Source organism: Aeromonas sp. ASNIH5, assembly GCF_002902865.1.
Taxonomy (GTDB): domain Bacteria; phylum Pseudomonadota; class Gammaproteobacteria; order Enterobacterales; family Aeromonadaceae; genus Aeromonas; species Aeromonas caviae.
In genome coordinates this window covers 2,364,734-2,474,467 of the sequence record NZ_CP026122.1, presented here as the reverse complement: position 1 = coordinate 2,474,467, position 109,734 = coordinate 2,364,734, and the positions used below count along the sequence as shown (strand labels likewise).

The window sequence follows — 109,734 nt, the reverse complement described above, 5'->3', positions numbered from 1 at the left end:
TGAACTCGTCCCAGGAGGGCTGCTCACCGCTGGCGAGCCACTTGTTCCACTGCGACTTGGCCTTGGGCGGGAACTGCACCCGGCCATAGAGGGCGAGCGGCAGGTATTCGGGCATGAACTCCAGCATGCTCATGTCGGCCAGCAGCAGGGCCTTCATCTGGTCGGTGAACTGCTCGAGCCCCTTGGGGTCGTCCTGATCCCGGTAGGATTCGATGTTCTCGCTGGCATCGCTTTGCAGGGCCTTGAGCCGTGCCTGGTCCCATTTTTTTTGCATAGTCGCTCTTCTTGCCTGGTGGCTCAGGGGTAGAACTGGTCCCACATCTCCTGCATGGCAGCAGCGGGATCGGTCACGATGACGTTGTTGAAATCCTTGATAAAGGCGGCCCGCTGTTTCGGATCGGACAGCACTTCATAAGCCTGCTTTACCTGGTGCAGCCGGGCGGCTGCCTGCTCTTTCTCTTCTTCGCTCGCCCCGTGCAGCTTGTCGGGGTGGTACTGGTTCGACAGCCGTCGATAGGCTTTTTTGATGTCGTTTTCACTGGCATTGGACTTGACGCCCAACACCCGGAAGTAGTTGTTCATGACGGATCCTGCCTCACTGGCATGGTGGAATTCATCCTGTGTCGACCTGGTGGCGCAACGTCGGCAAACCAGGCTCGGCAAAAACCGGAGATTTTAACGGAAAGCCGGCGCCTCTGCCATGAAAGTGCGGTCTTTCTGTACGAAAAGAGCGGGCGGTGCGAGATGGCGGCGGGGCTACACTGGCAGAGGGGGGCGGCAGGCCCTGGCGTTGCCCGGCCCCCTCTTGTCCGAACCATCCGGATTCTGCCGTCACAAGGAGTCATCGCCATGGTCAAGTCCGCGTTTTTCGTGCTCGCGCTGGCAGGCAGTGCCGCCTCTGCCAGCGACATACTGCCCGCCTCGCCGCTGATGGGGGATGTCACCAGGGCCCAGTTCATGGAGCGCGCCGCCCAGCGCTTCGCCTTGCAGGACAAAAACGGTGACGGCGTGCTGTCGGTTGCCGAGAAAGAAGCCAACCTGGCAAAACTGGCTGGCGTGATGCAACAGGCTGGCAAGCCGGTCCCGGAGCGGATGAGCCAGCTCAAGCCGTCGCGGGAGACCACCAGGGCCCAGTTCATGGCGCGGCAGGAGGCGCTCTTCTCTCGCCTGGACAAGAACGGTGACGGGGTGATCGGGGAGTCTGAGCGTCTCGACATCAAGGCCAATCTGGAGAAACGGGCGATGGAGGCCGCCCAATAGGGCGGGTTGTCAGCCCTCTGATGAAAAAGAGCCCGGTATCGCTACCGGGCTCTTTGCATCTCTGGCATGAAGGGGGCTACCAGCTTGCCCAGAGCAGCCGCAACCTGAGCCCCCAGGCGCTGCTCCAGCCGGTGGTGCTGCTCACCAGAGCCCCATCCTTGATGACGAGGAAGGTTGGCGTCACCCCCACCTGCCAGCGGGCGGCCAGATCCCCGGACTCGTCGTTGTGGGTGGGGAAGGTCAGCCCCTTCTTCGCCATCCCGGCGCGCAACGGCTCATCGCTGCCGGAGCGCAGGGCCACCGTCAGCACATTTTCACCCTCCTGCCAGAGCTGCTCCACCGTGGGAGTGGTGAAGCGGCACACCCCGCACCAGCTGGCCCAGTAGTAGACCAGCAGGGGCTTGCCGCGGCTCTGCTCGGCCAGCGTGGTGGTGGTGCCGTCCTGCAGGGTGAAGGGGGTCTCCATGGCCCCCGCCGGCAGGGTGGGGCTGCGCCACAGATCCACCAGAGTGGTGATGACGAGCGCCATCAGCAGCAGCCAGAGCGCCTCCTTGCCCCAGCGGCGCCAGCGGGGGGCCCTTATGCCTGTATCCTCGGCCATGGCTTAGCTCCGCTTGGCCAGCTCGGCTTTGACCAGCTGCTCCAGCTCGTCATAGGGAATGGCACCCGGTACCAGCTGGTTGCCGATAAGGGTCGCCGGGGTGCCTTGCACGCCCAGCAGGGTGCCGATGCGCAGGCTGTTGCGCAGCTCTTCGGTGGCCTTGCCTGCGGGCTTGAGGGTCAGGTTGTCGGTGGCGGCCAGCGCCTTGTTGATGTCCGTCTCGGTCAGCATCCCCTGCTTGCTCATGAGCTTGTCGTGCAGGGGGAGGAAGCGGGCAGGATCCTGTTGCCACAGGGTCAGGCTGTACTGGGCTGCCTTGGCGGAGGTCTGTCCCTTGAACGGCAGCAGCTTGATCACCAGCCCCAGATCGTCCGGATAGGCCGCGAGCAGCTTGGCGACCGCCGGGTCGAACTGCTTGCAGTAGGGGCAGTTGTAGTCGGTGAACAGCACCAGGGTCAGCTTGGGATGCTTGGCGCCGAGGCGCGGGCTGGTGGGGCTGTTGAACAGCACGTCCTGGTTGCCCTTGATGAAGTCACCCATCTGGGCTTGCTGGGTCGCGGCGTTCTGTTTCTCCCAGGATTCGGCTGCCTCGTCGAGGATCCCGGGGTTGGCGATCAGGGTCTCGCGAATGAGCTCCTTGATGCGGGCCTCCTGCTCCGGGGTGAAGGGGGCGGCGTGCAGCGTGGGGGTGCCCAGGGTGGCGGCGACCAGGGCGGTGCAGAGGGTCAGGGTTCGCAGTCTCATGGCATTCTCCTTAGAAATGGGTGGCATCGGCCTGAACGAGGCCGGCCTTGTGCAAGCTGTCGAGCAAGTCGGCCTTGTCCAGCAGGGGAGAGAGGACCTCTCCTTCCGGCAGGCCGGGCCCGTAGATCTGGTTGAAGGGAACGGCGGCGGCGCCACGCTGGCGCAGGAAGACGGAGATGGCATCGCTCGGCCGGCTCCAGTCGCCGCGAAGGGCTACCACGTCCGGGGCCGACAGGGCGCGCTGCACCTCGTCACGCAGCAGCACGTTGTATTTGTTGGCCTTGCAGGTGACGCACCAGTCGGCGGTGACATCCACGAAGACCCGCTTGTTCTGGGCCAGGGCGTCGGCGATGGCCTGTTCGGAGAGCGGCTGCCAGGCGATGCGATCGACGCTGCCACTCCCTTTCACCGTGAGGGCGCCCCCCAGCAGCAGGGCGCCGCCGATGAGTGCCGAGAGGGAGAGGGCCAGGGTGAAACCGCGCAGGCCATAGCGCCAGAGGATGCCCATCAGCAGCGCCAGCACCATGGCGGCCATCAGCCAGCCGGTGGCCGTGGTGCCCAGATGGTTGCCAAGCAGGCTCGCCAGCCAGAGGCTGGAGCCCAGCATCATCAGCCCGAGCAGGATGCGCAGTCGCTCCATCCAGCGCCCCGGTTTGGGCAGCCAGAGGGCAAGGCGCGGCAGGGCCGCCACCAGCAGCCAGGGCAGGCTCATGCCAAGGCCGAGGGCCGTGAAGATGAGCCAGAGCTGGCCGAGGGGCGCCGCCAGTGCAAAGGCCACCGCGGTGCCGAGGAAGGGGGCCGAGCAGGGGGTCGCGAGCAGGGTGGCGAAACTCCCTTGCAGGAAGTGACCGCCGAGCCCCTCGCCGCCGCGGGTGGCGAGGCGAGTGTTGAGGTTGCTGGGCAACCTTATCTCGAACAGCCCCAGCAGGTTGGCGCAAAACAGCAGGGTCACCGCCACCATGAAGCCGATGAAACCGGCGCTCTGGAACTGGATCCCCCAACCTACGGCCCCTTGTGTGGCGCGCAGCAGGCTGCTCATGGCTGCCAGCACCCAGAAGGAGGTGATTATCCCGGCGCTGGCGGCGAGGAACTGCTTGCGCACGCCTCCTTGTTCGCGCCCCTGCTGCTGCAACACGGTGCCGAGTTTCAGGGCCAGCACCGGCAGCACGCAGGGCATCAGGTTGAGGATGAGACCGCCGAGCAGCGCCGCCCCCAGCAGCCAGAGAAGTGGCTGCCCCGGGGCCGGCAGGGCGAGGGGATCGGCGATGGTGGCGCGGGTCTGCCAGGCCTGCTCGCCGCTGGTGAGCAGCAGGCCGAGGGATTGGCCACGCAAGTCAGGGGCATCCCCCTGCCAGCCGTCGCTGACTGGCACCCGGGCAATCAGGGTGGTGCCGTTCACCTCGAGCGCGGGCTTGCCGAACTCGGCCCCCTCCAGCGCATCGATGAAGAGCGCAGGTTCCTGCCAGCCTTCTGCCCGCTCGGCCCGCAGTTGCAGCTGGTTGTGCTGGTAGCCGAGCTCGACCCGGGTGTCGGCAGGCAGCGTCTGTGGCAGGGTGCTCATGGCCCGGGCCCAGGCGAAGTCAAAACCGGCCGGCGCCTGCCCATCCGCCGCCAGGGTGAAGGGGTAGTCGGTCAGGATGCAGACATTGCTGCAGGTGGAGAGGCGCAAGGTGCCCTTGAGCGGCTGCCCGGCCGGGTAGCCCAGGCTCAGGGGGAAGCGTACCTGCTCCTGATAGCCCTGGGTGTTGAGCCCTGCCACCTCGAAGGGGCGCGGCGTGGGCCAGTGCCACTGGAAGTCGCCGACCGGCTCATCCCACAGGATCTGGGGCGCAATGCCCCCTTCACCCGGGCTGTGCCAGTAGGTCTTCCAGCCTGACGCCAGCTGGACATCGAGCAGGATGCGGGTCTGATCCGGGACGCTGCGGTCGGCTTGCAGCCTGATCTTGGCGTGACTGTTCTGGGGGCGGGTGAGCCACCCCGTATCGCTGGCCAATCCGCTGGATTGCCACAGCAGGCTGCCCAGTAGCAGGGCCGCCTTGAAGAGATTCGACATGTGTTGGGTCTCGCAAAAAATGAGTGACAGCAGGCTGAAAAAGCGCGGCTGAACTCATTCCCGCCAGACGCAGAGGGTGAGGTGCAGTCGCCGCTCCGGCGGCGAGACATTGATGGGGGGAGGCAGTGCCGGCGCGCGCCGTGACAGCGGCACCAGCAGGGCAATCACGAAGGCGATGGCGAAGAAGAGTTGCTCCACGCACAGCAGACTGGCGGCGCTCAGCCACTTGCCGTTGAGCTGGCAGCTGTTGGGCTGCACACTGGCGGGCGTGCTCTTGTCGGCCTGGTCGTCGGCTGAGGCGAACTGGGGCAGGGTCTGGCAACTCACGGCGTGATCGAGCAGGGCGAGGCGGGCCAGCGGCTGGGCCGCGCAATTGAGCACCAGCAGGCAGACCAGCAGCAGGAGTCGTGTCGCCGCGCGTTGTTGCAAAATCATGCTCGCCCCGTTCATCAAGATGGCCACATCCTAGCGGGCAATGGCGGGTGGGGCAAGCCGGGGTGACCGGTGGCGTCCGGGGCTGGTCGGTTCTGTCTGGCGAACGCTTGTTCGCTAAAAGGGGGACCAGTATACTGCGCCGAGTCAAATTCCGAGGTGTTCGATGCTCAAACTTGCCCGTGTGCTGCTGCTGGCACTGCTGCTCGTCTTCTGGTTCCTGTTCGGCCTGTTGCTTTGTCTGGTGCGCCCGCGCCACCCGAACAACGTCTATGTCTTCGCCCGCATGTATCATGCGGTCTGCCCGCTGATCGGCCTCAAGGTCCGGGTGACGGTGGCCGACGAGGTCAAATCGGTGGGGCCGGCGGTCTATGTCTGCAATCACCAGAGCAACTACGACATCTTCACCGTGACCGGCGCCGTGCAGCCCGGCGTGGTAGCGGTGGGCAAGAAGAGCCTGCTGTGGCTCCCCTTCTTCGGCCTCATCTTCTGGCTCTCCGGCAACGTGCTGATCGACCGCTCCAACCGCTCCCGCGCCATCGGCACCATCGGCCAAGTGGTGGATCGCATCAAGCATCGCGGCACCTCCATCTGGATGTTCCCGGAGGGGACCCGCTCCCAGGGGCGTGGTCTGCTGCCGTTCAAGGCGGGGGCCTTCCACACTGCCGTCCAGGCCGAGGTGCCCGTGGTGCCCATCGTCTGCTCCAGCTACTTCGGTCAGGTCGATCTCAACCGCTGGGACAACGGTGAGGTGCTGCTGGAGGTGATGGCCCCGGTGTGCAGCAAGGAGCACGGCGCCGCCGGCATCCGCGAGCTCTCCGACACCTGCCGGGAGAAGATGGAAGCCAAGCTGGCGGAGCTGGATGGCAAGCTTGGCCATCGGCCGGCGGCCTGAGCCCGGTTGCAGAGAAGAGAGGGAGCCGCTGGCTCCCTTTTTTATTGGTGAAAATCACCATCTTGTTGGTTTTTTTCACCACGCCGTATCCAATAAACATCCATCGTTAACTTTCATCTAATTGTAAATAAAGGAAAAAATATTCTGGCACGGCTCTTGTAATGTCATGGGAAGAGAGTGACACCCCATCAACAAGGAGCCAGACCATGAGCGTATTCAGCCGCCTGACCGACGTGATCAATGCCAACCTGCACAGCCTGCTCGACAAGAGCGAAGAGCCGGAGAAGATGCTGCGGCTGATGATCGAGGAGATGGAGCAGGTCCAGGTCGAGATGAGAACCCAGGCCGCCCGCGTCATCGCCGAACAGAAACAGCTGGAGCGCCATCAGCAGGCGCTGCGCAACCAGATCCAGGAGTGGGCAGCCAAGGCCGAACTCGCCATCCAGAAGGGCCGCGAAGATCTGGCCCGTGCCGCCCTCACCGAGAAGCTGGCGGAGATGAAGCAGTGCGAGCGGCTGGAAGAGGACAAGGCACGGGTGGCCGAGGTGCTGGCCCAGCTCACCGCCGACAGCGAGCGACTGGCGGCCAAGCTGACCGAGGCGCGGGAGAAGCAGAAGATGCTGACCCTGCGCGAGCAGACCGCCCACAGCCGCATCCGCGCCCGTGCCCAGGTGGACAACCAGCGCATGCACGAGCTGGTGGCCCGCTTCGACGGCTTCCAGAACCGGGTCGATCAGCTGGAGGCCCAGCTGGAGGCGGCGACCCTGGGGCAGAATCCGTCCCTCGAGGCCCAGTTCCGCGAGCTGGAGCTGAACGACGAGATTGAGCGGGAACTGGCCCGGCTCAAGGGTCAGAAGGTGGAGGCATAACCATGACACCCTGGCCCAAGGATCTCGCCCATCGCAAGCTGACCGGGGTCTGCGCCGGTCTTGCCAGAGGGCTGGGGGTGTCCAGAGTGACGGTGCGGGTGGTGGCCCTGCTCGCCCTGATCCTGATGCCGCCGCTGGCCCTGGCGCTCTATCTGGTGGGGGTGCTCGTCATGCCTCCCCGCCGTGAACTTCAACGCTGGCTGGGGTGATCTCCGGATCGTCCCGTCGGCAAGTGCAAGCCCGTGAGGAGCACAACATGCTGGAATTTATCGTCTTGATCCTGGTGCTGATCGGCATGGCGCTGACCGGATTCACCGTGCTGGCCATGCTGCTGGTGAGTGGGGTCTTCGTGCTGTTTGGCGCCCTGGCCGGCATGTTTGCCCTCATCATCAAGCTGGCGCCCTGGTTGCTGGTGGTGCTGGTGGTGTGCTGGCTACTCAGCAACAGGCGCAAGCAGTCGAACACCTACCGTTAAGCCTCCCTGATTTCGCATCCTTCCTTGGCCACTGCTTGCAGTGGCCCTTTTTATGGGGGCGACACAGGGTCGGTGTGCGGGGTGGCAAGCCAGGAAAGGCTCCAGCCGTGCCACAACGCCGGCTCGTGTACCAGGCGCTCCTTGAACGCCTTGCTCTGCTGCTTGAGGCGGTACTCGAGGCGCAGCGCCTCGCGTTTGCCGGGGACCTCCTGCTGCCATACCAGGGAGAGGGGCCCCTTGCCGCGCAGGGCTCTGGCCCCCTTGCCGTTCTGGTGCTGACGCAGTCGCCGCTCGGGATCCGTGCTGATCCCCGCATAGAGTGCCCCGGCGCCAGTGCGCACCAGATAGACAAACCAGCGGGAGGGAGTGGGGGTGGCGAGGGTCACGAGGTGCGCCACCTGGCCCGCTGGCGCCCAAGCCGGTGCAGGGGCAGCAGGCTCACCAGCAGGCCGGCCCAGACGAAGGCAAAGCCCACGGATTTCACCGGATCCGGGATCTCGCCAAACCAGAAGAGGGCGAGCAGGAAGGCGAGGCTCGGCTCTATGTATTGCAACAGCCCCACCGTGCTCATGGGCGTGCGCGCCACCGCATAGCAGAACAGCCCCACCGGCAGCAGGGTGGCGGGGGCACTGCCCATCAGCAGCAGGCGCTCGGTCCAGTCACCGGCCATAAACTGGCTGGTGCCCTGCAAGGTCAGCCAGCCGATGATGAGAAGGGCGATGGGCAACTGCACCAGGGACTCCAGATAGAGGCTGGTACCGGCGTCCAGTCTCACCTTCTTCTTGATGAGGCCGTAGAGGGCGAAGTTGGCCCCCATCACGAGGGAGAACCAGGGCAGCTCGCCGTAGGAGAAGAGCATGTAGGCGAGCCCCGCCAGGGCGAGCGCCACCGCCAGGTGTTTTTGCGGGGTGAGCTTCTCTTTGAGGAAGAGCACCGCAAAGGCGATGTTGAAGAGCGGGGTCATGAAGAAGGCGAGGCTGGTGGCCAGCACCTGGCCCGTGGTCAGGCACCAGGTGAACATGCACCAGCTGATGGACATCACGGGGCCCGCCAGCAGCACGAGGCCGAGCTGCCGGGGATCGCCGCGCAGGCCCCCCCAGGGTACCCGCTGGCCGAGGAGCAGAAGCAGGCCTCCCAGCAGCACCACGGACCAGAGCACCCGGTGGGAGAGCAGTTCCCACATGTTGATCTCCGGCATGAACTGGTAATAGAGGGGCAGCATGCCCCACAGCACGAATGAGAGGGCCGCGCTGCCGGTGCCCATCCAGTTCTTCATCTCTCTCCGTTTATTAAACTAAACAATGGCGGCTGCATGATAAGTATCCGCCGCCCCTTTCACAAGCGGGAGCGGGGAGAAAACTCTGGTACTATCGGGCCCATGAACCGACTCGATCCCCTGTTTGAACAGATCCGGGCCTGCCGCCTGTGCGAGGCCCACCTGCCGCTCGGCCCAAGGCCGGTGATCCGCGGCAACGAGCGCGCCCGTCTGCTCATCATCGGCCAGGCCCCCGGCACCCGGGTACACGCCAGCGGCATCCCCTGGGACGATCCCTCCGGCGATCGCCTGCGCTTGTGGCTCGGGGTGGACAAGGCCACCTTTTACGATGAATCCCGCATCGCCATCATGCCCATGGGGCTCTGTTACCCCGGCAGGGGCAAGTCGGGGGATCTGCCGCCGCGCCCGGAATGTGCCCCCACCTGGCACGACAAGGTACTGATGCTGCTGCCCAACATCGAGCTGACCCTGCTCATCGGCCAGTATGCGCAGGCTTACTACCTGAGGGCGGCGGCGAAAGGATCGCTCACCGAGACGGTGCGACACTGGGCGGACTATGGCCCGGCCTGGTTGCCGCTGCCGCACCCGTCCCCGCGCAACACCCTCTGGCTCAGGAAGAACCCCTGGTTCGAGCAGGGGGTGATCCCCCATCTGCAGCAGAGGGTCGCCCCCCTGCTTGACTCGGCAGGCTAGAGCGCCGGCTCGGCCTGGGGCTTGGGCTTGCTGCGGGCCATGGCGACCAGCGGCAGTATGATGCACAGGCACCCCAGCAGCAGCGGCAGCCCCGGCTGTTCGTCAAACAGCCAGACCCCGATGGCGACCGCCATCAGCAGCCCGGTGTACTCCGCCGAGGCGATCTTGCTCGCCTCCGCCTTGCGATAGGCCATCACGCACAGCCCCGCGTAGACCATGATGAGCGCCGAGGAGCCGAAGGCGGGCCACCACATCTGCCATTGCCACTCGCCCCCTTCCCACCAGGCCAGCGCCAGGATGAAGGGCATGCTCAGCACATTGGTGAAAAACAGGGTCTGGGCGATGGGCTGCTGGAGCGGGATGCGCTTGATCAGCAGGTTGTTGACCGCCAGGGAGAGCGCCACCCCGAGCGCCGCCAGGGCGGCCCAGTTTACCTCGGTCGGGCGCAGTACGATGAGCACCCCGACGAAGCCGAGCAGCGCCGTCAGCACCTTCTGGCGCGAGAGTGCCTCCCCCGCCAGCCAGACCGCGAGCGGCACCATCAGCAGCGGGGCGGCATAGAAGAGGGCGTTGGCGGTGGCGAGCGGCAGCCGGGTGAGGGCGACCACCATCAGGCAGACACCGACGGCCCAGATGTGGGCCCGCAGCAGGTGCCACTTGAGGGCTACCGGCGGGTTGCGCCGCCAGGACCAGAGCAGCCAGGGGGCGAGTAGCAGGGCCGCGGAGAGCTGGCGGAAAAAGACAAATTGGAAGATGGGCTGGTCCGGCTCCAGCACCTTGACCAGGGCATCGGAGAAGACCGCCACCATGTTGCCGAGCACCAGATAGAGGATGCCTATCCCGACTGCATTCATACCACCTCCAGATTCAGATGAGGGGAGGGTAGCCCGCGGCCTGTTATCCAGTAAAATGATAAAAAATCATCACGCATGAGAAATTTGGATAATGAAGCTGCCCCCCCTGCGCGCCGTTCAATATTTCGAGGTGGTTGCCCGCCTGCTGAGTTTTTCCCGCGCCGCCCTGGAGCTCAATGTCAGCCAGAGTGCGGTCAGTCACCAGATCCGTCTGCTGGAGGATTTTCTGGGGGAGCGGCTGCTGCTGCGCCAGGGGCGGCTGCTCTCCCTGACGCCCCAGGGGGAGATCTATTTCGAGGGGATCGCCGCCGGGCTGGTCCAGATTGCCCAGAGCAGCGAGCAGTTGCGCGGGGGAGGCGAGATGCGGGTGCGGCTCGCGGTCTACAGCTCCTTTGCGGTGAAGTGGCTGATACCGCGCCTGGCCGGGCTGCGCCAGCTCTATCCCGAGCTGGATCTCAGCCTGGAGATGGTGGCGGAAGATCCCGAGCTCTCCGACAGGGTGGCGGACGGTTTCATCACCGTCTCCCCCGAAGGGCCGGGCTACATGCACGATCTGCTCTATCGGGAGCGGCTGATGCCGGTGTGCAGTCGCCGGATGTGGCAGCAGGTGGAAGGGGAGTGGCCCGCCACCCTGTGGCAGTTGCCGCTGCTCTCCATCCAGGCTATCTACCGCGAGAAGGGGGAAGATTGGCGGCGCTGGGCCGAAATGGGGGGGCTGACCATTCCCCCCGAGGCGAGGGTGCACCATTTCAGCCATATCCTGCTCGCGCTGGAGGCAGCGAACTGGGACCAGGGAATGGCACTCATCAATGACTACATGTTGCAGCCGGAGGATCCGCGTCTGGTGCGGCTGCCCCTGCACGCCCTCGAGACCGGCGACAACTTCTATTTCGTCTTCAAGCGCTCGCGCGCCCATGAACCCGCCATCAGCCGGTTGCGTCAGTGGCTGTGGCAGGAGTCGCAGGCGAGCCTGAGACCCGGGGAAAACGAGCCTCTCAGGCGCGTCTGAACGGGCTGGGCGCCCTATGCAGAATGGACGACGCAGCCCACGACGCAGGAGTCTGATTCGGAGGGCCTGATGGCACTGGCGAGACCAGGGCCATCAGGAGCAGGTCAGGTGCGCTTGAACTGGCTCAGTACAAAGAGGGTGGTGGCGCAGACTACGACCGAGGGACCGGCCGGGGTGTCCTGATACCAGGAGAGGGCAAGGCCCCCCAGCACGGCGAGACAGCCTGTCAGGGCGGCAAAGCCGGCCATCTGCTCCGGAGTCTGGCTGAAGCGGCGGGCGGTGGCGGCGGGAATGATCAGCAAGGAGGTGATGATGAGCGCCCCGACGAACTTCATGGCCACGGCGATGACCAGGCCTATCAGCAACATCAGCACGCAGCGCAGCACATCCACCCGCACCCCTTCCACCCGGGCCAGCTCTTCTGAGATGGTCATGGAGAGCAGGGGATCCCAGAGCCGCCACAGGGTGAGCAGCACCAGGGCGCCGCCGCCGTAGATCCAGAGCAGGTCCATGGGCTGCACCGAGAGCAGGTCGCCAAACAGGTAGGCCATCAGATCCACCCGCACGTTGTCCATGAAGCTCAGGGTGACCAGACCCAGCGACAGGGCGCTGTGGGCCAGAATGCCGAGCAGGGTGTCGGTGGCGACCTGCTGGTTGCGGCTCATGATGACCAGCAGCATTGCCATGGCGAGGCAGCAGACCACGACCGCCAGGGTGAGGTCCACCTGCAGCAGGATACCGAGGGCGATGCCGAAGAGGCAGGCATGGGAGAGGGTGTCGCCAAAATAGGCCATCTTGCGCCACACCACGAAGCTGCCAAGCGGCCCGGCCAGCAGGGCGATGCCGAGTCCGGCCGCGAGGGCGTATAACAGAAAGCTGTCCACGTGAAGATCCTAGTTGTTGCGAGAGGGCAGGCGGATGACGGGAGCCTGCGGTTCATGATGATGGTGTTCGCCATCGCAGTGGTGATGGTGGGTATAGACCGCCAGCACCTCCCGCTCCGGTCGCCCGAACAGGCGGGCAAATTCCGGGTGGCGGGCCACGCTCTGTGGCTCGCCGTGGCAGCAGACGTGGCGATTGAGGCAGATCACCTCGTGAGTGCTGGCCATCACCAGGTGCAGATCGTGGGAGACCATCAGCACGGCGCAGTGGAACTCGGCGGCCAGCTGGCTGATGAGGGCATAGAGCTCGATCTGGCCCGTGATATCTACCCCTTGCACCGGTTCGTCCAGCACCAGCAGCTCGGGTTTGACCAGCAGGGCGCGGGCCAGCAGTACCCGCTGCATCTCGCCACCGGAGAGCTTCTGCATCCGGTTGTCCAAGAGCTCCTGCGCACCGACCCGATTGAGCGCCTCCTCGATGGAGAGGCGGCTGTTCTTGCCAAGTTGCAGGAAGCGGCGCACCGTCAGGGGGAGGGTGGGGTCCAGATAGAGGCGCTGGGGTACATAGCCGATCCGCAGATCGCGGCGGCGAACGATGTCCCCCGAATCTGGGCTGAGCAAGCCCAGCACCAGCTTGCTCAGGGTGCTCTTGCCCGCCCCGTTGGGGCCGACCAGGGTGGTGATTTTGCCTTTGTTCAGGGTAAAGGAGACCTTGTCGAGCACGAGTCGTCCGTCAAATGAGAGACAGACCTCTTTCAGCTCCACCAGTTGGGTCATGACAGCTCCGGGGTTTACAGCCTGTGAGAGTTATAATATAACAGCGACGTTGGTTTGTTATATTATCACACACACACACCCTGACGAGACCTCTATGCGAATTCTTGCTCTGATCACTGCCCTGATGGCGGTGAGTCTGCCTGTCCGTGCCCTCGAGGTGCTGACCACCATCAAACCCCTGGGCTTCATCGCGGCGGCGATCACCGATGGTGTGAGCGAGCCCGGGGTGCTGCTGCCCACCGGTGCGTCGCCCCACGATTTTTCCCTGCGCCCTTCCGACATGCGCAATATCAAGGAGGCCGATCTGGTGGTGTGGGTCGGTCCCGAGCTGGAAGGCTTCATGGCCAAACCCCTGGCCCGGCATCCTCATGTATTGACCCTGACCCAGGTTCCCGGCATGCCGCTGTACAACTATGCGACCCAGGGGGAACATGACGATCATCACCATGATGACAAGGATCATGACCATGCCGCCCACGACCACGGCTCGCACGACGAGGGCCATGAAGGGCACCACCACGAAGGGGTGGATCCCCACATCTGGCTGGGTCCAACCCAGGCCAAGGTGATTGCCGAGGCGATCGCGACCGAACTGGGCAAGCTGGATCCTGCCAACCAGGCGCGCTATGCCGCCAATCTCGCGGCCTTCGAGGGCAAGGTTGACGCCCTGGACAAGGTGATCGCCGTGCAGATGAACGCGGTGGATCAGAAGGGCTACTTCGTGTTCCACGAAGCCTATGGATACTGGGAGCGTCACTACGGCATGAGCTCCAAGGGACACTTCACCGTGAGCCCGGAGCGTCGCCCGGGAGCCAAGACGCTGATTGACATCCGCAAGGCGCTGGAAGAGAAAAAGGCGAGCTGCATCTACGCCGAGCCGCAGTTCTCCCCGGCGGTGATCGAGTCGGTTGCCCGCAATACCGGGGCCAAGGTGCTGCTGCTGGACGAAGTCGGCGAGCAGGTGCCGCTCGGTCCGGACGGTTATCCGCAATTCATGCAGCAGTTGGCGGATGCCTTCGCCCAGTGCCGCTAGGCCTTGCCCGACATTGACGATAGAGGCGGCGCGGCCAACTATACTGACCTCCAGCATCTGATATGGAGTGTCAGTCATGAAATGGTTGCTCGTCTCTGCCTGCACGCTGACCCTGCTGGGATCCGGCATACAGGCATCCGGTCTTTCCGAACACATCGCCAGCCCGGAACTCAGGGCAAAAATGCAGGCGGTCTATGGCGCCAGAGCGATCCAGCGGTCCGAGGCCTTCTCTCGTCTGCTGACGCCAAGGGCCGGAACGACGGACCAGCAGAAGCTGGAGCTGGTGAACAACTACTTCAACAACCTGACCTACAGCGAGGATCCCAGACTGTGGGGGGATGATGATTATTGGGCCAATCCGCTGGAGTTCATCGGGGCGAGAGGCGGGGATTGCGAGGACTACAGCATCGCCAAGTACTACACCCTGATGGAGCTGGGGGTCGACGAGAAGAAGCTGCGGCTGGCCTATGTGAAGGCAATTCGTTACAACCAGTTCCACATGGTGACGTTGTACTTCCCGACCATCAAGTCAGATCCCCTGGTGCTGGACAACATCAATGGCCGCATCCTGCCGGGGAGCAAGCGCAATGATCTGCAGCCGGTTTACAGTTTCGATGCCAAAAGCATCTGGATCATGAAATCCCGCCGCGAGGGAACCCTGGCGGGGAGTGCCGATCGCCTGGCCCAGTGGACCTCGATGCAGAGCCGGTTCTCCAGCGAGCATCTGCGCTCCCCCCGTCGCCAGCTATAACTTGCCCGCCGCCTTCAACTCCTCGAAATATTTTGCCGCGCCCGGATGCTGTTCGACACTCAGCACCGGGCCTATCTTGTTGCGCGCCTTGTGAAACAGGTTCGCATAGCCATAGGTCTGTTCGTTGAAACTGGTTTGCTGGCTCAGCATGGCCCGGGTCAGCCGATAGACCTCGTCATCCGGAGTGGCGGCATTGGTCACCAGGGTGGCGGCGATGGCGAAGGTGGGGGTTGCCTTGAGGTTGCCCGGGTAGATGCGTGCCGGCACCTGGCTGCGCTGGTAATACCTGACTCCTTTGAGCAGCTGGTCCCTTACGGGCCCCTCGATCGCCAGGAAGCGCACGGCGCAGCGCTTGGCGGTGTCCAGCACGATGCGGTTGGGATGACCCATGACAAGGCCATAGGCATCGATCTGTTTATTGCACAACGCTTCGGAGAGATTGGCGACGCTCTTCAAATCGAGATCCTGCTCCTTTGCGCCCAGAACATTGAACAGGGCCAATGCCGTTTGACGAGTCCCTGAACTCTTCAGGCCCATGTCGATGGGGGCCAGCTTGAGCTGCTCCAGGGTGGTGATATCCCCATCGGCTCGCACCACTATGGTGAAAGGTTCGGCGTGGGTGGCAAAGAGCGCCCTCAGCTCGGGTTGTGGCTGGGCAGCGAAAGGCCCGGTGCCCTGGCTGGCCTGATAGAGCCAGTCGGACTGGACGAGCGCATAGGGTACCTCTCCCGTTTTCAGCTGGCGGAGATTTTCGATGGACCCGGAGCTGGCCTGTAGTTTGCAGGGCATCGTGGGGTCACTTTTTTTGGCCAGTCTGCAGAACTCCTTGATGACCTGGTAATAGATGCCTTGCTCCCCCCCCTGTGCCTATGGTCATGGTGGTCGCGTGCAGGGTCGGTTGCCACAGCAGGGCGAGCAGCAGCAGCGGGATCCTCATGATGCATTCTCCTGAGTGGCATAACCATCGATGCCCCAACTGCGCAGCATGTCCACATCGCTTACGTCGCCGGCTTCCGCCAGCAAGGTGTAGCCGGAAGCATGGAGGCATTGGGAGAGCAGGTTCCAATAAAGGGGGGACTGGGTGAGCTGGCAACTGATGAAGACAGGTCTGATGGGGTCGAGCCTGGCCAGATTGTCGTTGTTCATCGGGATGTTGCTGAATGCCAGCTCAATCCCCTGGGACTGGAGTGCGGTCAGTCGTTCCTCGGCCAGGGGGGGGAAGATCGCCAGATCCCAGCGCCAGTCCAGCGTCTTGCCACGAGCGCTGGTCAGCACGGGGGCAAACTGCGCCCAGTCTGGGTGGCCGAGCAGGCTGAGAGGCAGCTGGAGCCCTTCCGCCTTCTGAGTCAGCCAGTCGTTGAGCAGCCCCCGAATTTCATCCGGCGAACTGTCCGTGGTGGGGGGGTGCTTGGGTAGCAGGCGGCTGTAGAGCCTGATACTCCCCTGAGTGGAGAAGAAATGCTGCTGATAGGTGTTGCCATCGGTGTCGACCAGCCCAACGAGCTTCTGGTGGGTCGGGAGAGCGTCGTGCTTGCCAAGCTGGGTGATCTTGAGCCGCTGTTGCAGCAGGTCCCGCTTGCGTTCAGAGACCAGCTGGTTGATGGAGACAACGACTTCCTGCAATTCGCGAAGCCACGGGGTTGGCAGGTTGCCGCTGAACTGGCGTTTGCGGATCCGGGCCAGTTGCAGACTGATCTGTTCGAGGGGGCGCAGCAGGCGGCGGCACACCCAGGTGATCACCAGGCTGAACACCAGCAGGCCGGCGAGCAGCGCAAGTCCGGTACGACTGATGGCGTTCCACAGATGCTGGTAGGCGTAACCCTTGTGTCCCTCGAGCGTGAGGGTACCGAGAATGCGCCAGCCGTCGGTCAACTCCTGCTCAATCTTGACCGGTGGCATGTCGATAACTGAGGGGAGCCAGCCTGGAACATTTTGCTGTGCGGTGTGGAACACCTTCTGGAACAGCACCTGGCCATCCGGATCCAGCAGAACGACGGAGTTGACGAAGCCTCCGTCGAACATGGCGTTCACTATGGTCTCGGCAAGGACCTTGTCATCGTTGAGCAGAGTGCCCTGCAGCACCAGCCCCAGTGCGGTGATGGCGGTTTCAAGGTTGGCCGACATCTGGTCGAGAATAGACTGTCGTACCGTCGTGATCTCCAGCACGAGCAGCAGCGCGGCGCCGATGGTGAAGAGGATTAGGATGATTACATTTAACAATTTTGCCAATGACATACCCACTCCATGGAGATGTTTTTGCAACATTTTCTGGGCCGGAGAGCACCACAACCGGACTTGGTTCTTAAAAATAGAAAAAAATGGCTGAAAATGACGATCATTTCTGCCCATGCTGGAAGGTTATGCATAAAATGTGAGTTTCGTGCATGGAGCTATGAACTTTTTGTAAGTATTTAGGTCTAAAAGCCAGATATTCGGTTTTCATAATAAAAACTCATAAAAACAGACCCACAACCACCACCCTTAGATCTAATAACAGGATAGCGGATGAAACGTCTCCGTCCCTTGGTAGCTCAGGCTGCCAATTGGGAACCCCCGGTTCCCCGCAAGCATTTCTATGCCATGCTATTGCTCACGGCCATGACGCTGTCAGCGGTAGCCGTATTGCCAGCTCCCGGTGACATCCTGGAGCGGCCACTGCGTCTGGAGTTGCCGATCGCCACCACGGGCACCGCAACCAACGAAGACAACACCGACTTCAACGACATTCCGGATCACGAGCTGGTCGAGTCAGCCGCTCCCGAAGACGACATCCCGGCCGATGCCACGCCTCAATGGCAAGATTACCGGGTTCGCAACGGCGAGAACCTGACCACCATCTTCAACAACTTGGGGCTGTCCACCACCACCCTCTACAAGGTGCTGGATGCGGATGCCAAGAACAACCTGGCGCGTCTCAAACCCGGTCAGACCATCGAGTTGCTGATCGATCAGGACAACATTCTGCAGCAGTTGAAGATCCGCCTGAACATCAAGCAGACCCTGGTGCTGGAGCGTACCGACGACACCTATAGCGCCAACATGCTCAATGAAGAGGTGGAGTGGCAACAGAAGAGCTATGACGGTGTCATCAACGGCAGCTTCTACGTCAGCGCCCGCAATGCCGGTATCCCGGCCAACCACATCCAGAAGATTGCCAACCTGTTCCAGTGGCGCCTCAACTTCGCCAAGGATTTGAAAAAAGGTGACAAGTTCAAGGTGCTGGTCCGTCAGGAGACGGTCGACGGCAAGAGTACGGGCAATACCCAGTTGCTGGGGGTCGAGGTGTTCAGCCAGGGCAAGGCCGTGTCAGCCTGGTTGTCGGAAGATGGCAACTATTATGACGGTCAGGCAAACAGCCTGGAGCGCGGTTTCCGCCGTTATCCGACTCACAGCCGTTACCGGGTCAGCTCCAGTTTCAACCCGAATCGCCGTCATCCCATTACCGGGCAGGTCCGGCCCCATGAGGGGACCGACTTTGCCTTGCCGGTAGGCACGCCCATCATGGCGACCGGTGATGGTGTGGTCCTCAAGGCAACCAGCCACCCGCTGGCAGGCACCTATGTTGTGATCAAGCACGGCCGTACCCTGATGACCCGTTATCTGCACCTGAGCAAGCTGCTGGTCAAGCCGGGCCAGAAGGTGAAGATGGGTGACAAGATTGCCCTCTCCGGCAACACGGGCCGCTCCACCGGTGCTCACCTGCACTACGAGGTGCGCATCAACAACCGCCCGGTGGATCCCATGAAGATCAAGCTGCCGATGGCGGAGCCGCTCTCCGGCAAGGACAAGCGTCAGTTCCTCGCCAAGGTGAAGAGCTACCGCAAAGAGATGGAGGCGGGCTGAACGGCTTCCTCCTGACGAAAAAGGCCCCGCCAACTGGCGGGGCCTTTTCATTGCAGAACGGCTTCAATAACCCTTGTCAAAGTCGATCCTGCCGTCCAGCTGCTGACCATCGATGAAGCGGATGTAGTTGCGGATGAAGATCTGGGCCACATCTTCCGGGAAGCTGTAGGCGCTGTTGTGAGGCGTCACGATGAGATTGGGCTGGTGCCAGAGCGGGCTGTCAGCGGGCAGGGGTTCCTGCTCGAACACATCGAGCACCGCCATGGCGGGCTTGCCGGCTTGCAGTGCCGCCAGCAGCTCCCCCTCATGGACGGCATTGCCCCTGCCGACGTTGAAGAAGATGGCGCCCGGTTTGCAGTGGCCGAAGCGTTCGGCGGTGAAGAGATGGCGTGTCTCGCGGGTGGCGGGCAGCACGCTGACGATGACATCGGCCTGGGCCAGCATTTTGTTGAGTGCCGGCAACTGGTACACCTGATCGAACCCGGCACGTTCACGGCCACTGTGGCTGATGCCGAGCACCCTCATGCCAAAATGTTTGCCGGTGTGGGCTATATGCTGCCCTATGCTGCCGGTGCCGAGCAGCAGCAGCGTCTTTCCCTTCAAGCCCTGATAGGGATGGCTCTGCCAGACGCCCTGTTGCTGCTGCTCGCGATAGAGTGGCAACTGGCGGGTCAGGCTGAGCAGATGGCCGAACACATACTCGCTCATCAAGGGGCCGAAGATGCCGCGGACATTGGTGAGCAGGTAGTCGCGGCGGCAACTGGCGTCCAGCAGCACATCGACCCCGGCATAAGTCGACTGGAGCCAGCTGAGCTTGCCGGCCTTGGCCAGCAGCGGCTTGGCCCGGGCAGGCTCGGCCATCAGGATATGAGCGTCACCGATAAGCTGTTCGGCCTCGGCCTGATTGTCGGCCCGAAGAATGTGCAGATGGGGAAGATGGGCCGCCTTGAGCAGGCGTTCATAGTGGCTGTTGTCCTGACTCAACAGCAGCAGGGTACGTTGGCTCATACTCTTGTTCCTTATCGTGTTTATGGCAAGGCGAGAGGGATGCTGTCTCCATCTTACCCCAGTTGATCGGGCAAGATAGTCGAGCAGGGCGCTTTTTCATTTTTAGACGGGGCCCTCGTGGGCTACAATCTGCCCCACATTTTGCAAAGGATCCGACTCCAGTGTTTGGTGACAAGTTTTATAAGCGACTGGCCGAGCTGCAGCCCTGGCAGCAAACCGTCTATACCCTGGCGCTGGCAGAGCGCATGTACCCCAACTATGTGCTCTTTACCCAGGCCTCCGGTTTCGGGGATGCGAGGGCATTCCGTCACGCGCTGGATCAGATGTGGAACTACCTGACGGTCAAGGGATCCCGCGTCAATCTTGGTGCCATTCTGGAAGCGTTTGAAGTCTACATTCCCGATCCCCGCAAGTTTGAATCCTACGGCGCCTATCCGGCACTGGACGCCTGCGTGGCGCTGGGTTGTGCCTACAACTCGGTGATCTGCCGGGTGGGGGAAGAGGCCAACGACGCCAGCCATGCGTCTGTCGGCACGGTCGCCGGCTTCATAGAGATGCTGGAAGAGCGGGATCTCAGCGATGAGGAGCTCTATGAGCACGAGTACATGGAGGCCGAGCTGGAGTTCCAGGTCGAACTGCTCAAACGGGTGGCCCATGAACGGGACAGCGATCGCATCCTTGCCATCCGCGCCTTCGCGGCCCAGGACGGCGTCTCCAACATCGGCATCAGCCTGGAGGCGTAATGCCATCGCGTTCTACCCATAAAAAAAGCTCCCGGTCGGGAGTTTTTTTATCTCTGAGCGTTCATTTTTTTGGTGTGTGAGAAAGCATTTATGCATTTTTTTCAAATGGTTAACTTTTTTTCTCCTGATTCTTAGGGGCCATTCGTTGCTGTTGTAAGCTCGCTTCTATTGGTTGCACTTGACAGAGAATCACCGACGAGAACATCTCCATTACTGAGGTCATCTATGAATGCAACAGAGCTTTGGCAGCTTTCCCCCGAGCAATTCAACGAGTGGCGGCGTGAGAACGATTATCCCCGTATCTGGGCGCTGCTGGTGGCGTCGCTGCCCCATTTCGACGACTGGATGGCGGAGCAGAAGATAGAAAAAAGCGTGATCTTCCAGATCGGCATCGCCCGCTTCATCAGCTCCCGCTGCGTGCTGAGCCTTTGTGTCTACATGAGCGACGACAAGGTCCGCTTGTATGAGAGCGCCTCGAGTGCACTGGAATCCCTGCGCAAGAGCGGCCTCATCCGCTCGGAGACCCGTTTCGAGCCTTACAGCATGTGGCTGGCGGGAAAACATGGCAATGACGAGGTGAAACGGGTGCAAAGCCTGCTTTCGGTCTCGGAGAACAACAAGGGGGAGGCCCAGGTGCTGGGCAAGCATCGTCTGCTCAACATCGGCGGTGTTACCCTCAAAAGCCCCATCATCTCCGGCCGGTTGCTCGATTTTACCTGTCTCGACGAGCTCTCTCTCGATGGGGCCGTCAACAACTCCAAGGTTTATCTGTGGCACTGCTCGGCCAAGGGGGTCAGGGTCAATGGCGGGGTGATCGGGCTCGATCTGTTCGACTCTCTGCTGTGGGACCACAGGGCCTGGGCCAAGAAGCGGGAGCTGGCGCTGGAGGACGGGGTCTTTCAGGACTTCACCATAGAGTGCGAGGAGATCCGCTTCCACTCCTCCCGGGCGGTGCTGAAAAACTTCAGCGTCAGCGCCAAGAACTTCGATGCCACCATGGAGCACACCAACCTGGACAAGGTGGAGGTGGTCTACAACGACAATGGGCGGATCGACCACAACGAGGCGAGCAAACTCTATCGCAATGCCAAGCGTCTCTTCTCCAGCGTGGGTGACACCGTCGACGCCGGCGAGTGCTACTACAAGGAGAAGCTGCACGAGATGAAGTCCCTGGCGAGCCCGCGGGAGCTGTTCCGGGAGCGCTGGTTGCGCAGCGGTCCGATGACGAAGTGCTGGCTCTCCCTGCTGTGCTATCTCAAGTGCGCGGGCAAGTTCATCAGCTTCATCACCTGGGGGTTTGGGGAGCGTCCCATCAGAAGCCTGCTGATGTCGATGGGGGTGATCCTGCTGGCGACCCTGACCTATTTCCTGGCACCGGAGTCTGCAACCCACGGCCATCTGGGGCGCTCCCTCTATTTCAGCATCGTCACCTTCGTGACCCTGGGTTATGGGGACATCTCCCAGACCTCCTCGCCGCTGCAACTGCTGTCGGCCATCGAAGCCTTCTGCGGCATGTTCCTGACAGGTCTCTTCCTCGCGGGTTTTGCCTCTAAAACCAAGCAGTATTGACGGGAGTGCCAGCGGCGGGTGCCATCAGTGCCCGCCTCCGGTGTCCTCCTGCTGTCTTCCCATCCCTCCCGGCTGTCCCGGCGACCTTGCTTGACGCAGCGGCGGTGGAGCGACTTTATTTAAAGTCATCGCATGCCATGGCAAGCGATGGCGCCGCCAGCGCCCGGACAAGACGCAATCAGAGGAGAAAGCCCGGTATCGATCCGCCAACCACCGATGTAGAGAAGGAATAACGCTATGATATTGAATCACTTATGGGGATTGTATGCCCATCCCCACACCGAATGGCATACCATAGACGAGCGGCACGACAGCTTCAGAAACAGTCTGACCCACATCCTGCTCGTGGCCCTTATCCCTCCCATCTGCGCCTATTATTCCGCCGTTCACATCGGCTGGAGCATCGGGGTCGGCGATCCCATCACCCTGACCGCCAACAGCGCATTCAAGCTGTCGGTCGCCATGTACGTGACCCTTATCATCGGCGTGCTGGCACTCTCCTATCTGGTGCACTGGATGGGGCATACCTTCGGCTCGGATCCCAGCTACACGACCTCGCTGGAGCTGGCGGCCTACACCTCCACGCCACTCTTCATGGTGGGCTTCTCCGCTTTCTTCCCGCATCTCTGGTTCGTGATGCTCATCGGTCTGGTCGGGCTGACCTATTCCGTCTACCTGCTCTATATCGGCGTGCCCATCCTGATGCACATCACCAAGGAGCAGGGATTCATCTACGCCAGTTCAGTGGTGACGGTCGGCCTGGTGTTGCTGGTCTGCGTGCTGGCTGCCACGGCCATCCTGTGGGGATCCGGCTTCGGTCCCGTCTTCACCCAGTAGCCGTGTATGCCGACGGCAACGACGACAAGGGCGCCTTGATGGCGCCCTTGTCGTTGATCTCTCGCCTGGTCGGCGTGTCTTTGCCAGACCCGGGAGGGACGTCGTCTGCGTTGATCAGCGGGGATTGCCGCTGCCGATGCCGAACGGGATGCGGTAATCGCTGCTCTGATCGCCGAGGCTGACGGTCAGGTTGCCCTGGGCGCGGTTCGGGATCTGTACCTGCTGGGTGCCCATCAGGTTGGCGTGGACCGATGCCACCAGATCACCGGATTCATCGCGCACCTCCAGCATGGGGTTGGCTTTGCCGGCCATGGCGGCGCTGGCATGCCAGTTCACGAACAGCACACCCGGGGTGGCGTTGAAGTCGGCGGGGACGGAAGCCTGGGCAACACCGGCACTCATCAGGCCTGCAACGGCCAGCATCTTGATCACGTTTTTCATGTTCATTCACTCTCTTGGTTTTTATGTCATTGGCAAGGCCTGACAGGCCTGCATCAATGCATCCATGCAAGAGGTCATTCAAATGGTGTGTTGTTTTGTCACGGAGGTTTGTCGCCCATATGTATGGGGGACTGCCATGAACGACCAGTTGTTTTGCGGCTTGGCGCTCCTGCCTAAGCGATGTGTGAATATTAAGCGCCTCACCCGGTCATTGTTAGCGAGATAAACTGGCCTACACGTTCAAAAAATATGAATGATGTTTTGTGGGGGGACATAGACGGGTTGGAGGGGAGTCACCCTTCCGGAGAGAGGTGCATGTCCCAGACCTGACACCAGATTGTCACATCCGGTGCGTACTGTGCGGCTTCATTTTCACACTGGTTCAAGGATGACTATGTTTCGCGTTTCTTCCCTTGCCGCCTGCGTGGCGGCCACCCTGCTGAGCGGCTGCCATTCGGGCAATGACTCTTCCTCGCCTGCCGTCGGCGACTATCAATACAGCACCAAGGCGGTCTATGCCGCCCGTCAGGCAATGAACAGCTATGAGGTTGCCCCTGAAGGCTTTAGTCCCGTCTTCACCGAACTGGTGGCACGCCACGGCTCCCGCTCGCTGTCCAGCCCCAAATACGACGTGCTGACCAAGCTGGTGTGGGAGGAGGCCGCGAGGCAGGGGGCCTTGACCGAGCTGGGCCAACGGCTCGGCGCCAAGGTGGACGCCGTCACGGCCGCCAACCAGACCCTCGGCTATGGCCTGCTGAGTGCGCTCGGCAAGGAGGAGCACGCCAACCTGGCGACCCGGCTCGCCGAACGGCTGCCCACCCTGCTGACCACTGAATCGACTCCCCTCTGCCTCAAGGTCGAGACATCGGGCAAGGACCGCGCCAACGAAAGCGCCTACTTCTTCATGCAGAGCCTGGCCAAACGGGTCTCTCTGGTGACGGACAGCCCCGACTGTTACGTCAGCCAGGAGAACCCTTCCGAGATCGACAAGGGGCTGCGCAACAAGTTCGAGCTCTACTTCCACAAGACCGAGCCACAGGGGGAGTACACCCGGTATCTGCCCACCTTCCAGGCCTATCAGGCCTTTGTCGGGGACGAAGACAACGGGGTGGCTCCTGCTCCCGAGCTGACCGAGGTCCTCGATGCGCTCAAGGCCCTGCCCAGGACCCGGGTGATGGCCCGCGAGATGCTCGAGCGTCTCTACAGTAAAGCCTTCGTCGACGAGCTGGCCGCCGGGGTGGATTATGTGGCGGTGAATCCGGAAGACGGCGGCAAGACCCATGTGCGCGACGAGGTGGACGCCGCCCTCATGCTCTACAACCTCTTCATCATCGGCCCGGGGATGATCCGGGAGGCGCAGGCACAAGGCGGGTCCTGGGATCTCGAGCAGTTCATCACGCCAGAGGAGTCTGCCTGGTTCTCCTACCTCTCCGATGCCGAGGACTTCTACGAGAAGGGGCCGAGTCTTGCCAGCCAGAGCGCCACCTACGCCGTGGCCCAGCCCCTGCTTGACGGCCTCTTCAACGAGGTACAGACCCAGGTAGTGGAAGAGGCGGGCGAGCATGTCGCCAAGCTGCGCTTCGCCCATGCGGAGACCCTGATCCCGCTGGCGGCCCTGATGAAGCTGGAAGGGAGTCGCCAGAGCGCCCAGCCCGGCGTGCTGATGAGCCAGGAAAACAACGAATGGCGTGGCGGCTGGGTCTCTCCCTATGCGGCCAACATCCAGTGGGATGTCTACCGCAACGAGGCCGGCCGGGTGCTGGTGAAGATGCTTTACAACGAGAAGGAGCTCGCCTTCAAGGCAGGTTGCGCCCCCATTGCGGTGGGCAGCTTCTTCTATGACTTCGGCGAGCTCAAACGCTGTTACGACTACTCGTCCTGACGCGCTCGTGCCATCCCCGGGGCCGGTCATCGCCGGCCCCGTTTTTTTGGTTCAGGCGGAGCCGGCTTGTCGACGACCCGCCTGCCAGGTGGTGCCCATGGAGGCGGCGATGATGGCGGCTATCCCGAGCCATTGGGACGGGGGCAACTGCTCGCCCAGCCATACCAGTCCCATCAAGGCTCCCATGGCCGGTTCACCGCTGGTGAGAATGCCGTAGCTCTTGAGGGGAAGGCGGCGCAGGGCAAACATCTCGAAAGAGTAGGGGATGGCGCTCGAGAGCAGCCCCACCCCGATGATGGTGAGGATCACGGGGACGGTGAATGACGCCTCGATCGCCCCCTCCAGCCCGAAGGGCAATACCAGCAGGGTGCCCACCCACATGCCCAGCGCCGGAGCCTGTGCGCCCAGCAAGGCTCCTGCCCGCTTTCCGGTGAGCATATAGAGCCCCCAGAAGAGGCCAGCCCCGAGAGCCAGTGCGGCCCCCAGGGGATCGATGGCCTGCTGTGTTGCCCGCAGGGGCAAGAGCAGCAGCAGGCCGACGATGGCCAGCGCCAGCCAGAGGAAGTCATCCCGGTGACGGGAGCTCAGCAGGGCCACCGTCAGCGGGCCGATGAACTCGATGGCCAGCGCCACGCCGAGGGGAATGCGTGCGATGGCGAGATAGAAGAGCAGGTTCATGGCCCCAAGCGACAGGCCGTAGGGGATGGCGCCCAGCAGGGTGCGTCGGTCGAGGGGGGCACGCCAGATGCGAAACACCAGGGAGAGAAGGAGGGCGGCGCACCCCAGCCGGAACAGGGTCGTACCTGCGGCTCCCAGCAGGGGAAACAGGGATTTGGCCAGGGAGGCGCCGAGGGTGATCGACAGCATGGCGAGCAGGACGGCCAGAAGAGAGGAGAGGGCATTGGGATTGGGTTGCATGGTATTCATACCGGGCAGGACGATGGGCAGTAAAATATATCTGGAGACTTGGGTAAAACCGGTCTAATACTGGCCTTGTGCGATAATTTTTATCTAATGAACCCCATGACCGACAAATTTGACCTGCTCATCCTCGCCGAGCTGCAACAGGATGCCCGTCTGCCCACGCCGGAGCTGGCCCACAGGGTCGGTCTTTCCGCCCCTGCCTGCTACCGCCGCGTCCGCGCCTTGCGGGAGTCGGGTCTCATCGAGCGGGAAGTGGCGCTGGTGGCACCGTCCACCATGGGCTGGCCCATCACCATGCTGGTGCTGGTGACCCTGGAGCGGGATCATGGCCGCATCGTCGATGAGATGATCGCCAGCCTGCAGCGGGAACCCGAGGTGATGGATCTCTGGTATGTGACGGGGGAGCAGGACTTCGTGCTGCAAGTGGCCGCCAGGGACATGCAAAGTTACGAGCAGTTCACCCGTCGGGTGCTCCATGCCAGGGACCAGGTGCGCAGTTTCAAGACTCTGGTGGTCATGGGACAGCACAAGCGTTGCGGCGCCTTGCTGCCCGGGTAAAGAGGGGGCTGCGCCGAAGCCTTGCCGGCATTGCGGGAGCGCCGTCAGGGAAACGAACAGGGGCAGGTACGGCCTGCCCCTTCTGTGTCAGCCAGGTGCCCCGGGCGCCAGCTCCTCTGCCGTCATGGGGCGCAAGACCCGGCAGGGATTGCCGACCGCCACCACGCCTGCCGGAATGTCTCTGGTGACAACGGACCCCGCCCCGATGACGCTGTTGTCCCCTATGGTGACGCCCGGGCAGATGACGACGCTGCCCCCAATCCAGACGTTATTGCCGATGCGCACCGGCTTGCCGAACTCCACCCCCTTGATGCGAGGCGCTACCGCCACCGGGTGGGTAGCGGTGTAGATCTGCACTCCGGGGGCCAGCAGCACGTTGTCGCCTATGTGTACCTCGCACACATCCAGGATGGTGCAGTTGAAATTGGCGTAGAAATTCTCGCCGACAAAGATGTTGGCGCCATAGTCGCAGAAGAAGGGGGGCGTGATGAAACAGCGTTCTGCGCGGCCACCCAGCAGGCGGGTGAGGCGCTCATCCCAGCCAGGGGCATCGGTTCGCTCCCGGTTCAGTTCTCCCAGCAGGGCGCGACACTGCTCCCGCGCAGCCCGCAGTTCGGGGTCCCCTGCATCATAGGGCGCTCCCGCCACCATCTTCTGCCACTCGGGGCCACGCACGGCGGGCCGCTGCACTGTTGTTGCGTCAGTCATCATTGCTCCATCAGCCAGATCAGGGATTCGTAAGGGCGCAGCTTGCAGGATTGCGGGCGGGCCGGGCTATCCGGGTAGTTGCCAAGCAGCAGTCGCCCCTCCCCGCTTTGCCGCTCGGCAGGCAAGGCAAATTCCACCGGCTCGCCGTAGAAGTTGCTCACCACCAGCAGGGTCTGACCGTTGGCGCGGCGGACATAGGCCCAGATCTGCGGGTGCCCTGCCAGCAGCTCCTGATAATCCCCCTGAGTGAAGATGGGGTGCGCCTTGCGAAGGGCGATGAGATCCCGATAGTGCCAGAACACCGAGTGCTGGTCGGCGAGCGCCGCTTCGGCGTTGATCTCGGGGTAGTTGGCGGCGGGCTTGAGCCAGGGCGTCCCGCTGGTGAAACCGGCGTTGGAGGCGGCGCTCCACTGCATCGGGGTGCGCGAGTTGTCCCGGGACTTGGCGCCGAGAATGGCGAGGATCTCGGCCTCGCTCATCCCTTCCGCCTGCTTGATGGCGAAGATATTGCGGCTCTCCACGTCCTGATAGTCATCGATGCGCTGATAGCCGGGGTTGGTCATGCCGATCTCCTCCCCCTGATAGATGTAGGGCGTCCCCTGCAGGCCGTGCAGCGTGCTGGCCAGCATCTTGGCGGCGACCACCCTATGCTCGCCCTCATCGCCGAAACGGGAGACGATGCGCGGCTGATCGTGGTTGCACCAGAAGAGCGCCGACCACCCCTTGCCATGCATACCGCTCTGCCAGTGGTTGAAGATGCGCTTGAGTTCGAGGAAATCGAACGGGGCCTTGGTCCACTTGTCGCCGCCCGGGTAATCCACCTTGAGGTGATGGAAGTTGAACACCATGGAGAGCTCGGAACCATCCAGCGCGCCATAGCGCTGGCAGTGCTCCAGAGAAGTAGAGGACATCTCCCCCACCGTCATGGCGCCGACAGGAGCAAACACGTCGCGGCTCACATCCTGCAAAAATTCGTGGATGCGCGGCCCGTCGGTGTAGAAGCGGCGGCCATCCCCCACCTCGTCGTCAGGGAATGCCTGATCCTTGGAGATGAGGTTGATGACATCGAGGCGGAAACCGTCGACCCCTTTCTTCGCCCAGAAATGGATGATCTTCTTCACCTCGGCGCGCACGGCCGGGTTTTCCCAGTTGAGATCCGCCTGCTCGCGGGCAAAGAGGTGCAGGTAGTACTGGCCGGTGGCCGGGTCCAGCTCCCAGGCGCTGCCGCCAAACTTGGATTGCCAGTTGTTCGGCACGCCGCCGTCCACCGGATCTTTCCAGATGTAGTAGTCGCGATAGGGGCTGTGCTTGTCCCCCAGCGCCGACTTGAACCAGGCGTGCTCGGTGGAGGTGTGGTTGACCACGATATCCATCACGATGCGGATGCCGCGCTCATGGGCGGCGGCCAGGAGCGCTTCGAAATCGCTCATGGTGCCGTAGGCGGGATCTATGTTGAGGTAATCGGCGATGTCGTAGCCGTTGTCCACTTGGGGGGAGACATAGACCGGGGTCAGCCAGAGGGCATCGACCCCCAGCGTCTTGAGGTAATCGAGGCGGGCCATGATCCCCTTGAGATCACCGGTGCCACGGGCGCCGGAATCCTGAAAGCTTTTGGGGTAGATCTGGTAAATCACGGCGCTTTGCCACCAGGGTGTCTGTGTCATGGTTGGTTCGCTCATTGGTTGAAACCGGATTAGTTGGAACAGGGCAACGATAAAGGGCGGAGCCAGGGCTCCGCCGAGGTTGTGTGGATCAGGCCGTGGCCAGATCCAGCTTGCCGGCAGCCTGCTGGCGCTTGTAGACCAGCAGGGTCAGCAGGGCGGGGACCACGATGGCCACCAGCATGGCGATGGCGTAGATGCCCCAGTATTGCGGCTGGATGGAGAGGATGCCCGGCAGGCCGCCCACCCCGATGCCGTTGGCCATCACACCGGCGAAGCCGCAGATGAGAGCCGCACAGCTTGAGCCCACCATGGCGCACAACATGGGGAACTTGTACTTGAGGTTGATGCCGTACATGGCCGGCTCGGTCACCCCGAGATAGGCGGAGATGGCGGCCGGGACCGAGATCTCCCGCTCGTTCTCCTTGCGGCTGATCAGGATGATGCCGACGACCGCAGACGCCTGGGCGATGTTGGAGAGGGCGATCAGCGGCCAGATGGGGGTGCCGCCCATGCTCTGCATCAGTTGCAGGTCCACCGCGTTGGTGGTGTGGTGGATGCCGGTGATGACCAGGGGCGCATAGAGGAAGCCGAACAGGGCGGCGCCGATGGGGGCAAACGAACCCGTCATGGCCGCCTTGGCGGCAAAGCCGACGCCGTCACCAATCCAGCGGCCGAACGGACCGATCAGGGCGTGGGCCACGATCACCGCCAGCAGCAGGGAGATGAAGGGCACAATCACCAGGTAGAGATAGGCCGGGATGATGCGCTTGAGGCTGGTCTCCACCCAGGCGAGGAAGACACCCGCCAGCAGGGCCGGAATGACCTGGGCCTGATACCCCACCTTCTGGATGACGAAGAGGCCGAAGTCCCACACTTCCGGGGTCTGCTGGCCGATGCCATAGGCGTTCATCAGTTGCGGCGACACCAGCGTGATACCCAGCACGATGCCGAGGATCTCGGAGCCACCCATCTTCTTCACCGCAGACCAGCAGACACCCACCGGCAGGAAGTGGAAGATGGCTTCACCCAGCAGCCAGAGGAAGGCGTGCACCTGGGCCCAGAACTGGCTGATCTCGGTGAGGGTGTGGGTGCCGTCGTCGAACATCTTGATATCGCCGATGACGTTGCGAAAGCCCAGGATCAGACCACCGGTGATGATGGCGGGCAGCAGGGGGACGAAGATCTCCGCCAGGTGGGAGATGCCGCGCTCCAACGGGTTCATGTTGTGGCGGGCGGCCTGCTTGGCGGCCTCCTTGCTGCCGCCGCTCACGCCGATCTCCTGGGTGAGCGCCTTGTACCACTGATCCACCTCGTTGCCGATCACCACCTGGAACTGGCCGCCCTGGGTGAAGCTCCCCTTCACCGAAGGGATGGTCTCGATGGCCTTGGGGTCGGCCTTGGCCGGATCGGCCAGCACGAACCTGAGCCGGGTCAGGCAGTGGCTGACTGTGGTGATGTTCTCTTTGCCGCCGATCCGCTCGATTAGCTGCGCCAGATGCTGTGTGTTGACTTTTGACATGAGCCTTCCCTCTGTGACTCCATGAATAATGGTCGTGTCTTTACCGGCTGGCCAAGGACCGCCCGTTTATTGGTATCGTTCCCAATCAGCATGAAGCCAGTGGCTGGTATCGGCAATGGGAACGTTCCCAATTCGTGGCGCTGGTCACAAAAAGCGCAAAACGCCGGGAATGGAGGAAAAGATAGACTACAGGGGCTGACAGGGGGCGATGGTCGCTCTGGGGGGCTGCCCCTCTTCAATCTGGTCGAGCAGCTGTCTGGCGGCCAGGATGCCGGCATCCTTGTAGCCGAAATCCAGGCTGAGGGTGTTGGCAAAGAGGAAAGTCAGCATGGGATTGCTGCCAAGGCCGCTCACCAGGATGTCGGTGCGACCCTGCTCCTGCAGGTATTTGGCGGCGCCGATGGCCAGGGTGTCGCTGGCACAGACCATGGCCTGGGTGGTGGGGGTGAGCAGCTCGGCCGCGAGCCGATAGCCGCTTTGCAGACCGAGATCCCCGAGGGCGCTGCGGGGTGTGCGCCCCTGTTCCCGACAGTAGTCGAGGTAAGCCTGATGCCGACGCAGCCCGGTGGTGAGATCGCTGCGTTCCACCCCGAGATAGGCGACCTCGGTCAGGCCACGCTCCCCGAGGTGGGCGAGCACGGCGCGCACCGCCCCGTCATCGTCGAAGCAGACCGACGAGAAGCCGGGGCGCTCACGGGCCATTAGCACCAGTTTCTCCCTGAGCGGCGCCATGGCGGCATAGTCCAGATCGTTGAAGGCAAACAGGATGATGCCGTCCACCCCGCGCCGCTCCAGCACCGCCAGGTGCTCGCTCACCTTGGCGGGGGAGAACTTGCTCTCCATCAGCACGGCGTCGTAGCCACGCTGGTAGAGGGTCTCCAGCATGCCGCGCACCGCCTGGTTCTCGGAGCTGGAGTCGAGGCGCGACACCACGATGCCGACCACCTGCTGGCTCTGGCTGCGCATGGCCCGCGCCGATTTGCTCGGGACGAAACCGTGCTGGGCGATCACCGATTCGACCCTGGCCCTGGTCTGGGCATTGACCTTGGGATCCTGATTGAGCACCCGGGAGACGGTCGACTTGCCGACCCCGCTGAGGCGAGCGATATCGAGGATGGTCAGTTTCTTTTCCATGGGGGATCCGTGACAGGGGAGGGCGACAACCGGGATGCAGACATTGTTGTGATTAACTCCTGTGAATACAAGCCCATGGCGTTAGAATGCCCTTTCCCAGGCGACTTTCTTCGCCGTTGCACAGGACGCGCATCATGGATCTGTTGGCAAGTCTGCACTTCTCCCTCTCCATCACGGGCCCCATTTGTCTGGTGCTGGTACTCGGCATCTGGCTCAAGCGGCTGGGTCTTTTGCCCGACAGCTTCGTCGAGTCAGCCTCCCGTCTGGTGTTCCAGGTCACCCTGCCAGCTCTCTTGTTTCTGAGCATGGTGCGCACCGATTTTTCCACCATGCCGAGCCCCTGGCTCATCCTCTACGGCCTGCTCGGCACCCTCGCCGGTTTCCTGGTGCTGGAGGTGCTGGCGGCCCGTTTCATCAGCGAGCAGAAACTGCGGGGCATCTTCGTGCAGGGCAGCTTTCGCGGCAACATGGGGATCATGGGGCTGGCCTATGTGCAAAACGCCTACGGCCCGGAGGGGATAGGGGCCGCCGCCCTGCTGGTGGGCTCCATCACAGTGCTCTACAACATCCTCGCGGTGATCACCCTGACCCGCAGCCTGGGGGGCGGAAAGGGGCTCACACCCATACTCAAGGGGATAGTCAAAAACCCCCTCATCATCGCCATTCTGGCGGCCCTGCCCTTCGGTCTGCTCGGCATCGAACTGCCCCAGCTGGTCATCAGCACGGGCAACTATTTCGCCAACATGACCCTGCCGCTGGCCCTGCTCTGCACCGGCGCCAGCCTCAACCTCAAGGCCCTGCGCGGCGGCGCCATGCTGACCGGCTGGGCCACGGTCAACCGGCTGTGCTGCATCCCCGTGCTGCTGGTGCTGGGGGCCTGGGCCCTCGGCTTCAGCCCTCAGGCCCTCGGCATCCTGTTCCTCATCAGCTCGACCCCCACCGCCGCCGCCAGCTATGTGATGACCCGTGCCATGGGGGGTGACAGCGCCCTGGCGGCCAACATCATCGCCACCACCACCCTGGGCTCGCTCGTCACCACCAGCCTGGGGGCCGCCCTGATGAACTACCTGGGACTGATGGGGTGATGGGGCGCCGCCATGATGCACGACCCGGGGTTGACGGGATCGGCATTCACCCTTGACCTTGCCGGAGGCGGCAGCTTTAGGCTGATGTCACATCGACAGAGGAGAGAGCCCATGACCATCGAACTCACCGTTACCGGCATGTCCTGCGGCGGTTGCGCTGCCAGCCTGCAAAAGGCCCTGCTGGCCCAGCCAGCAGTCCGCACCGCCACGGTCGACTTTGCCAGCCGCAAGGCCGTCATCGAGAGCGATCTGAGCAAAGTCGAGTTGATCGCCCTGATCGAGGCGAGAGGCTTTCAGGTAGAGTGAATTATCACTTAATTGGTATAAATCAGACTAATATTCTGTTTACTTCTTTTTATTGGTGAGAGTGATCACTTAAATCCCGTTTAAAAAGAATAAAAATGCTGCAATTCCCTCATCCAAAAGGATTGCAGCATGACCCTTCCCATTCGCAAGACCCTGATCGCCGCCGTACTCGGCCTGACCCTCTCCCCGATGGCTATGGCGCTGCCCAGCGTGCACATTCTGGCCACCGGCGGCACCATTGCCGGGGCGGGCCAGTCTGCCACCCAGTCCAACTACGAGGCCGGCAAGGTGGCCATCGAGACGCTGATCGCCGCCGTGCCCGAGATGAAAAACGTGGCCGACGTGCAGGGTGAGCAGGTGGTGAAGATCGGCTCCCAGGACATGAACGACGAGGTGTGGCTCAAGCTGGCCAAGCGGGTCAACGAGCTGCTGGCCAAGGATGACGTGGACGGCGTCGTCATCACCCACGGCACCGACACCATGGAAGAGACCGCCTACTTCCTCAACCTGACCGTCAAGAGCGACAAGCCGGTGGTGCTGGTCGGCGCCATGCGCCCCTCCACCGCCATGAGCGCCGACGGCCCGATGAACCTCTACAACGCCGTGGTGACCGCCTCTGACCCCGCCTCCAAGGGGCGTGGCGTCATGGTGGCGATGAATGACACCGTGCTCGATGCCCGCGACGTCACCAAGACCAACACCACCGGGGTGCAGACCTTCGCCTCCCCCAACTTCGGCCCGCTCGGCTACATCCACAACGGCAAGATCGACTATCAGCGCAGCCCGGCCCGCCTGCACACCAGCAAGACCCCGTTTGACGTGAGCAAGCTCGACAAGCTGCCGCAGGTCGGCATCGTCTACAGCTACGCCAACGCCACCGATCTGCCGGCCAAGGCGATGGTGGATGCCAAGTTCGACGGCATCGTCAGCGCCGGGGTGGGCAACGGCAACCTATACCACACCCTGTTCGACACCCTGGCCAAGGCGAGCAAGGACGGTATCCGGGTAGTGCGCTCCGCCCGCGTACCGACCGGCTCCACCACCCTGGATGCGGAGATCGATGACGCCAAGTACGGCTTCGTCGCCGCCGAGACCCTCAACCCGCAGAAGGCGCGGATCCTGTTGATGCTCTCGCTCACCCAGAGCAAGGATCCGGCCCAGATCCAGCGCTGGTTCCAGCAGTTCTGACCCCCTTGCCGGCATCGGCCGGCATGGGGTAATGACAACAATAAGGGCGGGACAAGGTCCCGCCCTTTTGCATGTGGTGTGGTTGCTGCCTCAGTTCGCCATCAGCCAGCCGCAGAAGCCAAGATAGATCAGCCCCACCCAGGCGAGCCTGCCCGCCGTCATCCGCTCCCGACTGAACCCCCACCACAACAGCACGACCGCCAGCAGCGTCACCAGCGAGGAGACCATCATGGTGCTGTCCAGCAGCCAGGGGGTGAACAACAGGCAGAACGCCTTGGGAATGGTGCCCTGGATCATCATGGCCCCCGAGATGTTTGCCAGTGCCAGCCGGTGCTTGCCCTGCCGCACCCAGATCAGCACGTTAATCAGCTCGGGCATCTCGGTCGCCACCGGGCTCAACAACAGGGCCGCCAGCACCGGCGAGAGGCCAAACAGCTCGCCCATGCTCTCCAGCTGATGAACGAACAGCTGGGCCGCCAGCGCCACCACCACCAGCGCAACCAGGGTTTGCAGCAGCACCTTGCCGAGCGCCGGGATCTCGGCGCCCGGATCCAGCTTGAGGGGCTCTGGCAACGCGACCTCGTGGCTGTCGGTCTGTTTCAGCTCGCGCCGCACATAGACCAGATACACCAGCACGAACAGCGGGGCCAGCCAGGTTTTACCGGTGAAGGCCACCATGCCGAGGGCCACCGCCACCAGGAAGATGCCGACGAACCAGGCCTGATCGCGGCCTATCTCGCGCTGCACCTCGCCATCGATGGCCCTGTGCTCACGGCTCATGCACAGCAGCAGGGTCACGCCGACGGCAGCATAGCCTATGGTAGCCAGCACCAGCGGGCCGCCGAGGGCCGCACCTATGCCTATCTGCTGCTGGGCGGGGGCATCCCCCATCAGCAATGCGGTCAGGGTGACGATGCATTCGGGCAGGGCCGTGCCGAGGGCCGCCAGCAGGGAGCCGGTAGCGCTCTGGGAAAACTTGAAGTGGTGGCCGGTCCATTCGATGCCGTTGACGAAATATTCGCAGGCCAGATAGATGGTGACGGCAGAGAGCAGAAATAACAGCAGGGTGATCAGCATGATGAGTAACCGCCAGGCGAGCAGAACAACCAATGGACTCGATACGGCTCGCCCGGCTGGCTTGCATATCGAGGCCAAAGGTCTTGCAGAGCGATGGATGCCATCGCCGCCCATGCCATGGATCTGAGGATCCAAGAATGTTGACATGAGCCCTGCCCGGATCACGGGCGGGTTGCTACTCCCCTATGACAGTGCGGGCTTTTTACCAAGTTGAGTGCCGCCTCACAAGGCAAACTAATGATCATTCGCTCAACAAGTTGTAAGGGAATGTAACCGTGCCCTCCACCGGTTCTGCCGTCCGGACCCACTCCTCTGCCGCTGAACGCTTCGCCTTGGCACACCGTTTGCTATGAGATGACTACTGTCCACACTGATTTGGGAAGGGTGAACGATGAAACGGTGGATCCAACATTTCTATCAACTGAACCGCCTCAACTGGCTGATGGTCTGGCTGCTGCTCTGCTGCAGCATCATCCTGCTGTTTCCGGCCGGTTTGATGAAGGGAGCCGTCAGCCAGTGGGCCGCCACACACGCCGCCTGGCTCGGCGTCGGCATGCTGATCGCCATCTCCTACTTCTGCAGTCAGGGCTTCCTGATCGCCTGGGAGTGGGCCTGCGACGAGTGGCAGTCCCGCCGCCAGCAGGATCAGCTGGCCCAGATGATCTCCTTTCTCGACTTCAACGAGAAGGCAGTGCTGCGCGAGTTCGTGCTGCAGCGCAAAAGCGTCATAAACTTGCCGATCACCGAGCCTGCCGTCAAAAACCTGATGGATGCCGGCGTACTGACCTATGCCTATGGCAAACCGGTGCGCGAGAAAGAGGACGAGAACCAGATCCGCGCCCTGATGATCGCCCTGCCGGCCCGACCGCTGCTCACCTACAAGGTGCTGGGGCTGTCGCGCGGCAAGATGAGCGACGAGCAGGTGGAGCAGATCATGAATGCCAGACCCAAGTTCGCGCAGAAAAGCTTCCAGCGCTGATCTTCGTTCCCGCCAATAAAAAGAGCCGGCCCTGTGGCCGGCTCTGTCGTTTCTGCCCCGTTACTGGGTTCTCGCCTTGAGATAGCCGACGTAGTCCGGGATCTGCACGCTGAACGCCTGGCGCATGTGGGGGCTGTCCATGATGAAATCGGCGGTCGCCTCGTTGGTGGCGACCGGGATGTTCCAGACTGCCGCAAGGCGCAGCAAGGCCTTCACGTCCGGATCGTGGGGCACCGCATTGAGGGGATCCCAGAAGAAGATCAGCACGTCGATCTTGCCCTCGGCGATCAGGGCGCCGAGCTGCTGGTCGCCCCCCATGGGGCCGGAGAAGAGACAGGTGATGGGCAGTTGTGCCTGCTTGCCAAGCATGGTGCCGGTGGTACCGGTGGCGTAGAGGTGGTGGAGCTTGAGCTCCTCCTTGCGCCGCATCACCCAGTTCAGCAGGGGGGTCTTCATGTTGTCGTGAGCCACCAGCGCCACTCGCTTGTGGGCCGCCATCTCACGGGCGATCTGTTCCATGGACATTATCCGTAGCAGTGTTGTTTGAATAGAGCCGTATCCTAATCGAAAGCGGCGCCTGCCGCTGCCCCATGCATCGTAACTGTGATCCCGGAGGCGGTTCAATCCGGCGCCTGCCATCCTGACAGCCTCTGGCCTGCCTTGTCAGCAACCAGGTTGGCTACCCTATCGTTGGGCAAGATCTCTGCCGCTGTCGCCATGAAAAAACCCGCCTGGGCGGGTTGGGATTGTCTCTTGATGTCATCGCGATTCAGGATGACTCGGCATGGAGCTGGGATTGCTGGTAGTTTTCCAGACCGATACGGGCGATGAGATCGAGCTGGGTTTCCAGCCAGTCCACATGCTCCTCTTCATCTTCCAGGATCTCCTGGAACAGGTCGCGGCTGACGTAGTCCTGCACAGACTCGGCATAGGTGATGGCGACTTTCAGGTCGGGGATGGCGTCCATCTCCAGAGACAAGTCACAGCGCAACATCTCTTCCACCGTCTCACCGATGCGCAGCTTGCCCAGATCCTGCAAGTTGGGCAGCCCTTCCAGAAACAGCACCCGCTTGACCAGCTCGTCGGCATGTTTCATCTCATCGATGGATTCGTGATACTCCTTGTGCCCCAGCCCCTTGAGGCCCCAGTCATCATAGATGCGGGCATGCAGGAAGTATTGGTTGATGGCAACCAGCTCATTGGCCAGCACCTTGTTGAGGTGGGCAATGATTTTGGGATCTCCTTTCATCGACATTACTCCTCGTTTTCGAGCCTAGGCAACGATCACTAGAGCTTAGTCCAGAAACATGACCATAACGTGATGGGGGAAAGTCGTCCCCTGGAGGGCAGAAGGAGAGATGAAGATGAGAAGTCGGCGGTTTTACGCCACTTCGTAATAGAGCGGTGCCTGCTCTGACTCCATCTTGTCGATTTCGGTAGCGATGATCTCCATCGCCATGCGCACACATTTACCACATTGGGCACCGACTTCCAGCGACTGTTTCAACTGTCTGAATTCAGTCTTGCCTGCCTGTACCGCCTTGCGGATCTGGTTATCTGTGATGCCGCGGCACAAACACACGTACATAATCTGGACCTCATGCTGGAATGAGATGAAATCTAAATGAGAATGGTTCGTAGTGCAAAGAACGAATGGTAATAAGATCCCGAGCTTGCCAGTGATTCCACCCTTGGGGAGAATGCCTTTATCAGAGAGGATGCGAACATGTTCAAAAAACTATTCAATGCCCTGTTCAAGGGAGAGATCGCCCAGAGCCCCGAGGTTGAGCCCATCGAATACATGGGCTATCTCATCTATCCCGAGCCCATGGCGGAAGGGGGGCAATACAGGCTGGCAGGTCGCATCACCAGGGAGATCGACGGGCAATTACAGACCCATCGCTTCATCCGCTCCGATCTCTTTGCCAACCCGGCGGATGCCGAGCGCTTCATGGTGCAAAAGGCCCATACCTTCATCGACCAGATGGGGGAGCGCATGTTTGAACCCCGTGTGAAGCCAGACGCCAGCCCAGCTCCATGATGTCAGCCGAGCTGCTCGCCTTGCGCCACGCTATCGCTCATGCCGGCGAGCGACGTCTGATCTGGCTGGAAGGGGAGCAGGATGACTGCATCGTTCGTGCCGAATCCTTGCTGTGGGGGGCGGTGTTCTGGCTGGGGCAGGGTCCTGAGCGTCATGCTCCGCAGCCTGCCGCCAAGGCGCTTCAACGGCTCGGTCAGGAGTGCGACACCCTGGTATTCAATGCCTTCAGTGGTTTTCACCCCGATGCATTCGGTGCCTTGGCGGGGACATTGAGGGCTGGGGGGCTCTTGCTTCTGCTGACCCCGCCGCGGGAGGCATGGCCGACCTACCCAGACCCAGATCGTCAGAGGCTGGTCGCCCAGCCAGAGGAGGTTGATCGTGCCGGGCAGGGGTTCATCTCCCGTCTAGTACGGTTGCTGGAAGAAGATCCGGCGCGAGATCTGACGCCTGCCTCTTGTGATATTACCTGGCAGCCTCTCGACGGGGACCGACCGCTGAGCGCGGATCAGGCCCGTGCGCTGCCCGCCATCCACAACGTGTTGCACGGCCATCGCCGCCGCCCCCTGGTGCTGAGCGCCGATCGCGGTCGTGGCAAGAGCGCCGTGCTGGGGCTGGCGAGCGCCGATTTGCTGAGTCGGGATCCGGCCTTGAGGATAGCGGTGACGGCCCCTTCCCACGCCACAGTGGCGACACTTTTTGCCCATGCAGAGCGCGCGCTGGCAGAGATGCCTGAGCGGCTGGCCGGTCTGAGCTATGTGTCCCCTGATCGGGCCTCTCAAGGAGACGTGCTGGCGGATCTGTTGCTGGTGGATGAGGCCGCCGCCATCCCGACCCCGCTGCTGGAGGCCATGCTGGCCCGTCACAGTCGCATTGTCTTCGCTACAACGGAGCACGGCTATGAGGGGACGGGGCGCGGCTTTCATCTGCGCTTCAAGAGGGTACTCGATGAGCAAACCCCGGATTGGCAGGAGCTGCACCTGGTGGAGCCCATTCGCTGGAGCCTGAGCGATCCGCTGGAGCCTCTGATCTTCCGGCTCCTTGGTCTGAATGCCGACATATCGGCACCTCATCCCCCGACATCACCGACCTGGCGCCTGGTCGGACAAGATGAGCTGGCCCGTGATGACGCGCTGCTCAATCGGGTGTTCGGCCTGCTCGTGCTGGCTCACTACCAGACCAGCCCAAGTGATCTGCGGTATTTGCTGGAGGGGCCGGATCTCGACATTCATCTGATGGAGCAGGGACAGGAGTTGCTCGGGGTGGCGCTGGTCGTGCGGGAGGGCAATATACCCCCTGATCTGGCGCATGCGATCTGGGCCGGACGAAGGCGCCCTCGTGGACATCTGCTGCCCCAGTCGCTGCTGGCCCACGCCGGTTTCGTGACGGCGGGGGAGCGCTCTTATGCCAGGGTGATGCGCATCGCCATCCATCCTGCCCTTCATCGTCTCGGGCTGGGGTCTTGGTTGCTGGACAAGCTGGTATCACATTATCGGGTATTAGGGGTCGATTATCTGGGGTCTGCCTTCTCCGCCAGTCCAGATCTGCTGCCATTCTGGCTCAAGGCGGGATTGAAGGTGCTGCGTCTTGGTCTGCAGCGCGATGCGGCCAGCGGCAGTCATGCAGCTTTGCTGCTGATGCCGTTGCAATCGGAATATCACGCCGAGCTGGCGCAATGGCGACAGCGTTTCATGAGCCAGTTGCCGGCCCTGCTGGCGGGTGAACTCAAGAGGCTGGATACCGAACTGGTCTGGCTATCCCTCAGAGGCGGACCTGTCACTCATGTGCCGGATCTGGATGAATTCGAGCATCGGGAACTCGATTGTTTTGCCCACCATCACAAGCCATTCGAATTGTGCCAGGCGACACTGCAACGCTGGCTGCTCCGGCGAGTGATGATGCTGGATGCGTTGAGTCAGGATGAACGACGGTTGCTGATTGCCACCATCTGGCAATATGCGTCCTGGTCCGAGCTGGCTGCCCGACAGGGTGTCGCGGGCAAACCCGCGCTGATAAAAGCATTGCGCTCCCTGCTGGCCAGACTGCTGGCTCAGCAAGCCCCAGCGGGCTGACCCCACCTCTGGCACGGCAGAAAACCACGGAGCCCAGGAGGAACCAATGGCCCCTCCCGGGTTCTGCACATCGATTCGACTCACCATGGCTGAAGCTCTCCCCGTTCAAGGCGCGGCCACCCCGGGACCCGTTTCTCCCTCTTCCCTACTCGCGTTTTGCCTATTGCCACTGCTCTGATGAGCCTGGTCAGGGCTGTCTGCATTTTGGTTTTTTCTGAATATGGACTAATACTTGAATGTGAAATGAATTTTAATAAATGCATTATTTTCAGATGGTTAGCGTTGGGCGTATTGAATGCAGGCCATCTTCTCCAACGTGCACAGGGAGTGCAATGTGAGAAACGATGCAGCTCAGGCAGGTGCCGGAATGATGATGTGGTTCATCAGCAGCAGCGCCTTTGCCAATGAGATCCGGTTCAACATGACGCGCGGGGCGACCGCCATCAGCCAGCAGGTCTATGACCTGCACATGACGATTTTCTATATCTGTTGCGTCATCGGTCTGCTCGTCTTCGGCATCATGTTCTGGTCCATCGTGCACCATCGAAAATCGCGCGGTGCCAAAGCCGCCCAGTTTCACGAAAGCACCCGCATCGAGTTGCTGTGGACGGCCATCCCCGTGTTGATACTGATCGCGATGGCGGCACCGGCAACCTCGACCCTGTTGAAGATGGAGGATACCTCCAAGGCCGATCTCACCGTCCTCGTCACGGGCTCGCAATGGAAATGGCATTACAAATACCTCGAGTATCCGGTGGCGTTTTATTCCCTGCTGGCGACCAGCAAACAGCAGATCTCCGGTGATGCCCCCAAGGGCGGCAATTATCTGCTGGAGGTGGATAACCCTCTGGTATTGCCGGTCGGCAAGAAGATCCGTTTCCTGATGACCTCGGACGATGTCATTCACTCCTGGTGGGTTCCCGCCTTCGCCGTGAAAAAAGATGCCAATCCTGGCTACATCAACGAGTCCTGGACCCGGATCGACAAGCCGGGCACCTATCGTGGGCAGTGCGCCGAGCTGTGCGGCAAGGATCACGGTTTCATGCCCGTGGTTGTGGTGGCCAAATCCGCAGAGGAGTTCGAGACGTGGATTGCCAGAAAGGGAGACGAGCAGGCAACCGCCAAGGCACAGCAACAGGCGCAGGCAGCGGAGACCATGACGTTGCCACAAGCCATGGCGCAGGGGGAGAAAGTCTATCTGGGGCACTGCGCTGCCTGTCATCAGCCCGCGGGTACCGGATTGCCCGGCATCTTCCCGGCGCTCAATGGCAGCAAGGTGACCACACAGGCGGAACATCGGGCCCAGCATCTGGACATCGTCCTGCATGGCAAGAGCGGCACGGCGATGCAGCCTTTTGGCAAACAGTTGACGGCGCAGGAACTGGCCGCCGTCATCACCTATGAACGCAATGCCTGGGATAACAAGACCGGCGACCTTGTGCAGCCAGCCGAGGTGCAGTCCCTTCTCAACCCGGCCAACCCGGACAAGGACAAGTGAGGCGTCGGCATGAGTGATGGAATCACGGATACCCTGCGCAGCGAACATGCTCACCAGCCGGCGGCCGGTCTGAGGCGCTGGCTCTACACCACCAATCACAAGGACATCGGTACCCTCTATCTGTGCTTTGCCCTCACCATGTTCTTTACCGGTGGCGCCATGGCCATGGTGATCCGGGCAGAACTGTTCCAGCCCGGACTGCAACTGGTGGAACCCCTGTTTTTCAACCAGATGACCACAGTACACGGCCTTATCATGGTCTTTGGTGCCGTCATGCCCGCCTTCACCGGCCTCGCCAACTGGCTGATCCCCATCATTATTGGGGCCCCTGACATGGCGCTGCCCCGCATGAACAACTGGAGCTTCTGGATCCTGCCGTTTGCTTTCCTCATCCTCCTGTCGAGCCTGTTTATGGAGGGAGGCGGCCCCAGTTCTGGCTGGACCTTCTATGCCCCCCTGTCCACCCAGTACAGCGGCAACAGCACGGCCCTGTTTGTCTTTGCCATTCACATCATGGGGATCTCCTCCATCATGGGGGCCATCAACGTCATCGTGACCATCTTCAACCTGCGGGCGCCGGGCATGGGCTGGATGCAGATGCCGCTGTTTGTCTGGACCTGGCTCATCACGGCGTTTCTGCTCATCGCTGTCATGCCGGTGCTGGCGGCTGCGGTGACCATGGTGCTGACGGACAAGTATTTCGGGACCAGTTTCTTCGATGCGGCCGGTGGGGGGGATCCTGTCCTGTTTCAGCACATTTTCTGGTTCTTCGGGCACCCGGAAGTCTACATCATGATATTGCCGGCTTTCGGCATCGTCTCCAGCATCATTCCGACCTTCTCCCGCAAGAAGCTGTTCGGTTATCGCTCCATGGTCTTTGCCACCAGCAGCATCGCCTTGCTCTCCTTCATGGTCTGGGCTCACCACATGTTCACCACCGGATTGCCCGTGGTGGCGGAGCTGTTCTTCATGTACACCACCATGCTGATAGCGGTGCCGACAGGGGTAAAAGTGTTCAACTGGCTTGCCACCATGTGGCGTGGTTCTCTGACATTCGAGACCCCCATGCTGTTTGCCATCGCCTTCATCACTCTGTTCACCATTGGCGGTTTCTCCGGGCTGATGCTGGCCATGACACCGGCTGATTTTCAGTATCACGACACCTATTTCGTAGTGGCCCATTTCCACTATGTGCTGGTGACCGGTGCCGTCTTCTCGATCCTGGCCGCTGCCTACTACTGGTTGCCGAAATGGACGGGGCACATGTATGACGAGCGGCTCGGCCAATGGCATTTCTGGTGTTCGCTCGTCTCGGTCAATGTGCTGTTTTTCCCCATGCATTTTGTCGGGCTGGCGGGCATGCCTCGCCGCATTCCCGATTACGCCCTGCAATTTGCCGACTTCAACATGCTGATCAGCCTGGGGGGGTTTGCCTTCGGCCTGTCCCAACTGCTGTTTGTCTGGGGCGTGGTCAAATGCATCAGAGGCGGAGCCAAGGCGAGCGATCGGATATGGGAGGGGGCCGAGGGGCTGGAATGGACGCTCTCTTCTCCCCCTCCCTATCACAGTTTCCAGACTCCGCCGGATATCCGGTCGGAAGAGCGTTAGGGAGGTCATATGACCCAGGTCAGTCATGCCCCCTTGCTCAGAAAACTGGCTCTGGTCGTGCTCGTCATGTTTGGTTTTGCCTTTGCGCTGGTGCCGCTTTATGACGTCTTCTGCCGGATCACCGGCCTCAATGGCAAGACGTCTGATCAAGCGGCCAGTACGGAGCGGGCGGTGATCGACAGCAAGCGGAGCATCCAGATCGAGTTTCTTGCTCATGCGGATACCCGGATGCCGTGGGAGTTCAGTGGTGAAACGGCTCGGCTGTCGGTGCGGCCGGGGGAGGTGAAAATGGTCAACTTTCGGGTGTTCAATCCCACGGAGCGGGCCATGGTGGGTCAGGCGGTCCCGTCGGTCTCTCCCGGTCCCGCCGCAGCCTATCTGAAGAAAGTGGAGTGTTTCTGCTTCAATCGCCAGGAGCTGAGGGCAGGGCAGAGCAAGCTGATGCCGCTCAAGTTCTATATCGATCCGGCACTACCGGACAGCATCAATACCATCACGCTCTCCTACTCGCTCTATGACATCACGGAGTCCGTACCTGCACCGGCACTCGCACAGAGGAAATGACCATGGCCAAGGTGAACCAGACCTATTATGTCCCGGACCAGAGTCGCTGGCCCATCATTGGTGCCATTGCACTGTTTTTCCTGGCGTTGGGGGCGGGACATCTGGTCAATGAAGTGACGAGTGGGCAGACCGGTTTCGGCCGGTATATGATGATGGCCGGTGTCGCCCTGCTGGCATTCATGTTGTTTGGCTGGTTCCGTCACATCATCCGGGAGTCCATGACCGGGCTCTACAGCGCCCAGATGGACAGATCCTTCAGGCAGGGCATGGTCTGGTTCATCTTCTCTGAAGTGATGTTCTTTCTGGCTTTTTTCGGAGTGCTGTTCTATGCACGCCAGCTTGCGGTGCCCTGGCTGGATGGTGCGGGCCACAGGGTGATGACGGGCCAGCTGCTGTGGCCGGATTTCACCGCTCACTGGCCCCTGCTCAAGACGCCCGGCGGGGCCACGACCCAGGCCATGCCCTGGCAGGGGATCCCCCTCATCAATACCTTGATCCTGCTCGGTTCCTCCGTGACCCTGCTGTTTGCACACATGGGTCTGGAAAACGGCAGACGCATGCGGCTCAAGGGGATGTTGCTGGCAACCGTGGTGCTCGGGCTGACATTCCTGTGGTTTCAAGGCTATGAGTATCTGCATGCCTATCGGGATCTCGGGCTGCGGCTGGATTCCGGCATCTATGGCAATACCTTCTTCATTCTGACCGGGTTCCATGGACTGCACGTGCTGCTGGGCACCCTTTTCCTGACCATCATCTGGCTGCGTATCATGCTGAGGGATCATTTCACCCCACAGCGTCATTTCGCTTTCCAGGCTGCGGCCTGGTACTGGCACTTCGTCGATGTGGTCTGGCTCTGTCTGTTCGTCTTTGTCTACCTGCTTTGATGCCGTGCTCAGTAGGGGCGCGGGTTGGGCTCCAGCCAGCCCATCGCGAGAGAGAGCAGCAGCATGATGACCACCAGCAGGGAGAAGAAGACGCGCCGGCCCAGAGGTACCGACATCTTTTGCGTATTGCCTGCACTGAGCATCAGCCAGAGGGCGTGAAACAGCTGGCCGATGATGAGCAGCAGCATGAGTACCAGCACGACCTTGATCAACATCTTGGGATCCTCCTCGATATGCGCGATTCGGCTGCACGAGACAAGCGACGACCATGGCATCACAGACGCTGGTTCGTCTTGTTGTTCACTCTGGTGGTGACGGCCGGTTTGTGCAAGCTGGCGTTTTGGCAGTGGCAGCGCGGAATGGAAAAAACGGCCTGGCTGGCGCAGATGGCAAAGATGCAGCAGGCCGGGCCAAGGACATTGGCCCAGATCGACTGGCAACACCCGGAGTCACTGGATGGCCAGCCTCTGCAAGGGAAAGCCGAGTGGGTCAGCCCTTATGTCTGGTTGCTGGACAACCAGATCGTCAACGGGGAGGTTGGCTATGACGTGCTCATCCCGGTACGCGCAGAGGGGGGATCCTCACTGTTGCTGGTCAACCTGGGATGGGTGCCCGCGCCATCCGACAGGTCGCAATTACCCAATCCCGCCATCCCCGCCGCAATGACCCTTGAAGGTGTTCTGCGCATGGCTCCCGGCGGCTTCCTGTTGGGACAGAACATAGAACCAGGCCCCTACCCGAACCGGCTGCAATCCATCAGGGTCGAGACCCTGCGACAGGCAATCGGAGCCCCGCTTGCAGACGCCGTGTTCTATCAAAGACGAACCCCATTCCTCTATCACTACCAGCACAATGTCATGCCTCCTGAAAAACACCGGGCCTATGGGGTGCAATGGCTCGGCTTGGCGCTGGTGGTTCTGTCAGGGGGGGTCATGCTGACAAGGAGGTGCTCCCCATGAGTGGATGGCGACGCTGGCGGGTGCCAGCGCTCTTTGCTGCGGTGATCCTGCTGCCTGTGGTGCTGGCGGCTCTGACTCTTCACCAGGGCTGGTATGAACCCGGCACGCACAGCAAGGGGCACTGGCTGCACCAGGAGATCTACCTGTTGCAACCGCTTCCTGCCCATCAGCACCAATGGCGACTGGTCTATCTGGTGGCCCCTCGCTGCGAGGGGCAATGCCGGCAGGTCCCTGTGCTGATGGCGCGCATCCAGGCTGCACTTGGCCGCAACCTGGACAAGCTGGAGCTGGTCCAGTTGACGCCACCTCACGAGGCAAACAGTGAAATGAGGGAGGGGGATATACTGCTGGTGGACGCCTGCGGGCTGGCCATCTTGCGTTACGAGGTACCCGGCAGCACGACGACCTGGCCGTTGCTTGGCAAGGCGGTACTGTCGGATCTGCAGCAACTGCTCAAGTATCAGCGTGGGGTGCAGTGACGATGCAGCCGGCATGGAACTCGCATCTTCTGGCTACTGCACGGTCAGCGAGGCGGCATATGAAGATGCACAAGAGGCTGGCCTCCGTGGCCATTGCGCTGGCAGTTCTTGTCATCGCGCTCGGTGCTTATACCCGGTTGACGGATGCCGGGCTGGCTTGCCCCGATTGGCCTGGTTGCTATGGTTCCCTGGCCATTCCCCGCGCCGAGCATGCGGAACTGGCGGCACAGCGCTATCCGGCCAGCCCGCTTGTTCCTCACAAGGCGCGCAGCGAGATGGTGCATCGCTACTTCGCCGGGGTGCTGGGAGGCGTGATTGTGCTCCTGTCCGGCTTGGGCTGGCGTACAGGCGGCCGACTGCGCCACCTCTCGCTCATCTTGCTGGTGCTGGTTGCGGGTCAGGCGGCACTGGGTATGTGGACGGTGACCCTGGCCCTGCATCCCCTGGTGGTGACCACTCATCTGCTGGGCGGCTTCGCCATCCTGACCTTGCTATGGCTCTATCGGGCCGAATTGGCAGGTTTCCCTTCACCCCCGCCCGTACACCAGGGCGTTTCCTGGCTTGGCAGCATGGCCTGTGGCGTGTTGCTGCTGCAGATCGCGCTGGGGGGCTGGACGTCGGCGAACTATGCGGCCATGGCATGTGTGGAGTTTCCCTTGTGCCAGGGCAACTGGCAGGCAGAGCTGAATTGGGCGCAAGCCTTTCATCTCCCTCTGGGGCACGCCAGCTATGAGTTCGGCGTGCTGGGCAAGGAGGCGCGCCAGACCATTCACATCGCCCATCGCCTGGGAGCGCTGACCACGGCCTTGCTGGTGGGTGCTTTCGCCCTCGCGCTGCTCTGCCAGCGGACCCCCCTGAGAGGGTTTGGCTGGCTGTTGCTGGGTCTGCTGACCGTGCAGATTGCCTTGGGATTGGCGAACGTCCATCTGGCCCTGCCGCTGGCCAACGCCCTTGCACACAATCTGGTGGCCGCCCACCTGCTGGCCTGTTGTGTGCTGGCGCGCGGGAGCCTCTCTTTGCATCATCACGACCCCTTGTCATCCCCTGGGATGGTCAGGAGCCGGACATGAATGGGAGAGGGCGGGCACAGCGCTTCGCCCTCCGCCGGGTGCACGATTATTGTCAGTTGACCAAACCAAAGGTGGTCGCCCTGCTGCTCCTGACCGCCTGGGTGGGCATGCTGCTGGCCGAGCCGACACGCGCCTCTCTGGACGAGATGATACTGGGCCTGTCGGGGATTGGACTGCTCGCTGCCGGGGCGGCGGCCATGAACCATTCTCTGGATAGCGGCATCGATGCCCGGATGCGCAGAACGCGCTGGCGCCCGGTCGCCACGGGACGGATCACGCCGGGGCAGGCGATGAGTTTCGCGATCTGTCTGGCACTGTCGGGGTTTGTTCTGCTCCATTGGGGCGTAAATCCCCTGACTGCCTGGCTAACCCTGGCCAGCCTGTTCGGCTATGCGGTCGTCTATACCCTGCTGCTGAAGCGGGCCACGCCGCAGAATATCGTCATCGGCGGATTGGCGGGAGCCATGCCACCGCTCTTGGGCTGGACCAGCATCACGGGGCAGCTTTCGGCCGAGCCCTGGCTGCTGGTGATGATCATCTTTACCTGGACGCCGCCCCATTTCTGGTCTTTGGCCATCCACCGGCGCGATGACTATGCCGGTGCCGACATTCCCATGCTGCCCGTCACCCACGGCACCGATTTCACCAAGACCGCCATCCTGCTCTATCTGCTGATCCTGACGCTCGTCTGTCTGCTGCCCTATCTGATCGGTATGTCGGGGCTTGTCTACCTGGTCGGCAGCCTTGGGTTGAACCTCGGATTCTGCTGGCATGGTTGGCTGTTGAAGTACGGGGATCGGCCCGGCCAGGCGATGCGCACCTTCCGTTTCTCCATCTATCACCTGATGTTGCTGTTTGGTCTGCTGATTCTGGATCACCACTGGCTGTGGCGGTTGTCATGACGTTGATGCGGGTCGCGGTCGGGTGAATGGTGACGCTGCGTCGGTGCACCGCAGGGATGCACAGACCTGATGCAAAACAAGATGGCCCCAAGGGGCCATATTTTTTTCAGGGAGACGGAGTGGAGCCTAGAGCTTGACCATGATATGGCGCGGTACCGTGTAGTCCTCCAGCGCGTAGAGGGAGAGATCCTTGCCGTAGCCGGACATCTTCATGCCGCCGTGGGGCATCTCGGAGGTGAGCATGAAGTGGGTGTTGATCCAGGTGCAGCCGTACTGCAGGTGGCTGGCCACCTTGCTGGCAAGGCTCAGATCCTTGGTCCAGACCGAGCTGGCGAGGCCGTAGTCCGAGTCGTTGGCCCACTGCACCACCTGCTCGGCGTCGCCAAAGCGGGTCACCGACACCACCGGGCCGAATACCTCCCGGCGCACGATTTCATCCTCCTGGCGGGCATGGGCGATCAGGGTCGGCTCGAAGAAGAAGCCGTTGCCTGGGCGGATCTTGCCCCCCGCCGTCACCTCCACGTGACCGCTGCTCTGGGCCCGTTCCACGAAGCTGGCCACCCGGTTGCGCTGCCGGTCCGAGATGAGCGGCCCCATCTCCACCCCCTCCTCGCGCGGACCGCCCACCTTGATGGAGGCGACCGCCTCGGTCATGGCGGCGACGAACTTGTCGTAGATCTTGCCCTGGGCATAGATGCGGCAAGCGGCTGTGCAATCCTGGCCGGCGTTGTAGAAGCCGAAGGTGCGAATGCCGGCCACCACGGCCTCCAAGTCTGCATCGTCAAAGATGATGACCGGCGCCTTGCCGCCAAGCTCCAGATGGGTGCGCTTCATGGTGCGGGCGGCGCTCTGCAGGATCTTCTGGCCAGTGGCGATGTCACCGGTGAGGGACACCATGCGCACCAGCGGGTGCTCCACCAGCGGCGCCCCCACGCTCTCGCCCCGGCCGCAGACGATGTTGATGACGCCGCGGGGGAACAGCTCGCTGGCGAGCTCCGCCAGGCGCAGGGCGGTGAGCGGGGTCTGCTCGGAGGGCTTGAGCACCACCGTATTGCCGGCGGCGAGCACCGGGGCCATCTTCCAAGCCGCCATCATCAGCGGATAGTTCCAGGGGGCGATACTGCCCACCACACCGATGGGGTCGCGGCGGATCATGCTGGTGTGCCCCTCGATGTACTCCCCCGCCAGCGGCCCCTGCAGGCAGCGGGCGGCGCCGGCGAAGAAGCGGAAGCAGTCCACTACCGCCGGCAGCTCGTCATTGAACACCGCCAGATAGGGCTTGCCGCAGTTGAGGGATTCGAGGGCCGCAAACTCCTCGGCGTGGCGCTCGATGGCATCGGCCAGGCGCAGCAGCAGGGTACTGCGGCTCGCCGGGGTGGTGCGGCTCCACTGGGCGAAGGCGCGCTGGGCGCCGTTCACCGCCCGGTTCACCTGCTCGAACGAGGCTTCTGGCACGGAGGCTATGAGCTCCCCGGTGGCCGGGTTGAGGATGGGCTCGGCCTGGCCGTCACCGGTGACGAACTGACCGTCGATCAAAAGTTGGGTAGAGAGTTTCATGGTTGCATCCTTGCGCACGCGTTGAGTCGTTATTTGCCGCTGCCGGCAACGTCCTGGCCGTCGCGGGTGAGGTAGTAGGCAAGCAGAATGGGAATGGTGGTGAAGGCCACTATGATGAGCGCCACCACGTTAGTGACCGGCCTGTCCCGTGGCCGGATCAGCTCCTGATACATCCAGATCGGCAGCGTGGTCTGCTGGCCCGCGGTGAAGGTGGTGACGATCACCTCGTCAAAGCTCAGGGCAAACGCCAGCATGCCCCCCGCCAGCAGTGCCGTGGCCAGATTGGGCAGGATCACGTAGCGCAGGGTCTGGAAGCTGTCGGCACCGAGATCCATCGACGCCTCGATGAGGCTCTGGTTGGTGCGGCGAAAGCGCGCCAGGGCATTGTTGTAGACCACCACCACGCAGAAGGTGGCGTGACCGATGACGATGGTCCAGAAGCTGAAAGGGATCTCCATCACCCCGTAGGCGGAGCGCAGCGCGATGCCGGTGACGATGCCGGGCAGGGCGATGGGCAGCACCAGCAACAGCGATACCACCTCCTGGCCGAAGAAGCGGCTGCGGGCGATGGCCCCCGCCGCCAGGGTGCCGAGCACCATGGCGGCCAGCGTCGCCAGCCCCGCTACCTCCAGCGATAGCTGGATGGCGCGCCACACGTCGGGGCGGTTGAGGGTCACCTCGAACCACTTGAGGGTGAGCCCGGGCGGTGGGAACTGATAGCTCTTGCTCTCGCTGGTGAAGGCGTAGAGGAAGATGAACAGGATCGGGAAGTGCAGGAACAAGAGGCCGCCGATGGCCGCGTACTTGAGCAGGCCGGAGGGCTGGCTGCCATGGTCCCGTTTCATGGAAGTATTAGAGCGCATCGAAGGCCCCCAAGCGTTTCGCGATGGTCAGGTAGATGGCGATGATGAGGATCGGCACCAGCGAGAAGGCGGCGGCGAAGGGCAGGTTGCCCGCCGTGCCCTGCTGCATGTAGACCACCTGACCTATGTACATGGTGGAGTTGCCTATGATGCCGGGGATGATGTAGTCCCCCAGCGTTAGGGAGAAGGTGAAGATGGAGCCCGCCACCACGCCGGGCAGGGCCAGCGGCAGGATCAGGGTGCGAAAGGTCTGGGCCGGGGTGGCGCCGAGATCGCCGCTCGCCTCCAGCAAGGAGCGCGGGATTCGCTCCACCGCCGCCTGGATGGGCAGGATCATGAAGGGCAGCCAGACGTAGACGAACACGATGAAGGTGCCGATGCGCGAGAATGACAGCGACGGCCCCCCGATCACCGGCAGCGAGAGGATGGCGTCCAGCAGCCAGTCCAGTCCCAGGGTGTCTGCCAGCCAGCTGATGACCCCCTCCTTGGCCAGGATCAGCTTCCAGGCGTAGACCCGCACCAGATAGCTGGACCAGAGCGGCAGCATGATGCCGACGTAGAACAGGGCCCGGGTCTTGCCGCTGGTGTAGCGCGCCATGTAGTAGGCGATCGGAAAACCGAGCAGGGCGCAGGCCAGGGTCACCAGCAGCGACATGCCGACGGTGCGCAGGATCACGTCCAAGTTCTCAGCCCGCAGCAGGGCAACGAAGTTCTGCAGCCCCAGCTCGTGGCGGATCTGGCCGCTGAACTCGTCCAGTCCGAAGAAGGCGTTGGAGAGCAGCATCAGCAGGGAGCCGACATAGATGATGCCAAGCCAGAGCAGTGGCGGCCCCAGCAGGATGGCCAGCAGCAGGCCTGGCCGCCCGTAGAGCAGGGTGGAGAGGCGCCGCAGCGGCCGATAGGAGAGGGGGGCAGTGGGTTGGCTCATGGCAAGGCTCGCACTGTGGGGGGCGCTCATGGTTGAGCTCCCTGAGGGGCGGTGTGCAGGTGATGGATCGCCTGCTCCGGCCAGCTGAGGCTGACCCGGGCGCCACGGGGCAGGCGGGCCTGGCCCTCGTTGGGGTGGTTGACGATAAGCTCGAGCTGCTCGCCGAGATCAACCCGGTAGCGCACGAAGGGGCCGAGATATTCAACCTCGCGCACCTCCCCGGACCAGCCCGGTGTGCCGGCCTCGGCGAGCCGGATCCGCTCCGGGCGCACCATCATCTGCTGAGCATCGCCGCACAGCCGGCGGGCCTGCTCCCCCTCGAACAGGTTGACGGTGCCGACGAAGCGAGCGACGAAGGGGGTGGCGGGGGCGTCGTAGATGGTATCCGGCGCGGCGATCTGCTCGATCTTGCCCTGATTGAAGATGCAGATGCGGTCGCTCATGGAGAGCGCCTCCTGCTGATCGTGGGTGACGAAGATGAAGGTGATGCCGAGCTGGCGCTGCAAGGCTTTGAGTTCGAGCTGCATCTGCTCGCGCAGCTTGAGGTCGAGGGCCCCGAGCGGTTCGTCCAGCAGCAGGATGCGCGGCTGGTTGATCAGCGCTCGGGCGATGGCGATGCGCTGGCGCTGGCCGCCGGAGAGCTGGCCCGGCTTGCGGTTGCCGACGCCGGGCAGGCGCACCAGTTCCAGCATCTCGTCCACCTTGCGGTAACGCTCCGCCTTGGCGACGCCCTTGAGCATCAGGCCGTAGCCGATGTTGTCGCGCACATCCATGTTGGGAAACAGGGCGTAGTCCTGAAACACGGTATTGAGGTTGCGATCGTAGGGGGGCACGGTGGAGCAGGGCTCGCCAAACAGCTGGATCTCCCCCTCGCTCGGGTATTCGAAGCCCGCGATCATCCGCAGGCAGGTGGTCTTGCCGGAACCGCTCGGCCCCAGCAGGGTGAAAAACTCGCCGGCCGGGATCTGGAAGGAGATGTCGTCGACCGCCTTCACCTCGCCATAGTGGCGGCTGACCCGGTCAAATTGTACGGCATTCATGGGACGTCCTTGTCTGTGTGGGAAGCGGGCCGGACTCCTGTCCGGCCCCATATCGGCATTTCCTTAGGCACCTCAGCGGCCACCCAGGATGGCGATATAGTCCGAAACCCAGCGGTAGTAGGGCACGCAGGTTCCCTGGCTCTTGCACTGGGAGACAGGGGTACGCCAGAAGTGAACCCGATCGAAGTTGTCGATGCCGTTGGTCTTGCACCCCTCTTTCCCGAGCAGGGCATTGCCCTCGCAGGCGGCCGGTACCACGGGCACGGAGCCGAACCAGGAGGCGAGATCCCCCTGCAGCTTGTTGTTGAGGGAGTGCTCCAGCCACTGATAGGCACAGGTGAGGTTCTTCGCCTCGCTGTGCACCATGCTGGTATCGGCCCAGCCGGTGACGCCCTCCTTGGGCACCGTCGTGGCGATAGGCTGCTTGTCGGCGATCAGGGTATTGGCCTGGAACGGCCAGGAGCCGGAGGCCACCACCCCCTCGTTCTTGAAGTCGTCGATCTGGACGAAGGCATCGTGCCAGTAGCGTCCCACCAGCTTGCGCTGCTGGCGCAGGAGGTCGAGGGCGGCCTTGTACTGATCTTCGTTGAGCTCGTAAGGATCCTTGATGCCGAGCGCCGGCTGGTGGCTCATCAGATAGAGGGCGGCATCGGCGATGTGGATGGGGCCGTCGAACGCCTGTACCCGCCCCTTGTTGGACTTGCCGTCCGGCAGGGTCTGCTCCTCGAACACCACGCTCCAGGAGTCGGGCGCCTTGGGGAACACTTTGGTGTTGTACATCAAGATGTTGCCGCCCCACTGGTAGGGCACGCCGTAGTGCTTGCCGTCCACCGTGTGCCAGGGGGCATTCTGCAGGCGGGGATCAATTTTGCTGTAGCTCGGGATGAGCGCCAGGTTGAGCGCCTGCACCTTGCCGCCGGCGATGAGGCGCAGGCTGGCGTCACCGGAGGCAGTCACCAGATCGAAGCCCCCCTCGTTCATCAGCGCCACCATCTCGTCCGAGGTGGCGGCCGTCTTGACGTTGACCTTGCAGCCGGTCTCTTTCTCGAAGCCGGTCACCCAGTCGTAGTTCTTGTCGGTCTCGCCGCGCTCCACGTAGCCGGCCCAGGCCACGATGTTGAGCTGGCCTTCACCCTTGCCGAGGGTGGTGGGGGCAGCCTGGACCTGGCCTGCCAGCAGGGCGGGGATCAGGGCCAGGGTGAGGGGGGTCAATTTCATCTTGCTCTCCTTGCATGATTGGCAACCGTGGCGGCGCCACAGTAGGCATTAACATCCTGTTAACAAGCCATGAGCGTAGGAGAAGCCGGGAGCAATGAGAATTTCAATTTTTAACGGCTTTGGTATCTGTAAAATCGATATCGAGTGCAGATGAATCTGATTTTTTTGCCGGAGTCACGGCTGTTCAGGCTCAGTCCTAGCGGGGGAGGTGCTGGCGGGCCCGTAGCCGGCTCTGGTCTCTGGCGATGTCGATGAACTCGCGTGCGGCCCAGTCAAGGCGCGAGCCGCGCCGCCACACCAGACCGATGTCGATGGCGGGGATGGGCTCCTTGATGGCGCGGGCCTCGACCCGCTCCTGCTCCAGGGACCAGGGACGGTAGGCAAAGTCCGGCAGCAGGGCGAGCCCGAGCTGGCTCGCCACCAGGCTGCGCACCGCTTCCACCGAGGCGGTACGCAGCACGATGCGCGGCGCGATACCGTAGCGGCGCAGGCCGCCGCCGATGATCTGGTCCAGCTGGTCGGCGGTCAGCGAGATCATGGGCTCCTCGCCGAGCGCCTTGAGGGAGAGGGTCGACTCGGCGCAGAGGGGGTGGTTGGCGGCGAGCCAGACCCGCAGCGGCGAGCGGGTCAGCAGCTCGGTATCGAACGCCTCCTGGCGGATGGTGCGGTTGGTCATCAGGATCCCCACGTCCACCTCACCGTTGACGATCTGGTGCTCGAGGTAGGGCTGCTCATCCTCTTTCACCTCGATCTGTACCGCCGGGAAGGCGCGGCGAAAACGGCCGAGCGCTTCCGACAGGTAGTAGCCAGCAACCAGGGTGGTTACGCCTATGGTAAGCCGCCCCTGATCCTGCTGGGCCACCGCCTTGAGGGACTGGCCGGCTTCGGTCATGGCGCTTAGGATGCGACGGGCGTGCAGCAGAAACTGGTGACCTTGGGTGGTGAGGCTGACGCCGCGCGGGTTGCGCTCGAAGAGGGCGGCGCCGAGCTCGGTCTCCAGCTCGCGGATGGCGCTGGTGACCGCCGACTGGGAGATGTGCAGCTCGGCGGCTGCCCGGCTCACCGAGAAGCTGTCGGCCACCGCCACGAAATAGCGGATCTGGCGAAAGGTGAAGTTCATCTGGGCGTCCTGCCACGTGCGATCAAGGTGAGTGCCAGCTTAACCTCGAATCGCACCCAGACAAAAGGCGCCGTGATGGCGCCTTTGTCGTTGTTTTTACGGAAATTAGCGGGTTGTCACCGCCTCTGTGACCGGTACACGGTTCACTCCCTTGCCCAGATAGGCGAGGGTGATGGTCACTATGATGCAGGTGAAGCTGAGCCACATGTAGGGCAGGTAGTCGAGGGTCGCCACCCCCAGTACCCCGGCCATGAAGATGCCGTTGTCGCTCCAGGGCACCATGCCGCAGGTGAGGGTGCCGCCAAACTCGGCGTTGCGGGAGAGGTTCTTGCGCGCAAGCCCCAGTCTGTCGTAGTTCTTGGCCATGATCTTGGGGGTCAGGATCAGGGACACATACATGGCGGAACCGAACACGTTGGCCAGGAAGGCGGTGCCGATGGTGTGGCTGGTCAGGCTGCCGGCGCTGTTGATGCGCTTCTCGAAGGCACTGGCGATGACGGAGAGGATGCCGACCTTCTCCAGCAGACCGCCGAAGCCCAAGCCGAAGATGATGACGGCCACGGAACCCAGCATGGACTCCATGCCGCCACGGCCCAGGATGTTGTCGATGAAATCGACGCCTGAGGTGATGGCAAACGGGCTGTAGGCGGAGTGCATCGCCTTCACCGGATCCATGTCCTGGAAGACGATGGCCCAGACAAGACCCAGCAAGGCGCCGAAGCTGATCACCGGGAAGGCGGGCTTGCGGTTGGCCAACAGGCCCAGCACCAGCACCACGGGCACTATGGCCATGGGGGTGATGTTGAACTGCTTGTCGAGGGCGTCCATCACCAGATTGACCTGCTCCAGGCTGACGTTGCCGGAGTACTGCATGCCGACCACGGTGAACAGGGCGGCGGTGATGACGTAGGAGAACAGGCTGATGGGCAGCATCCCCTTGATGTGTTCCATCACGTCGACGTTGGACATGGTCGAGGCCAGCACCACGGAGTCGGAGAGCGGGGAGAGCTTGTCACCGAAGTAGACGCCGGAGAGCACGGCACCGGCTACCAGCGGCGCGGGTACCCCCAGGCTGTGGCCTATACCCATCATGGCGATGCCGGCGGTGGCCGCCGAGCCCCAGGAGGTGCCGGTGGCCAGCGAGGTGAGAGAGCAGATGATCAGGGTCGCCAGCAGGAAGATGGAGGGGTGTATCACCTTGAGGCCGAAGTAGATGATGCTGGGGACGATGCCGCCGGCAATCCAGGTGCCCACCAGGGCACCGACGGAGATCAGTATCAGGATGGCCCCCATCCCCTTGGCGACGCCGTCGACTGCCGCCTGTTCCAGGGATTTGTAATCATGGCCGAGCTTGATGCCGAGTCCCATGATGACGAACCAGGCGATGAACAGTGCCAGCTGGATTGGCAGATCCAGCACGCTGGTGAAGGAGAAGGCCAGGGCCAGGAAAATGGCCAGGCAGGCAAATACTTGCGACATGCCCGGCAATCGGATGTGGTGTTGTTGGTTTTGCATAGACGCTCCCTAAACTCTTGCTCGCCAAGGTCAGCCCCTCTCGTCCTGCGGATGCGTCGATCCCGAGAGGCTTACCAAAAGAGGGCGCAATCTACCATAAAGCGGAGGTGTAAAATCCCTGCTCATTCGGCAAAACAGCTTTAAAATTTTAAAATCCCACAAAATAGTTGATCTAATCGGCATTTTTCACTGTTCAATCGACACCGTTTGATAGCCGGAGATCCATAGGCAAGTTCGATTGCAGATGGCAACACCAAAGATGATAATAGTTATCATTAATGTTTTTTCGGACCAATGCCAATGAACTGGATAGCACGCGCTCTGATCTTGGCCGCCCTTCTGGCGGTGCTGGTCTGGGGTCAGGAGAAGGAATACGGGTTCTGGAGCCTGGGGTTCTTGCTGGCTGCCTGGGTCATGCTGGAACCCAGGCTGAGACCGGTGTTGATCCTGCTGCCGGTTGCGGGAATGACAGGGGTCGTCACTCTGCTCTGGCAGCAGGGTTGGCATTAAGCCTGGCGAGTGGGGACGGCCTGGATCTTGTCGTAGGCCTGGCGCAGGGAGGCGATGACCTTCTTCTCCATCTCGCTGCGTTCGGCGTCTGTCGTGAAGTAGATCATGTCGACATCGTGGCGGATATAGTGGGAAGGAAGCTGGTTGAGTGTCAGGCAGCAGAGGTCAGCCAGCTGATAGGGGGTCAATGTTCGAGCCAACCCCTGTTTTTCTATCTCCTTGAGCACCAGATGCTCATAGAAGTTGTGAATATCGGTATCCAGGATCATGGGAAAACCCCCGTGGTGGCGCAGCATCTTCAACAGCATAGCCAGGGGGCATGAAAACACAAAAGGCCCGTTACTCTCGTAACGGGCCTTTGCGGAATGATGGTGCGAAGAGAGGGACTCGAACCCTCACATCCGTGGGACACTAACACCTGAAGCTAGCGCGTCTACCAATTCCGCCACCTTCGCACACTGATTTTCTCCAGCTGGTTTTTAAATGCGGTTGGAGCGCATTTTCTGTGTTTTACATGCCAGAAGCATGGTGCGAAGAGAGGGACTCGAACCCTCACACCCGGGGGGCACTAACACCTGAAGCTAGCGCGTCTACCAATTCCGCCACCTTCGCACATCGGGTTATCAGTCTGGATTTACATGCTGTCTGATAAAAGCATGGTGCGAAGAGAGGGACTCGAACCCTCACACCCGGGGGGCACTAACACCTGAAGCTAGCGCGTCTACCAATTCCGCCACCTTCGCACATCGGGTTATCAGTCTGGATTTACATGCTGTCTGACAAAAGCATGGTGCGAAGAGAGGGACTCGAACCCTCACACCCGGGGGGCACTAACACCTGAAGCTAGCGCGTCTACCAATTCCGCCACCTTCGCACATCGGGTTATCAGTCTGAATTTACATGCCGTCTGATAAGAGCATGTTGCAGTATGGTGCGAAGAGAGGGACTCGAACCCTCACATCCGTGGGACACTAACACCTGAAGCTAGCGCGTCTACCAATTCCGCCACCTTCGCATCACTGCGGTGGGGGATTCTATAGAGTTTTGGGGGGGCGTCAACAGCCAAAGGGGACTTTTTTCGCTGTTGACGGATAAAGGCGTGCCAAGGGCACAAAACTTCAGCAATCGGCGTCAGACGGTGGCCAGCGCATCCTGATACATCTGTTCGTACAGGATGACGGAGTCTGCCCAGTCGAAGCGGGTGTTCATGGCGTGGTGCTGCACACGGGCAAAACGTGCCGGCTCCTGCAGATAATGGAGCAGGCTGCGGCGCATGGCATCGAGCAAGGTGCTGGCAGTGGGATCGTTGAAGCAGAAACCGGTCGCGTGCGTCGGGTCGGCATCCCAGTCCACGACGGTATCTTTCAATCCGCCGACAGCCCGCACCAGGGGCAGTGTGCCATAGGCCAGACTGTACATCTGGTTGAGCCCGCATGGCTCGAACAGAGAAGGCATCAGGAAGAAGTCGGCGCCGGCCTCCACCAGGTGGGCCAGACGGTCGTCATAGGCATTGATGAAGGCAAACTTGTCGGGATGCTGCTGGGCAATGCTTTGCAACTGGGCGGCGAGAGAGGGATCACCGGAACCCACGATCACTACCTGGACCTGATGTTGCAAGAACTTGTCCAGAGCCGGGATGAGCAGGTGTACACCTTTCTGCTCGGTCAGTCGACACACCATGCCATAGATGGGGAGGTTGCCGACGGGGAGCCCCGTCTCCTGCTGCAGGATGCGCTTGCAGGTGTGTTTGCCATCCAGGTTGTCGGCATCATAGGTGGCGGGCAACAGAGGATCGAAGGCGGGATCCCAGTCCTGATAGTCACAGCCGTTGAGGATGCCACGCAGGTCCGCTGCCCGCTGCTGGAATACGCTGGCCATGCCGTGAGCGCCCAGGTGCGTCAGCAGCTCGCTGGCGTAGTTGGGGCTGACCGCATTGATCTTGTCTGCATAGAGCACACCGCACTTGAGCAGATTGATGTGACCATAGTCGTAGTTGATGCGCTGCTCGTAGTCGTGGATTTCCGGCACGGCCCAGAACTGCTGGCGATCGAACACGCCCTGAAAGGCCGCGTTGTGAATGCTGATGACCGACCGGGTGCGCTGGAAGAAGGGGTTGTGGGCATGACGGGTTTTCAGCAGCAGCGGCAGCAGACCGGTGTGCCAGTCGTTGCAGTGGGCGATGTCGGGAGCGAAACCCAGCTGTTCGCACGCATGCAGGGCCGCTGCGGCCAGAAAGGCAAAGCGTTCACCGTTGTCGGGATAGGCCTGGTTGTTCTCGGCATAAAGCTGGGGGCGGTCGAAATAGTGCGGGCAATCGAGCAGATAGACGCAGATCCCGTCCAGTTCCAGCTGATGGATGCGATAGCTGATATCACTGCGATCTTGGGGGGTGGGGAGCCAGCGCGAGGCGAGGAGGGTGGCCTCGTCCCGGCGCTTGATGGTCTTGTAGAAGGGCATAATGATGCGCACATCGTGCCCCTGACGGGCGAGATGCTGCGGCAGGGCCTTGGCCACATCCGCCAGGCCCCCGGTCTTCACCAGCCCCTCAACCTCCGAGGCTACAAACAGGATTTTCAGTGGGTTAATAGCCAACTCTTGCTCCCTTAGGTACCACGACGATACCGCCTTCGGATACGGTAAACCGCTCTCTGTCATGGTCCAGATTCTCACCGATCACGGTGCCGGGTGCAATTTCAACGTTTTTGTCGATGATGGCGCGGCGAATGGAGCAACCTTCGCCGATTTTCACATCCCCCAGCAGCACGGATTCACTGATGTGGCTGCAGGGGCCTATGTTGCAGCGAAATCCCAGTATGGATCGCTGGATCTGGCTGCCCTGAATGAAGCAGCCACCGGAGATCAGGGAGTTGGCGATCTTGACCTTGCAGTCGTCGGTATCGATGAAGGTGGCGGGGGGCAGGGGCGGGTAATGAGTGTGCAGCGGCCACTTGCGATTGTAGAGAGAGAAGGGGGCATCGTCGGCCACCAGATCCATGTGTGCCTGCCAGTAAGAGTCGAGCGTCCCCACATCGCGCCAGTAGACGTTGGGCTTCTCGCCCGGGATCACGTTGGTGCTGTAGTCGTAGACATAGACGGGGGCACGGGGGAACAGGCTGGGAATGATGTCCTTGCCGAAATCGTGACTGGAGTTCTCCTCGGCGGCATCCCGCTTGAGCTCCCGATAGAGGGCCTCGGTCTCGAAGATGTAGTTGCCCATGGAGACCAGGGCCTGGGTGGGGTCGCCGGGGATGTGTTTCGGGTGACGGGGCTTTTCTTCAAAGCCAATCATGCGCCCTTCCTGATCCACCTCGATCACCCCGAAGGCGCTTGCTTCCTCGATGGGCATGCGCAGTGCCGCGACGGTCAGGGCGGCCGCTTTCTGCTTGTGGAAGCTCACCATCTGGCTCACGTCCATCTTGTAGATGTGATCGGAGCCGAAGATGCAGACGTGCTCGGGGTCGGAGATCTCGATGAAGCGCAGGTTCTGGTAAATGGCGTCTGCGGTGCCGTCATACCAGCGTTTGCCCATTCGCATCTGGGCCGGAATGGGGTCGATGAAGCGATCCGTGATGCCGACGATGTTCCAGCCCTTCTTCATGTGCAGGTAAAGGGACTGGGACTTGAACTGGGTGAGTACATAGATGCGCAGGAAATCGGCGTTGACGAAGTTGTTGAGCACGAAGTCGATCAACCGGTAACTGCCGCCAAAGGGTACGGAGGGTTTGCTGCGGGTGGTGGTCAGCGGTTGCAGTCGGGTACCTTCACCGCCTGCCAGTATCATGGTGAGTATGCCTGCCATCGTCGTTCTCTCCCTGAGATCATGATGTTGAAAAGGTTTTCATGTTGCTGCGAAAAAACACCCCTAAAGGGGTGGTAAACGTTTTCTTGGTACCTTAACAGATCCCGTCTGGCACTCTCTACTTGTTTTATTACAACCGTTGCACTTCTTTAAGCTTTGCTCAGATACACCTTGAATTTGGCATCGCCCGCGATCACCTCGGTCTGTTTGAAGTGCGCATCCAGTATAGGCTGGTATCGCAGGAAGGCATTGGCGACTATGGTCAGGGCGCCATTTGCGGTCAGGTACTCAGGTGCCTTTGCCAGGAAGGTTTCGGTGGCGGCGTAGAAGGTCTTGAGCCCGGCATGGAAGGGGGGATTCGAGACAATCTGTTGGAATGTTTCGGCAATGTCGGAATAGACATCGGAGGCATGAACACGTCCGCTCAGACCGTTGACCGCCAGGGTTCGGCGGCTGGACTCCAGTGCCAGGGCATTGATATCCACCATGGTGACGGCCAGGGCCGGGTTGCGCTTGGCCAGCACGGAACCGATGACGCCGGCGCCGCAGCCAAAGTCGAGCAGCTTGCCCGTCACGGGGGGGAGGCTCGCCAGCAGCATCTGGGTGCCGAGATCCAGGCCGTCTGCACTGAAGACCCCGGGCAGGGCCATGACGGTCAGGGTGGTGTCGCCCGCCTGGCACTCATAGCGACTGAACCAGGCGTCCAGCTCGAAGGGGACGACCGGTTTGTCGAGCGTGCCGTGGTAGAGAGAGCAGCGGCGCGCAGAGTCGCGCTTGATCGGTTTCTCGCCATAAGGTGCCAGCAGCTTGTCTGCTCCGTTGATGCCGCCCCGGTTCTCGCCGGCGAGGAACAGGTCGGCCCCGCTTTCGAGCAGCGGCGTCATCATGGCCAGCAGGTATTGCGCTTCGGCCTTGGCCTTGGGCATCAGCAGCAGCAGGGCATCGAATCGGGGGGCGCCACCCAGCTGGTGATCGAACAGGATGGCGTCTCCCAGAGCGGCCTGCTGGCTGCGGTAATAGCAGTAATCCGTGGTGAAGACGGTCAGGCTTTGTGCCAGCTCGGCCAGTTGACGAGGATAATCATCCTCCAGGGCACCGCACACCAACAGCCGCTTGCCGACAAAGAGGGCTTGGTTACGTTCCAGCATCTGACTGACGGCACTGACAGGACGGCTCATTGGGTCTCTCCACGCATTTTTGGGCGGCCATTATACATGGCCGCTTTCGCCTTGACATTTATGCCGTGTTCCCGAAATATGCCCAGACGCCTTATTTACCCAGAGATGATGCAATGCGGTCATGCGTATCGAAACGAAAGCATAAACACAGCCTGACAATCGGGCCTGCTGGCGTGCGCGCGTAACCTCTCATCCCTGAGACGATTCAAGCCCCGGTAGCGACTCCCGTACCGGGGCTTTTTATTGACCAATCCATCTGTTTAGGAGAAGGAAATCCCATGTTTCAAGGTTCGATAGTTGCCCTGATCACCCCATTTCGACAGGGCCAGCTGGACGAGGCCGCACTGGCTCGCCTGGTAGAGTGGCACATAGAGCAGGGAACCCATGGCATAGTGCCGGTCGGCACGACCGGGGAGAGCCCGACCCTGACCCACGATGAGCATTGCCGCGTGGTGGAGCTGGTGGTCAAGCTGGTGGCCGGGCGCATTCCCGTGATCGCAGGTGCAGGCTCCAACAACCCGGTTGAAGCCATTGAATACACCCGCTATGCCGAGCAGATGGGAGCGGATGCCACCCTGCATGTGGCCGGTTACTACAACCGCCCCAATCAGGAAGGGCTCTACCACCACTTCAAGGCGGTGCATGACGCCACCACCAAACCCATCATCGTCTACAACATTCCGCCCCGCGCCATCGTTGACGTGCAGCCGGCGACCCTGGCCCGTCTGGCCGAGTTGCCGCGCATTGCCGGCGTGAAGGATGCCACCGGTGATCTGGCCCGCCCCTGGGTTGAACGCCAGCTCATCAAGAAGCCGTTTGCCTGGCTCTCCGGTGAAGACGCCACCGCCGTGGCCTACAACATCGGTGGTGGCCAGGGTTGCATCTCGGTGACGGCCAACGTGGCCCCCAAGCTGGTGGCCGAGGTGCAGAACCTGGCGCTGGCCGGTGAGTGGCAAGCTGCCCGCGAATTGCAGGACAAGCTCATTCCGCTGCACCAGGCCATGTTCGCCGAGCCGAGCCCCGCAGGGGCCAAGTATGCGGTCTCCCTGCTGGGTCTGTGCAGCGAAGAGTGCCGTCTGCCGGTGATGCCGCTTTCCGAGGCCACCCGCGAGCGCATCCGCAGTGCCATGCAGACATTGAATCTGTTGTAAAAACTGGGCTCTGGATCTCGCTTTTGATTGCCCGGTCAATTAATGGCCGGGCTTTGCCGATATACTCGCTTGGATACAACCAAGGATGATTTGGCATGGAAGAATGGGATCCGGAGCACTTCACCAGTTTTGAACATCTCTGTGAAGTGACCTTGTCTGCGGTCAGGGAAAAAACAGAGGCTGAACAGATCTATCTGTGGCTGCGTGCTCCGACGCCCCAGCTCTATCACTATCGCCCGGAACAGGGGCTGCTCTGCCTGAGCGCTGACATCCTCTCTTCCCTCGAGTTGCCCATCTTCTTCATCGAACGTTCCCTTGCGCTCGGCCAGTTGCTGGTGGAGTCCATCGCGCCGACCCGTGCCATCTGGGAGCGGGAGAGCGTCGAACCCGAGATCCCGCGCCTGCGCGCCAGCTTCCCCCTCAAGCGTCACAAGGGGCTGGAGGCCGTGGTCTATCTGGAAACCCGCCGTCGTCTCGATCGCCTGCCAAGACGCCAGCAGCAGAGCATCCAGCTGCTCATGCATTATCTCGCCGCCGAGCTCGAGAGTCGGCGACTCGCGGGACAGGTGGATCTGGAGCGGGATCAGCGGCTCCACACCCAGGCAGACCTCGTGCGCAGCCAGGCCCTGCAGGACTCTTTCCTCAGTATGCTGCAGGCGCTGCATCAGGTGGGGGTCAAGCTCTCCCGCTGCGAGAGCGAGGATCGTCTGCTGCACGACGCGGTGGCACTGGCCCGCCAGGAGTTGCAGTTCGATCGCATCGCCATCTTCCTGACTGACAGTGAATTCAAGACCATGCACGGTACCTGGGGTACCAACGAGGCGGGTGAGCTCATCGACGAGCGCCATTTCATCAGCCCCATTCCGGATCACCCCACGGTGCAGGAGGCGCTGCGTCGCAAGGACTATGTCCTGGTGCTGGAGGACACGCCTCTCTATTACGAGAAGCAGGAGGTGGGTCGCGGCTGGAACGCCATGGTGTCGCTCTGGGACGGGAGTACCCCCATCGGCTGGATCGCCGCCGACAACCTGCTCTGGCGGCGCCCCCTCAAGGCGTATCAGAGCGAGATCTTCAAGCAGTATGCCGCCGTGCTCTCCCAGTTGCTGATCCGCCAGCGCACCCAGGAGAAGCTTGAGCGCTTCAATCGGGAGCTGGAGCTGAGGGTGCAGGAGCGCACCCGGCAACTGGCCGATACCAACCGGGCGCTGGAGGAGGCCAACCGGCGCCTCTCCTTGCTGTCTCTGGAAGATCCCCTGACTGGCATCGCCAACCGCCGCCAATGGGACATCACCATGGAACGGGAGTGGGAGCGGGCTCGCCGCCATCAGGGGGTGCTGGCGGTGCTGATGATCGATGTGGACGAGTTCAAGTCCTACAACGATCACTTCGGCCACGGCAAGGGGGATCAGTGCCTGCAGCGGGTGGCGGCACTGCTGCAGGACACCGAGCGGCGGCGCACCAACCTGGTGGCCCGCTATGGGGGGGAGGAGTTTGTCATCCTGCTGTGTTCACCGCAGCCGGGAGAAGCGGAGCGGCTGGCGGAGCAGATCCACCACGGCCTTGACGCCTTGCAGATTCCCCATCCGGCCTCCCGGGTGGCGGCGACACTCACCGTCAGCATCGGGTTCAGCTATCTGGTCCCGTCATCGGACAAGGAGTGGCAAACCCTGACCGAGCAGGCGGATCAGGCGCTCTATCACGCCAAATCCCAAGGGCGGGCCTGTACCCTGGCCTATCGCTGACACCTGCGTGGGGGCTGCCTGCCCGGCATCAGATCCACGCCGCCCTGTATAAATGAGGTGGCAAGCGTTTCTCGCCATCTGGCGCATGGCGATGCGCCCGCGCTCTGGCTAGAATGGGGGCCCATTTTTCACAGACAGATCCTGCACCATGACCCTATCCGGATTTCAAGGCCTGGTTTTCGACCTCGACGGCACTCTGGTGGACTCCATGCCCTTGCACCTGGCCGCCTGGGAGCACACCGCCCGCGAGTTTGGCTTTCGGTTCGACGCCGACTGGTTTTATGAGCTGGGAGGCATGCCCAGCCGCAAGATAGCCCTGCTGGTGGCCGAAGTGCAGCAGATCGCGCTGGATCCCCTGGTGGTGACACGCTGCAAGACCGAACACTATGTCGCCAACCTGCACAAGGCCACCCCCTTCCCGGCCATGCTGGATCTGGTGGAACGCTATCACGGCCGGATCCCCATGGGCATAGGGACAGGCTCCCCCCGCATAAATGCCGAAGCGGTGCTGCGCAACACAGGGCTGGATCGGTATTTCCCCGTGGTGGTTACCGCCGACGACGTGGAGCTGCACAAACCCCATCCAGACACCTTCCTGCTGGTGGCGCGACGCCTGGGGGTCGAGCCCGGTCAATGTCTGGTGTTCGAGGACACGGGCATAGGCGCACAGGCCGGTGAAGCGGCCGGCATGCAGGTCTGCATGGTCAGAGAGGGAAAACCGGTCGGGTTGACCTGCTGAGTGACGAAGACGAGCGGGTCAACAACCGGCTCGGGAGAGAAGCCCCACTCTCATACGGGACAGGCAAAACATGAGAGTGGGGAGCAAATGTCACTGGCTGACGCAGCGACACCATCAGGATGGGCGGGGGCGAGATTTACTGCTCGCTGCCGCCACCCTGGTTGTCGTCATAACGGCTGGGGGCGCCATGGGGGCGAGGCGCCATGGAAACCCGTGGCTTGCGGGCTCGCTGGATGCTGACGGCAGGACGGCCGGAGTGCATGGCAATGGTGGAAATCTTGGCCTTGTAGACCAGTTGCTGATTGCCATGGGCATCGGTCAACAGCACGCTGTACTGGTCAAAACCGCTGATGGTCCCCTCCAGCTTGATGCCGCTCACCAGGAAGATGGCGACCTGGCTACGGTTTTTGCGCAACCAGTTGAGGGCAGAATCTTGCCCGTTCCCGAGGGAGAAGGCCTGCTCGATAGTGGAGTAGCTTGGGGATTCAGTTGTCATAAATTATTGTCCCGCGGAAAAAAAGTGGCGTTTGATTGTGCTAAATGGTCACTGCCTTGTCAAAGTCATTCTCACTCCCGGGCAGGATGGATAACGACAGGGCTGGTCGGCAGGGGCCGCTGCTGCAATAATTGGCGGCTCTGGCCCCGTGGCGGGCCTCATGCTGGGGTCTTATCTTGCATCCGGTTTCACACCAACATCCACCCACCTATACCCATGACGCGACCGCCTGCGAAGAGTGTGACCTGCTGGTGCCGGCCACCGAGCTGGCCGTGGGGGAGACGAGCAGTTGTCCGCGCTGCGGCCATACCCTGACTCGTCATCTGCCGGAGCAGGAGCGCAGGCCCATCGCCTATGGCTTTGCAGCCATCATCATGTTCGTGCTCTCCAACGCCTTTACCTTCATGTCGTTCTCGGCCAAGGGGGTGGGGCAGGAGATGACCTTCCTGCAGTGCATCACCACCCTGGTGGATCAAGGCTACCTGTTCCTCGGGGCCGTGCTGAGCATTACCCTGATCGGGTTGCCGCTGGTCTATATCGGCTCCATCATGCTGGTGCTGTGGCGCCTGGACAAGGATCTGCACAGCAAGGCCCTGCGCTCCCTTGGCCGCCTGCTGTGCCGGATCAAACCCTGGCTGATGGTGGACGTCTTCCTCATCGGGGTGCTCATCTCTCTGGTCAAGCTGATGGGGATGGCCGACATCAAGATGGGGCTGTCGTTCTGGGCGTTCGTTGGCTACACCCTGCTGCTCATCAAGATGATCTCCTCCCTGGATCGGATGTGGCTGTGGCAGCGGCTGTTCGGCCCGACGGCGGCGAGGGAGCTGGATCCCGAGGAGAGCGCCCTGTCGTGCGGTCTGGTGGGCTGTCACATCTGCGGCGCCCTGAACGAGCAGGATGCCCATAGTTGCGTTCGCTGCGGGGATCACCTGCACAGCCGCAAGCCGGGTGGTCTGAACCGCACCTGGGCTCTGCTGATCACCTCGGTGATCCTCTATGTCCCAGCCAACCTGTATCCCATCATGGACACCGTGTTCCTGGGGGATGACAGCCCCTCGACCATCATGGGCGGGGTGGTGCTGCTGTGGGCCATGGGCTCCTACCCCATTGCCGCCGTCATCTTCTTCGCGAGCGTGGTGGTGCCGCTGGTGAAGATCCTGGCGCTGCTGTGGCTCTGCTACGTGGTGCAGCGCGGCCAGGGGACATCTCCCCTCGGCAAGCTCAAACTCTATCGCATGACCGAATTTGTGGGGCGCTGGTCGATGATCGACGTCTTCGTGGTGGCCATCCTGGCCGGTCTCATCCGGCTCGACAATCTGATGACCATCTACCCTGGCCCTGCGGCCGTCGCCTTTGCCGGGGTCGTACTGGTCACCATGGTGGCTGCCATGAGTTTCGATTCCCGCCTGATCTGGGATTTACAACAAGGAGAACGCGAACGTGAGTGAGCGTAAGACAAGGTGGAAACCGGGCTCTGATTTCATGAGTTCGGCTGCCGCTATCTGGATGGTGCCCTTGCTGGCGCTCTTCATCGGCGCCTGGATGCTGTTCCAGCACTGGTATTCACAAGGGCCGAGCTTCACCCTGACGGTGGCGACCGCCGAGGGCATAGTGGCAGGCAAGACGGTGATCCGTTCTCGTGAAGTGGAGGTGGGCCGTATCGAGACGGTGGAGCTCAGCGAGGACTACAGCCATGCCGTGCTCAAGGCTCGCCTGACCAATGCCGCCGCCGGCATGCTCAAGAAAGACAGCCAGTTCTGGGTGGTCAAGCCCAGGGTCGGGCGTGAGGGCGTTTCCGGTCTTGGCACCTTGCTCTCCGGTGCCTATATTGAGCTTTCTCCCGGCAAGAAGGGCAGGGCGCGAAGCGAATACGCCATGCTGGACAGGCCACCCCTGGCATCCCTGGATGCCAAGGGATTGCGGCTCTCCCTGTCCAGCCGGGATGCCAACGCGCTGGGCGCGGGTTCCCCCATCAGCTATCAGGGATTCACCATCGGCCAGGTCGAAGAGGCCAAGTTCCTGCCCGAGAAGAGCGAGATGCAGTACCAGCTCTTCATCAACGCGCCTTATGACGTCCTGGTGAGCAGCAACTCCCGGTTCTGGTTGACGCCAGGCTTTGAGGTCTCCATGAGCAGCGAGGGGATGAAGGTGAAGATGGACTCGCTGGAGAGCCTGATCAACGGCGGCATCACCATGGGGCTGCCTCCCGGCTGGCTGCCGGGGGAGCCGGTGAAACAGAACGACGAGTTCGTGCTGTTCAAGGACGAGGAGAGCGTGCTGGCCGGTAGCCTGGATCAGTTCATCGACTATGTCTTCCTGTTCGACAATGATGTGGGCGGGCTGCATCCCGGCGCGGCGGTACAGTATCGCGGCATCCGGGTCGGTACCGTCATCTCGGCTCCCTATCTCATCGACGACAAGGGCGTCCAGCTGTTCAAGAGCCGGCAGATCCCGGTGCTGGCGCGCATCGAGGTGCAGCGTCTCTCCCACCGTTATGCCAATGCGGAGAAGGAGCAGTGGCGGGCCCTGTTCAACAAGCAGTTCAAGGAAGGGCTGAGGGCCAGCCTCAAGACCGCCAGCCTGCTGACGGGGGGCAAGGTGATCGATCTGAACTTCTATCCGGATGCGCCTGTCTATCAGCCGCTCAAGATGGCGGGCTATCAGGTCTTCCCGACCGCCCAGGCCGGGCTGGATCAGATCGAACGCAAGGTGAACCTCATCCTCGACAAGTTCGTCGACATGGACATGGCCACCACCCTCACTCAGGTCAACAGCACCCTGATGACACTGGACAAGACGCTCAAGCATGTCAGTGCCGTGAGTGCGAATCTGGAGCAGTTTACCGGTCAGCAGTCGACCCAGCAGTTGCCGGCCTCCCTCAACCAGAGCCTCAAGCAGTTGCAGGAGACGTTGCAGACCTATGATGCCGGTTCCCAGACCAATCAGGAGCTGCGTCAGTCGGTGCAATCACTCAACCAGCTGATGAGTGAGTTGCAACCTCTGGTCCATTCACTGAACGAGCAGCCGAGTTCGCTGATCTTTGACCGCGCTCGTCCGCGGGATCCCGAGCCCAAGCGAGGAAAATGATGAAAAAACGGATGTTGACGCTGGCCTTGCTGGGCCTGCTGGCGGGATGTGGCAGTGCGCCGACGACGCTGCATTACTATTCGCTGGATGCTGACACGGCGCCGTCGAGTGTCACCACGGCGCAGCCGCAGCACCAGTTGGTGCTGCGCCCCGTCGCCCTGTCCGGTCAGCTTGACCGGATGAGCCTGGTCTATCAGCTGGAGGGAAAGGAGCTGCACTTTGCCGAGTACCATCGCTGGGCAGGTTCCCTCGATGCCCAGTTGAACCAATTGACCCTCAATGGCCTCTCCAGCCGCCTGCCTGGCTGGGTGGTGCGTCAGGACGGGGCCCGCAAGGGGCCTGTGCTGAGCATCTCGGTCGAGCGTTTCCAGGGGCGGCACGACGGCCGCGCCCTGCTCAGCGGTCGCTGGCGCCTGCTGACGGAGGAGGGGGTCGTGTTGAGAGATGTTCCCTTCCAGCAGGAGCGGGTGCTGCCTGCCGATGGGTATGGCGCCCTGGTGAACGAGCTGGGGCAGGGCTGGCAACTGTTGCTCGATCAGATTGCGGCGGATGTGCGCACGCGCATCTGAGGAAGCATAAAAAAAGACGGGAGGCCATGGCCTCCCGTTTTGTTTGGGGTCGTCGTTATTGCTGTACTTCCGAGACGCCCTGTACCTTGACCTCTACCCGGCGATCCGGGGCCAAGCAGACGATCAGCTCGCGCTTGGATTTGCTGGTGCAGCTGTCGCCGGTGACGGGAGACTGCTTGCCACGCCCTTCCACATTGACCTTGCCGGCCGGCAGGCCCTTGCCAATCAGGTAATCGGCCACGGTCCGGGCACGCTGCTCGGACAACTTCTGGTTGTAGGCCTCGGAGCCGATGCGGTCGGTATAGCCGATGACGGTGGCCGACCCGTCTTTGGGCCTGGCCTCTTCAATCTGGCTGTAGAGGGTATCCAGCGCCTGCCCGGCCTGGGGCTTGAGGGTGGCCTTGTTGAAGTCAAACAGCACGTCCGAGCTCAGGGTGAACTGCTTGTCGACCATCACGGGCTCGGGCGCGGGGGCGGGAGCTGCGACCGGCAGAGCCGGTGCAACCTGACCGAAGCGATAGACGGCGGCCAGGGAGAGCAGGCCGTTGTCCATGCGCAGGCCGGTATCGTCACGGCTGCCATACGGGGTGCTGTACTGGTATTCGAGGCGGGCTGCCCAATCCAGGCTCAGGGCATACTCCGCACCGAGCGCGCCGACGAAGGTAAAGCGGCTGTCGTTTTCCAGCTGATCGCTGTCGGTCCAGCCATAGCCGCCCCCGACACGGCCGTAAAGGTCCAGATTGTCCGCAACCGGGAAGCCCAGTTTCAGCGTGAGCTGGGCCAACTGGGCTTGCACGGAGTCATTGAAGGCCGCGCCATTGCGGGTGCCGCTGTACTTGAGCTTGCCAAGGTAGTCATAACCGAGTTCGACACCCAGATTCTGGTTGATCTGGTAACCGGCGAAGGCACCGGCGCCGACTTCATCGTCGTCTTTGTCGGTGATGGCGATGGAATTGCTTTCATCGACACCGTAGAAGTTGGACCAACCCAGTTTGGCACCGCCATACCAGGTGTTGTCTTGTCCGGCTGCCTGGGCGTTGGCCGCAAGCAAGCCTGAAACCAGCAAGGTAATCAGTGTTTTGTTCATAGATGCCTCTGCAATCTTGTGTGTGGGGAGCGCGAATTCATGTCGCCTCGCCTCGTGGGTTGGGCCTGTGTTCGACCACAACACGTTTAAACGTAGCTCGCTTTTCTCGATCTACAAGCAACTGATATAAAACATATTGTGATATCCATCTGCATCATAGTGGAGACAGAAGACCGCCGGGGAACCGTGACTCGAATCTGTGATGGGTGTCATATGGGGTTGCTTGCCCTTGTCGGCAAGAGGGCCGGCGAAGCGCCGGCCCTGGCAGGATGGCCTCCGTTATCGAGGGAGGAATTCGTACTCCTGTTCGATGAAGGCGGCAGCCCGCTCGCTCAGGGCGGCGTGTACCACTGTGGTGGGGTGGACCTGGTCCCAGAACATCTTGCCTTCACAGTTCAGCTCGCCCGCACTGCGGCGCGCCATGGGCGTTGCGACGGCCTGAGCCAGCAGGGGGTTGCCGGCGATGGCAAGGCGCTCCTCGGGATTGAAGGGGGCCAGCCGACTGTCGGTGGCGGCGCTGCGGGAGGCGAACGGCTTCCACACATAGCCGCCGCCATAGCAGGCGTGCTCGGTGTCGCTCAGGCCGAAGTTCTGCGGCTCGCGCAGCATCTCGGCGAACTGCTTGTCGATCTCGAACAATTTCACCATGCCGGTGGGAGCCAACTGGCGTGCCAGGTTCAGCAGCAGCTGGTTGTGGTAAGCGGAGACATGGCTGGCTGCCTCGACCACTTTCTGGCTGCGGGCCGAGGGGTTCTGGCCCAGATCAGGCAGGTTGAACAACAGAATCTGCCTGGCACCGTTCAATACCATGCGGTTGGCCGCATCGCTGATGGCGTCGCGCACCCGCTTGGCATCCTGCTCGGTGTTCCAGCCATAGGCCAGGTAATCGTTGGCACCGACCCAAAGGATCACCAGATCGTCGGGCTTGAAGCCATCCTTTTGCAGGAACTGGGTCACCTCGTAGTCCAGGTTGTTGATGACCTGATACTTGGGGTTCCAGGAGATCTTGTTGTAGGCCACGGCAGTGGCTCCCCCTTCCGCCTCGTTGGCGATGGCGAGGCCCGGGAAGTGCTGGTTGAGCTGCTCCAGCCAGACCGGTCCGTTGGAGAAGCGGCCCTGATGGTAGGGCGGGCTGGAGGGGAGGTAACCGCGCATCTTGTCGTACATCTTGCCGGTGTCGGAGAGGCTGTCGCCGAACATCACGATGCGGGAGAAGGGGGGGCGCGTCTCGGCGGCATGTGCCGTGAGGGCGAAGAGTCCCAATAAACACAAAAGCCATTTTTTCATGTAGCTGTTCTCATGGATGGGGCAGGACGGGCCTGCGGGCTGTTCCTCGATGGCGGCGGGCTGGGAACCCGCATGGCCAGGTGAAAAGGTATCCACTCGAATACATTATTGCAGCATGCCGTGGCCATTTAATCGCTTGCGATCACATCACTCCTCCCTGAATGGGGAGGCTTCACGTTTGTTTCACGCGCCCCCGGGCAAGATGCCCTCATACCGCAAAGACAGGAGCATGAAATGAACAACGCAAAAGCAATCGCCCTGGTGGCCCTGATGTCCGTCTCTTCCTTCGCCATGGCGGCCTACACCGGCCCCAAGGAGCAGAACAAGGTATCGGTCGCCCAGTTGAAAGACGTGGCCGATGATCAGTGGGTGACCTTGGAAGGCAAGCTGGTCAAACACCTGGGTGGCGAAAACTACCTGTTCCGTGACGACAGCGGCGAGGTGGAAGTGGAGGTGGACGGTGACGTGTGGCGCGGTACCGAGGTGGGCCCTGACGATCTGATCCGCGTGCGCGGCGAGGTGGACCACAGCTGGAACAAGACCGAAGTCGAGGTGGAACACCTGGAGAAGGTGGGAGTAGCGCCCCTGAGCAAGGGCGGCTTCATCGCCAAGTAAGCTTTCAGGCCACAGTAAATGGGAAGGGCGCTCCGGGAGCGCCCTTCTTGCATGCCATCAGCCAGCCCGGCTTGCGACGGTTCGCTTGAACCCCTTCTCGGCCTGATTGACCTTGTAGAGATAGCGGCGAGCCTCTGCCTTGGGATGCTGTTCGGTCAGCACCTGATAGACGGCCTCGGGGGAGAGGCGGTTGATCATGCCGGGGGCCGCCTTGCGATCGTTGGAGAAGGTGTTGAGCACCCCTCCCGCACCACCGTTGTAGGCGGAGATCACCGCATAGCGGCGGGACTGGGGATCCTGGATATCCGCCAGATAGACGGTCTGCAGCAGGTGCAGGTAGGCGGTCCCCACATCGATGTTGTAGGCCGGATTGAACAGATCTTCCCTGGTCGGCTGGCCATCCTTGCCCTTGACCCTCACATAGACATCCCGCCCAGCGGTAGCCGGGATCACCTGCATCAGGCCATAGGCGTTGGCGTGGCTGACCGCATAGGGGTTGAAGCTGCTCTCGGTCTTGATCACCGCGTAGATGAGACTCTCGGCGACCCCGTACTTGCGGGAGGCGTCGCGGATGATGCTGGCGTATTTGTAGCCGCGCCTGTCTTCGTGGTTGGCCACCATGGGAATGTCGATGAAGAAGATGTTGCGGATCCCGAGGGTGCGCTTCTTCATCGCGTTGGCGATCAGATAGTCGGCATAACGCTCTGCACGCCAGCTGGAGCGGATCGCTTGTCCCTGGTTGTCCAGCACCTGGCCATAGAGGAAGGGCTCGCCACCTGGCATGATCTCACGGTCGGAATAGAGGTCGACCTCTGCCGGATCGTCCGGGGTCAGCAGGGTTTCGATGATGGCGCGACGCAGGTGGGCACGGGGATCCAGACCCGAGACGGTCTCCACCATGATGTGACCGCTGGAGAAATCGATGTGGGCGCGGCTCTTGTACTGATCCGTGTATTTGACGTAGTCAAACTTGCCCGCGAACAGCGCCTCGCGCCCCCATATCTCGTTCACGTTATGGGAGAGCGCACTGATCATGTGTTCAAAACCGCGCACGTCCTTGCCGTTGACCAGATCATCATCGCCACTCCCGCTGGTCTGGGGTGTGGATGAACAGGCAGAGAGAAACAGCAGGGCGCACAGCAGCCCAAAAAAACGACCCATAAGATCCTCAAACCGGGCGGTGGGGCCGCCCGTCACTGACTGGCCTGAGCCAGGATTGGTGTCACCCTGAGGCATGTCGACGACTCAGGGGGACGCTGGCCCTTTGACTCGATTCCCGCTCACTGGCTGGGAGGGGTGTAGCCGTCGATCTGGACTTCACCCGCGTCGAACAGATAGCTGACCATCTCTTTTTCCAGCAACTGGCGGTGCTCGAGATTCATCATGTTCAGCTTCTTCTCGTTGATCAGCATGACCTGCTTCTTCTGCCACTCGGTCCAGGCTTCCTTGCTGATGTTGTCGAAGATCCGCTTGCCGAGTTCACCGGGGTAGAGTTGGAAATCGAGACCCGGCGCTTCTTTCTTCAGGCGCAGGCAAAATACGGTACGGCTCATGTTGACCTCTGTGGTTGCAAGTCTGGTTGTAAGTCCGGGTAGGCGAGCAGACGGGCCGTGGCCGCCGCCAATCCCACCTCGGCAGGATGGCGTAAGTTATACCAGAGTCGGGTATCCGCTTCCATGAGCAGGGGGGCGGGCGGAACAGCCATTTCGATCAGCAAAGGGCGGATATCGAGGTGGAAGTGGCTGAAAGTGTGACGAAATCCAGCGAGCTCCTGATAGGCGGCATCCTCCAGCCCCAACTCCCGCAGTCGTCCGGTCACCTCGGTGAGGGATTCCACCTGCGGGAAGCAGTAAAGCCCGCCCCAGATCCCTTGCGGCGGACGCTTCTCCAGCAGCAGCTGATCGCCGTGGCGGATGATCAGCATAATGCCGTTGCGTGCCGGAATGCTCTTCTTCGGCTTGCTGTGAGGGTAGGCGGTGGGGTTGCCCTGCGACAGCCCCTGGCAATCGGCCTGCACCGGGCAGCGCTCGCAGGCGGGCTTGCTGCGGGTGCAGACGGTGGCCCCCATGTCCATCATGGCCTGGTTGTACTGGGCCACCCCGACGCGCGGGGTGAGGCGGGTCGCCAGCTCCCAGAGATCGTGCTCGACCTGCTTCTGGCCCGGCCAGCCCGCCAGCGCCAGCCAGCGGGTGAGTACCCGCTTCACGTTGCCATCCAGGATGGCGTGGGGTTGGCCCAGAGAGAGGGAGAGCGCGGCCCCGGCGGTGGAGCGACCGATGCCGGGCAGGGCCATCACCTCTTCCAGTTGTTCCGGAAAGAAGCCGCCGTGCAGATCGCGGATCTGCTGGGCAGCCTTGTGCAGGTTGCGGGCGCGCGCGTAGTAGCCAAGCCCGGTCCAGTGATGCAGCACCTCGTCGATGGGGGCGTTGGCCAGGGCCAGCACGTCGGGGAAGCGGGTCATGAACCGCTCGTAATAGGGGATGACAGTGGCAACCTGGGTCTGTTGCAGCATGATCTCGGAGACCCAGACCCGGTAGGGGGTTTTATTCTGCTGCCAGGGCAGGGTCTTGCGGCCGTGGATCTGGTACCAGTCCAGAATGCGGGTGGCGAAGGTGGTGTTGTCTGAGTGGCTCACAGTGTGCTCATGTTCTGATGATAAGTCCGCCCGCCATCAGGAGGGCGATCCCCGACCCGGCGCATGGCAAAGGTCGAGTGTAGGTTATTGATTAAAAAGGGGAGCTCTCGGGCTCCCTCAGAATGGGCGCTGACCCTCCCGGGGGAGGGTCATCGGATGCCGGCAGATCAGCCGCGCCAGTCTTGCAGCGCCTTGAGGCTGGCATACTGGCCGCCGATCTGCAGGACGATGTAGTCCTGGGCGATGGCTGCCAGGATGACACCGGGGGCGATCTCATTGCCCTCGCGCCACTCCCGTCCATTGAGCACCACGGCCCGCTTGGCAGGGTCGGAGGAGTAGTTGTGGGCACCATAGGTAAGGGACGGTACCTGCTGTTTCAGGGCCGGGGCCAGAGCGCCGAGGGGGATGGCACTGGTCTGGACCTGAGCCTGGGGCGCACTCTCTTCCACCAGCGGCGTGTTGTTGAGTGCGGCCATCAGCCGTTCTGCCAGACTCTGTCCCCCCTGGCTTGCGGTAGTCGCAGCCGGGGTTGCGGCAGGTCTTGGAGCGACCACGGGCTCCGGCAGGGGGGGCGGCAGCGGCCGGGTGATCATGGGCCTGGGTTCGACCCGCACGAAGGGGGGAGTCACCACTTCCTTCACTTCGACCTGCTGTTCCACTGGTTTGAGGTGATAGAGGTGCCAGCCATAGTTGGCGGCGGCGCCCATCACCAGGGCCAGGGGCACCAGGGCCCACCAGATCCAGCGGCGGTTGGGCTCCTCTTCCTGGCTCACGGGCAGACCCATGAGCGGCATATGGGGGGTGAACTGGGGCTGGTCGGCCCGGCGCAGGGCCTTGAGCAGGGTGGACATCAGGAGGCCTCCTCGACCATGGGGTCCGTCTCATCATCTGCCACGCTGTCGAGATCGACCGGCGTGCTGGCTCGCAGGGATTCATCCTCCAGCCTGGGCATGGGTTCGCCGGAGGCCACATTCAGCCGCAGCAGGGTGTTACTGCCGGCGATGCCGTCCGGGGTCAGTCCCTGCTCGCGCTGGAACTGTTGCAGCTTGTTCTTGAGGGTGGCATCGAAGCGGCTCACCTTGCGATCGGGTTGCTGCATGGCGCGGCTAAGGGCGTTGTCCAGCCACTGCACCTGGGCAGCCCCGGCATTGCTCGCTATCAGGGGCACGTTGCCCCTGGGCATGCGCCAGAGCAGGGTATAGCTGCCGCCCCAGGCGTCGGAGAGCCACTGCCTGTCCACCTGCCAGCTCTGGTTGCCGATGAGCAGGGAAGCCTTGTCCGCCCCCAGGCTGACCAGGGTGGCGTAATAGAGGCCGCCGGTCTCGTCGGTGAGACTGATGAGGGCCGGGTATTGCAGAGCCTGCAATTGCGCCAGGGAGGCTTCTCCCTCCTGGCAGCGCAGGCCCGCACGGGGGGCGTTGTCGCAGGTTGCCTCCTCCAGCTCGGCCTGGTAGCCCCATACCTTGTAGAGATTCTGCATGGCGACGTCCGGCTCCAGCGCCTGATTGATGGCGCGGGTCAGCTGGGCCTGCTGCTCTGGCGTGTCATCCACCTTGACCGGTACCTCGACCTTGACCAGGGGGCGGGCTGGGAAGAATCCGAAGAATTGCCAGCCCCACCAGCCGGTGGCGACCAGCAGGGCGCCCACCAGGGCGACCGTGAGGCCGGATTGCCAGCTTCCCTCGTCTCGAATGCCGCTCACCTCATACGCGGACTGGCTGATGTCCCCGTGCACTATCTTGTGGCTGCCACGGGCGAAGGCGGCGATGAGGGCGCGGTCGCAGATGAGGTTGATGAGGCGGGGAATGCCCCCGGAGAGGCGATGCAGGGTCTGGATGGCCCTGGGGGTGAAGATGGGCTGGACGCAGCCTGCCACCTGCAACCGGAAGCGGACATAGGCATCCACATCCTGGCGCGACAGCGGCTGCAGGTGATAGCGGGCGGTGATCCGCTGCGCCAGCTGGCGCAGCAGGGGCTGGCGCAGCATCTGTTGCAGCTCGGGCTGGCCGATGAGCACCACCTGCAGCAGTTTCTTCTCGTCTGTCTCCAGATTGGTGAGCAGTCGCAACTGCTCCAGCACGCCGGGCAGCAGGTGCTGGGCTTCATCCACCAGCACCACGCTGCGCTTGCCTGCCGCCAGATTCGCCAGCAGATGATCCCGGATAAGGTCGAACAATTGCTTGAGGCTGGCCTCTTCGCCGTAGGGCAACTGGAATTCGTCGCAGATGGCGGCCAGCAGATCCCGCTCGGTCAGAGAGGGATTGAGGATGTAGGCGATCTCGGTGTCGGCGGGCAATTGCTGCAGCAGACAGCGGGAGACGGTGGTCTTTCCCGTACCCACTTCCCCGGTCAGCAGCACGAAGCCACCACCGTCCTGCAACCCGTAGTTGAGGTGGGCGAGGGCCTCCCCGTGACGCTCGCTCATATAGAGGTATTTGGGGTTGGGCGAGATGGAGAACGGGGGCTCCGACAGACCGAAGAACTGTGTGTACATAAGGATCCATTCCATTGTTATGGGCGGCAGGTTAAAGCCTCCCAAAAGGGATGTCAAAGACCCGGATACCATAAGGGGAGCTGGCTCGAACCACGGGCTGACTCACCCAGGACGATGACGGAAAGCGGCCGCCCGGCCGAGTGATGACGAGCCCGGTGCGGTGGGGGCACATCGTCTCTCTTGGCCAAAAGCGGTATCATCGGGGCAAGTTTATCGAGGGAGAGTGCGCGTGCAGATTTATCTGGTAGGAGGGGCGGTACGGGATCGCCTGTTGGGACTGCCCCAGGGTGACAGGGATCACCTGGTGGTCGGTGCCACGGTGGAGCAGATGCTGGGTCTCGGATTCACCCAGGTGGGCCGAGACTTTCCGGTCTTTCTCCACCCCAAAACCCAGCAGGAGTACGCCCTGGCGCGCACCGAGCGCAAGCAGGGGCAGGGTTACACCGGCTTCGTCTGCCATGCCGCCCCCGAGGTGACACTGGAGCAGGATCTGCTGCGCCGGGATCTCACCATCAACGCCATCGCCGAAGATGAGGACGGGCAACTGCACGATCCCTACGGCGGCGTGCAGGATCTGGAGGCGCGGTTGCTGCGCCATGTCTCACCGGCTTTTGCCGAGGATCCCCTGCGCATCCTGCGGGTGGCGCGCTTCGCCGCCCGTTTCCATGCCCAGGGGTTCGTGGTGGCCCCCGAGACGCTGGGGCTGATGCGCGAGATGACGGAGGCTGGAGAGCTGGCCCACCTGACCCCGGAGCGGGTCTGGAAGGAACTGGAAAAAGTGCTGCTGGGGCCGACACCCCAGATCTTCTTCGAGGTGCTGCGCGAATGCGGCGCACTCAAGGCGCTCTTCCCCGAGCTCGATGCCCTGTTCGGTGTGCCGGCCCCTGCCAGATGGCACCCGGAGATCGACACCGGCATCCACACCATGATGGTGCTGGCGCAGGCATGTCGTCTCTCCCCCGAACTGACCGTGCGCTTCGCGTCCCTCTGCCACGACTTTGGCAAGGGGCTGACCCCGCCCGCCTTCTGGCCGAGCCATCATGGCCATGGCCAGAAGGGGTTGCCGCTCATTCGCGATTTTTGCGAGCGCTTCCGGGTGCCGAACGAGTGTCGCGATCTGGCACTGCTGGTGAGCGACCTGCACACCCATATCCACATTGCCTTCGAGCTCAAGCCCGCGACCCTGCTCAAGGTATTCGACAAGGCCGATGCCTGGCGCAGACCGGAGCGCTTTGCCCAGCTGCTCGATGCCTGTCGCGCCGACTTCCACGGTCGTACCGGCTTCGAAGAGAAGGTCTACAGTCAGCCGGACTATGTCGCTCAGGCCCTGGAGGCGGCGCAGGCTGTGCCGGTCAAGGAGATAGTGGCGGCCGGCTTCAAAGGGGAGGCAATCCGCGAGCAGCTTGCCAAGCGGCGGCTCGATGCCATCAGCCGGGTGCGCGACGAGTGGACCTTTATCGAGGAGTAAACGCTGCAGCCGATCGACGCTCAATCGACGGCGTGATATGGGCGAAGCATAAAAAAGCCCGGGTCAATGACCCGGGCTTTTTGTCGTGCGGCGTGGGCTGCTCAGGAGAAGCAGGCCTGCAACACGTAGAAGATGGCGATGGCCAGGATGGCGCCCGCGGGCAGGGTGATGACCCAGGAGACCACGATGTTGCGCAGCACGCCCAGGTTCAGGGCCGCGATGCCCCGTGCCAGACCGACGCCCATGACGGCACCGACCAGGGTCTGGGTGGTGGAGATGGGCAGACCGGTGCCGGAGGCGATCACCACGGTGGCTGCGGTGGCCAGCTGGGCTGCGAAGCCACGGCTCGGGGTCAGGTGGGTGATGCCGGTGCCGACGGTCGCCATCACCTTCTCGCCCATGGTGGCCAGGCCGATGACGATGCCGATGCCGCCAAGGGGCAGGATCCACCAGGCGATGTGGGAGCTGCCGCCGATCTCGCCGCCGGCCGCCACGATGGAGGCGACTGCAGAGAGTGGACCGATGGCGTTGGCCACGTCGTTGGAGCCATGGGCGAAGGCCATGGCGCAGGCGGTGATGATCATCAGGATGCCGAACACCTTCTCCACGTTGGCGAAGTGCATCTTGCTGTCATCTTTCGGGTTGTACTGCTGGCCGCGGATATAGATCCAGCCGGCAAACGCCACCGCGATAGAGATGGCGACGGAGAGCAGCGCGCCTTCGCCATTGCTCAGGTGCAGACCGACGTGTGTCAGCCCTTTTTTGATGGTGACCAGGCAGATGACCAGGGACGTCAGGAACATGTAGAAGGGGACATAGCGCTTGGCGTTGTCTAGGGGATTGTCCGTGTTGAAGATGAGCTTCTGCACGCTGATGAACATGAAGTAGGCGATGATGCCCGAGATGGCCGGCGTGATGATCCAGGAGCCGACGATGCCGCCAAACTTGTTCCACTGTACCGCTTCCGGACCGATGCTCACCACGGCGAAGCCCACGATGGCGCCGATGATGGAGTGAGTGGTGGAGACGGGCCAGCCGAAATAGGAGGCCAGGATCAGCCACAGACCCGCAGCCAGCAGGGAGGCGATCATGCCGAGCACCAGCAGATCCGGCGTGTCGGCAAAGGCGTTGCTGTCGATGATGCCGCTGCGGATGGTGGCCGTCACTTCGCCACCGGCCAGATAGGCACCGGCAAATTCAAAGATCATGGCGATGATGATCGCCTGACGGATGGTCAGGGACTTGGTGCCGACCGATGTGCCCATGGCGTTGGCGACGTCGTTCGCACCAATGCCCCAGGCCATCAAAAAGCCGAACAAGGCCGCCACGAGCACCAGGGTGGTGCCGTAATTCGCGATAATGTCCATTAGTAGTGTTTACCCAGTCAGTCGATTACGAACGAGCCAGCATCAATTCCAGACGGGCGCCAACGCGCTCTGCCTGATCAGCCAGGTCACCTACCCATTCGAGGATCTTGTAGAGGAACATAACGTCGATCGGATTGTATTTGTGCTCAACGGCTTGCAGCTGTTGGCGCAGTCCGATCTGCATGGTGTCAGTATCGTCCTCGATGAGATCCAGCTGGTGGATCATCTCGGCAACCATTTCAACTTCACGTCCTTTAAAGCCGGTTTCGAGCAGCTCATCGAGTTCTCCGATGGCTTTTTCGGCTTGGGCGGTCGCATCGATACAGCGTTTGAGATAGGCCATGAAATCGGCGCGCATCTCGGTGGGGAATTCCATCTTGCGGCCAAGCATGCGACCGGAAATATCCTTGGCACGGTTGGCAATCTTGTCCTGCTGGGTCAAGAGCTCCAGCAGATCGGTACGGGCGACCGGTAGGAACAGGCCGCGGGGGAGTTTCAAGCGGATTTCGCGCTTGAGGATGTCCGCTTCTTTTTCCAGCTGGGCGATCTGTTGCCGGATCTTCTCGGCATCTTCCCAGCGGTCTTCAGCGACGGCATCAAAGAAGGGAATGAGCTGTTCGCAGCACACGTGAACCTTGACGATATGCTTCTGCAGCGGCTTGATGGGGGACTTGGCAAAAAGACCCAAAATAGTATTTACTGGCATGGCCAAACCTGTGTCGGTGAAAAAACACTCGATACGATTTTATGAGGGGCGCATGGTAACCGAACTGTGCCATCAATAAAACCGTGAATTAATCGTGAACTGTCGCTGGCATTATATCCTCGCGACCCTGAACATGCCCCCCAAAGTTGCCCGCCAGCCCGGAATGACTATGCAAACTGAGATCGAGATAAAGTTTTTCGTCACCAGCAATATTCAAGAATCCCTCTCCAAGCTTCTGAATTCACTAGAGATTATCTCTTCCAATCAAGCCGCTCTTGGCAACGTCTATTTCGACACGCCCGATCTGGGTTTGCGTGGGCTCGAGATGGGGTTGCGCATTCGTCGCAGCGATGATTTTTCCGAGCAGACCATCAAGTGCCGGGGGCAGGTCGTGGGTGGATTGCACGCCAGACCCGAGTACAACGCCCCGGTGGAGGGCACCATTCCGACCCTGTCTGCCTTTCCTGCCGATATCTGGCCGAGTCTGGCAGTGCGCGATGAACTCCAGAGCCGTCTGGTGGCCCAGTTCAGCACCGATTTCCTGCGCCGCCACTGGCTGATCGCATTCGGAGATGCCGAGATCGAGCTGGCCTGGGATCAGGGGGAGATTGTCGGTGCCCTGGGGCGTACCGGGATCGACGAGCTGGAGCTGGAGCTGAAATCCGGTGATGCCCGCGCCCTGTTCACCCTGGCGAGCAAGCTGGCGGCGCTGGGAGGATTGCGGCTGGGTGCCCAGTCCAAGGCGCAGCGCGGATACAGGCTGGCTGGGCTTGGCAAACCACTGGCCGTGCAGCCCCTGCAAAGGATTGAGGGCAAAGATCAGAAGGCCAGCATTACCCTGGGTATGCAGCACTGGCAGTATCATGAGCAGCTCTGGCTCGAGAGTGACGATGCTGGCGAACAACAACGGGCGCTGCATGCTCTGCTCGAGGGGGTATCCCTGGTTGCCGAGGCGGCAGGCACGCTGACGGTGCCCCCCTCCTGGCTGGCCGGCCTGCAGGCGCAACAGCGTCTGATGATGCAGGTGGCCGGGGATCGTGCATCATTGCATGCCCTGTTCCACCATGCCGACCTGGTGGGCCTGCAGTTGTCCATCGCGGCCTGGCTGCATCTGGGGGAGTGAATCCTCGGTGGTGCAGAGCGCAAAAAGGTGAGCCCGGGCTCACCTTTTTTATGGCAGTTGCACCTTGAGCGGCGCTATCAGTTCACCACGGCCACGTTGATGGTGCCGTTGCCCTGGGTCATGCGGACCCGGGCACCAGGCACAAAGGTGGGGCTGGCCTTTTGTACCACCACGATGGATTCGCCGTTCTCTTTCTTGATCTCGAGCTCGACCCCGTCAACCTGGTTGAGTTTGTCCCCTGCCGCCTTGCCGGCCGCCGCACCCGCAATGGCGCCACCGGCCGCCGCGATGTCACTGCCACGACCGCCGCCTATGGTGCTGCCGAGCAGGCCGCCGACCACGGCGCCGCCAATGGTGCCGATCAGGGAGTTCTCATCGGCCTGGATCTTGACGGGGCGGGTGGAGAGGATGGTGCCATAGCTGACGGTCTGTACCTGCTTGGCGCGATCCTTGGTGTAGACATCGCCGGAGTAGACGTCGCTGTTGGCACAGCCAGTGATGGCGGTGGTGGCCGCCAGCAGAGTGACGAGAGCAATACGTTTGAACATGATGGGCCTCCTGGGCGGGCATCGGATTAATCTGGTGATGAATTGCACTTTACGCCAACCAGATTGAGCATTAAACCCGCAAAGTGTAACCAATTATGTGGCCGGAAGGCTCCCGTGCCGGTGGTGGATGGTCAGGTCAGGGCTTTTTCCAGCAGCAGGCGATCCTCGCCCGGCCCGAAGTAGCCTCTCTCTTCTGCCAACTGCTGATAACCCAGCCTGAAGTAGAGGCGCTGGGCCGGATTGGCGGGATCAACGGTCAGTCTGACCCGCTCAACTTCCAGTTTCAGCAGTCCCTGCTCCACCTGCAACATCATTTGCTCGGCCAGGCCGAAGCCGCGCGCTTCGGGACGCACCGCGAGGGAGAGCAGCCAGCCCTGCGACCGATCCTGACCAAGCCCCCCGAGGGCATAGCCCAGCAGTCGGCCTTCCCGTTCCGCGACGACCAGCAGTTCGGGCCACAGATCCATGGCCTGGCGAAAGAAGAAACCGGGGTAGACATCCTCGCCGAAGACATCGGCATCTATCTGCCAGATGGCGTGCATGTCGGTGTGGGTGGCAAGGCGCAATACGGGGGACGAGTGCATCGGGGCTCCTCTCATCGGGTCTCTGCTGCGGGGCAGCCAAAAAGGAGGCACAGGGTAGAAGGGGCGGGGAGTCGATGCAAGGGGGGCATTTGTGGCATGCCGCAGATAAAGAAACAGGGCCCGCAGGCCCTGTGTCATCAGAGGAGGCTGGTTGCCTGCTCCAGCCAGGCGAGATCCTCGCCCTCCAGCAGCGGGCTCAGACGGCGGTAGACCTCCGCATGGTATTCGTTGATCCAGCGGAACTCCGCCGGACTCAGCAGGCTGCGATCGATGAGGCGGATGTCGAACGGCACATAGGTCAGTCGCTCGAAGCCCAGCATCGGCAGCTCGCCACGGGCCTCCTGTTCGGTCACCACCACCAGGTTTTCACAGCGGATGCCGAAGGCATCTTCCCGGTAGTAGCCCGGCTCGTTGGAGAGCACCATGCCCGGCTGCAGGGCCACCAGGCTGCCCTTGGGGGCGATGCGCTGCGGGCCTTCGTGCACGCTGAGGAAGTGGCCGACCCCGTGGCCGGTGCCATGGTCGTAGTTGTAACCGGCTTGCCACAGGGGCATACGGGCCAGCACGTCGAGCTGGATGCCGGCTGTACCGCGGGGGAAGCGGGCCTGATCCAGGGCAATATGACCCTGCAGCACCCGGGTAAACATGGCCCTGTGCTCGTCGGTCACCTCACCCACCTTGACGGTGCGGGTGATGTCGGTGGTGCCGTCCAGGTACTGGGCGCCGGAGTCAACCAGATAGATGCTGTCCTGGCCGAAGGCCCGCGGGGTACCGTTGGTGTGGCGGTAGTGGCACATGGCGGCGTTGGGGCCGAGTGCCGAGATGGTGTCGAAGCTCGGCTCCACATAGTGCTCCTGCTCGTGGCGGAAGGCTTCCAGCTGGTCGGCCAGGGTGCCTTCGTCCACACCGTCGAACTCGCCGCTGGCGATCAGGCGATCCAGCCAGGCCAGGAAGCGGGTGACGGCAACGCCGTCGCGCAGGTGGGCGGCACGCATGCCGCCCAGCTCCACGGGGTTCTTGCACGCCTTGGGCAGCATGGTGGGATCCTGGCCGGCCACCAGAATGGCGCCAGCCTCTTCCATCACGAGCTGGGTCCAGGCGTTGGCGGTGTTGGGGTCGGCCAGCACCTTCTGCTGATCTTCGCCGATGCGCTGCAACACGTCACCCAGCTTGTCGATGGGGTAGACGGAGACATCCTGCCCCACGTGCTGGCTGAAGGCGAAGCAGTCGATCTTGTCGGTATCGACGAAGAAATCCATGGTGGTGTTGGCGTAGAGCACCGCAAAGCCCAGCACCACCGGCAGGCGTTCCACGTCGCGACCACGCAGGTTGAGCAGCCAGTTGATGGGCTCGGCCTGGGTCAGCAGCACCGCATCCAGCCCGCGCTTGCGCAGATCGCTGGCCAGCATTTCGCGCTTGGCCTGGCTGGACTGGCCCGCCAGCTCCTCGCTGTAGAGGATGACAGGGCTCTTGGTCGGAGCGGGACGATCGCTCCAGTGCAGATCGATGGGGTTCTCGTCGATGCGCACCAGCTCGATGCCGCGCTCGGTCAGCACGGCGTTGGCGTTCTGATACCAGGCCAGGCTGTGCAGGCGGGCATCGAAACCGACCCGGGAGCCTGAGGGCAACTGCTCCGCCAGCCACTGTACGTGGGGGTCTTCATTGAGGTGGAGAAACTCGAACAGCTCGGCCGGCGCCTGCATGCGCGCCTGCACTGTATAACGACCGTCGATGAACAGGGCCGCCCGATGCGCCATGATGATGGCGAGCCCGGCGGAGCCGTTGAAACCCGTGATCCAGTCCAGCCGCTCGGCATAGGCGGGAATGTACTCCCCCAGATGCTCGTCGTCGTGGGGAACGATGAAGGCGTCCAGCTCCAGCGTGGCCAGTGTGGCCCTGACCTGGGCGACGCGGGTTTCAATAATCTCGAAATGGTTCATGTCGTTATTGCCAGCTTGTGGTGATGTGAGTGTTCATTGATGGTGGCCGCTTGCCAGGATCTGTCTGATCGATTGGCCTGCCGCCTCGATGTGTTGCTTGAGCAGTACCACTGCTTCGTGCTTGCGCCGGGCGCGGCACAGTTCAAGGAGTCGGGCGTGCTCCCGCTCGGCCTTGTCCACGCCGCCCTGGGCGAACAGCAGTTCGAAACGCACATAGCGGTCGCAGCTCAGATTGATCTGGGCGATCAGTTCCAGTGCCTGGGGGCGATTGGCTGCCTGGTAGAGGGTGGCGTGAAAGCGGTGATTCAACTCGGCCCAGTGTTCGATCTGGGTGCCAGACTCCAGCGCCAGATCAAACTGGGCGAGGATGGCTTGCGCCTGGGCGAAGGTCTCCTCCGTCATCAGGTCGACGGCGTGGAACAGGGTATCGGCTTCGAGCAGTGCCCGCAAATAAAAGAGCTCCTCGATGGCCGAGGCATCCAGCATGGTCACCACGGCGCCGCGATGGGCCTCGAACTTCACCAGCCCCTGGGCTTCCAGTTGCATCAGGGCTTCCCGCACCGGGATGCGGCTCACCGCCAGCTCCTTGGCGATGGCGTCCTGGCGCAGGGGGGCGCCCGCTGCAAACTCGCCACGCAATATCCGGCCGCGGAGGTTCTCCATCACCATCTGGGTTCGGGTCTTGTAAGGTGGGGTCATGCTGGGGTCACGGGCAGGTTGCAAAATTGTATATTGTATAAAGTTTGGCTGAATCTAACGCGCAAGGGCCGTCAAGGCAAGGCTTGGCGGGAGCCATATGCCGCGCATCGGCCAAAAAAATACCGGCCAGCAGGGCTGACCGGTACGGGATTGCGAGACGCGAGGCGCGTTTCTTACAACTGCGGGCCCGCCGCGACCAGGCGTTTGCCTTCGTCGTTGTCGGTGAAGCGCTCGAAGTTCTTGATGAAACGCCCGGCCAGATCGGCCGCCTTGGCATCCCACTCGGCCTGGTCGGCATAAGTGTCTCGCGGGTCCAGGATGGCGGGGTTGACGCCCGGCAGCTCGGTCGGCACTTCCAGATTGAACACAGGCAGTACCTTGGTCGGCGCCTTCTCGATGGAACCATCCAGGATGGCGTCGATGATGCCACGGGTATCCTTGATGGAGATCCGCTTGCCTGTGCCGTTCCAGCCGGTGTTGACCAGATAGGCTTCAGCCCCTGCCGCTTCCATCCGTTTCACCAGCTCCTGGCCGTACTTGGTCGGGTGCAGGCTGAGGAAAGCCGCGCCGAAGCAGGAGGAGAAGGTCGGGGTCGGCTCTGTGATGCCGCGCTCGGTACCGGCCAGCTTGGCGGTAAAGCCGGACAGGAAGTGGTACTTGGTCTGCTCCTTGGTCAGCTTGGCGACCGGGGGCAGCACACCGAAGGCGTCTGCGGTCAGGAAGATCACCTTGGTGGCGTGACCCGCCTTGGAGACCGGCTTGACGATGTTGTCGATGTGATAGATGGGGTAGGAGACCCGGGTATTCTCGGTGCGGGAACCGTCGTCGAAGTCGATGGTGCCATCGGCGGCCACGGTCACGTTCTCCAGCAGCGCATCGCGGCGGATGGCGTGGTAGATGTCCGGCTCGGCCTCTTCGGAGAGCTTGATGGTCTTGGCGTAGCAGCCCCCTTCGAAGTTGAACACGCCGTGATCATCCCAGCCGTGCTCGTCATCGCCGATCAGCTGACGCTTGGGATCGGTGGAGAGGGTGGTCTTGCCGGTGCCGGAGAGGCCGAAGAAGATGGCCACGTCCCCATCCTTGCCCACGTTGGCGGAGCAGTGCATGGAGGCGATGCCGCGCAGGGGCAGGAAGTAGTTCATCATGGAGAACATGCCCTTCTTCATCTCGCCACCGTACCAGGTGCCGCCGATGAGTTGCATCTTCTCGGTCATGTTGAAGGCGACGAAGTTCTCGGAGTTGAGACCCTGCTCCTTCCAGTTCGGGTTGGTGCACTTGGCACCGTTCATCACCACGAAGTCCGGTTTGAAGGCCTTCAGCTCCTCTTCGCTCGGGCGGATGAACATGTTCTTCACGAAGTGCGCCTGCCAGGCCACCTCGGTGATGATGCGCACCGCCAGGCGGGTGTCCGGGTTGGCGCCGCAGAAGCCGTCCACCACGAACAGACGCTTGCCGGAGAGCTGTTTGGTGACCAGCCCTTTCAGATGTGACCACACTTCCGGGGTAATCGCCTTGTTATCGTTTTTACCCTGGTCAGACCACCACACAGTATCCTGGGTAGTGGCATCTTTGACGATATATTTATCTTTAGGGGAGCGGCCGGTGAAGATGCCGGTGTTGACGTTGACGGCGCCAAGCTCGGTGACGACGCCACGTTCGAAGCCCTCAAGGTCTGAGCGGGTCTCTTCAGCGAAAAGCTGCTCATAGGAGGGGTTGCGAACGATTTCCTGGCTGTTTTTGATACCGTATTGGTCCAGCTTCAGTTGTTGGGCCAGGGTGGGTTCTACCACGATTGTCATTGTATTCTCCTGGGTTCAGAGGTGTGTAGGGTTCTATCTGACGTTCATGCTACCACCTAGGTGGTAGTTTTTAGCGATCGCCATCAAACTTTATAAAATAGGGTATTTTTTTGTTATTTAAGTTAAAGGCGGGTTTTGCCCGCCTTTGATTAGTGTAACTGGTTTGCATCATTACCGGGAGCCCTGCTGAACAGGGTTTCGATGTCTATCCCGTCGAATTCGTAGTGGGCGCCGCAGTAATCGCAGTGCATGTCGATCTTGCCGAGCTCCTGCACCATGGATACCGCTTCCTCCTTGTCTATCTGCAGCAAGGCCCCTTCGCAACGGGCGCGGGAGCAGGTGCAGCGGAACTCGATGGCCTGGGGATCGAACACCCGTACCTTGTCCTGGTGGTAGAGGCGGTAGAGGATCTCTTCCGCGTCCAGACCGAACAGCTCTTCGTCCTTGATGGTGGTGGTGAGCTGGACCAGGTGGTCGAAATCTTCGCTGTGATCCTCGCTCTGGGCCGGCAGCTCCTGCAGCAGGATGCCCGCCGCACGGGGCTCGCCCTCGTGGTGGCCGGTGCGGATCCAGAGGCGGGTGGCCAGTTGTTCGGACTGGGCGAAGTAGTGCTCCAGGCAGGCCGCCAGGGTGTCGGCCTCCAGGGCGATGATGCCCTGATAGCGCTCTCCTTGATCCGGGGTGATGGTGATGACCAGATGGCCGTTGCCGATCAGGCTTTGCAGCTTGCCGTCCGTCGGCAATTCCCCTTCATAGCGTGCCACGCCGCGCAATTGCTGGTTGTTGTCGCCGTTGATGACGGCCAGACGTACCGGACCGTCCCCCTGCAGCTGCACCGTGATGGAGCCTTCAAACTTGAGGGTGGCGGTCAGCAGGCTGGTGGCAACCAGCAGCTCGCCCAGCAGGTGCTGCACCTGTACCGGGTAGTTCTGGGCGTCGATGATGTGGCGGTAGGTACGATCCAGCTGGACCAGCTCCCCACGCACTTCGTACTCTTCGAACAGATAGCGATACAGGAGGTCTTGGTTACTCATCATGGTTTCCTAGGATGTTCTTGGGGAAAAATAAACACATTGTTAAACAGGTGGTTAGGAACTAATTCCTCCACCTGTCGTCATAAAGGGGCCACAGACGCGGATTAGGATTGCTTGACCCGGATAAGCTGGCGTCGCTCCTGCTTGTCAGGTCGGCGCTCCGGGCTTGGGGCAAACTGGCTGTTGAAGCGGCGGGCTTCGCTGTTTTCGGCCCGTTTCTTCAGGCTGGCCTCTGTCTCTTCATAGAGTTGCTGGGCCAGCGGGGCGGATTTGCGCTGCTCGCTCACCTCGAGCACCCGCACCTCCCGCTCGTCCTGGCCTTGCCAGAATCGCACCAGGGCGCCGACCTCGACCGCCTTGCCCGGCTTGGTGCGCTGGCCGTTGTAGTGCACCTTGCCGCCGTCGATCTGATCCCGCGCCAGACTGCGGGTCTTGTAAAAGCGGGCGGCCCACAGCCACTTGTCGAGACGGACCTGAGTGCTGCTTTGTGCTGGATTCGACATGGATCGGCTCCGGGATGGCTGAAAAGGTGCCTGATTATACCAGAGGCGGGCCCCGGGATAGAAACAGGGGGCATCCGGGTGTGACGGAAACTGAATTTTCACCCCTTGGTCCCATCCGGTCGGTTGTCTCTGGGTCCATTGCCGTACACAATAGCCAACCGACTTGGATGCCAGACAATTTTGAGAAAGATGACGCTACCGTTCAGGGATGATTTGTTGATTTCCCTTCTGGCTCGCTGCAAGGCCATGCCACTCTCCCGTTTCAGCCAGCCCCTGTTCTGGCTTCTGCTGCTGTTGCTGGCCCAGCAGTGTGCCGTGCTCACCTGGCGCCTGTACGAACTGGCCCAGCCCGCACCCCTGACCCTCTGGCAACCCTCGGTCACCTCGGCGCAGGGGAGTGGCGGCGATCGCCTCGATCTTGGCAACCTCAGCCGCCTCTCTCTCTTTGGCAAGGCGCTGCAACCCCAGGCGGACAAGGCGGCAGAGACGGTGGCGGCGGATGCCCCGAAAACCCAGCTCAACGCCCAGCTCAACGGGGTGCTGGCAAGCTCGGATCCCGCCAAGTCCATCGCCATCATCGCCCACAACGGGACACAGAACTCTTACGGCATCGGGGACTACATCGACGGTACCCAGGCCAGGATACGCCAGGTGTTTGCCGATCGGGTCATCATCGCCCGGGACGGCCGTGACGAGACCCTGATGCTGGACGGGGAGGAGTATGGCAAGCCCCTGCCCAAACCGGCCCGCCAGGAGGGGCTCTCCTCCGTGCGCAGCGAACTGCTGGGCAACCCGGGCAAGATCACCGATTACCTCAATATTTCTCCGGTCCGGGTGGACGGTCGCATGACCGGCTATCGCCTCAACCCGGGTCGCAATCCGGAACTGTTCAATCAACTCGGACTGGTCGCCAACGATCTGGCGGTCAGCATCAACGGCCTGGATCTGCGTGACAACGCCCAGGCCATGCAGGCGATGCAGCAGGTGGCGGGCGCCACGGAAATGACCGTCACCGTCGAGCGGCAAGGACAGCTCTATGACGTCTATGTCGGCTTGTCAGAATAATGAATTGGAGTAGCACCAAGAATGACAAATAAAGGGAAGGGCTGGCGTCTGGCCACCATGGCGGCAGCCTTGATGATGGCCGGTTCTGCCTGGGCCACCGAGTATTCCGCCAGTTTCAAGAACGCCGACATCGAGGAGTTCATCAACACGGTCGGCAAGAACCTGAACAAAACCATCATCATAGAGCCATCGGTACGCGGCAAGATCAACGTGCGCAGCTATGACCTGCTCAACGAGGATCAGTACTACCAGTTCTTCCTGAGCGTGCTCGACGTTTACGGCTTTGCCGTGGTGCCCATGAACAACGGCGTGCTCAAGGTGGTGCGCTCCAAGGATGCCAAGACCTCGGCCATCCCCGTGGTGGATGACACCAACCCCGGCGTGGGTGACGAGATGGTGACCCGGGTCGTGCCGGTGCGCAATGTCTCGGTCCGTGAACTGGCCCCCCTGCTGCGTCAGCTCAACGACAACGCCGGCGGCGGCAACGTGGTCCACTACGAGCCCTCCAACGTGCTGCTCATCACCGGCCGCGCCGCCGTGGTCAACCGCCTGGTGGAGGTGGTTCGCCGGGTGGACAAGGCGGGGGATCAGGACATGGACGTCATCAAGCTCAAGTTCGCCTCCGCCGGCGAGATGGTGCGGCTGGTGACCAACCTCAACAAGGATGGCAGCAATCAGGGGGCCAACGCCTCGCTGCTGCTTTCCCCCAAGGTGGTGGCCGACGAGCGCACCAACTCCGTGGTCATCAGCGGCGAGCCCAAGGCCCGTGCCCGCATCATCCAGATGGTGCGCCAGCTCGACCGGGATCTGCAGAGCCAGGGCAACACCCGGGTCTTCTACCTGAAATATGGCAAGGCCAAGGATCTGGTGGACGTCCTCAAGGGGGTCAGCTCCAGCATCGCCGCCGACAAGAAGGGCGGGGCGGCTGCCACGGCCACGGGCGGCGCCAGCATCGGCGGCGGCCAGCTCGCCATCTCCGCCGACGAGACCACCAATGCCCTGGTGATCACCGCCCAGCCGGACGTGATGGCCGAGCTGGAGCAGGTCATCGCCAAGCTCGACATTCGTCGTGCCCAGGTGCTGGTGGAGGCCATCATCGTCGAGATATCGGATGGTGACGGCATGAACCTCGGGGTGCAGTGGGCCAACACCAATGGCGGCGGCACCCAGTTCACCGACACCGGTCTGCCCATCGGCTCCCTGGCCATCGCCGCCAAGGATTACAAAGACAACGGCAACACCGACGGCCTGTCATCCCTGGCGGGCAGCTTCAGCGGCATGGCGGCAGGCTTCTATCACGGGGACTGGGCGGCGCTGGTGACGGCGCTCTCCACCAACAGCAAGAACGACATCCTCTCCACCCCGAGCATCGTCACCATGGACAACAAGGAGGCCTCCTTCAACGTCGGTCAGGAAGTGCCGGTGCAGAGCGGCTCCCAGAGCTCCACCACCAGCGATCAGGTGTTCAACACCATAGAGCGCAAGACGGTGGGGACCAAGCTGGTGGTGACGCCCCAGATCAACGAAGGAGATTCCGTGCTGCTCAACATCGAGCAGGAGGTCTCCAGCGTGGCACAGAAGCAGGCGACCGGGACCGCCAACCTGGGCCCCACCTTCGATACCCGCACCGTGAAGAACGCCGTGCTGGTCAAGAGCGGCGAGACAGTGGTGCTGGGCGGCCTGATGGACGAACAGACCCAGGAGCAGATCTCCAAGGTGCCCCTGCTCGGGGACATTCCGGTGCTGGGCTACCTGTTCCGTTCCTCCAAGACCTCCACCGCCAAGCGCAACCTGATGGTCTTCATCCGCCCGACCATATTGCGTGACGCCAATGTCTACTCCGGGGTCTCCAGCAACAAGTACACCCTGTTCAGGGCCGAACAGCTGAGCCGGGCTGCGGAAGAGGGCTATGCCACCTCGCCGGCTCGCCAGGTGCTGCCCGCCTATGGCCAGGACGTGATGATGTCCCCCGAGGTGCAGCAGCAGATCCAGAGAATGCAGGCCCAGCAGCAGGCGACCGCCACCGGCGTGCGCGCCCAGGTGCAGGAGCAGCCCTTCGTGCAGAGCAAGCCCTGATGGCCGCCTACCAGCTCGATGGCAGCGAGCTGCCGGCTCCCCTGCCGGAACTGCCGTTCGCGTTTGCCCGCAACTTCGGGGCCATCCTGACCGAGCGCCAGGGTGCCCCGGTGCTGCTCTGTCGTCAGGGGATCTCCCCCCAGACCCTGCTGGAGGTGCGACGGGTGGCGGGCTGTGCCTTCGCGGTGGAGCAGCTTGGCAACGACGAGTTCGAGACGCTCCTGATGGCCCACTATCAGCGTGACTCCTCCGAGGCGCGTCAGCTGATGGAGGATCTCGGCAACGAGATGGACTTCTTTGCCCTGGCCGAAGAGCTGCCCCAGAGCGAGGATCTGCTGGATGCCGACGACGACGCCCCCATCATTCGCCTCATCAATGCCATGTTGAGCGAGGCGATAAAAGAAGAGGCGTCCGACATCCACATCGAGACCTTCGAGCGGGCCCTGGTGATCCGTTTTCGCATCGATGGGGTGCTGCGGGAGATCCTGCGCCCCCATCGCAAACTCGCCTCCCTGCTGGTGTCGCGCATCAAGGTGATGTCGCGCATGGACATCGCCGAGAAGCGGGTGCCCCAGGATGGCCGCATCTCACTGCGCATCGGCGGCCGGGCGGTGGACGTGCGGGTCTCCACCATGCCGTCCAGCTACGGTGAACGGGTGGTATTGCGACTGCTCGACAAGAACAACGTGCGCCTCGAGCTCAAGCAGCTCGGCATGACGCTGGCCAACCGCAACATCATCAGCGAACTCATTCGCAAGCCTCACGGCATCATCCTGGTGACGAGCCCGACCGGTTCGGGCAAGTCCACCACCCTCTATGCGGCCCTCTCGGAGATCAACTCCCGGGATCGCAACATCCTGACCGTCGAAGACCCCATCGAATATGACCTCGAAGGGGTGGGCCAGACCCAGGTCAACAGCAAGGTGGACATGACCTTCGCCCGGGGCCTGCGCGCCATTCTGCGCCAAGACCCGGACGTGGTGATGGTGGGGGAAATCCGTGACCTCGAGACCGCCCAGATCGCGGTGCAGGCATCCCTCACCGGTCACCTGGTGATGTCGACCCTGCACACCAACACCGCCATCGGCGCCATCACCCGGATGCGGGACATGGGGATCGAGCCCTTCCTGCTCTCCTCGTCGCTCCTGGCGGTACTGGCCCAGCGGCTGGTGCGTACTCTCTGCCCGGATTGCCGCGCACCGCACCCTGTCACCGAGCAGGAGCGTGTTGCCATGGGCATCGAGCTTGCGCCGGATCAGCAGATCTGGCGTCCGGTGGGCTGCGAGCAGTGCAACCATACCGGCTATCGCGGCCGGACCGGCATCCACGAGCTGGTGGTGGTGGACGAGGCGGTGCGCGAGGCGATCCACAGCGCCAGCGGCGAGCTCGCCATCGAGCGGCTGATCCGGGGTCATACCCCCAGCATCCGCCGCGACGGCATCGACAAGGTGCTCAAGGGGCAGACCAGCCTCGAAGAGGTGCTGCGCGTGACCCGGGAAGACTGAGATGGCGGCATTTGAATACAAGGCCCTCGACGGCAAGGGGCGCAACAAGAGCGGCGTGCTGGAAGGGGATTCCGCCCGCCAGGTGCGCCAGTTGCTGCGCGAGCAGGGGCTGACCCCCCTCGAGGTGAACGAGACCACCGAGAAGGCCAAGCGGGAGGCGAACCGCTTCGTGCTGTTTCGCCGTGGCGCCTCCACCGCAGAACTGGCCCTCATCACCCGCCAGCTGGCGACCCTGGTGGGGGCCGGTCTCACCATCGAAGAGGCCCTCAAGGCGGTCGCCGAGCAGTGCGAGAAGGCCCACCTGCGCAGCCTGGTGGCGACGGTGCGCAGCAAGGTGGTGGAGGGGTATTCCCTGGCCGATTCGCTGGGGGCCTTCCCCCATGTGTTCGACCAGCTGTTCCGCTCCATGGTGGCGGCCGGCGAGAAGTCCGGTCACCTAGAGAAGGTGCTCAACCGTCTCGCCGATTACACCGAGCAGCGCCAGCACATGCGCACCAAGCTGCTGCAGGCGATGATCTATCCCATCGTCCTCACCCTGGTGGCGGTGGGGGTCATCTCCATACTGCTCACCGCCGTGGTGCCCAAGGTGGTGGCCCAGTTCGAACACATGGGCCAGCAACTGCCGGGCACCACCCGTTTCCTCATCGGCACCAGCGAGCTGTTGCAGCACTACGGCCTCTGGTTCCTGCTGCTCCTTGGCATTGGCGGCCTGATCTGGCGCTGGTGGCTGACCGACGACAAGCGCCGCCGTCGCTGGCACCAGGTGATACTGCGCCTGCCAGTGATCGGTCGGGTCAGCCGCGGTCTCAACACCGCCCGCTTTGCCCGCACCCTGAGCATCCTCAACGCCAGCGCCGTGCCCCTGCTGGAGGGAATGAAGATCGCCGGCGAAGTGCTCTCCAACGACTATGCCCGCATGCGCATCGGTGAGGCCACCGAACGGGTGCGGGAGGGGACCAGCCTGCGCAAGTCGCTGGATGAAACCAGAATTTTTCCGCCCATGATGCTGCACATGATCGCCTCGGGCGAGCAGAGCGGCGAGCTCGACAGCATGCTGGAGCGGGCGGCGGACAACCAGGACAGGGAGTTCGAAACCCAGGTGAACATCGCCCTCGGGGTGTTCGAGCCCATGCTGGTGGTCTCCATGGCCGGGGTGGTGCTGTTTATCGTGATGTCGATCCTGCAGCCGATCCTGGAGCTCAACAACATGGTGAATCTGTGAGGCTGGCGTGCGTGTGACATCGGTCGATCCCGCGGTCAACTCGCTCGAGCTCAACAACATGGTGAATCTGTGAGGGTCGGGTGCCCGAATAGGCTTCGCCATTCGAACCTGCACATTCAATCGAACGATTGTGGTTTAACAGTTAATCGTTGATGGCTCATGCCATCTCATTTCGTTAGGGAGTCAGTCATGCAAAAGCGTCGTCAATCGGGTTTTACCCTGCTGGAAGTGATGGTGGTCATCGTGATCCTGGGGATCCTGGCCAGCCTGGTGGTGCCCAACCTGATGGGCAACAAGGAGAAGGCGGATCAGCAAAAAGCGGTCTCCGACATAGTGGCGCTGGAAAACGCCCTCGACATGTACAAGCTGGACAACAACCGCTACCCGACCACCGAGCAGGGGCTGGACGCCCTGGTCAACAAGCCGACCGCATCCCCTGAGCCGCGCAGCTACCGTGAAGGGGGCTACATCAAGCGCCTGCCGCAGGATCCCTGGGGCAACCAGTACCAGCTGCTGAGCCCGGGCCAGTTCGGCAAGATCGACATCTTCTCCATGGGGATGGACGGCGAAGCCGGGACCGATGACGACATCGGCAACTGGAACCTGAAGGACTTCCAATAAGTGATTCCGCCGCGTCGTGCTCACCGGGCCACCCCGGGGCTGCCTGAATGAAGATGGCCTCTTCGGCCCGTCACCAGGCCGGTTTTACCCTGCTGGAAGTGTTGCTGGTCGCCATGTTGATGGGACTGGTGGCGACCGCCGTCACCCTCAGCATGGGGGGCGCCAGGGGGGATCGGGAGCTGGACAAGCAGGCGCGCCGCTTCATGGCGACCCTGCAGCAGGCCCAGGAGTATTCGGTCATGGATGGCAGGCTGCTGGGGCTGCGGGTCGAGGAGAACGGCTGGCAGTTTATGTCCCGGGATCCCAAGGATCGCAAGTGGCGCGCCCTGACCGGTGACAGGCTGCTGGGGCCGGTGACGTTGCCGGAGGGGATGACCCTGGCGGTGGAGCTGGAAGGTTTCAACTGGCGTACTGCGTCGGATGAACGCCAGGAGCGGGGTCGGGACGAGCGCGAGCGGACACCCCAGATCCTGGTCTTTCCGGGGGGAGAGCTCTCTCCCTTCGTGCTGACCCTGAGCCAGCAGGACGAGGATCTGCACTACCTGCGCACCGTCAGGGGGGACGAGTTCGGTCGTCTCTCCCTGCTGCAGGATGAAGAGGAAGAAGAGTGAGGAGCGCCAGGCCCGCAGGGGGCGTTCTAGCGCGTCGCACCGCTCTGTCGGGCGGACACGCCCGGGTGCGCGGCATGACGCTGCTGGAGGTGATGGTGGCCCTGGCTGTGTTTGCCATCGCCGGGCTGGCGGTGATGAAGACCGCGAGCGAACACCTGGCCGGCCTCAATTATCTGGAGCAGAAGACCCTGGCGACCTGGGTGGTGGAGAATCAGCTGGTGCAGCAGAAGCTCGAAGGCAAGTGGCCGGGAGACAGCTGGGTGGAAGGGGACGAGGAGATGGCCGGGCAGACCTGGTACTGGCGCTATCGCGGCGTCGCCACGGCGGACAGCAACTTCAGGGCGCTGGACATGGAAGTGCGCACCGCGCCCAAGGCCGACAGCCCGGTGGCCATGATCCGGACCTATCTCAGCCGATGAACATTCATCAACGTGCGTCCATGATCCGGAGCCGGTGTCAGCCGATGATCCAGAGCAACACCCGCCCATCGCACCACCGCGGCTTTACCCTGCTTGAGATGCTGGTGGCCATCGCCATCTTCGCCACCCTGAGCCTGGGGGCCTATCAGGTGCTGCAAGGGGTGCTGACCAGCGACGAGGTGGCCAAGCGCAAGGAGGCCCGCCTCTCGGAACTGCAGCTCGCCTTCAGCCTGCTGGAGCGGGACATTACCCAGATGGTGCCGCGCAGCGGTCGCATCGACGGCGAGAACAACAAGGTGCTGCTGGCGGCGTCCCGCTTCGGCCAGCAGAGCGACGACTGGGGCATGGCCTTCATTCGCGGCGGCTGGCTCAATCCGGACGGCATACTGCCGCGCTCCGGCCTGCAACGAGTGGGTTGGCGTCTCAAGGGGCAGACCCTGGAGCGGTTGAGCTACCTCTATCCGGATCCGGCCATTGGCACCGAGCCGCGCATTCAGCCCGTGCTGACCGGCGTGACGGCGCTGCGCCTCTATTTCTACGACAAGGGACAGTGGAAGGAGGAGTGGACCCAGCGCGACCTGCTGCCCTACGGGCTGGCGGTGGAGCTGGAGCTTGAAGACTACGGCACCATCCGCCGCCAGTTCCTGATCGGAGCCGGTGGTCAGAGGGCAGAGAATGGTAACTGATCGTCGTTTTCCCCTGTCTATCACGGAGGATGACGGCACTATTCGACGCCGCCAGTTCCTGATCGGTGCTGGTGGCCAGAGGGCAGAGAATGGTAACTGATCGTCGTTTTCCCCTGTCCGTCACGGAGGATGACGGCACTATTCGACGTCGCCAGTTCCTGATCGGTGCTGGTGGCCAGCGAGCGGACAATGGTAATTAAGCGCGGCCGGGGCCGATCCCGCACTACACTGGGCCGCCAGGGGGGCATGGCCCTGCTGGTGGTGTTGCTCATCCTCGCGGTGATGGTGATCGTCGCCAGCAACATGAGTGGCCGCCTGCAACTGGAGCTGCGCCGCACCGCCAACCTCACCCTGGGCAAGCAGGCCTGGTGGTATGCCATGTCGGCGGAGGCCCTGGTGATCAAGGTGCTGAACCAGGACTTCAAGGACGACCCGGATCGGGTGAGTCTGGGACAGAACTGGGCGCGGGAGGACGGGGTCTTCCCGGTGGAGGATGGCACCCTCTCGGGCCGGGTGCGGGATCTGCAATCCTGCTTCAACCTCAACAGCCTGAGCGTGCCCCTCAAGGAGGGGGAGAACGGCGACGATCTCGATGCCCAGCCTTACCAGTTCAAGGTGTTCCGGGCTCTGCTCGCCCAGCTCGAGGTGGATGATTACGAAGCGGTACAGCTGACGGACGCCATCCGCGACTGGACCGACAAGGATACCCAGCTGGTCTCGAGCAACGGGGCCGAGGATGCCTACTACGAGGGACTCAATCCCCCCTACCTGGTGGCTAACCAGCGGATGCTGGGCACCGACGAATTGCGGGCGGTGCGCGGGGTGAGCGCCAGCCTGTACGCCCGGTTGGCCCCCTATGTGTGCTCCCTGCCCAATGACAAGCTGGTGGTGAACATCAACACCATCCGGCCGGAGCAGGCGGCCCTGCTGGTGGGGCTCTACCAGGGGAAGATCGGGCTGGACGATGCCAAGCGGGTGCTGACCAGCCGCCCCAAGAAGGGGTGGAAGAACAAGCAGGAGATGACGGAGCAGTTGCAGGTTCAGCCGGGTGCCATCACCGGGCTGGATGGCGCCCTGGACATCAAGAGCAGCTTCTTCGAGGCCCGCCTGCTGGCGGAGGTGGGGGAGACCCGCGCCAGGCTTGAGACCGTCTTCCAGCGTGGCAAGGACAACAAGCTGGTGATGCTGCGTCGCCTGAGCGGCGGCGCCGAATAACAAGGGGGCGTGGGGCGGTTTCAGCTGCCCTGCGCATCCCCCGATTGGACTGCAACCCATGGCTGTGCGCCCGCCCCCCTGAGGGAGGAGCGGGCATGGCAGGAGAGACATTAGTGAGCGAGAGTCTGGTCATCCGTCTGGGGACCAATGCGCAGCAGCCAGTGCACTGGCTGGTCTGGTCGGCGCAGGAGCAGGAGATCATCGCCTCCGGCATCCTGGCCTCGGCGCACGCCCTCGGCGAGCTGCAGGAGCGTGCCGGTGGTCGCCCCGTGGTGACCCTGGTGCCCGGCAGCGATCTTATCTTCCGGCGGGTCAATCTGCCGGGCAAATACAGCCGCCAGAGTGCGGCGGCCCTGCCCTATCTGCTGGAGGAGCAGATCGCCTCAGACGTGGACGATCTGCACCTGGTGGTGCTCGGCCATCAGGGCCGCGAGGTGGATCTGATGGCGGTGGACAAGGGGAAGATGCACTCCTGGCTCGGCTGGCTGGAGCAGGCAGGGCTCAAGACCCTGCACCTGCTGCCCGACGTGCTGGCACTGCCGCTCGTCGCCGATGGCTGGTCAGCCCTGCAGCTGGGGGAGGAGTGGCTGGTCCGCCAGGGCCCCCGTCAGGGCATAGTGGCGGAGGAATCCCTGCTGGCCATGCTGCTGGCAGCGCAGACCGAACCCGTCACCCTGCACTGCCATACTCCCATCCCCGCCATGGCGGCGGGCAACTGGCAGGGGGCTGACCCGGAACTGCCCATGCTGTTGCTGGCGAAAGGGGCGCTGACCTGCCAGGCCAACCTGCTGCAGGGGCCCTATCGTCCCCAGACCGAATACGCCCGCTACTGGTTGCAGTGGCGCAAGGTGGCGGTGCTGGCAGGCGTATTGTTGCTGGTGGCCCTGGTGCAGCGCGGTGTGCATCTGCACCAGCTGACGGAACAGGACAAGGCCCTCAAGGCGGAGATCCGGCAGGTCTACACCCGGATCTTCCCGGGGGAGACGCGTATCGTCAACGTGCGCAGCCAGATGACCCAGCACCTCCAGCAGTTGGGGCAGGCTCCCCAGGATGGCGTCCTGTTGCTCCTGACCGAGCTGGCTCCGGTGTTTGCCGAGGTGCCCGGCCTCAAGCCCGAAGTGCTGCGCTTCGATGCTGCCCGGGGCGAGCTGAGGTTGCAGGTGACGGCCCCCGGCTTCACCGAGATCGAACGTTTCCGCGAGCTGGCGGGCAAGCGCTTCGAGGTGCAGCAGGGTGAGGTGCGAAGCACCGAAGGAAAGGTCGAAGGGGCGCTGGTGCTCAAGGGGAGGTCGTCATGATGGACAAACTGCAGAGCTGGTGGCGCGGCATCAGTGCCCGCGAGCAGCGGCTGGTGGCGGTGGGGGGCTGCGTGCTGCTCATCGGGTTCTTCTACTGGGCGATCTGGCAGCCGGTGGCAAATCGCATTGCCGAGCGCGAGCGGCAGGTGGTGAACCAGCAGCAGACCCTGGCCTGGCTCAAGGAGAAGGGACAGGAGGTGCTGGCGATGCAGGGGGGACAGGGGCGCCAGATCGATACCGGCGGTACCCTGGACGGCGTGGTGAACCGCACCGCCTTCAACCAGAAGATCAAGATTGCCCGCTTGCAGCCCCAGGGTCAGGAGCTGCAGGTATGGATAGACACTGTGCCGTTCGATGATCTGCTGATCTGGCTTGCGACCCTCTCGGATCAATACGGCGTCCAGGTGCAGATCATCGAGCTGGCCCGCGAGGGGCTGGCCCCCGGGCTGGTCAAGGTCAGACGTTTGCAGTTGAGTCGTTCCCAATGAAGCGAAAAATAGTGATCGCCAGTCTCTTCCTGCTGGCCTATCTCGGTTTCCTGCTGGCCCAGTTGCCTGCATCCCTGGTGGTGCGCCATCTGCCGCTGCCCCCCAATCTGGTACGGTTGGAGGGGGTGAGCGGCACCCTCTGGAGCGGTCAGGCCGCCCGGGTGCAATATGCCAGCGAGTCCCTCACCCAGTTGCGCTGGGATCTCGATGGCTGGTCTCTGCTGCGGCTGGCGCCCGAGGTGTCGGTGCGCTTTGGCGAGCGCAGCGGACTCAACGGGCAGGGGATCCTGGGTTGGAACGGTGCTGCTTTCGGGCGCGACATCACCCTCAATGCGCCGGCCCTCTGGGTGCTGGAGCGGGTGCCGATGAGACCCCCCTTCCCGTTGACGGCGACGGGTCAGTTGCAGCTCAAGATCGATCAGTTTGCCCAGGGCACTCCCTGGTGCGACAACCTTTACGGGGATCTTCACTGGTATGACGCACAGGCGGACACCCCGGCGGGCAAGCTGGCCCTGGGGGATCCCGAGATCACGCTCACCTGTCTCGACTCCCGGCTGGTGGCCGAGATCAAGCAGGGCTCGGAGGCGGTGCAGGTGCTGGGCAAGCTGGAGTTGCAAGCCAATCGCCAGTACCTGTTCCAGGGCACCCTGAAACCGGGTCCCGAGCTGCCGGACCAGATGAAACAGGGGCTCCCCTTCCTCGGCCAGCCCGATGGGCAGGGGCGCTTCCCGCTGCGTTATCAGGGCCGCATCTGACGGCGTTGCCCATGGTTTGAACCACCCCGCCCCGGCGGGGTGGTGTCGTTATGGGGGCGCGCCGGCTGGCGCCGTGATGAGGTGATTGAGGAAGAAGCTGAACAGCTCGGCCCGGGAATGCAGGTTCAACTTGGCGTAGAGGTGCTTGCGGTGATTCTTCACCGTGCCGCTGCCGATGCCGAGCGCACCGGCAATGGCCTCGGTGTCGAGCCCCTGCAACAGCAATCCCGCCACCTGGCGCTCGCGACGGGTGAGGCTTGCCCCCCCTACGCTGGCGATGGCCTGCTCCACGGTCGCCTTGAGGTCGGTGCCACCCGGTAGCGCCGGGCTCTGGGCCAGCAGGGCGGCCTCCTCCCGCCAGTGCTGGCGGCACAGCGAATGCACCAGCGGGAACAGTGCCTCCAGCCTGGCCAGCTCGTCACGGCTGAGGGAGCTGCGCTTGTCGAGGCGGCCGAGAAACAGCATCAGGGTGAGGCCGCCGCGCACCGGCAGGATCAGCCCCACCTCCTCCTGCCAGCCGGTGGCCTGATAGAAGTGGTGGCGATACTCGGGGTCGAGCCGCCCCCGCGACACCTGCGACAGGGTCCAGACCCCGGCACCCAGCCCCTGCTCCAGCGCCTGCATGAAGGGATCCTGACTGAAGTGGCGGGTGAGGTAGCGGTCGAACAATAGGGCCCGCTGATGATGCAGGTTGTCGTAGAGGTAGACGGGGCGCAGCCCCACCCCGAGCAGCAAGGCACAGTCGAATGCCACCTGTTGCTGGATGAGGCGAACCAGGGCTGCCGGGAAGCCGCTGCCGTGCAGGGCATCGACGGCGGCGGTCAGGCTCAGGGTATCCGTGGCAGGAGACGGGGGCATGGCGATGGGCTCCGGGTCAGGGAATGGTTTCCCCACGATGGCAGGATGCTAGCACGGGAGTGGCAAAACTGTCCCCTGGGGGACATATCTGCCAGCACCGCAAAACGGCGAGGATGGCCCTCTTTCTCTTGCTGTTGGAGCCCTCCATGACAAATCCTCACCTGCTCGATGAGCTGACCCAGCGCGGCCTGGTGGCCCAGAATTCCGACCCGGTGGCGCTGGCCGACCATCTTGCCACCCCTCGCACCGTCTACTGCGGGTTCGATCCCACCGCTGGCAGCCTGCACATCGGCCACCTGGTGCCACTGCTGATGCTGCGCCGCTTCCAGCTGGCGGGCCACACCCCGGTGGCCCTGGTGGGCGGGGCCACCGGCCTTATCGGCGATCCCAGCTTCAAGGCAAGCGAGCGCACCCTCAACAGCGCCGAAACGGTGCAGGGCTGGGTCGCCAGCCTGTCGGCCCAGATAAGCGCCCTGTTGCCGGCGAGCGACGGGCTGGCGGCGCCGCTGCTGGTCAACAACGCCGACTGGATGGGGCAGATGTCCGCCCTCGATTTTCTGCGGGACATCGGCAAGCACTTCTCGGTCAACGCCATGCTGGCCCGCGAATCGGTGCGCCAGCGCCTGGCCCGTCCGGATCAGGGCATCTCGTTCACCGAGTTCTCCTACACCCTGCTGCAATCCCAGGACTTCGCCGTGCTCAACCAGCGCCTCGGCTGCACCCTGCAGATCGGCGGCAACGACCAGTGGGGCAACATCACCAGCGGCATGGATCTCACACGGCGGCTGCATCAGGCCCAGGTCTATGGCATGACGCTGCCGCTCATCACCAAGGCCGATGGCACCAAGTTCGGCAAGACCGAGGGGGGCGCTATCTGGCTCGACCCGGCGCTCACCTCCCCTTACGCCTTCTACCAGTTCTGGCTCGGCACCGCGGACGAGGATGTCTACCGCTTCCTGCGCTACTACAGCTTTATGCCGCTGGCCGAGATTGAGACGCTGGAGGCGGAGGATGCGAAGCGGCAGGGGCGCAAGCTGGCCCAGCAGGTGCTGGCGGACGAGCTGACCGAACTGGTACACGGCAAGGGGGCGCTGGCGGCGGCGCAGCGCATCAGCGAATCGTTGTTCAGTGGCGAGGTAGCGCGCCTTGGGGAGAGCGATCTGGCCCAGCTGGCGCAAGATGGCATGCCAAGCAGCCCCATCAAGGGGGAAACGGATCTGGTGACCCTGCTGGTGGAGTGCGGCCTGGCCAACTCGAAGCGGATCGCCCGCGAGCTGCTGGCGGCGGGGGCCGTCAGCGTCAACGGTGCGATCCGCCGGGATGAGCCGCTCACCGCCGACGATCGGCTGTTCGGCCGCTACCTGCTGCTGCGCCGGGGCAAGAAGCAGTACCACCTGGTGATCTGCTCATGAAGGGGTGAGCGCCTCGATGACGTAGTCGAGGAAGTGGCCGACCAGGGCCGACTCGGCCCGGCGCTGGGTATAGAGGGCGTAGAAATGGGCCCCCTTGGGGCGATAGTCCGGCAGCACTTCGCGCACCACCCCCTCGGCCAGCTCGGCCGCCACCAGGTAGCGCGGCAGGCGGGCTATCCCCAGTCCCTGGCGCATCCCCTGGTGAATCGCCTTCTTGCTGCTGAAGGCCAGCTCGCCCGCTACCTCGAGAGGGATCTCGCGCCCCTGGGCAAGCAGGGGCCAGCGCTCGTGGCGGCCGTACTCCTGGCTGCGGGTGATGAGGCTGTGCTGGTGCAGATCTTGGGGTGTGCTGAGGGGCGGGTGGCGGTCCAGGTAGTCGGCGCTGGCGCAGAGCACCAGATCGTCCACCGCGATGGGGCGCGCCAGGTAGGGCTGGGTGCCGAGCTCGGTGCTGCGAAACGCCACGTGCAGGTTGTCGCGCAGCAGGTCGGCCGGGGTATTGCTGAAGTCGGCGATGATCCGCACCTCCGGGTGGTCGGCGCGAAAGCGCAGCAGCACCGGAGTCAGCACCACTTCTCCCCAGAGATCCGGCGCCGTGATGCGCAGCTCCCCGCACAGTGCCGAGCGGCGGCGCTGCAGGCCGTCCAGCAACTGCTCGTGCAGGGCGATCATCTGGTCGGCCTGGCGGTAAGCGAGCTCTCCTGCGTCGGTCAGTTGCACCCGGCGGGTGGTGCGGCTCAGGAGCACGCTGCCGAGGCTCTGCTCCAGGTGGCGCAGATCTTTTGACGCCTTGCTCGGGGTGATGCCGAGCTGGGCCGCCGCCGCCGCGAAGGATCCGCAGCGGACGATGGCGACCAGCAGGCGCATCAGGTAGAGGGTGTCGAGCTTGTGGTGACTCATGAGGGGTGGCCTATTGTGTCTTGCTGGGAATGAATGTTTTGCTTGAGTGCCTGATTATATCCTCATAGCCCGGGTTTATAGTGGCCGCCATGCCATTGCTATCCCGGGAGAGGACGATGAACAAGACACTGGGCGACAGCTTCCACTTCGAGCGAGCCGGATTGCGGCTCAAGAACCGGGCCGTGCTGGCCCCTTTGACCCACAACATGAGCGGCGCAGGCGGTGATCCCGGCCAGGCCGAGCTCGACTGGCTGGCGCGCTGCGCCCGTGGCGGCTTCGGCCTGCTCATCGCCGCCGCCACCCAGGTGCGGCCCGGCGGACGCTGCTGGGCGGGGCAGCCTGCCCTGATGACGGACGCCCAGCAGCAGGCCTTCACGGCCCTGGCCGACAGTGCGCGGCAGGCCGGGGCACTGGCGGTGGTGCAACTGCATCACGGCGGGATGCGGGCTCTGCCCGAGCTGAACGACGGGGCGCCGGTCGGCCCGTGCGCGCTGGCGCCGGGCGGGCGTTACCCCCTCGGGGTCAAGGGGCTGAGCGAGGCGGAGATTCTGACGCTCATTGACGCCTTTGTGAGCGCTGCGGAGCGGGCCCATGGCGCCGGCCTGCATGGGGTCGAGCTGCACGCAGCCCACCACTTCCTGCTCTGCAACTTCCTCAACCCCCTGCACAACCGGCGCACCGACCGCTGGGGTGGCAGCCTCGCGAACCGGGCGCGGATCCTGGTGGAGATAGTGCGCGGCATTCGCGCCCGTCTACCCCGGGGCTTCCTGGTCGGGGTGCGTCTCTCCCCCGAGAGCTATGCCCATATCCAGGGCATCGAACTGGCCCATCAGCTGGCGGTGGCGCGCCTGCTGGCGGACGAGGGGATCGACTACCTGCACTTCTCCATGGGGGACAGCTTCAAGGCGGTGGCGGGGGATCCCGACGGCGGCGCACTGCTGGAGGCGGTAAGGGTCGGGTTGGCCGGGCGGGTGCCGCTCATGGTGGCGGGCAAGATTAGCGACGCAGATTCGGCGGAGCGGGCTCTGGCCGGTGGCGCCGATCTGGTGGCGGTGGGCACGGCGGCCCTTGGCAATCCGGACTGGATGGAACGGGTGAGCCGCGGCCTGCCTCTGCATGCAGCCCCTTTTACGGCGGCGCACCTCACGGAGGTTGGCTTCACCCCAAGCGCCCTCGACTACCTGGCCAGCATGGGGGTGCTGGCCCCGCGCGATGCGGCCTGAGGGCTTTCATGAACGGTATGCGCTCGGCAGGCTGTTGAGCTGATGTGACAAGGCCCTCGTGAAGAGGGCCTTGTGCGTGTCAGGCGCCGAGAGGGAGCAGGTCGGCGTAGTCGTCGAGCGCCGGGAAGTGCTGGAAGGTGAGCGGCGGCATCTGGCTGTCGGGGTGACGGATGCCGAGCTGGTGGGCGATGCCGAACTCGGCCGAGGCGGCCAGGATCCGCTCGCTGTCATCCACGAAGAGGGTGCGGGCCGGGTCGAAGGCCAGCCGCTCGGCCAGTGCCTGCCAGCAGTGCTGGCTCTCCTTCGACCACCCGAGCTCATGGGTGCTCACCATCAGATCGAGGTGCTGGGCGAGGCCGAGGCGTGCATCCTTCACCGACAGGCTGGCGGGATGGGCATTGGTGAAGAGCACCACCTGCTTGCCGGCGGCCTTGAGTGCGGCCAGGAAGGGAATGACGTTGGGGCGCCACTGGATCTTCTCCAGGATCTCCTGTTTGAGGGCGCGGATGTCGAGCCCGAGCGTCCGGGTCCAGTAATCCACGCAGTACCAGTCGAGGGTGCCGTTGACCGCATGATAGTGGGTGTCTATCTGCGCCTTCGCCTCGGCCAGCGGCAGGCCGAGTCGCTCGGCGTAGCGCGCCGGCACCAGGGTTTGCCACAGATGGCTGTCAAAATGGAGATCGATCAGGGTGCCATCCATGTCGAGCAACACGGTATCAATCTGGTGCCAGGGCAGGGGAGTCGACATGGGGCCTCGCGATGTCTGTGGTGATGGGAAAAACGGGGCGCATTATAACGGATTTTTCAGACATCTTTCCCCTCTTTGCCCCGTGGTGTTCGGCAGGGGAGTCGTTTACTCTTGAAACACGATTTTTTAACGAGCAGTCAGCCCCCGATGAGCGATCCCCACAAGCGCAATCCCGTCCACCTCAGTGTCGAGACCATGGCCCATGACAAGAGCAAGCCGGAGATCCTCAAGGCCGAGATCGTGGCCGAGAGCCGGCTGTTCAAGGTGGAGTCCCTTCACCTGAAATTCTCCAACGGCGAGGAGCGGGTCTACGAGCGGATGCGCGGCGGCAATCGGGGTGCCGTCATGGTGGTGCCCCTGTTCGATGCCCACACCCTGCTGCTGGTGCGCGAGTACGCGGCGGGCACCCACTCCTACGAGCTGGGTTTCCCCAAGGGATTGATAGACCCCGGTGAAAATGCCTTCGAGGCGGGCAACCGGGAGCTGATGGAGGAGGCGGGCTTCGGGGCGAGCAGCCTGACCCTGCTCAAGCAGGTGTCGCTGGCGCCGGGGTATTTCTCCAGCCGGATGGACATCTTGCTGGCGCGGGATCTCTACCCCGAGCAGCGGGTCGGTGACGAGCCCGAGCCTCTCGAGGTGATCCCCTGGCCCCTCAACCGGATCGACGAGTTGCTGGCACGACCGGACTTCACCGAGTCGCGCAGCATCAGTGCCCTGCTGCTGGCCAGCAAATGGCTGGCGGAGCAGGGAAATTAGCCCGCAGAGGGTCTGTTTGGCAATCAGAGGCAGAGGTAAGCACCATGCAGGAGTTGTTGGCCTGGATACCCGAGGTCAAGGAGATCGCCCGTGAGGCGGGCAGGATCCTTCACGAGATCTATCGCGGCGGTCAGTTCGAACGCCAGTTGAAGGAGGATGCGACCCCGGTCACCAGTGCCGATCTTGCTGCCGATGCCTACCTCAAACAGGCGCTGGCAGCGCTCACTCCCCATGTCCCCGTGCTGACCGAAGAGGCGGCCGACATCCCCTTCAGCCAGCGTGCGAACTGGCGCCAGTACTGGCTGGTGGACCCGCTGGACGGCACTGGCGAGTTCATCGCAGGTAGCGGCGACTTCGCCACCCTGATCGCCCTGGTGCGGGACAATGTCCCGGTGCTCGGGGTCATCTATGCTCCCGAATCCGATCTGCTTTACTGGGCGGTGCGCGGTCACGGCGCCTTCAAGGAGGCGAACGGCGAGAGCCGTCCCATCAGCGCCATCCATCATGAACACGATCAGCCTGACTCCCTGGTGGTGGCCATCAGCCGCCGCCAGAAACTGGAGAACCTGACCCGTCGCCTCAACCCGGCCATCCACTACGAGCTGATCCCGCTCGGCTCCAGCTCCCTCAAGTCCTGCCTGGTGGCGGAAGGCGTGGCGGATTGCTACGTGCGCCTGGGCCCCACCGGGGAGTGGGATACCGCTGCCGCCCAGTGCATCGTGGAGGCGGCAGGGGGGCGCATCCTCAGCCTGGCGCTGCAACCGCTGAGCTACAACGAGACCGAGTCGCTGGAGAACCCGGACTTCATCGTGATGGGGGACCCGGATCTCGCCTGGGGTCGCATTCTGGCCCACTGACGGGTCGACCAGCTCGCAGGGAATGCAATCAGGCGACCACAGGGTCGCCTGATTGCATTGGTGTGATCCACTGGCTGGTTACGGGGATTTTAGGGAGATTCGCTAGTGATGGCGATAACGGCAGTGGATCATCACATCCAATCTGGCTGCACTGGCATAATTTTCAGTTAATTCTGAAAACATGCATTTCATCGAAACAAAAAATCGGTGTGGGTTTTAATTTTGGTTTTATATTCCTAACTTTTGGTTTTTATCAGGATTAATTGAATAATCCGGGGTGAGATTTCCTCCCAATCTCACTGGTGGAACAGGGCTTTGCCAGTGAGATCTGCCAGTCTCCCTTTTTGAGAATTAAATGCTAAAGGAGCACAATGTTTTTAGATTTTAATACTACGTAAAAGTGATTTATCGATGAGTTTATCTGCAGACGTCTCACGGGAGCTGTCCGGTTCCCCCTCCACCATGGCCAGCACCGGCTGGCGTCGCCACGACACCCATTGGGTCATCAGCCTGTTCGGTACCGCCGTCGGCGCCGGCATTCTGTTCCTGCCCATCAACCTGGGTCTGGGGGGGATCTGGCCCCTCATCATCGTCGCCGTGCTGGCCGGTCCCATGACCTTCCTGGCCCACCGCGGGCTGGCGCGTTTCGTGCTCTCGTCGTCGCGCCCCCAGGCCGACTTCACCGAGGTGGCCGAGGAGCATTTCGGCAAGATGGCCGGGCGCCTCATCTCGGCGCTCTATTTCCTCTCCATCTTCCCGATCCTGCTCATCTACGGCGTCGGGCTGACCAACACGGTGGAGAGCTTCATGGTCAACCAGCTAGGCCTGGCCTCCCCGGATCGGGTAATGCTCTCCGGCGTGCTGGTGTTCGCCATGATCGCCGTGATGCTGGCCGGCGAGAAGGCGATGCTGCGGGCCTTCGCCGTCATGGTCTACCCGCTGGCGGCGATCCTGCTGGCCCTCTCCTGCTATCTCATTCCCCAGTGGCAGTGGCCGGAAGTGACCGCCTTTGAAGGCACGAGCTTCCTCAACACCGTCTGGCTGGCGCTGCCGGTCACCGTGTTCGCCTTCAGCCACGCCGCCGCCATCTCGGGCTTTGCCAATGTGCAGCGCCGGGAGTACGGGGAGCAGGCCGAAACCAAGAGCGGCCTGATCCTGCGCAACACCACCGTCATGCTGGTGGGCTTCGTGCTCTTCTTCGTCTTCTCCTGCGTGCTGAGCCTCTCCCCGGCTCAGTTGGCCGAGGCCAAGGCCCAGAACGTCTCCGTGCTCTCCTATCTCGCCAACATCACCGACAACCCGGTGATCGTGACCCTGGGGCCGCTCATCGCCTTCATCGCCATCAGCTCCTCCTTCCTCGGCCACTTCCTCGGTGCCCGCGAGAGCCTGAAAAGCCTGATCGCCAAGCCCACCGGCCTGCCGCTGGCGAAGGCGGACAAGCTCGGCATCGCCCTGATGTTCTTCGCCATCTGGGGC

The 109,734-nt window shown here is 62.4% G+C and carries 111 protein-coding genes, 5 tRNA genes, 3 pseudogenes and 1 riboswitch (2 of these 120 only partly in view); of the genes and pseudogenes, 58 read left to right on the top strand and 61 right to left on the bottom strand.

The features are described 5' to 3' along the window. Together atcA and atcJ are read right to left on the bottom strand one after the other, a co-directional pair. On the bottom strand, positions 1 to 274 hold the 5' portion of the coding sequence (atcA, locus tag C2U30_RS11500) for a cold adaptation protein AtcA (RefSeq protein ID WP_103243784.1). Its footprint begins 269 nt before the window's first position; 274 of the gene's 543 nt are visible here — the first part of the coding sequence; its start codon is at positions 272 to 274; its stop codon lies beyond the left edge, outside the window. A gap of 23 nt (positions 275 to 297) precedes the next feature. Then, positions 298 to 582, bottom strand: coding sequence for a cold adaptation protein ActJcold adaptation protein ActJ (atcJ, locus tag C2U30_RS11495; RefSeq protein ID WP_024943298.1), 285 nt, complete (start codon positions 580 to 582; stop codon positions 298 to 300). Between the two features lie 267 nt (positions 583 to 849). Between atcJ and C2U30_RS11490 the strand changes: the two genes are divergently transcribed. Further along, on the top strand, positions 850 to 1,260 hold the full coding sequence (locus tag C2U30_RS11490) for an EF-hand domain-containing protein (protein WP_010672789.1): 411 nt from the start codon (positions 850 to 852) through the stop codon (positions 1,258 to 1,260). Positions 1,261 to 1,336: 76 nt separating this feature from the next. On the opposite strand, the gene C2U30_RS11485 is transcribed toward C2U30_RS11490, so the two are convergent. From C2U30_RS11485 to C2U30_RS11470, 4 genes are read right to left on the bottom strand one after another with little or no spacing between them, the layout of a single operon-like run. After that, the gene (locus C2U30_RS11485) at positions 1,337 to 1,861 is read right to left on the bottom strand and encodes a protein disulfide oxidoreductase (RefSeq protein WP_103243783.1); all 525 of its coding nucleotides are present in this window, start codon (positions 1,859 to 1,861) and stop codon (positions 1,337 to 1,339) included. 3 nt (positions 1,862 to 1,864) lie between these two features. Next, positions 1,865 to 2,605: a DsbA family protein gene (locus C2U30_RS11480; RefSeq protein ID WP_010672791.1), complete on the bottom strand. Its 741-nt coding sequence runs from the start codon at positions 2,603 to 2,605 to the stop codon at positions 1,865 to 1,867. 10 nt (positions 2,606 to 2,615) lie between these two features. After that, a complete protein-coding gene (locus tag C2U30_RS11475) occupies positions 2,616 to 4,658 on the bottom strand; it encodes a protein-disulfide reductase DsbD family protein (protein ID WP_103243782.1) in 2,043 nt (680 codons plus the stop codon). Positions 4,659 to 4,712: 54 nt separating this feature from the next. Further along, on the bottom strand, positions 4,713 to 5,093 hold the full coding sequence (locus C2U30_RS11470) for a hypothetical protein (protein ID WP_103244692.1): 381 nt from the start codon (positions 5,091 to 5,093) through the stop codon (positions 4,713 to 4,715). A gap of 163 nt (positions 5,094 to 5,256) precedes the next feature. Between C2U30_RS11470 and C2U30_RS11465 the strand changes: the two genes are divergently transcribed. The 4 genes from C2U30_RS11465 (at position 5,257) to pspG (ending at position 7,329) form a co-directional block, all read left to right on the top strand. Further along, positions 5,257 to 5,985, top strand: coding sequence for a 1-acylglycerol-3-phosphate O-acyltransferase (locus C2U30_RS11465; RefSeq protein WP_039039739.1), 729 nt, complete (start codon positions 5,257 to 5,259; stop codon positions 5,983 to 5,985). 206 nt (positions 5,986 to 6,191) lie between these two features. Then, on the top strand, positions 6,192 to 6,854 hold the full coding sequence (gene pspA, locus C2U30_RS11460) for a phage shock protein PspA (RefSeq protein WP_010672795.1): 663 nt from the start codon (positions 6,192 to 6,194) through the stop codon (positions 6,852 to 6,854). 2 nt (positions 6,855 to 6,856) lie between these two features. Beyond that, positions 6,857 to 7,063 (top strand): PspC domain-containing protein, encoded by a 207-nt coding sequence (locus C2U30_RS11455; RefSeq protein ID WP_010672796.1) that lies wholly within the window; start codon positions 6,857 to 6,859, stop codon positions 7,061 to 7,063. A gap of 47 nt (positions 7,064 to 7,110) precedes the next feature. Then, positions 7,111 to 7,329, top strand: a complete 219-nt coding sequence (pspG, locus tag C2U30_RS11450; protein WP_010672797.1) for an envelope stress response protein PspG — start codon at positions 7,111 to 7,113, stop codon at positions 7,327 to 7,329. A gap of 50 nt (positions 7,330 to 7,379) precedes the next feature. Here the strand turns inward: pspG and C2U30_RS11445 are convergent, their stop codons facing one another. Both C2U30_RS11445 and rarD read right to left on the bottom strand, forming a co-directional pair. Next, on the bottom strand, positions 7,380 to 7,715 hold the full coding sequence (locus tag C2U30_RS11445) for a GIY-YIG nuclease family protein (RefSeq protein ID WP_103243781.1): 336 nt from the start codon (positions 7,713 to 7,715) through the stop codon (positions 7,380 to 7,382). Then, positions 7,712 to 8,605 (bottom strand): EamA family transporter RarD, encoded by an 894-nt coding sequence (gene rarD / locus C2U30_RS11440; RefSeq protein ID WP_103243780.1) that lies wholly within the window; start codon positions 8,603 to 8,605, stop codon positions 7,712 to 7,714. Before rarD ends, C2U30_RS11445 begins: the two co-directional genes overlap by 4 nt. Before the next feature lie 102 nt (positions 8,606 to 8,707). Between rarD and C2U30_RS11435 the strand changes: the two genes are divergently transcribed. Continuing rightward, a complete protein-coding gene (locus tag C2U30_RS11435) occupies positions 8,708 to 9,298 on the top strand; it encodes a uracil-DNA glycosylase family protein (RefSeq protein ID WP_103243779.1) in 591 nt (196 codons plus the stop codon). Here C2U30_RS11435 and C2U30_RS11430 read toward each other — a convergent pair. Then, positions 9,295 to 10,152, bottom strand: a complete 858-nt coding sequence (locus tag C2U30_RS11430; RefSeq protein WP_010672801.1) for a DMT family transporter — start codon at positions 10,150 to 10,152, stop codon at positions 9,295 to 9,297. The genes C2U30_RS11435 and C2U30_RS11430 overlap by 4 nt on opposite strands. A 91-nt stretch (positions 10,153 to 10,243) precedes the next feature. Here C2U30_RS11430 and C2U30_RS11425 point away from each other — a divergent pair, with 91 nt between their 5' ends. Then, positions 10,244 to 11,161, top strand: coding sequence for a LysR substrate-binding domain-containing protein (locus tag C2U30_RS11425; RefSeq protein ID WP_042014956.1), 918 nt, complete (start codon positions 10,244 to 10,246; stop codon positions 11,159 to 11,161). A 104-nt stretch (positions 11,162 to 11,265) separates the two neighbouring features. Here C2U30_RS11425 and znuB read toward each other — a convergent pair whose 3' ends face one another. Then, positions 11,266 to 12,045 carry a zinc ABC transporter permease subunit ZnuB gene (znuB, locus tag C2U30_RS11420; RefSeq protein ID WP_010672803.1) on the bottom strand — a complete coding sequence of 260 codons (780 nt, stop codon included), beginning with the start codon at positions 12,043 to 12,045 and terminating at the stop codon, positions 11,266 to 11,268. A gap of 9 nt (positions 12,046 to 12,054) precedes the next feature. Next, positions 12,055 to 12,819 carry a zinc ABC transporter ATP-binding protein ZnuC gene (znuC, locus tag C2U30_RS11415; RefSeq protein ID WP_103243778.1) on the bottom strand — a complete coding sequence of 255 codons (765 nt, stop codon included), beginning with the start codon at positions 12,817 to 12,819 and terminating at the stop codon, positions 12,055 to 12,057. Between the two features lie 94 nt (positions 12,820 to 12,913). Here znuC and znuA point away from each other — a divergent pair, with 94 nt between their 5' ends. Beyond that, positions 12,914 to 13,852, top strand: a complete 939-nt coding sequence (znuA, locus tag C2U30_RS11410) for a zinc ABC transporter substrate-binding protein ZnuA (RefSeq protein ID WP_103243777.1) — start codon at positions 12,914 to 12,916, stop codon at positions 13,850 to 13,852. A gap of 76 nt (positions 13,853 to 13,928) precedes the next feature. Further along, positions 13,929 to 14,603 (top strand): transglutaminase-like cysteine peptidase, encoded by a 675-nt coding sequence (locus C2U30_RS11405; RefSeq protein ID WP_041212317.1) that lies wholly within the window; start codon positions 13,929 to 13,931, stop codon positions 14,601 to 14,603. Here C2U30_RS11405 and C2U30_RS11400 read toward each other — a convergent pair. Both C2U30_RS11400 and C2U30_RS11395 read right to left on the bottom strand, forming a co-directional pair. Continuing rightward, positions 14,598 to 15,540 (bottom strand): annotated as a pseudogene (locus C2U30_RS11400) (TAXI family TRAP transporter solute-binding subunit). The gene C2U30_RS11405 and the pseudogene C2U30_RS11400 sit on opposite strands and share 6 nt — an antisense overlap. Then, positions 15,537 to 16,838, bottom strand: a complete 1,302-nt coding sequence (locus tag C2U30_RS11395; RefSeq protein WP_043152912.1) for a LapD/MoxY N-terminal periplasmic domain-containing protein — start codon at positions 16,836 to 16,838, stop codon at positions 15,537 to 15,539. The pseudogene C2U30_RS11400 and the gene C2U30_RS11395 overlap by 4 nt, the downstream one beginning before the upstream one ends. 270 nt (positions 16,839 to 17,108) lie before the next feature. On the opposite strand from C2U30_RS11395, the gene mepM reads away from it, so the two are divergent. Continuing rightward, positions 17,109 to 18,446: a murein DD-endopeptidase MepM gene (gene mepM / locus C2U30_RS11390; RefSeq protein WP_041212320.1), complete on the top strand. Its 1,338-nt coding sequence runs from the start codon at positions 17,109 to 17,111 to the stop codon at positions 18,444 to 18,446. A 63-nt stretch (positions 18,447 to 18,509) separates the two neighbouring features. On the opposite strand, the gene C2U30_RS11385 is transcribed toward mepM, so the two are convergent. After that, positions 18,510 to 19,454 carry a D-2-hydroxyacid dehydrogenase gene (locus tag C2U30_RS11385; protein ID WP_045523137.1) on the bottom strand — a complete coding sequence of 315 codons (945 nt, stop codon included), beginning with the start codon at positions 19,452 to 19,454 and terminating at the stop codon, positions 18,510 to 18,512. A 161-nt stretch (positions 19,455 to 19,615) separates the two neighbouring features. Here C2U30_RS11385 and C2U30_RS11380 point away from each other — a divergent pair, with 161 nt between their 5' ends. The 3 genes from C2U30_RS11380 (at position 19,616) to C2U30_RS11370 (ending at position 22,603) form a co-directional block, all read left to right on the top strand. Further along, positions 19,616 to 20,197, top strand: coding sequence for a YjaG family protein (locus C2U30_RS11380; RefSeq protein ID WP_042864483.1), 582 nt, complete (start codon positions 19,616 to 19,618; stop codon positions 20,195 to 20,197). A 225-nt stretch (positions 20,198 to 20,422) separates the two neighbouring features. Further along, entirely contained in the window at positions 20,423 to 21,766 is a 1,344-nt protein-coding gene (locus C2U30_RS11375; RefSeq protein ID WP_043152903.1) for a potassium channel family protein, read from the top strand. A 237-nt stretch (positions 21,767 to 22,003) separates the two neighbouring features. Continuing rightward, entirely contained in the window at positions 22,004 to 22,603 is a 600-nt protein-coding gene (locus C2U30_RS11370) for a Yip1 family protein (RefSeq protein ID WP_029314835.1), read from the top strand. A gap of 114 nt (positions 22,604 to 22,717) precedes the next feature. Here the strand turns inward: C2U30_RS11370 and C2U30_RS11365 are convergent, their stop codons facing one another. Continuing rightward, the gene (locus tag C2U30_RS11365; RefSeq protein ID WP_041211768.1) at positions 22,718 to 23,050 is read right to left on the bottom strand and encodes a hypothetical protein; all 333 of its coding nucleotides are present in this window, start codon (positions 23,048 to 23,050) and stop codon (positions 22,718 to 22,720) included. Between the two features lie 382 nt (positions 23,051 to 23,432). Here C2U30_RS11365 and C2U30_RS11360 point away from each other — a divergent pair, with 382 nt between their 5' ends. Then, positions 23,433 to 24,926 carry a histidine-type phosphatase gene (locus C2U30_RS11360; protein WP_103243776.1) on the top strand — a complete coding sequence of 498 codons (1,494 nt, stop codon included), beginning with the start codon at positions 23,433 to 23,435 and terminating at the stop codon, positions 24,924 to 24,926. 51 nt (positions 24,927 to 24,977) lie between these two features. Here the strand turns inward: C2U30_RS11360 and C2U30_RS11355 are convergent, their stop codons facing one another. Further along, entirely contained in the window at positions 24,978 to 25,853 is an 876-nt protein-coding gene (locus C2U30_RS11355; RefSeq protein WP_103243775.1) for an EamA family transporter, read from the bottom strand. 96 nt (positions 25,854 to 25,949) lie between these two features. Between C2U30_RS11355 and C2U30_RS11350 the strand changes: the two genes are divergently transcribed. Then, positions 25,950 to 26,408 (top strand): Lrp/AsnC family transcriptional regulator, encoded by a 459-nt coding sequence (locus tag C2U30_RS11350; RefSeq protein ID WP_039039724.1) that lies wholly within the window; start codon positions 25,950 to 25,952, stop codon positions 26,406 to 26,408. Between the two features lie 87 nt (positions 26,409 to 26,495). Here C2U30_RS11350 and C2U30_RS11345 read toward each other — a convergent pair whose 3' ends face one another. From C2U30_RS11345 to treR, 4 genes are all read right to left on the bottom strand, one after another. Continuing rightward, positions 26,496 to 27,116: a sugar O-acetyltransferase gene (locus C2U30_RS11345; protein ID WP_103243774.1), complete on the bottom strand. Its 621-nt coding sequence runs from the start codon at positions 27,114 to 27,116 to the stop codon at positions 26,496 to 26,498. Then, positions 27,116 to 28,780, bottom strand: coding sequence for an alpha,alpha-phosphotrehalase (treC, locus tag C2U30_RS11340; RefSeq protein ID WP_103243773.1), 1,665 nt, complete (start codon positions 28,778 to 28,780; stop codon positions 27,116 to 27,118). The genes C2U30_RS11345 and treC overlap by 1 nt, the downstream gene beginning before the upstream one ends. An 88-nt stretch (positions 28,781 to 28,868) precedes the next feature. Continuing rightward, positions 28,869 to 30,299, bottom strand: a complete 1,431-nt coding sequence (gene treB, locus C2U30_RS11335; protein ID WP_039039721.1) for a PTS trehalose transporter subunit IIBC — start codon at positions 30,297 to 30,299, stop codon at positions 28,869 to 28,871. Positions 30,300 to 30,485: 186 nt separating this feature from the next. Beyond that, on the bottom strand, positions 30,486 to 31,433 hold the full coding sequence (gene treR / locus C2U30_RS11330) for a trehalose operon repressor TreR (RefSeq protein WP_041211765.1): 948 nt from the start codon (positions 31,431 to 31,433) through the stop codon (positions 30,486 to 30,488). Between the two features lie 134 nt (positions 31,434 to 31,567). On the opposite strand from treR, the gene C2U30_RS11325 reads away from it, so the two are divergent. The 3 genes from C2U30_RS11325 to ansB all read left to right on the top strand — a co-directional run bounded on the left by C2U30_RS11325 (position 31,568) and on the right by ansB (position 34,012). After that, complete coding sequence (locus tag C2U30_RS11325) at positions 31,568 to 32,518, top strand: AEC family transporter (protein WP_103243772.1); 951 nt, start codon at positions 31,568 to 31,570, stop codon at positions 32,516 to 32,518. Positions 32,519 to 32,629: 111 nt separating this feature from the next. Then, a complete protein-coding gene (locus C2U30_RS11320) occupies positions 32,630 to 32,824 on the top strand; it encodes a heavy-metal-associated domain-containing protein (RefSeq protein WP_041211751.1) in 195 nt (64 codons plus the stop codon). Between the two features lie 129 nt (positions 32,825 to 32,953). After that, positions 32,954 to 34,012 (top strand): L-asparaginase 2, encoded by a 1,059-nt coding sequence (gene ansB / locus C2U30_RS11315; protein ID WP_103243771.1) that lies wholly within the window; start codon positions 32,954 to 32,956, stop codon positions 34,010 to 34,012. Positions 34,013 to 34,102: 90 nt separating this feature from the next. On the opposite strand, the gene C2U30_RS11310 is transcribed toward ansB, so the two are convergent. After that, on the bottom strand, positions 34,103 to 35,089 hold the full coding sequence (locus C2U30_RS11310; protein WP_244812339.1) for a sodium:calcium antiporter: 987 nt from the start codon (positions 35,087 to 35,089) through the stop codon (positions 34,103 to 34,105). Positions 35,090 to 35,177: 88 nt separating this feature from the next. Then, a riboswitch (yybP-ykoY riboswitch) is annotated at positions 35,178 to 35,285 on the bottom strand. Between the two features lie 195 nt (positions 35,286 to 35,480). Here C2U30_RS11310 and C2U30_RS11305 point away from each other — a divergent pair. Beyond that, positions 35,481 to 36,068 carry a superinfection exclusion B family protein gene (locus C2U30_RS11305; RefSeq protein ID WP_010635988.1) on the top strand — a complete coding sequence of 196 codons (588 nt, stop codon included), beginning with the start codon at positions 35,481 to 35,483 and terminating at the stop codon, positions 36,066 to 36,068. A 60-nt stretch (positions 36,069 to 36,128) separates the two neighbouring features. On the opposite strand, the gene C2U30_RS11300 is transcribed toward C2U30_RS11305, so the two are convergent. The 3 genes from C2U30_RS11300 to C2U30_RS11290 all read right to left on the bottom strand — a co-directional run bounded on the left by C2U30_RS11300 (position 36,129) and on the right by C2U30_RS11290 (position 37,656). After that, complete coding sequence (locus C2U30_RS11300) at positions 36,129 to 36,587, bottom strand: methylglyoxal synthase (protein WP_199767268.1); 459 nt, start codon at positions 36,585 to 36,587, stop codon at positions 36,129 to 36,131. A gap of 250 nt (positions 36,588 to 36,837) precedes the next feature. After that, positions 36,838 to 37,317, bottom strand: a complete 480-nt coding sequence (gene bfr / locus C2U30_RS11295) for a bacterioferritin (protein WP_010675778.1) — start codon at positions 37,315 to 37,317, stop codon at positions 36,838 to 36,840. Positions 37,318 to 37,449: 132 nt separating this feature from the next. Then, the gene (locus tag C2U30_RS11290; RefSeq protein ID WP_010675777.1) at positions 37,450 to 37,656 is read right to left on the bottom strand and encodes a bacterioferritin-associated ferredoxin; all 207 of its coding nucleotides are present in this window, start codon (positions 37,654 to 37,656) and stop codon (positions 37,450 to 37,452) included. A 138-nt stretch (positions 37,657 to 37,794) separates the two neighbouring features. On the opposite strand from C2U30_RS11290, the gene C2U30_RS11285 reads away from it, so the two are divergent. From C2U30_RS11285 to C2U30_RS11260, 6 genes are all read left to right on the top strand, one after another. Beyond that, on the top strand, positions 37,795 to 38,109 hold the full coding sequence (locus C2U30_RS11285) for an HlyU family transcriptional regulator (protein ID WP_041211748.1): 315 nt from the start codon (positions 37,795 to 37,797) through the stop codon (positions 38,107 to 38,109). Further along, complete coding sequence (locus C2U30_RS11280; RefSeq protein WP_103243767.1) at positions 38,106 to 40,178, top strand: tRNA(Met) cytidine acetyltransferase TmcA; 2,073 nt, start codon at positions 38,106 to 38,108, stop codon at positions 40,176 to 40,178. Before C2U30_RS11285 ends, C2U30_RS11280 begins: the two co-directional genes overlap by 4 nt. Before the next feature lie 367 nt (positions 40,179 to 40,545). Beyond that, a complete protein-coding gene (coxB, locus tag C2U30_RS11275; protein WP_233720920.1) occupies positions 40,546 to 41,676 on the top strand; it encodes a cytochrome c oxidase subunit II in 1,131 nt (376 codons plus the stop codon). Positions 41,677 to 41,685: 9 nt separating this feature from the next. Continuing rightward, positions 41,686 to 43,284, top strand: coding sequence for a cytochrome c oxidase subunit I (gene ctaD / locus C2U30_RS11270; protein WP_103243766.1), 1,599 nt, complete (start codon positions 41,686 to 41,688; stop codon positions 43,282 to 43,284). A 9-nt stretch (positions 43,285 to 43,293) separates the two neighbouring features. After that, positions 43,294 to 43,848, top strand: a complete 555-nt coding sequence (locus tag C2U30_RS11265) for a cytochrome c oxidase assembly protein (protein WP_045522117.1) — start codon at positions 43,294 to 43,296, stop codon at positions 43,846 to 43,848. A gap of 2 nt (positions 43,849 to 43,850) precedes the next feature. Continuing rightward, positions 43,851 to 44,732 carry a cytochrome c oxidase subunit 3 gene (locus C2U30_RS11260; protein ID WP_103243765.1) on the top strand — a complete coding sequence of 294 codons (882 nt, stop codon included), beginning with the start codon at positions 43,851 to 43,853 and terminating at the stop codon, positions 44,730 to 44,732. An 8-nt stretch (positions 44,733 to 44,740) separates the two neighbouring features. Here the strand turns inward: C2U30_RS11260 and C2U30_RS11255 are convergent, their stop codons facing one another. Beyond that, positions 44,741 to 44,947 (bottom strand): DUF2909 family protein, encoded by a 207-nt coding sequence (locus C2U30_RS11255; RefSeq protein WP_103243764.1) that lies wholly within the window; start codon positions 44,945 to 44,947, stop codon positions 44,741 to 44,743. An 18-nt stretch (positions 44,948 to 44,965) separates the two neighbouring features. Here C2U30_RS11255 and C2U30_RS11250 point away from each other — a divergent pair, with 18 nt between their 5' ends. Genes C2U30_RS11250 through cyoE form a run of 4 tightly spaced genes read left to right on the top strand, consistent with a single transcriptional unit; the run spans position 44,966 to position 48,142 of the window. Beyond that, positions 44,966 to 45,691, top strand: coding sequence for an SURF1 family protein (locus tag C2U30_RS11250; RefSeq protein ID WP_233720918.1), 726 nt, complete (start codon positions 44,966 to 44,968; stop codon positions 45,689 to 45,691). Beyond that, on the top strand, positions 45,688 to 46,170 hold the full coding sequence (locus C2U30_RS11245; protein ID WP_103243762.1) for a hypothetical protein: 483 nt from the start codon (positions 45,688 to 45,690) through the stop codon (positions 46,168 to 46,170). Before C2U30_RS11250 ends, C2U30_RS11245 begins: the two co-directional genes overlap by 4 nt. Positions 46,171 to 46,229: 59 nt before the next feature. After that, positions 46,230 to 47,240 (top strand): COX15/CtaA family protein, encoded by a 1,011-nt coding sequence (locus C2U30_RS11240; RefSeq protein ID WP_103243761.1) that lies wholly within the window; start codon positions 46,230 to 46,232, stop codon positions 47,238 to 47,240. 56 nt (positions 47,241 to 47,296) lie between these two features. Further along, a complete protein-coding gene (cyoE, locus tag C2U30_RS11235) occupies positions 47,297 to 48,142 on the top strand; it encodes a heme o synthase (protein ID WP_233720916.1) in 846 nt (281 codons plus the stop codon). Between the two features lie 126 nt (positions 48,143 to 48,268). On the opposite strand, the gene C2U30_RS11230 is transcribed toward cyoE, so the two are convergent. From C2U30_RS11230 to nhaC, 7 genes are all read right to left on the bottom strand, one after another. Further along, the gene (locus C2U30_RS11230) at positions 48,269 to 49,699 is read right to left on the bottom strand and encodes a gamma-aminobutyraldehyde dehydrogenase (RefSeq protein ID WP_103243759.1); all 1,431 of its coding nucleotides are present in this window, start codon (positions 49,697 to 49,699) and stop codon (positions 48,269 to 48,271) included. Between the two features lie 29 nt (positions 49,700 to 49,728). Next, positions 49,729 to 50,544 (bottom strand): ABC transporter permease, encoded by an 816-nt coding sequence (locus C2U30_RS11225; protein ID WP_045522104.1) that lies wholly within the window; start codon positions 50,542 to 50,544, stop codon positions 49,729 to 49,731. Positions 50,545 to 50,551: 7 nt separating this feature from the next. Continuing rightward, entirely contained in the window at positions 50,552 to 51,520 is a 969-nt protein-coding gene (locus C2U30_RS11220) for an ABC transporter permease (RefSeq protein WP_045522103.1), read from the bottom strand. Then, a complete protein-coding gene (locus C2U30_RS11215) occupies positions 51,517 to 52,530 on the bottom strand; it encodes an ABC transporter ATP-binding protein (protein WP_045522100.1) in 1,014 nt (337 codons plus the stop codon). The genes C2U30_RS11220 and C2U30_RS11215 overlap by 4 nt, the downstream gene beginning before the upstream one ends. 72 nt (positions 52,531 to 52,602) lie before the next feature. Then, positions 52,603 to 53,748 carry an ABC transporter substrate-binding protein gene (locus C2U30_RS11210; protein WP_103243758.1) on the bottom strand — a complete coding sequence of 382 codons (1,146 nt, stop codon included), beginning with the start codon at positions 53,746 to 53,748 and terminating at the stop codon, positions 52,603 to 52,605. 196 nt (positions 53,749 to 53,944) lie between these two features. After that, a complete protein-coding gene (locus C2U30_RS11205; RefSeq protein WP_069651945.1) occupies positions 53,945 to 54,868 on the bottom strand; it encodes a LysR family transcriptional regulator in 924 nt (307 codons plus the stop codon). A gap of 105 nt (positions 54,869 to 54,973) precedes the next feature. Next, positions 54,974 to 56,383, bottom strand: a complete 1,410-nt coding sequence (gene nhaC / locus C2U30_RS11200; protein WP_103243757.1) for a Na+/H+ antiporter NhaC — start codon at positions 56,381 to 56,383, stop codon at positions 54,974 to 54,976. A 300-nt stretch (positions 56,384 to 56,683) separates the two neighbouring features. Here nhaC and C2U30_RS11195 point away from each other — a divergent pair, with 300 nt between their 5' ends. Then, positions 56,684 to 56,893 (top strand): hypothetical protein, encoded by a 210-nt coding sequence (locus C2U30_RS11195; protein ID WP_043152850.1) that lies wholly within the window; start codon positions 56,684 to 56,686, stop codon positions 56,891 to 56,893. Here the strand turns inward: C2U30_RS11195 and C2U30_RS11190 are convergent. The 9 genes from C2U30_RS11190 to rsmC form a co-directional block, all read right to left on the bottom strand. After that, positions 56,890 to 57,162 (bottom strand): late competence development ComFB family protein, encoded by a 273-nt coding sequence (locus C2U30_RS11190; RefSeq protein WP_029314828.1) that lies wholly within the window; start codon positions 57,160 to 57,162, stop codon positions 56,890 to 56,892. The genes C2U30_RS11195 and C2U30_RS11190 overlap by 4 nt on opposite strands. A 100-nt stretch (positions 57,163 to 57,262) precedes the next feature. After that, positions 57,263 to 57,348: transfer RNA gene (locus tag C2U30_RS11185), tRNA-Leu, on the bottom strand. Positions 57,349 to 57,419: 71 nt separating this feature from the next. Next, positions 57,420 to 57,505, bottom strand: a tRNA-Leu gene (locus tag C2U30_RS11180). A 45-nt stretch (positions 57,506 to 57,550) separates the two neighbouring features. After that, a tRNA-Leu gene (locus C2U30_RS11175) sits at positions 57,551 to 57,636 on the bottom strand. Between the two features lie 45 nt (positions 57,637 to 57,681). Next, positions 57,682 to 57,767 (bottom strand) — tRNA-Leu (locus tag C2U30_RS11170). 55 nt (positions 57,768 to 57,822) lie between these two features. Then, positions 57,823 to 57,908: transfer RNA gene (locus C2U30_RS11165), tRNA-Leu, on the bottom strand. Positions 57,909 to 58,024: 116 nt separating this feature from the next. After that, positions 58,025 to 59,485 (bottom strand): glycogen synthase GlgA, encoded by a 1,461-nt coding sequence (gene glgA, locus C2U30_RS11160; protein WP_039040607.1) that lies wholly within the window; start codon positions 59,483 to 59,485, stop codon positions 58,025 to 58,027. Further along, positions 59,475 to 60,692 carry a glucose-1-phosphate adenylyltransferase gene (glgC, locus tag C2U30_RS11155; protein ID WP_010675755.1) on the bottom strand — a complete coding sequence of 406 codons (1,218 nt, stop codon included), beginning with the start codon at positions 60,690 to 60,692 and terminating at the stop codon, positions 59,475 to 59,477. The genes glgA and glgC overlap by 11 nt, the downstream gene beginning before the upstream one ends. Before the next feature lie 149 nt (positions 60,693 to 60,841). After that, entirely contained in the window at positions 60,842 to 61,870 is a 1,029-nt protein-coding gene (gene rsmC / locus C2U30_RS11150; protein WP_042882419.1) for a 16S rRNA (guanine(1207)-N(2))-methyltransferase RsmC, read from the bottom strand. A 278-nt stretch (positions 61,871 to 62,148) separates the two neighbouring features. On the opposite strand from rsmC, the gene dapA reads away from it, so the two are divergent. From dapA to C2U30_RS11135, 3 genes are all read left to right on the top strand, one after another. Continuing rightward, a complete protein-coding gene (gene dapA, locus C2U30_RS11145) occupies positions 62,149 to 63,021 on the top strand; it encodes a 4-hydroxy-tetrahydrodipicolinate synthase (protein ID WP_103243756.1) in 873 nt (290 codons plus the stop codon). A gap of 95 nt (positions 63,022 to 63,116) precedes the next feature. Further along, a complete protein-coding gene (locus C2U30_RS11140) occupies positions 63,117 to 64,763 on the top strand; it encodes a sensor domain-containing diguanylate cyclase (protein ID WP_103243755.1) in 1,647 nt (548 codons plus the stop codon). A gap of 148 nt (positions 64,764 to 64,911) precedes the next feature. Continuing rightward, positions 64,912 to 65,502 carry an HAD family hydrolase gene (locus C2U30_RS11135; RefSeq protein WP_043152842.1) on the top strand — a complete coding sequence of 197 codons (591 nt, stop codon included), beginning with the start codon at positions 64,912 to 64,914 and terminating at the stop codon, positions 65,500 to 65,502. A gap of 136 nt (positions 65,503 to 65,638) precedes the next feature. Here C2U30_RS11135 and hfq read toward each other — a convergent pair whose 3' ends face one another. Continuing rightward, positions 65,639 to 65,998 (bottom strand): RNA chaperone Hfq, encoded by a 360-nt coding sequence (gene hfq / locus C2U30_RS11130; RefSeq protein WP_039040603.1) that lies wholly within the window; start codon positions 65,996 to 65,998, stop codon positions 65,639 to 65,641. 176 nt (positions 65,999 to 66,174) lie between these two features. Between hfq and C2U30_RS11125 the strand changes: the two genes are divergently transcribed. Genes C2U30_RS11125 through C2U30_RS11115 form a run of 3 tightly spaced genes read left to right on the top strand, consistent with a single transcriptional unit; the run spans position 66,175 to position 69,654 of the window. Continuing rightward, a complete protein-coding gene (locus C2U30_RS11125) occupies positions 66,175 to 67,446 on the top strand; it encodes a paraquat-inducible protein A (protein WP_043152840.1) in 1,272 nt (423 codons plus the stop codon). Further along, on the top strand, positions 67,439 to 69,085 hold the full coding sequence (gene pqiB, locus C2U30_RS11120) for an intermembrane transport protein PqiB (RefSeq protein ID WP_069651939.1): 1,647 nt from the start codon (positions 67,439 to 67,441) through the stop codon (positions 69,083 to 69,085). Before C2U30_RS11125 ends, pqiB begins: the two co-directional genes overlap by 8 nt. Then, entirely contained in the window at positions 69,085 to 69,654 is a 570-nt protein-coding gene (locus C2U30_RS11115; protein ID WP_010675747.1) for a PqiC family protein, read from the top strand. The genes pqiB and C2U30_RS11115 overlap by 1 nt, the downstream gene beginning before the upstream one ends. 55 nt (positions 69,655 to 69,709) lie before the next feature. Here the strand turns inward: C2U30_RS11115 and ompA are convergent, their stop codons facing one another. Both ompA and C2U30_RS11105 read right to left on the bottom strand, forming a co-directional pair. Next, positions 69,710 to 70,741: a porin OmpA gene (gene ompA / locus C2U30_RS11110; protein WP_041211729.1), complete on the bottom strand. Its 1,032-nt coding sequence runs from the start codon at positions 70,739 to 70,741 to the stop codon at positions 69,710 to 69,712. Between the two features lie 279 nt (positions 70,742 to 71,020). Continuing rightward, a complete protein-coding gene (locus C2U30_RS11105; RefSeq protein WP_103244690.1) occupies positions 71,021 to 72,028 on the bottom strand; it encodes an SGNH/GDSL hydrolase family protein in 1,008 nt (335 codons plus the stop codon). A gap of 234 nt (positions 72,029 to 72,262) precedes the next feature. Between C2U30_RS11105 and C2U30_RS11100 the strand changes: the two genes are divergently transcribed. Beyond that, entirely contained in the window at positions 72,263 to 72,643 is a 381-nt protein-coding gene (locus C2U30_RS11100) for a YgiW/YdeI family stress tolerance OB fold protein (RefSeq protein ID WP_103243754.1), read from the top strand. Positions 72,644 to 72,700: 57 nt separating this feature from the next. On the opposite strand, the gene mltC is transcribed toward C2U30_RS11100, so the two are convergent. The 5 genes from mltC to C2U30_RS11075 all read right to left on the bottom strand — a co-directional run bounded on the left by mltC (position 72,701) and on the right by C2U30_RS11075 (position 77,772). Then, a complete protein-coding gene (gene mltC / locus C2U30_RS11095; RefSeq protein WP_010675743.1) occupies positions 72,701 to 73,804 on the bottom strand; it encodes a membrane-bound lytic murein transglycosylase MltC in 1,104 nt (367 codons plus the stop codon). 119 nt (positions 73,805 to 73,923) lie between these two features. Beyond that, positions 73,924 to 74,196, bottom strand: a complete 273-nt coding sequence (locus C2U30_RS11090; protein WP_010675742.1) for an oxidative damage protection protein — start codon at positions 74,194 to 74,196, stop codon at positions 73,924 to 73,926. Then, complete coding sequence (gene mutY / locus C2U30_RS11085; RefSeq protein ID WP_103243753.1) at positions 74,193 to 75,278, bottom strand: A/G-specific adenine glycosylase; 1,086 nt, start codon at positions 75,276 to 75,278, stop codon at positions 74,193 to 74,195. Before mutY ends, C2U30_RS11090 begins: the two co-directional genes overlap by 4 nt. A 167-nt stretch (positions 75,279 to 75,445) precedes the next feature. Further along, on the bottom strand, positions 75,446 to 76,129 hold the full coding sequence (gene exeB, locus C2U30_RS11080) for a GspB family T2SS assembly factor variant ExeB (RefSeq protein ID WP_103243752.1): 684 nt from the start codon (positions 76,127 to 76,129) through the stop codon (positions 75,446 to 75,448). Next, positions 76,129 to 77,772, bottom strand: coding sequence for an ExeA family protein (locus C2U30_RS11075; RefSeq protein WP_199767267.1), 1,644 nt, complete (start codon positions 77,770 to 77,772; stop codon positions 76,129 to 76,131). The genes exeB and C2U30_RS11075 overlap by 1 nt, the downstream gene beginning before the upstream one ends. A gap of 229 nt (positions 77,773 to 78,001) precedes the next feature. Between C2U30_RS11075 and C2U30_RS11070 the strand changes: the two genes are divergently transcribed. Continuing rightward, complete coding sequence (locus C2U30_RS11070) at positions 78,002 to 79,240, top strand: multifunctional CCA addition/repair protein (RefSeq protein ID WP_052815540.1); 1,239 nt, start codon at positions 78,002 to 78,004, stop codon at positions 79,238 to 79,240. Positions 79,241 to 79,341: 101 nt separating this feature from the next. Here C2U30_RS11070 and C2U30_RS11065 read toward each other — a convergent pair whose 3' ends face one another. Continuing rightward, positions 79,342 to 80,607, bottom strand: coding sequence for an inorganic phosphate transporter (locus C2U30_RS11065; protein ID WP_069784272.1), 1,266 nt, complete (start codon positions 80,605 to 80,607; stop codon positions 79,342 to 79,344). A 25-nt stretch (positions 80,608 to 80,632) separates the two neighbouring features. Then, positions 80,633 to 81,313, bottom strand: coding sequence for a TIGR00153 family protein (locus C2U30_RS11060; protein WP_010675736.1), 681 nt, complete (start codon positions 81,311 to 81,313; stop codon positions 80,633 to 80,635). 169 nt (positions 81,314 to 81,482) lie between these two features. Here C2U30_RS11060 and C2U30_RS11055 point away from each other — a divergent pair, with 169 nt between their 5' ends. After that, positions 81,483 to 82,436, top strand: a complete 954-nt coding sequence (locus tag C2U30_RS11055; RefSeq protein ID WP_103243751.1) for a CYTH domain-containing protein — start codon at positions 81,483 to 81,485, stop codon at positions 82,434 to 82,436. Between the two features lie 77 nt (positions 82,437 to 82,513). Here C2U30_RS11055 and C2U30_RS11050 read toward each other — a convergent pair whose 3' ends face one another. The 7 genes from C2U30_RS11050 to hslR all read right to left on the bottom strand — a co-directional run bounded on the left by C2U30_RS11050 (position 82,514) and on the right by hslR (position 89,543). After that, a complete protein-coding gene (locus tag C2U30_RS11050; protein ID WP_010675734.1) occupies positions 82,514 to 82,984 on the bottom strand; it encodes a glycine zipper 2TM domain-containing protein in 471 nt (156 codons plus the stop codon). A gap of 131 nt (positions 82,985 to 83,115) precedes the next feature. Then, positions 83,116 to 83,568: a GNAT family N-acetyltransferase gene (locus C2U30_RS11045; RefSeq protein WP_010675733.1), complete on the bottom strand. Its 453-nt coding sequence runs from the start codon at positions 83,566 to 83,568 to the stop codon at positions 83,116 to 83,118. 137 nt (positions 83,569 to 83,705) lie between these two features. Beyond that, complete coding sequence (locus C2U30_RS11040) at positions 83,706 to 85,508, bottom strand: aminopeptidase P family protein (RefSeq protein WP_103243750.1); 1,803 nt, start codon at positions 85,506 to 85,508, stop codon at positions 83,706 to 83,708. Positions 85,509 to 85,541: 33 nt separating this feature from the next. Further along, on the bottom strand, positions 85,542 to 86,207 hold the full coding sequence (locus tag C2U30_RS11035; RefSeq protein ID WP_029314822.1) for a GntR family transcriptional regulator: 666 nt from the start codon (positions 86,205 to 86,207) through the stop codon (positions 85,542 to 85,544). A gap of 173 nt (positions 86,208 to 86,380) precedes the next feature. After that, complete coding sequence (gene pckA, locus C2U30_RS11030; RefSeq protein ID WP_069784268.1) at positions 86,381 to 88,006, bottom strand: phosphoenolpyruvate carboxykinase (ATP); 1,626 nt, start codon at positions 88,004 to 88,006, stop codon at positions 86,381 to 86,383. A 149-nt stretch (positions 88,007 to 88,155) separates the two neighbouring features. Then, positions 88,156 to 89,040 carry an Hsp33 family molecular chaperone HslO gene (hslO, locus tag C2U30_RS11025; RefSeq protein WP_010675729.1) on the bottom strand — a complete coding sequence of 295 codons (885 nt, stop codon included), beginning with the start codon at positions 89,038 to 89,040 and terminating at the stop codon, positions 88,156 to 88,158. Positions 89,041 to 89,144: 104 nt separating this feature from the next. After that, positions 89,145 to 89,543, bottom strand: a complete 399-nt coding sequence (hslR, locus tag C2U30_RS11020) for a ribosome-associated heat shock protein Hsp15 (RefSeq protein WP_010675728.1) — start codon at positions 89,541 to 89,543, stop codon at positions 89,145 to 89,147. Positions 89,544 to 89,759: 216 nt separating this feature from the next. Here hslR and exeC point away from each other — a divergent pair, with 216 nt between their 5' ends. The 14 genes and pseudogenes from exeC to exeN all read left to right on the top strand — a co-directional run bounded on the left by exeC (position 89,760) and on the right by exeN (position 101,504). Next, on the top strand, positions 89,760 to 90,608 hold the full coding sequence (exeC, locus tag C2U30_RS11015) for a GspC family type II secretion system variant ExeC (RefSeq protein ID WP_404813883.1): 849 nt from the start codon (positions 89,760 to 89,762) through the stop codon (positions 90,606 to 90,608). Between the two features lie 21 nt (positions 90,609 to 90,629). Next, on the top strand, positions 90,630 to 92,684 hold the full coding sequence (gene exeD / locus C2U30_RS11010; protein ID WP_010675726.1) for a GspD family T2SS secretin variant ExeD: 2,055 nt from the start codon (positions 90,630 to 90,632) through the stop codon (positions 92,682 to 92,684). After that, a complete protein-coding gene (exeE, locus tag C2U30_RS11005; protein ID WP_103243749.1) occupies positions 92,684 to 94,189 on the top strand; it encodes a GspE family T2SS ATPase variant ExeE in 1,506 nt (501 codons plus the stop codon). Before exeD ends, exeE begins: the two co-directional genes overlap by 1 nt. 1 nt (position 94,190) lies before the next feature. Then, a complete protein-coding gene (gene exeF / locus C2U30_RS11000) occupies positions 94,191 to 95,411 on the top strand; it encodes a GspF family T2SS innner membrane protein variant ExeF (RefSeq protein WP_039040588.1) in 1,221 nt (406 codons plus the stop codon). A gap of 189 nt (positions 95,412 to 95,600) precedes the next feature. Further along, complete coding sequence (gene exeG / locus C2U30_RS10995; RefSeq protein WP_010675723.1) at positions 95,601 to 96,032, top strand: GspG family T2SS major pseudopilin variant ExeG; 432 nt, start codon at positions 95,601 to 95,603, stop codon at positions 96,030 to 96,032. A 47-nt stretch (positions 96,033 to 96,079) separates the two neighbouring features. Beyond that, positions 96,080 to 96,643 carry a GspH family T2SS minor pseudopilin variant ExeH gene (exeH, locus tag C2U30_RS10990; protein ID WP_103243748.1) on the top strand — a complete coding sequence of 188 codons (564 nt, stop codon included), beginning with the start codon at positions 96,080 to 96,082 and terminating at the stop codon, positions 96,641 to 96,643. Positions 96,644 to 96,717: 74 nt separating this feature from the next. Further along, positions 96,718 to 97,062, top strand: coding sequence for a GspI family T2SS minor pseudopilin variant ExeI (gene exeI / locus C2U30_RS10985; protein WP_010675721.1), 345 nt, complete (start codon positions 96,718 to 96,720; stop codon positions 97,060 to 97,062). Positions 97,063 to 97,106: 44 nt separating this feature from the next. Then, positions 97,107 to 97,748 (top strand): GspJ family T2SS minor pseudopilin variant ExeJ, encoded by a 642-nt coding sequence (gene exeJ / locus C2U30_RS10980; protein WP_049636114.1) that lies wholly within the window; start codon positions 97,107 to 97,109, stop codon positions 97,746 to 97,748. 25 nt (positions 97,749 to 97,773) lie between these two features. Next, positions 97,774 to 97,848, top strand: a pseudogene (locus tag C2U30_RS23185) (type II secretion system protein GspJ); the annotation flags it as partial. A 25-nt stretch (positions 97,849 to 97,873) separates the two neighbouring features. Beyond that, positions 97,874 to 97,948: pseudogene (locus C2U30_RS10975) on the top strand (type II secretion system protein GspJ); the annotation flags it as partial. Then, positions 97,938 to 98,963: a GspK family T2SS minor pseudopilin variant ExeK gene (gene exeK, locus C2U30_RS10970; protein WP_103243747.1), complete on the top strand. Its 1,026-nt coding sequence runs from the start codon at positions 97,938 to 97,940 to the stop codon at positions 98,961 to 98,963. The pseudogene C2U30_RS10975 and the gene exeK, both read left to right, overlap by 11 nt. Before the next feature lie 113 nt (positions 98,964 to 99,076). Then, entirely contained in the window at positions 99,077 to 100,261 is a 1,185-nt protein-coding gene (exeL, locus tag C2U30_RS10965) for a GspL family type II secretion system protein ExeL (RefSeq protein WP_103243746.1), read from the top strand. Next, positions 100,258 to 100,749: a GspM family type II secretion system protein ExeM gene (exeM, locus tag C2U30_RS10960; RefSeq protein ID WP_103243745.1), complete on the top strand. Its 492-nt coding sequence runs from the start codon at positions 100,258 to 100,260 to the stop codon at positions 100,747 to 100,749. The genes exeL and exeM overlap by 4 nt, the downstream gene beginning before the upstream one ends. Continuing rightward, positions 100,746 to 101,504, top strand: a complete 759-nt coding sequence (gene exeN / locus C2U30_RS10955) for a GspN family type II secretion system protein ExeN (protein WP_103243744.1) — start codon at positions 100,746 to 100,748, stop codon at positions 101,502 to 101,504. The genes exeM and exeN overlap by 4 nt, the downstream gene beginning before the upstream one ends. 48 nt (positions 101,505 to 101,552) lie before the next feature. On the opposite strand, the gene C2U30_RS10950 is transcribed toward exeN, so the two are convergent. Next, complete coding sequence (locus C2U30_RS10950; protein WP_103243743.1) at positions 101,553 to 102,362, bottom strand: helix-turn-helix transcriptional regulator; 810 nt, start codon at positions 102,360 to 102,362, stop codon at positions 101,553 to 101,555. A gap of 146 nt (positions 102,363 to 102,508) precedes the next feature. On the opposite strand from C2U30_RS10950, the gene tyrS reads away from it, so the two are divergent. Then, entirely contained in the window at positions 102,509 to 103,774 is a 1,266-nt protein-coding gene (gene tyrS / locus C2U30_RS10945; RefSeq protein ID WP_103244687.1) for a tyrosine--tRNA ligase, read from the top strand. Here tyrS and C2U30_RS10940 read toward each other — a convergent pair. Then, positions 103,769 to 104,674 (bottom strand): LysR family transcriptional regulator, encoded by a 906-nt coding sequence (locus C2U30_RS10940; RefSeq protein ID WP_042864913.1) that lies wholly within the window; start codon positions 104,672 to 104,674, stop codon positions 103,769 to 103,771. The two genes, tyrS and C2U30_RS10940, sit on opposite strands and share 6 nt — an antisense overlap. A 116-nt stretch (positions 104,675 to 104,790) precedes the next feature. On the opposite strand from C2U30_RS10940, the gene C2U30_RS10935 reads away from it, so the two are divergent. After that, on the top strand, positions 104,791 to 105,897 hold the full coding sequence (locus tag C2U30_RS10935) for an oxidoreductase (RefSeq protein WP_103243742.1): 1,107 nt from the start codon (positions 104,791 to 104,793) through the stop codon (positions 105,895 to 105,897). 79 nt (positions 105,898 to 105,976) lie between these two features. Here the strand turns inward: C2U30_RS10935 and yrfG are convergent, their stop codons facing one another. Further along, positions 105,977 to 106,645 carry a GMP/IMP nucleotidase gene (gene yrfG / locus C2U30_RS10930; RefSeq protein WP_041211711.1) on the bottom strand — a complete coding sequence of 223 codons (669 nt, stop codon included), beginning with the start codon at positions 106,643 to 106,645 and terminating at the stop codon, positions 105,977 to 105,979. Positions 106,646 to 106,792: 147 nt separating this feature from the next. On the opposite strand from yrfG, the gene nudE reads away from it, so the two are divergent. The 3 genes from nudE to C2U30_RS10915 all read left to right on the top strand — a co-directional run. Further along, positions 106,793 to 107,401 (top strand): ADP compounds hydrolase NudE, encoded by a 609-nt coding sequence (gene nudE, locus C2U30_RS10925; RefSeq protein ID WP_039040577.1) that lies wholly within the window; start codon positions 106,793 to 106,795, stop codon positions 107,399 to 107,401. A 44-nt stretch (positions 107,402 to 107,445) separates the two neighbouring features. Beyond that, the gene (gene cysQ, locus C2U30_RS10920; protein ID WP_010675709.1) at positions 107,446 to 108,258 is read left to right on the top strand and encodes a 3'(2'),5'-bisphosphate nucleotidase CysQ; all 813 of its coding nucleotides are present in this window, start codon (positions 107,446 to 107,448) and stop codon (positions 108,256 to 108,258) included. A 411-nt stretch (positions 108,259 to 108,669) separates the two neighbouring features. Next, a protein-coding gene (locus C2U30_RS10915) for an aromatic amino acid transport family protein (protein ID WP_029314815.1) crosses the window boundary here: on the top strand, positions 108,670 to 109,734 show its 5' portion. 204 nt of this gene lie beyond the right edge of the window; only the first 1,065 of its 1,269 coding nucleotides appear in the window; it begins with the start codon at positions 108,670 to 108,672; its stop codon lies off the right edge, out of view.

Coding starts and splice junctions, on each gene's coding strand:
- atcJ (WP_024943298.1), bottom strand. CDS start 582: ATGAACAACTACTTCCGGGTGTTGGGCGTCAAGTCCAATGCCAGTGAA.
- C2U30_RS11490 (WP_010672789.1), top strand. CDS start 850: ATGGTCAAGTCCGCGTTTTTCGTGCTCGCGCTGGCAGGCAGTGCCGCC.
- C2U30_RS11485 (WP_103243783.1), bottom strand. CDS start 1,861: ATGGCCGAGGATACAGGCATAAGGGCCCCCCGCTGGCGCCGCTGGGGC.
- C2U30_RS11480 (WP_010672791.1), bottom strand. CDS start 2,605: ATGAGACTGCGAACCCTGACCCTCTGCACCGCCCTGGTCGCCGCCACC.
- C2U30_RS11475 (WP_103243782.1), bottom strand. CDS start 4,658: ATGTCGAATCTCTTCAAGGCGGCCCTGCTACTGGGCAGCCTGCTGTGG.
- C2U30_RS11470 (WP_103244692.1), bottom strand. CDS start 5,093: ATGATTTTGCAACAACGCGCGGCGACACGACTCCTGCTGCTGGTCTGC.
- C2U30_RS11465 (WP_039039739.1), top strand. CDS start 5,257: ATGCTCAAACTTGCCCGTGTGCTGCTGCTGGCACTGCTGCTCGTCTTC.
- pspA (WP_010672795.1), top strand. CDS start 6,192: ATGAGCGTATTCAGCCGCCTGACCGACGTGATCAATGCCAACCTGCAC.
- C2U30_RS11455 (WP_010672796.1), top strand. CDS start 6,857: ATGACACCCTGGCCCAAGGATCTCGCCCATCGCAAGCTGACCGGGGTC.
- pspG (WP_010672797.1), top strand. CDS start 7,111: ATGCTGGAATTTATCGTCTTGATCCTGGTGCTGATCGGCATGGCGCTG.
- rarD (WP_103243780.1), bottom strand. CDS start 8,605: ATGAAGAACTGGATGGGCACCGGCAGCGCGGCCCTCTCATTCGTGCTG.
- C2U30_RS11435 (WP_103243779.1), top strand. CDS start 8,708: ATGAACCGACTCGATCCCCTGTTTGAACAGATCCGGGCCTGCCGCCTG.
- C2U30_RS11430 (WP_010672801.1), bottom strand. CDS start 10,152: ATGAATGCAGTCGGGATAGGCATCCTCTATCTGGTGCTCGGCAACATG.
- C2U30_RS11425 (WP_042014956.1), top strand. CDS start 10,244: ATGAAGCTGCCCCCCCTGCGCGCCGTTCAATATTTCGAGGTGGTTGCC.
- znuC (WP_103243778.1), bottom strand. CDS start 12,819: ATGACCCAACTGGTGGAGCTGAAAGAGGTCTGTCTCTCATTTGACGGA.
- znuA (WP_103243777.1), top strand. CDS start 12,914: ATGCGAATTCTTGCTCTGATCACTGCCCTGATGGCGGTGAGTCTGCCT.
- C2U30_RS11405 (WP_041212317.1), top strand. CDS start 13,929: ATGAAATGGTTGCTCGTCTCTGCCTGCACGCTGACCCTGCTGGGATCC.
- C2U30_RS11395 (WP_043152912.1), bottom strand. CDS start 16,838: ATGTCATTGGCAAAATTGTTAAATGTAATCATCCTAATCCTCTTCACC.
- mepM (WP_041212320.1), top strand. CDS start 17,109: ATGAAACGTCTCCGTCCCTTGGTAGCTCAGGCTGCCAATTGGGAACCC.
- C2U30_RS11385 (WP_045523137.1), bottom strand. CDS start 19,454: ATGAGCCAACGTACCCTGCTGCTGTTGAGTCAGGACAACAGCCACTAT.
- C2U30_RS11375 (WP_043152903.1), top strand. CDS start 20,423: ATGAATGCAACAGAGCTTTGGCAGCTTTCCCCCGAGCAATTCAACGAG.
- C2U30_RS11370 (WP_029314835.1), top strand. CDS start 22,004: ATGATATTGAATCACTTATGGGGATTGTATGCCCATCCCCACACCGAA.
- C2U30_RS11365 (WP_041211768.1), bottom strand. CDS start 23,050: ATGAACATGAAAAACGTGATCAAGATGCTGGCCGTTGCAGGCCTGATG.
- C2U30_RS11360 (WP_103243776.1), top strand. CDS start 23,433: ATGACTATGTTTCGCGTTTCTTCCCTTGCCGCCTGCGTGGCGGCCACC.
- C2U30_RS11355 (WP_103243775.1), bottom strand. CDS start 25,853: ATGAATACCATGCAACCCAATCCCAATGCCCTCTCCTCTCTTCTGGCC.
- C2U30_RS11350 (WP_039039724.1), top strand. CDS start 25,950: ATGACCGACAAATTTGACCTGCTCATCCTCGCCGAGCTGCAACAGGAT.
- C2U30_RS11345 (WP_103243774.1), bottom strand. CDS start 27,116: ATGACTGACGCAACAACAGTGCAGCGGCCCGCCGTGCGTGGCCCCGAG.
- treC (WP_103243773.1), bottom strand. CDS start 28,780: ATGACACAGACACCCTGGTGGCAAAGCGCCGTGATTTACCAGATCTAC.
- treB (WP_039039721.1), bottom strand. CDS start 30,299: ATGTCAAAAGTCAACACACAGCATCTGGCGCAGCTAATCGAGCGGATC.
- treR (WP_041211765.1), bottom strand. CDS start 31,433: ATGGAAAAGAAACTGACCATCCTCGATATCGCTCGCCTCAGCGGGGTC.
- C2U30_RS11325 (WP_103243772.1), top strand. CDS start 31,568: ATGGATCTGTTGGCAAGTCTGCACTTCTCCCTCTCCATCACGGGCCCC.
- C2U30_RS11320 (WP_041211751.1), top strand. CDS start 32,630: ATGACCATCGAACTCACCGTTACCGGCATGTCCTGCGGCGGTTGCGCT.
- ansB (WP_103243771.1), top strand. CDS start 32,954: ATGACCCTTCCCATTCGCAAGACCCTGATCGCCGCCGTACTCGGCCTG.
- C2U30_RS11310 (WP_244812339.1), bottom strand. CDS start 35,089: ATGCTGATCACCCTGCTGTTATTTCTGCTCTCTGCCGTCACCATCTAT.
- C2U30_RS11305 (WP_010635988.1), top strand. CDS start 35,481: ATGAAACGGTGGATCCAACATTTCTATCAACTGAACCGCCTCAACTGG.
- C2U30_RS11300 (WP_199767268.1), bottom strand. CDS start 36,587: ATGGAACAGATCGCCCGTGAGATGGCGGCCCACAAGCGAGTGGCGCTG.
- bfr (WP_010675778.1), bottom strand. CDS start 37,317: ATGAAAGGAGATCCCAAAATCATTGCCCACCTCAACAAGGTGCTGGCC.
- C2U30_RS11290 (WP_010675777.1), bottom strand. CDS start 37,656: ATGTACGTGTGTTTGTGCCGCGGCATCACAGATAACCAGATCCGCAAG.
- C2U30_RS11285 (WP_041211748.1), top strand. CDS start 37,795: ATGTTCAAAAAACTATTCAATGCCCTGTTCAAGGGAGAGATCGCCCAG.
- C2U30_RS11280 (WP_103243767.1), top strand. CDS start 38,106: ATGATGTCAGCCGAGCTGCTCGCCTTGCGCCACGCTATCGCTCATGCC.
- coxB (WP_233720920.1), top strand. CDS start 40,546: ATGATGATGTGGTTCATCAGCAGCAGCGCCTTTGCCAATGAGATCCGG.
- ctaD (WP_103243766.1), top strand. CDS start 41,686: ATGAGTGATGGAATCACGGATACCCTGCGCAGCGAACATGCTCACCAG.
- C2U30_RS11265 (WP_045522117.1), top strand. CDS start 43,294: ATGACCCAGGTCAGTCATGCCCCCTTGCTCAGAAAACTGGCTCTGGTC.
- C2U30_RS11260 (WP_103243765.1), top strand. CDS start 43,851: ATGGCCAAGGTGAACCAGACCTATTATGTCCCGGACCAGAGTCGCTGG.
- C2U30_RS11255 (WP_103243764.1), bottom strand. CDS start 44,947: ATGTTGATCAAGGTCGTGCTGGTACTCATGCTGCTGCTCATCATCGGC.
- C2U30_RS11250 (WP_233720918.1), top strand. CDS start 44,966: ATGCGCGATTCGGCTGCACGAGACAAGCGACGACCATGGCATCACAGA.
- C2U30_RS11245 (WP_103243762.1), top strand. CDS start 45,688: ATGAGTGGATGGCGACGCTGGCGGGTGCCAGCGCTCTTTGCTGCGGTG.
- C2U30_RS11240 (WP_103243761.1), top strand. CDS start 46,230: ATGAAGATGCACAAGAGGCTGGCCTCCGTGGCCATTGCGCTGGCAGTT.
- C2U30_RS11230 (WP_103243759.1), bottom strand. CDS start 49,699: ATGAAACTCTCTACCCAACTTTTGATCGACGGTCAGTTCGTCACCGGT.
- C2U30_RS11225 (WP_045522104.1), bottom strand. CDS start 50,544: ATGAAACGGGACCATGGCAGCCAGCCCTCCGGCCTGCTCAAGTACGCG.
- C2U30_RS11220 (WP_045522103.1), bottom strand. CDS start 51,520: ATGAGCGCCCCCCACAGTGCGAGCCTTGCCATGAGCCAACCCACTGCC.
- C2U30_RS11215 (WP_045522100.1), bottom strand. CDS start 52,530: ATGAATGCCGTACAATTTGACCGGGTCAGCCGCCACTATGGCGAGGTG.
- C2U30_RS11210 (WP_103243758.1), bottom strand. CDS start 53,748: ATGAAATTGACCCCCCTCACCCTGGCCCTGATCCCCGCCCTGCTGGCA.
- C2U30_RS11205 (WP_069651945.1), bottom strand. CDS start 54,868: ATGAACTTCACCTTTCGCCAGATCCGCTATTTCGTGGCGGTGGCCGAC.
- nhaC (WP_103243757.1), bottom strand. CDS start 56,383: ATGCAAAACCAACAACACCACATCCGATTGCCGGGCATGTCGCAAGTA.
- C2U30_RS11195 (WP_043152850.1), top strand. CDS start 56,684: ATGAACTGGATAGCACGCGCTCTGATCTTGGCCGCCCTTCTGGCGGTG.
- C2U30_RS11190 (WP_029314828.1), bottom strand. CDS start 57,162: ATGATCCTGGATACCGATATTCACAACTTCTATGAGCATCTGGTGCTC.
- glgC (WP_010675755.1), bottom strand. CDS start 60,692: ATGGCAGGCATACTCACCATGATACTGGCAGGCGGTGAAGGTACCCGA.
- rsmC (WP_042882419.1), bottom strand. CDS start 61,870: ATGAGCCGTCCTGTCAGTGCCGTCAGTCAGATGCTGGAACGTAACCAA.
- dapA (WP_103243756.1), top strand. CDS start 62,149: ATGTTTCAAGGTTCGATAGTTGCCCTGATCACCCCATTTCGACAGGGC.
- C2U30_RS11140 (WP_103243755.1), top strand. CDS start 63,117: ATGGAAGAATGGGATCCGGAGCACTTCACCAGTTTTGAACATCTCTGT.
- C2U30_RS11135 (WP_043152842.1), top strand. CDS start 64,912: ATGACCCTATCCGGATTTCAAGGCCTGGTTTTCGACCTCGACGGCACT.
- hfq (WP_039040603.1), bottom strand. CDS start 65,998: ATGACAACTGAATCCCCAAGCTACTCCACTATCGAGCAGGCCTTCTCC.
- C2U30_RS11115 (WP_010675747.1), top strand. CDS start 69,085: ATGAAAAAACGGATGTTGACGCTGGCCTTGCTGGGCCTGCTGGCGGGA.
- ompA (WP_041211729.1), bottom strand. CDS start 70,741: ATGAACAAAACACTGATTACCTTGCTGGTTTCAGGCTTGCTTGCGGCC.
- C2U30_RS11105 (WP_103244690.1), bottom strand. CDS start 72,028: ATGAAAAAATGGCTTTTGTGTTTATTGGGACTCTTCGCCCTCACGGCA.
- C2U30_RS11100 (WP_103243754.1), top strand. CDS start 72,263: ATGAACAACGCAAAAGCAATCGCCCTGGTGGCCCTGATGTCCGTCTCT.
- mltC (WP_010675743.1), bottom strand. CDS start 73,804: ATGGGTCGTTTTTTTGGGCTGCTGTGCGCCCTGCTGTTTCTCTCTGCC.
- C2U30_RS11090 (WP_010675742.1), bottom strand. CDS start 74,196: ATGAGCCGTACCGTATTTTGCCTGCGCCTGAAGAAAGAAGCGCCGGGT.
- exeB (WP_103243752.1), bottom strand. CDS start 76,129: ATGTCCACCCTGCTCAAGGCCCTGCGCCGGGCCGACCAGCCCCAGTTC.
- C2U30_RS11075 (WP_199767267.1), bottom strand. CDS start 77,772: ATGTACACACAGTTCTTCGGTCTGTCGGAGCCCCCGTTCTCCATCTCG.
- C2U30_RS11065 (WP_069784272.1), bottom strand. CDS start 80,607: ATGGACATTATCGCGAATTACGGCACCACCCTGGTGCTCGTGGCGGCC.
- C2U30_RS11060 (WP_010675736.1), bottom strand. CDS start 81,313: ATGCCAGTAAATACTATTTTGGGTCTTTTTGCCAAGTCCCCCATCAAG.
- C2U30_RS11055 (WP_103243751.1), top strand. CDS start 81,483: ATGCAAACTGAGATCGAGATAAAGTTTTTCGTCACCAGCAATATTCAA.
- C2U30_RS11050 (WP_010675734.1), bottom strand. CDS start 82,984: ATGTTCAAACGTATTGCTCTCGTCACTCTGCTGGCGGCCACCACCGCC.
- C2U30_RS11045 (WP_010675733.1), bottom strand. CDS start 83,568: ATGCACTCGTCCCCCGTATTGCGCCTTGCCACCCACACCGACATGCAC.
- C2U30_RS11040 (WP_103243750.1), bottom strand. CDS start 85,508: ATGAACCATTTCGAGATTATTGAAACCCGCGTCGCCCAGGTCAGGGCC.
- C2U30_RS11035 (WP_029314822.1), bottom strand. CDS start 86,207: ATGACCCCACCTTACAAGACCCGAACCCAGATGGTGATGGAGAACCTC.
- pckA (WP_069784268.1), bottom strand. CDS start 88,006: ATGACAATCGTGGTAGAACCCACCCTGGCCCAACAACTGAAGCTGGAC.
- hslO (WP_010675729.1), bottom strand. CDS start 89,040: ATGAGTAACCAAGACCTCCTGTATCGCTATCTGTTCGAAGAGTACGAA.
- hslR (WP_010675728.1), bottom strand. CDS start 89,543: ATGTCGAATCCAGCACAAAGCAGCACTCAGGTCCGTCTCGACAAGTGG.
- exeD (WP_010675726.1), top strand. CDS start 90,630: ATGACAAATAAAGGGAAGGGCTGGCGTCTGGCCACCATGGCGGCAGCC.
- exeE (WP_103243749.1), top strand. CDS start 92,684: ATGGCCGCCTACCAGCTCGATGGCAGCGAGCTGCCGGCTCCCCTGCCG.
- exeF (WP_039040588.1), top strand. CDS start 94,191: ATGGCGGCATTTGAATACAAGGCCCTCGACGGCAAGGGGCGCAACAAG.
- exeG (WP_010675723.1), top strand. CDS start 95,601: ATGCAAAAGCGTCGTCAATCGGGTTTTACCCTGCTGGAAGTGATGGTG.
- exeH (WP_103243748.1), top strand. CDS start 96,080: ATGAAGATGGCCTCTTCGGCCCGTCACCAGGCCGGTTTTACCCTGCTG.
- exeI (WP_010675721.1), top strand. CDS start 96,718: ATGACGCTGCTGGAGGTGATGGTGGCCCTGGCTGTGTTTGCCATCGCC.
- exeJ (WP_049636114.1), top strand. CDS start 97,107: ATGATCCAGAGCAACACCCGCCCATCGCACCACCGCGGCTTTACCCTG.
- exeK (WP_103243747.1), top strand. CDS start 97,938: ATGGTAATTAAGCGCGGCCGGGGCCGATCCCGCACTACACTGGGCCGC.
- exeM (WP_103243745.1), top strand. CDS start 100,258: ATGATGGACAAACTGCAGAGCTGGTGGCGCGGCATCAGTGCCCGCGAG.
- exeN (WP_103243744.1), top strand. CDS start 100,746: ATGAAGCGAAAAATAGTGATCGCCAGTCTCTTCCTGCTGGCCTATCTC.
- C2U30_RS10950 (WP_103243743.1), bottom strand. CDS start 102,362: ATGCCCCCGTCTCCTGCCACGGATACCCTGAGCCTGACCGCCGCCGTC.
- tyrS (WP_103244687.1), top strand. CDS start 102,509: ATGACAAATCCTCACCTGCTCGATGAGCTGACCCAGCGCGGCCTGGTG.
- C2U30_RS10940 (WP_042864913.1), bottom strand. CDS start 104,674: ATGAGTCACCACAAGCTCGACACCCTCTACCTGATGCGCCTGCTGGTC.
- C2U30_RS10935 (WP_103243742.1), top strand. CDS start 104,791: ATGAACAAGACACTGGGCGACAGCTTCCACTTCGAGCGAGCCGGATTG.
- yrfG (WP_041211711.1), bottom strand. CDS start 106,645: ATGTCGACTCCCCTGCCCTGGCACCAGATTGATACCGTGTTGCTCGAC.
- nudE (WP_039040577.1), top strand. CDS start 106,793: ATGAGCGATCCCCACAAGCGCAATCCCGTCCACCTCAGTGTCGAGACC.
- cysQ (WP_010675709.1), top strand. CDS start 107,446: ATGCAGGAGTTGTTGGCCTGGATACCCGAGGTCAAGGAGATCGCCCGT.